At 54.9% G+C, this 115,343-nt stretch carries 100 protein-coding genes, 2 tRNA genes and 1 pseudogene (2 of these 103 running past the window's edge); 35 read left to right on the forward strand and 68 right to left on the reverse strand.

The genetic code is table 11. From position 1 onward, the window contains the following. Both HOV93_RS17675 and HOV93_RS17680 read right to left on the reverse strand, forming a co-directional pair. Positions 1-1,351: the 5' portion of a hypothetical protein gene (locus HOV93_RS17675; RefSeq protein WP_207397858.1), read on the reverse strand. Its footprint begins 311 nt before the window's first position; only the first 1,351 of its 1,662 coding nucleotides appear in the window; its start codon is at positions 1,349-1,351; its stop codon lies beyond the left edge, outside the window. Then, entirely contained in the window at positions 1,348-2,676 is a 1,329-nt protein-coding gene (locus HOV93_RS17680) for a MotA/TolQ/ExbB proton channel family protein (protein ID WP_207397859.1), read from the reverse strand. Before HOV93_RS17680 ends, HOV93_RS17675 begins: the two co-directional genes overlap by 4 nt. Before the next feature lie 641 nt (positions 2,677-3,317). On the opposite strand from HOV93_RS17680, the gene HOV93_RS17685 reads away from it, so the two are divergent. The 4 genes from HOV93_RS17685 (at position 3,318) to HOV93_RS17700 (ending at position 11,781) form a co-directional block, all read left to right on the forward strand. Further along, positions 3,318-3,656: a hypothetical protein gene (locus HOV93_RS17685; protein ID WP_207397860.1), complete on the forward strand. Its 339-nt coding sequence runs from the start codon at positions 3,318-3,320 to the stop codon at positions 3,654-3,656. Positions 3,657-3,711: 55 nt separating this feature from the next. Further along, positions 3,712-5,082, forward strand: a complete 1,371-nt coding sequence (locus HOV93_RS17690; protein ID WP_207397861.1) for a helix-turn-helix domain-containing protein — start codon at positions 3,712-3,714, stop codon at positions 5,080-5,082. A gap of 438 nt (positions 5,083-5,520) precedes the next feature. Further along, positions 5,521-8,643 (forward strand): hypothetical protein, encoded by a 3,123-nt coding sequence (locus tag HOV93_RS17695; RefSeq protein WP_207397862.1) that lies wholly within the window; start codon positions 5,521-5,523, stop codon positions 8,641-8,643. A gap of 18 nt (positions 8,644-8,661) precedes the next feature. After that, the gene (locus HOV93_RS17700; RefSeq protein WP_207397863.1) at positions 8,662-11,781 is read left to right on the forward strand and encodes a cytochrome c biogenesis protein; all 3,120 of its coding nucleotides are present in this window, start codon (positions 8,662-8,664) and stop codon (positions 11,779-11,781) included. Between the two features lie 57 nt (positions 11,782-11,838). On the opposite strand, the gene HOV93_RS17705 is transcribed toward HOV93_RS17700, so the two are convergent. Together HOV93_RS17705 and aroC are read right to left on the reverse strand one after the other, a co-directional pair. Then, a complete protein-coding gene (locus HOV93_RS17705) occupies positions 11,839-13,065 on the reverse strand; it encodes a hypothetical protein (protein ID WP_207397864.1) in 1,227 nt (408 codons plus the stop codon). A 45-nt stretch (positions 13,066-13,110) separates the two neighbouring features. Continuing rightward, positions 13,111-14,256, reverse strand: a complete 1,146-nt coding sequence (aroC, locus tag HOV93_RS17710; protein WP_261358622.1) for a chorismate synthase — start codon at positions 14,254-14,256, stop codon at positions 13,111-13,113. A gap of 210 nt (positions 14,257-14,466) precedes the next feature. On the opposite strand from aroC, the gene HOV93_RS17715 reads away from it, so the two are divergent. Together HOV93_RS17715 and HOV93_RS17720 are read left to right on the forward strand one after the other, a co-directional pair. After that, positions 14,467-15,510, forward strand: a complete 1,044-nt coding sequence (locus HOV93_RS17715) for a bile acid:sodium symporter family protein (RefSeq protein ID WP_207397865.1) — start codon at positions 14,467-14,469, stop codon at positions 15,508-15,510. A gap of 182 nt (positions 15,511-15,692) precedes the next feature. Further along, positions 15,693-15,765 (forward strand) — tRNA-Glu (locus tag HOV93_RS17720). 113 nt (positions 15,766-15,878) lie between these two features. Here HOV93_RS17720 and HOV93_RS17725 read toward each other — a convergent pair. From HOV93_RS17725 to HOV93_RS26630, 3 genes and pseudogenes are all read right to left on the reverse strand, one after another. After that, the gene (locus HOV93_RS17725) at positions 15,879-16,535 is read right to left on the reverse strand and encodes an ATP-binding protein (protein WP_207397866.1); all 657 of its coding nucleotides are present in this window, start codon (positions 16,533-16,535) and stop codon (positions 15,879-15,881) included. A gap of 57 nt (positions 16,536-16,592) precedes the next feature. After that, positions 16,593-17,006: an HDIG domain-containing metalloprotein gene (locus HOV93_RS17730; RefSeq protein ID WP_207397867.1), complete on the reverse strand. Its 414-nt coding sequence runs from the start codon at positions 17,004-17,006 to the stop codon at positions 16,593-16,595. Beyond that, positions 17,003-17,742: pseudogene (locus tag HOV93_RS26630) on the reverse strand (RNA ligase family protein). The gene HOV93_RS17730 and the pseudogene HOV93_RS26630 overlap by 4 nt, the downstream one beginning before the upstream one ends. A gap of 458 nt (positions 17,743-18,200) precedes the next feature. Between HOV93_RS26630 and HOV93_RS17745 the strand changes: the two are divergent. Beyond that, positions 18,201-19,805, forward strand: a complete 1,605-nt coding sequence (locus HOV93_RS17745; RefSeq protein WP_207397870.1) for a mechanosensitive ion channel family protein — start codon at positions 18,201-18,203, stop codon at positions 19,803-19,805. A 124-nt stretch (positions 19,806-19,929) separates the two neighbouring features. On the opposite strand, the gene HOV93_RS17750 is transcribed toward HOV93_RS17745, so the two are convergent. From HOV93_RS17750 to HOV93_RS17760, 3 genes are all read right to left on the reverse strand, one after another. Continuing rightward, positions 19,930-20,208 (reverse strand): hypothetical protein, encoded by a 279-nt coding sequence (locus HOV93_RS17750; RefSeq protein ID WP_207397871.1) that lies wholly within the window; start codon positions 20,206-20,208, stop codon positions 19,930-19,932. A gap of 63 nt (positions 20,209-20,271) precedes the next feature. Next, on the reverse strand, positions 20,272-20,439 hold the full coding sequence (locus HOV93_RS26635; protein ID WP_207397872.1) for an SEC-C metal-binding domain-containing protein: 168 nt from the start codon (positions 20,437-20,439) through the stop codon (positions 20,272-20,274). Between the two features lie 166 nt (positions 20,440-20,605). After that, a complete protein-coding gene (locus HOV93_RS17760) occupies positions 20,606-21,784 on the reverse strand; it encodes a DegT/DnrJ/EryC1/StrS family aminotransferase (protein WP_207397873.1) in 1,179 nt (392 codons plus the stop codon). A 400-nt stretch (positions 21,785-22,184) separates the two neighbouring features. Here HOV93_RS17760 and HOV93_RS17765 point away from each other — a divergent pair, with 400 nt between their 5' ends. Further along, positions 22,185-23,018: a glycerophosphodiester phosphodiesterase gene (locus tag HOV93_RS17765; protein ID WP_235990593.1), complete on the forward strand. Its 834-nt coding sequence runs from the start codon at positions 22,185-22,187 to the stop codon at positions 23,016-23,018. Positions 23,019-23,048: 30 nt separating this feature from the next. Here HOV93_RS17765 and HOV93_RS17770 read toward each other — a convergent pair whose 3' ends face one another. From HOV93_RS17770 to HOV93_RS17855, 18 genes are all read right to left on the reverse strand, one after another. Next, positions 23,049-25,985 (reverse strand): PAS domain S-box protein, encoded by a 2,937-nt coding sequence (locus HOV93_RS17770; RefSeq protein ID WP_207397875.1) that lies wholly within the window; start codon positions 25,983-25,985, stop codon positions 23,049-23,051. A 127-nt stretch (positions 25,986-26,112) separates the two neighbouring features. Continuing rightward, on the reverse strand, positions 26,113-26,943 hold the full coding sequence (locus tag HOV93_RS17775) for a M48 family metalloprotease (RefSeq protein WP_207397876.1): 831 nt from the start codon (positions 26,941-26,943) through the stop codon (positions 26,113-26,115). A 143-nt stretch (positions 26,944-27,086) separates the two neighbouring features. Beyond that, positions 27,087-28,709 (reverse strand): phosphoglycerate dehydrogenase, encoded by a 1,623-nt coding sequence (gene serA / locus HOV93_RS17780; protein ID WP_207397877.1) that lies wholly within the window; start codon positions 28,707-28,709, stop codon positions 27,087-27,089. Positions 28,710-28,763: 54 nt separating this feature from the next. Further along, positions 28,764-29,849, reverse strand: a complete 1,086-nt coding sequence (serC, locus tag HOV93_RS17785) for a 3-phosphoserine/phosphohydroxythreonine transaminase (RefSeq protein ID WP_207397878.1) — start codon at positions 29,847-29,849, stop codon at positions 28,764-28,766. Between the two features lie 289 nt (positions 29,850-30,138). After that, entirely contained in the window at positions 30,139-30,879 is a 741-nt protein-coding gene (locus HOV93_RS17790) for a tetratricopeptide repeat protein (RefSeq protein WP_315853431.1), read from the reverse strand. 169 nt (positions 30,880-31,048) lie between these two features. After that, entirely contained in the window at positions 31,049-31,540 is a 492-nt protein-coding gene (locus HOV93_RS17795) for a hypothetical protein (protein ID WP_390814345.1), read from the reverse strand. Between the two features lie 252 nt (positions 31,541-31,792). Next, the gene (locus HOV93_RS17800) at positions 31,793-32,167 is read right to left on the reverse strand and encodes a hypothetical protein (protein WP_207397879.1); all 375 of its coding nucleotides are present in this window, start codon (positions 32,165-32,167) and stop codon (positions 31,793-31,795) included. A 67-nt stretch (positions 32,168-32,234) separates the two neighbouring features. Next, complete coding sequence (locus tag HOV93_RS17805) at positions 32,235-33,281, reverse strand: DUF1559 domain-containing protein (RefSeq protein WP_207397880.1); 1,047 nt, start codon at positions 33,279-33,281, stop codon at positions 32,235-32,237. A 124-nt stretch (positions 33,282-33,405) separates the two neighbouring features. Next, positions 33,406-34,146: a hypothetical protein gene (locus HOV93_RS17810; protein ID WP_207397881.1), complete on the reverse strand. Its 741-nt coding sequence runs from the start codon at positions 34,144-34,146 to the stop codon at positions 33,406-33,408. Between the two features lie 10 nt (positions 34,147-34,156). Then, positions 34,157-34,729, reverse strand: coding sequence for an RNA polymerase sigma factor (locus HOV93_RS17815; protein ID WP_207397882.1), 573 nt, complete (start codon positions 34,727-34,729; stop codon positions 34,157-34,159). 253 nt (positions 34,730-34,982) lie between these two features. Beyond that, positions 34,983-35,669, reverse strand: coding sequence for an FHA domain-containing protein (locus HOV93_RS17820; RefSeq protein ID WP_207397883.1), 687 nt, complete (start codon positions 35,667-35,669; stop codon positions 34,983-34,985). A gap of 373 nt (positions 35,670-36,042) precedes the next feature. Then, positions 36,043-36,783, reverse strand: coding sequence for a lipoate--protein ligase family protein (locus HOV93_RS17825; protein ID WP_207397884.1), 741 nt, complete (start codon positions 36,781-36,783; stop codon positions 36,043-36,045). Positions 36,784-36,950: 167 nt separating this feature from the next. Beyond that, a complete protein-coding gene (gene gcvPB, locus HOV93_RS17830; RefSeq protein WP_207397885.1) occupies positions 36,951-38,411 on the reverse strand; it encodes an aminomethyl-transferring glycine dehydrogenase subunit GcvPB in 1,461 nt (486 codons plus the stop codon). Beyond that, entirely contained in the window at positions 38,404-39,777 is a 1,374-nt protein-coding gene (gene gcvPA, locus HOV93_RS17835) for an aminomethyl-transferring glycine dehydrogenase subunit GcvPA (protein ID WP_207397886.1), read from the reverse strand. The genes gcvPB and gcvPA overlap by 8 nt, the downstream gene beginning before the upstream one ends. A gap of 116 nt (positions 39,778-39,893) precedes the next feature. Then, complete coding sequence (gene gcvH, locus HOV93_RS17840; RefSeq protein WP_207397887.1) at positions 39,894-40,289, reverse strand: glycine cleavage system protein GcvH; 396 nt, start codon at positions 40,287-40,289, stop codon at positions 39,894-39,896. Positions 40,290-40,360: 71 nt separating this feature from the next. Then, entirely contained in the window at positions 40,361-41,464 is a 1,104-nt protein-coding gene (gene gcvT / locus HOV93_RS17845; RefSeq protein ID WP_207397888.1) for a glycine cleavage system aminomethyltransferase GcvT, read from the reverse strand. 273 nt (positions 41,465-41,737) lie between these two features. Further along, a complete protein-coding gene (locus tag HOV93_RS17850; RefSeq protein WP_207397889.1) occupies positions 41,738-42,244 on the reverse strand; it encodes a DUF1569 domain-containing protein in 507 nt (168 codons plus the stop codon). Positions 42,245-42,274: 30 nt separating this feature from the next. Further along, positions 42,275-42,360: transfer RNA gene (locus tag HOV93_RS17855), tRNA-Leu, on the reverse strand. Positions 42,361-42,674: 314 nt separating this feature from the next. Here HOV93_RS17855 and HOV93_RS17860 point away from each other — a divergent pair. From HOV93_RS17860 to HOV93_RS17870, 3 genes are all read left to right on the forward strand, one after another. Next, complete coding sequence (locus HOV93_RS17860; protein ID WP_207397890.1) at positions 42,675-42,932, forward strand: hypothetical protein; 258 nt, start codon at positions 42,675-42,677, stop codon at positions 42,930-42,932. Between the two features lie 147 nt (positions 42,933-43,079). Then, positions 43,080-43,343: a hypothetical protein gene (locus tag HOV93_RS17865; protein ID WP_207397891.1), complete on the forward strand. Its 264-nt coding sequence runs from the start codon at positions 43,080-43,082 to the stop codon at positions 43,341-43,343. Between the two features lie 155 nt (positions 43,344-43,498). Beyond that, positions 43,499-44,173, forward strand: a complete 675-nt coding sequence (locus tag HOV93_RS17870; RefSeq protein ID WP_207397892.1) for a hypothetical protein — start codon at positions 43,499-43,501, stop codon at positions 44,171-44,173. 7 nt (positions 44,174-44,180) lie between these two features. Here the strand turns inward: HOV93_RS17870 and HOV93_RS17875 are convergent, their stop codons facing one another. Then, positions 44,181-44,507, reverse strand: coding sequence for a gamma-butyrobetaine hydroxylase-like domain-containing protein (locus HOV93_RS17875; protein WP_207397893.1), 327 nt, complete (start codon positions 44,505-44,507; stop codon positions 44,181-44,183). Then, entirely contained in the window at positions 44,504-45,793 is a 1,290-nt protein-coding gene (locus HOV93_RS17880; RefSeq protein ID WP_207397894.1) for a phenylacetate--CoA ligase family protein, read from the reverse strand. The genes HOV93_RS17875 and HOV93_RS17880 overlap by 4 nt, the downstream gene beginning before the upstream one ends. Before the next feature lie 136 nt (positions 45,794-45,929). Between HOV93_RS17880 and HOV93_RS17885 the strand changes: the two genes are divergently transcribed. Continuing rightward, on the forward strand, positions 45,930-47,198 hold the full coding sequence (locus HOV93_RS17885) for an MFS transporter (protein WP_207397895.1): 1,269 nt from the start codon (positions 45,930-45,932) through the stop codon (positions 47,196-47,198). On the opposite strand, the gene ruvX is transcribed toward HOV93_RS17885, so the two are convergent. From ruvX to HOV93_RS17900, 3 genes are read right to left on the reverse strand one after another with little or no spacing between them, the layout of a single operon-like run. After that, a complete protein-coding gene (gene ruvX, locus HOV93_RS17890) occupies positions 47,195-47,674 on the reverse strand; it encodes a Holliday junction resolvase RuvX (RefSeq protein WP_207397896.1) in 480 nt (159 codons plus the stop codon). The two genes, HOV93_RS17885 and ruvX, sit on opposite strands and share 4 nt — an antisense overlap. 12 nt (positions 47,675-47,686) lie before the next feature. After that, entirely contained in the window at positions 47,687-48,763 is a 1,077-nt protein-coding gene (locus HOV93_RS17895) for a mannose-1-phosphate guanylyltransferase (protein WP_207397897.1), read from the reverse strand. A gap of 10 nt (positions 48,764-48,773) precedes the next feature. Next, positions 48,774-50,189, reverse strand: a complete 1,416-nt coding sequence (locus tag HOV93_RS17900) for a UDPGP type 1 family protein (protein WP_315853432.1) — start codon at positions 50,187-50,189, stop codon at positions 48,774-48,776. A gap of 251 nt (positions 50,190-50,440) precedes the next feature. Between HOV93_RS17900 and HOV93_RS17905 the strand changes: the two genes are divergently transcribed. Continuing rightward, the gene (locus HOV93_RS17905; RefSeq protein ID WP_207397898.1) at positions 50,441-50,944 is read left to right on the forward strand and encodes a hypothetical protein; all 504 of its coding nucleotides are present in this window, start codon (positions 50,441-50,443) and stop codon (positions 50,942-50,944) included. Between the two features lie 22 nt (positions 50,945-50,966). Here the strand turns inward: HOV93_RS17905 and HOV93_RS17910 are convergent, their stop codons facing one another. The 4 genes from HOV93_RS17910 to secA form a co-directional block, all read right to left on the reverse strand. Beyond that, entirely contained in the window at positions 50,967-51,833 is an 867-nt protein-coding gene (locus tag HOV93_RS17910; protein WP_207397899.1) for a hypothetical protein, read from the reverse strand. A 128-nt stretch (positions 51,834-51,961) separates the two neighbouring features. Continuing rightward, on the reverse strand, positions 51,962-53,095 hold the full coding sequence (gene metK, locus HOV93_RS17915) for a methionine adenosyltransferase (RefSeq protein ID WP_235990639.1): 1,134 nt from the start codon (positions 53,093-53,095) through the stop codon (positions 51,962-51,964). Between the two features lie 267 nt (positions 53,096-53,362). Continuing rightward, on the reverse strand, positions 53,363-54,676 hold the full coding sequence (locus tag HOV93_RS17920) for a 3-deoxy-D-manno-octulosonic acid transferase (protein WP_207397901.1): 1,314 nt from the start codon (positions 54,674-54,676) through the stop codon (positions 53,363-53,365). Positions 54,677-54,749: 73 nt separating this feature from the next. Continuing rightward, positions 54,750-58,457: a preprotein translocase subunit SecA gene (secA, locus tag HOV93_RS17925; protein ID WP_207397902.1), complete on the reverse strand. Its 3,708-nt coding sequence runs from the start codon at positions 58,455-58,457 to the stop codon at positions 54,750-54,752. A 534-nt stretch (positions 58,458-58,991) separates the two neighbouring features. Between secA and HOV93_RS17930 the strand changes: the two genes are divergently transcribed. After that, on the forward strand, positions 58,992-59,732 hold the full coding sequence (locus HOV93_RS17930; RefSeq protein ID WP_390814346.1) for an MBL fold metallo-hydrolase: 741 nt from the start codon (positions 58,992-58,994) through the stop codon (positions 59,730-59,732). 74 nt (positions 59,733-59,806) lie between these two features. Here the strand turns inward: HOV93_RS17930 and HOV93_RS17935 are convergent, their stop codons facing one another. From HOV93_RS17935 to HOV93_RS17970, 8 genes are all read right to left on the reverse strand, one after another. Next, complete coding sequence (locus tag HOV93_RS17935) at positions 59,807-60,205, reverse strand: GNAT family N-acetyltransferase (protein ID WP_207397904.1); 399 nt, start codon at positions 60,203-60,205, stop codon at positions 59,807-59,809. A 103-nt stretch (positions 60,206-60,308) separates the two neighbouring features. Further along, the gene (locus HOV93_RS17940) at positions 60,309-61,295 is read right to left on the reverse strand and encodes an alpha/beta hydrolase (RefSeq protein ID WP_207397905.1); all 987 of its coding nucleotides are present in this window, start codon (positions 61,293-61,295) and stop codon (positions 60,309-60,311) included. After that, on the reverse strand, positions 61,292-61,948 hold the full coding sequence (locus HOV93_RS17945; protein WP_207397906.1) for a hypothetical protein: 657 nt from the start codon (positions 61,946-61,948) through the stop codon (positions 61,292-61,294). Before HOV93_RS17945 ends, HOV93_RS17940 begins: the two co-directional genes overlap by 4 nt. Positions 61,949-61,983: 35 nt before the next feature. Then, the gene (mscL, locus tag HOV93_RS17950) at positions 61,984-62,490 is read right to left on the reverse strand and encodes a large conductance mechanosensitive channel protein MscL (protein ID WP_235990595.1); all 507 of its coding nucleotides are present in this window, start codon (positions 62,488-62,490) and stop codon (positions 61,984-61,986) included. Positions 62,491-62,702: 212 nt separating this feature from the next. After that, positions 62,703-63,140 carry a hypothetical protein gene (locus HOV93_RS17955; protein ID WP_207397907.1) on the reverse strand — a complete coding sequence of 146 codons (438 nt, stop codon included), beginning with the start codon at positions 63,138-63,140 and terminating at the stop codon, positions 62,703-62,705. Next, entirely contained in the window at positions 63,141-64,079 is a 939-nt protein-coding gene (locus HOV93_RS17960; protein WP_207397908.1) for a glucosamine-6-phosphate isomerase, read from the reverse strand. It lies immediately after the preceding gene. Between the two features lie 48 nt (positions 64,080-64,127). Next, entirely contained in the window at positions 64,128-64,877 is a 750-nt protein-coding gene (locus HOV93_RS17965; protein ID WP_315853433.1) for a PIG-L deacetylase family protein, read from the reverse strand. Between the two features lie 198 nt (positions 64,878-65,075). After that, positions 65,076-67,205: a carboxy terminal-processing peptidase gene (locus tag HOV93_RS17970; protein WP_235990598.1), complete on the reverse strand. Its 2,130-nt coding sequence runs from the start codon at positions 67,203-67,205 to the stop codon at positions 65,076-65,078. Positions 67,206-67,545: 340 nt separating this feature from the next. Between HOV93_RS17970 and HOV93_RS17975 the strand changes: the two genes are divergently transcribed. From HOV93_RS17975 to HOV93_RS17990, 4 genes are all read left to right on the forward strand, one after another. Beyond that, a complete protein-coding gene (locus HOV93_RS17975) occupies positions 67,546-69,384 on the forward strand; it encodes a sigma 54-interacting transcriptional regulator (protein WP_207397909.1) in 1,839 nt (612 codons plus the stop codon). A gap of 121 nt (positions 69,385-69,505) precedes the next feature. Then, a complete protein-coding gene (locus HOV93_RS17980) occupies positions 69,506-70,495 on the forward strand; it encodes a YheT family hydrolase (protein WP_207397910.1) in 990 nt (329 codons plus the stop codon). 216 nt (positions 70,496-70,711) lie between these two features. Further along, complete coding sequence (locus tag HOV93_RS17985; protein ID WP_207397911.1) at positions 70,712-71,965, forward strand: PQQ-binding-like beta-propeller repeat protein; 1,254 nt, start codon at positions 70,712-70,714, stop codon at positions 71,963-71,965. A gap of 71 nt (positions 71,966-72,036) precedes the next feature. Beyond that, complete coding sequence (locus HOV93_RS17990) at positions 72,037-72,834, forward strand: hypothetical protein (RefSeq protein WP_207397912.1); 798 nt, start codon at positions 72,037-72,039, stop codon at positions 72,832-72,834. 182 nt (positions 72,835-73,016) lie between these two features. On the opposite strand, the gene HOV93_RS17995 is transcribed toward HOV93_RS17990, so the two are convergent. The 5 genes from HOV93_RS17995 to HOV93_RS18015 all read right to left on the reverse strand — a co-directional run bounded on the left by HOV93_RS17995 (position 73,017) and on the right by HOV93_RS18015 (position 77,723). Beyond that, positions 73,017-73,940, reverse strand: coding sequence for a DUF1559 domain-containing protein (locus HOV93_RS17995; protein WP_207397913.1), 924 nt, complete (start codon positions 73,938-73,940; stop codon positions 73,017-73,019). A gap of 183 nt (positions 73,941-74,123) precedes the next feature. Continuing rightward, positions 74,124-74,591 carry a carboxypeptidase regulatory-like domain-containing protein gene (locus tag HOV93_RS18000; protein WP_207397914.1) on the reverse strand — a complete coding sequence of 156 codons (468 nt, stop codon included), beginning with the start codon at positions 74,589-74,591 and terminating at the stop codon, positions 74,124-74,126. A 324-nt stretch (positions 74,592-74,915) separates the two neighbouring features. Beyond that, positions 74,916-75,194, reverse strand: coding sequence for a DUF4404 family protein (locus tag HOV93_RS18005; protein WP_207397915.1), 279 nt, complete (start codon positions 75,192-75,194; stop codon positions 74,916-74,918). A 143-nt stretch (positions 75,195-75,337) separates the two neighbouring features. After that, positions 75,338-76,516 carry a trypsin-like peptidase domain-containing protein gene (locus tag HOV93_RS18010; RefSeq protein ID WP_207397916.1) on the reverse strand — a complete coding sequence of 393 codons (1,179 nt, stop codon included), beginning with the start codon at positions 76,514-76,516 and terminating at the stop codon, positions 75,338-75,340. 124 nt (positions 76,517-76,640) lie between these two features. Then, positions 76,641-77,723: a S1C family serine protease gene (locus HOV93_RS18015; protein WP_207397917.1), complete on the reverse strand. Its 1,083-nt coding sequence runs from the start codon at positions 77,721-77,723 to the stop codon at positions 76,641-76,643. A gap of 287 nt (positions 77,724-78,010) precedes the next feature. Between HOV93_RS18015 and HOV93_RS18020 the strand changes: the two genes are divergently transcribed. Next, the gene (locus HOV93_RS18020) at positions 78,011-78,880 is read left to right on the forward strand and encodes an SDR family oxidoreductase (protein ID WP_207397918.1); all 870 of its coding nucleotides are present in this window, start codon (positions 78,011-78,013) and stop codon (positions 78,878-78,880) included. 7 nt (positions 78,881-78,887) lie between these two features. Here HOV93_RS18020 and HOV93_RS18025 read toward each other — a convergent pair whose 3' ends face one another. Continuing rightward, the gene (locus HOV93_RS18025; protein ID WP_207397919.1) at positions 78,888-79,646 is read right to left on the reverse strand and encodes a hypothetical protein; all 759 of its coding nucleotides are present in this window, start codon (positions 79,644-79,646) and stop codon (positions 78,888-78,890) included. Between the two features lie 160 nt (positions 79,647-79,806). On the opposite strand from HOV93_RS18025, the gene HOV93_RS18030 reads away from it, so the two are divergent. Next, positions 79,807-81,234 carry a sulfatase gene (locus HOV93_RS18030; protein ID WP_207397920.1) on the forward strand — a complete coding sequence of 476 codons (1,428 nt, stop codon included), beginning with the start codon at positions 79,807-79,809 and terminating at the stop codon, positions 81,232-81,234. A gap of 104 nt (positions 81,235-81,338) precedes the next feature. Further along, entirely contained in the window at positions 81,339-82,544 is a 1,206-nt protein-coding gene (locus HOV93_RS18035) for a hypothetical protein (protein ID WP_207397921.1), read from the forward strand. Positions 82,545-82,560: 16 nt separating this feature from the next. Here the strand turns inward: HOV93_RS18035 and HOV93_RS18040 are convergent, their stop codons facing one another. After that, on the reverse strand, positions 82,561-83,388 hold the full coding sequence (locus HOV93_RS18040) for a hypothetical protein (protein ID WP_207397922.1): 828 nt from the start codon (positions 83,386-83,388) through the stop codon (positions 82,561-82,563). Between the two features lie 327 nt (positions 83,389-83,715). Between HOV93_RS18040 and HOV93_RS18045 the strand changes: the two genes are divergently transcribed. Beyond that, entirely contained in the window at positions 83,716-84,930 is a 1,215-nt protein-coding gene (locus HOV93_RS18045) for an argininosuccinate synthase (protein ID WP_207397923.1), read from the forward strand. A gap of 124 nt (positions 84,931-85,054) precedes the next feature. Here HOV93_RS18045 and HOV93_RS18050 read toward each other — a convergent pair whose 3' ends face one another. Both HOV93_RS18050 and HOV93_RS18055 read right to left on the reverse strand, forming a co-directional pair. Next, entirely contained in the window at positions 85,055-86,266 is a 1,212-nt protein-coding gene (locus HOV93_RS18050) for a hypothetical protein (RefSeq protein ID WP_207397924.1), read from the reverse strand. A gap of 425 nt (positions 86,267-86,691) precedes the next feature. Next, positions 86,692-87,504: a hypothetical protein gene (locus HOV93_RS18055; RefSeq protein WP_207397925.1), complete on the reverse strand. Its 813-nt coding sequence runs from the start codon at positions 87,502-87,504 to the stop codon at positions 86,692-86,694. 382 nt (positions 87,505-87,886) lie between these two features. Between HOV93_RS18055 and HOV93_RS18060 the strand changes: the two genes are divergently transcribed. The 3 genes from HOV93_RS18060 to HOV93_RS18070 all read left to right on the forward strand — a co-directional run bounded on the left by HOV93_RS18060 (position 87,887) and on the right by HOV93_RS18070 (position 90,217). Continuing rightward, on the forward strand, positions 87,887-88,576 hold the full coding sequence (locus HOV93_RS18060; protein WP_207397926.1) for a hypothetical protein: 690 nt from the start codon (positions 87,887-87,889) through the stop codon (positions 88,574-88,576). 347 nt (positions 88,577-88,923) lie between these two features. Further along, positions 88,924-89,310 (forward strand): YkvA family protein, encoded by a 387-nt coding sequence (locus tag HOV93_RS18065; RefSeq protein ID WP_207397927.1) that lies wholly within the window; start codon positions 88,924-88,926, stop codon positions 89,308-89,310. Positions 89,311-89,395: 85 nt separating this feature from the next. Continuing rightward, positions 89,396-90,217 carry an amidohydrolase family protein gene (locus HOV93_RS18070; RefSeq protein ID WP_207397928.1) on the forward strand — a complete coding sequence of 274 codons (822 nt, stop codon included), beginning with the start codon at positions 89,396-89,398 and terminating at the stop codon, positions 90,215-90,217. Between the two features lie 49 nt (positions 90,218-90,266). On the opposite strand, the gene HOV93_RS18075 is transcribed toward HOV93_RS18070, so the two are convergent. Next, positions 90,267-90,986, reverse strand: coding sequence for a phytanoyl-CoA dioxygenase family protein (locus HOV93_RS18075; protein WP_207397929.1), 720 nt, complete (start codon positions 90,984-90,986; stop codon positions 90,267-90,269). Between the two features lie 134 nt (positions 90,987-91,120). Between HOV93_RS18075 and HOV93_RS18080 the strand changes: the two genes are divergently transcribed. After that, positions 91,121-91,621 (forward strand): RDD family protein, encoded by a 501-nt coding sequence (locus HOV93_RS18080; protein ID WP_207397930.1) that lies wholly within the window; start codon positions 91,121-91,123, stop codon positions 91,619-91,621. Between the two features lie 88 nt (positions 91,622-91,709). Here the strand turns inward: HOV93_RS18080 and HOV93_RS18085 are convergent, their stop codons facing one another. Both HOV93_RS18085 and HOV93_RS18090 read right to left on the reverse strand, forming a co-directional pair. Next, positions 91,710-92,054: a low molecular weight protein tyrosine phosphatase family protein gene (locus HOV93_RS18085; RefSeq protein WP_207397931.1), complete on the reverse strand. Its 345-nt coding sequence runs from the start codon at positions 92,052-92,054 to the stop codon at positions 91,710-91,712. Between the two features lie 26 nt (positions 92,055-92,080). Continuing rightward, positions 92,081-93,064, reverse strand: a complete 984-nt coding sequence (locus HOV93_RS18090; RefSeq protein WP_207397932.1) for a YHYH protein — start codon at positions 93,062-93,064, stop codon at positions 92,081-92,083. A gap of 174 nt (positions 93,065-93,238) precedes the next feature. On the opposite strand from HOV93_RS18090, the gene HOV93_RS18095 reads away from it, so the two are divergent. Beyond that, positions 93,239-94,126 (forward strand): alpha/beta hydrolase, encoded by an 888-nt coding sequence (locus tag HOV93_RS18095; RefSeq protein ID WP_207397933.1) that lies wholly within the window; start codon positions 93,239-93,241, stop codon positions 94,124-94,126. On the opposite strand, the gene HOV93_RS18100 is transcribed toward HOV93_RS18095, so the two are convergent. Together HOV93_RS18100 and ypfJ are read right to left on the reverse strand one after the other, a co-directional pair. Next, the gene (locus HOV93_RS18100; protein WP_207397934.1) at positions 94,123-94,944 is read right to left on the reverse strand and encodes an alpha/beta hydrolase; all 822 of its coding nucleotides are present in this window, start codon (positions 94,942-94,944) and stop codon (positions 94,123-94,125) included. The genes HOV93_RS18095 and HOV93_RS18100 overlap by 4 nt on opposite strands. Before the next feature lie 77 nt (positions 94,945-95,021). Beyond that, positions 95,022-95,885 carry a KPN_02809 family neutral zinc metallopeptidase gene (gene ypfJ, locus HOV93_RS18105; RefSeq protein ID WP_207397935.1) on the reverse strand — a complete coding sequence of 288 codons (864 nt, stop codon included), beginning with the start codon at positions 95,883-95,885 and terminating at the stop codon, positions 95,022-95,024. 401 nt (positions 95,886-96,286) lie between these two features. On the opposite strand from ypfJ, the gene HOV93_RS18110 reads away from it, so the two are divergent. Beyond that, positions 96,287-96,721, forward strand: coding sequence for a hypothetical protein (locus tag HOV93_RS18110; protein ID WP_207397936.1), 435 nt, complete (start codon positions 96,287-96,289; stop codon positions 96,719-96,721). Positions 96,722-96,748: 27 nt separating this feature from the next. On the opposite strand, the gene HOV93_RS18115 is transcribed toward HOV93_RS18110, so the two are convergent. Together HOV93_RS18115 and HOV93_RS18120 are read right to left on the reverse strand one after the other, a co-directional pair. Next, a complete protein-coding gene (locus HOV93_RS18115; protein WP_207397937.1) occupies positions 96,749-97,450 on the reverse strand; it encodes a CHAP domain-containing protein in 702 nt (233 codons plus the stop codon). Between the two features lie 198 nt (positions 97,451-97,648). Continuing rightward, positions 97,649-98,845 (reverse strand): substrate-binding domain-containing protein, encoded by a 1,197-nt coding sequence (locus HOV93_RS18120; protein ID WP_207397938.1) that lies wholly within the window; start codon positions 98,843-98,845, stop codon positions 97,649-97,651. A gap of 507 nt (positions 98,846-99,352) precedes the next feature. On the opposite strand from HOV93_RS18120, the gene HOV93_RS18125 reads away from it, so the two are divergent. The 4 genes from HOV93_RS18125 to HOV93_RS18140 all read left to right on the forward strand — a co-directional run bounded on the left by HOV93_RS18125 (position 99,353) and on the right by HOV93_RS18140 (position 105,558). Further along, positions 99,353-100,858, forward strand: coding sequence for a sulfatase family protein (locus HOV93_RS18125; protein ID WP_207397939.1), 1,506 nt, complete (start codon positions 99,353-99,355; stop codon positions 100,856-100,858). Then, the gene (locus HOV93_RS18130) at positions 100,858-102,336 is read left to right on the forward strand and encodes a sulfatase family protein (protein ID WP_207397940.1); all 1,479 of its coding nucleotides are present in this window, start codon (positions 100,858-100,860) and stop codon (positions 102,334-102,336) included. The genes HOV93_RS18125 and HOV93_RS18130 overlap by 1 nt, the downstream gene beginning before the upstream one ends. 34 nt (positions 102,337-102,370) lie before the next feature. Next, the gene (locus HOV93_RS18135) at positions 102,371-103,876 is read left to right on the forward strand and encodes a sulfatase-like hydrolase/transferase (RefSeq protein WP_207397941.1); all 1,506 of its coding nucleotides are present in this window, start codon (positions 102,371-102,373) and stop codon (positions 103,874-103,876) included. Between the two features lie 545 nt (positions 103,877-104,421). Then, positions 104,422-105,558: a GNAT family N-acetyltransferase gene (locus tag HOV93_RS18140; protein WP_207397942.1), complete on the forward strand. Its 1,137-nt coding sequence runs from the start codon at positions 104,422-104,424 to the stop codon at positions 105,556-105,558. A gap of 37 nt (positions 105,559-105,595) precedes the next feature. Here HOV93_RS18140 and HOV93_RS18145 read toward each other — a convergent pair whose 3' ends face one another. From HOV93_RS18145 to HOV93_RS18170, 6 genes are all read right to left on the reverse strand, one after another. Next, positions 105,596-106,777, reverse strand: a complete 1,182-nt coding sequence (locus tag HOV93_RS18145; protein ID WP_207397943.1) for a Gfo/Idh/MocA family protein — start codon at positions 106,775-106,777, stop codon at positions 105,596-105,598. 201 nt (positions 106,778-106,978) lie between these two features. Continuing rightward, the gene (locus HOV93_RS18150) at positions 106,979-107,398 is read right to left on the reverse strand and encodes a hypothetical protein (protein ID WP_207397944.1); all 420 of its coding nucleotides are present in this window, start codon (positions 107,396-107,398) and stop codon (positions 106,979-106,981) included. Positions 107,399-107,494: 96 nt separating this feature from the next. Continuing rightward, on the reverse strand, positions 107,495-107,686 hold the full coding sequence (locus tag HOV93_RS18155) for a hypothetical protein (protein ID WP_207397945.1): 192 nt from the start codon (positions 107,684-107,686) through the stop codon (positions 107,495-107,497). Positions 107,687-107,809: 123 nt separating this feature from the next. Further along, a complete protein-coding gene (locus HOV93_RS18160; protein WP_207397946.1) occupies positions 107,810-108,259 on the reverse strand; it encodes a carboxypeptidase-like regulatory domain-containing protein in 450 nt (149 codons plus the stop codon). A gap of 2 nt (positions 108,260-108,261) precedes the next feature. Further along, a complete protein-coding gene (locus HOV93_RS18165) occupies positions 108,262-109,266 on the reverse strand; it encodes a DUF1559 family PulG-like putative transporter (RefSeq protein ID WP_207397947.1) in 1,005 nt (334 codons plus the stop codon). 385 nt (positions 109,267-109,651) lie between these two features. Next, a complete protein-coding gene (locus HOV93_RS18170) occupies positions 109,652-110,482 on the reverse strand; it encodes a haloacid dehalogenase type II (RefSeq protein ID WP_207397948.1) in 831 nt (276 codons plus the stop codon). A 219-nt stretch (positions 110,483-110,701) separates the two neighbouring features. Between HOV93_RS18170 and HOV93_RS18175 the strand changes: the two genes are divergently transcribed. Next, positions 110,702-112,393, forward strand: a complete 1,692-nt coding sequence (locus tag HOV93_RS18175; RefSeq protein ID WP_207397949.1) for an ABC transporter permease — start codon at positions 110,702-110,704, stop codon at positions 112,391-112,393. Between the two features lie 68 nt (positions 112,394-112,461). Here the strand turns inward: HOV93_RS18175 and HOV93_RS18180 are convergent, their stop codons facing one another. Beyond that, a complete protein-coding gene (locus tag HOV93_RS18180) occupies positions 112,462-112,956 on the reverse strand; it encodes a hypothetical protein (RefSeq protein ID WP_207397950.1) in 495 nt (164 codons plus the stop codon). 380 nt (positions 112,957-113,336) lie between these two features. On the opposite strand from HOV93_RS18180, the gene HOV93_RS18185 reads away from it, so the two are divergent. Continuing rightward, complete coding sequence (locus HOV93_RS18185) at positions 113,337-114,992, forward strand: efflux transporter outer membrane subunit (RefSeq protein WP_207397951.1); 1,656 nt, start codon at positions 113,337-113,339, stop codon at positions 114,990-114,992. A gap of 159 nt (positions 114,993-115,151) precedes the next feature. Next, positions 115,152-115,343, forward strand: partial view of an aspartate carbamoyltransferase catalytic subunit gene (locus HOV93_RS18190; protein WP_207398026.1) — the start only. 768 nt of this gene lie beyond the right edge of the window; 192 of the gene's 960 nt are visible here — the first part of the coding sequence; it begins with the start codon at positions 115,152-115,154; its stop codon lies beyond the right edge, outside the window.

The raw sequence follows: 115,343 nt of genomic DNA on the forward strand, positions 1-115,343 counted from the left end.
TGGGCAAAGCCCAGTTTCCACCACGAGTTGCCGCCATCGGCTTAGCAGACGAGCGGTCGCCGCCCGATCCGCCGGAAGCGTCCTTTTGGTCGGGACCATCCGCTTGAGAAAACTGCGAGCCATGTTGGCCTTCGCCGGTGCGCTGCTCCTGAGGAGCTTGTTGAGGATAGAAGCCTGGCCCCGTTGGTTGTTCGCTAGGCATCGGTTGGGTGCCTTCGACCGGGGTGGTTGCGCGTCCGGTCCCCATTTGGCCGGAACCGCCGTACGCTTCTGCTGGCATTTCGCTGCTGCCGTTGCCCTGCTGCACGAAGCGATTTTCGAGGAATGTCTCTTCGTCGCCGCCACTGCCGACAGCCTGAAAGCCACCATTGCGTGTGGCGGTTAGATACTGATCTTCTACCCGACCGTATCGCTTAGGAGCGGCCATGATTAACGCGAGCTTACGTCGTCGTGCGAGTTCGACGGTTTCGATCAAACGCTTAGCCAGGAATCGATCGGCCGGTGGATAGGCCAGTTCGGTATCCTCATCGACTAGTTCATAGCCGAATTCGTCGTCCCAACCGTTAAGCGCTTCCCGCGCTGCGGCATACGACTCGGCACCACCAGAGCGAACGATGAGAAGCGGATAGGGATTGCCCTGACCGGGCCCTCCTTGCGATTGACGATATTCGCGAATCGTCCGCAGCGATGCTGCCAGGGGATTGCCGGGGCCGAGCGGTTCCTGGAAATCGGTGCCTGTCAAACCAATCCCTTCTGGCTGAATAATGACACGTTCGGCCGTACATTCAATGTAGATCGGCTGACGGCGAGTTCCGCTCTGACCATCGTAAGGAACCAACGCATAGGTCGGTTTTCGTCCCTTTAGCTCTTCGCGAACCTTTTCCAGTTCTGCTTGAGCTTCGGCAATTTGTTGATTTAAACGCTGCTTCTGCGTGTCAAAGTCATCCGCACTTCCGGTGACGTTTTTCGTCTCCCCTTCCAGCACCGCGATGTCGCCGCGTAGCTTGCGGATCTTATCCGTTAGTCGGTGACTGTGGTCTTCCAAGCCGGAAAGCTGCAGACGCGCATCTTCCAACTGCTTGAGTCGTGCGAGACGCAATTGCTCGAGCTCTTTTAACTGCTCTGTGTAGTCTTCTACCGGCTCAGGCTCTGGCGCAGGGGCCGGAAGCTCTGGCTCGACAGGAGCAGGTACCGAGAGCACCGGTAGATCGACCGCGACCGCTTCCGTGCGTGCCTGGAGGACCATCACCACGAAGAGCACAATTAAGGCTCCCATGGTGCAGATCAACACGGCGAGGAAGGGGAACAGCGAGATCTCGACCGTATGTCGTGCTGAACGACGTCGATTCACGCGGCTTGACCTTTATCCTTGCGATCGAGTTGAACCGACGCATGCCCACTACCGGACATCCGCGAGTTGAGTAAGTGAATGGTCGCTGCCAGGCTTTGGACCGTTTCCTCAAAGTGCTGCTTGCCGGCCAGCGTTTCCAGGTTGCGATTGAGGGATTGTTCCAGGTTGGCGACTTCGCCGGTTGCCTCGACCACTTTCAGCAAAATCGACCCTTGCTCGGTCAGTTGTCCATGCTGGGTTTGGATGGATGAACTGACCTGATACAGCGCATCGACCACTCCATTGAGTTGTTCGGCCGAACGCTGAATCGTTTGCTGCTGGGCCGTGGCGAATGCGTCGGCATGGGTCTTCAGCGATTCGGTCAGAGCATTGTGTAGTGCCGTTTCCATTTGCTCGCTGCTTGTGGAAATGAGACGCTGCCAATGCTGGTGGGCGGAAGATACCGTATCTCGCCATAGTTCGGTCTGACGCACGACAAGATCTTGCGTGGTTTGGATCGTGCGTTCGGCCATCTTTTTGACTGCCAGAACGCTAGGATCGGTCGCACTGCCTTCGGTTTCAAACCGCGCGTTCAGTTCGTCAGCGGCAATGGCATCGACATTATTCAACAGCTCGGACTCGACGCGCCCCAGCAAAAACTGAGCGAACATCAGGCCAATCGAAAGTGTTAATGCGAGCGCGGTCGTATCAAACGCCACGCTAAGCCCTTGTAAAAGGCTTTCCATGGCGACTTTCGGTTCATTCACTAAGGCTTCTGGGGAAAGGTTTCCCAGGGCCAACGTGATACCAATGACGGTACCCAAAAAGCCTAACATGGGTGTGGCCCAGATCACGATGCGAACCATCGAATAGTCGTGTTCGCATTTCTCTTGATCGATATCGGCCAGGTATTTTAATTCGTCTTGCAGGTTCGAGGCCGTCTGGCTGGCATGAACGTGCTGCAAACCTTTGGCGAGCCGCTGGAACAAAAGTGTCGGGTGAAACGACTCCGGCAATTGATGCAGTACATTGAGCAGGATCGGGGCCTGTTCAATCTTGTCGCGACCGTTCTCTTGCGGCGGCAGATCGACATGGCTCAGCGAGCGGAACTCACCGATGAGTTGACCTGCTTTCAATAGCAAGGCCGCGATACCCACCATGAACATACCGACTTCGACATATTCAACCGGATGCGCGGTGACGTAGCGAAGTAGGGAATGATGGGGAATGATGCCGAAATGGATAGCACCATAAAACAATACCGTCAGAGCCGAACCAATAAGGATCGGCCAACCCAGCTTGGCGGCGATAGACTGGGAAATTTTGGGGGCGTCCGTCTGTTGCACAATCGAACTCCTTCTCGATGGCACCGCATTTCCCGGGGTAGGGGAGCGGAACAAAAGGGAAACTCGCGTTAATCGTTAGAATCGACATTTCGACCCCTAACTAATCAGGCAAAATTGGAAGTCGATTTCGAGGCTTGTTAATCTGGGAAGATACGGAGGGTTGCGATAATGCGATAGATTTTTCGACTTTCGCCCCAAAAGAGCTTCAATAGGGATCGCCAGAGTGCCGATAACTTAATCCGTCGAGGCAATCAACGCTTCGATAACTACCGCCCACAAGCGGACTTGCTGAAATGCAACCGCGCATTAGCGCGTTGAATTAAATCCCGGGGGGGAAATGAATGTTCGGCCGACGGACTTGTCCGTCGGCCGATGTTCTTTCTTGACTCATAAAATTTCGGGTAGCCGCCAGCTCCCCCTCTCTCCCGCAAAATCGATGTTTGTTGGTTCCGGTGGCACTGATAAACTGCTTCTTCGTAGGGCGAAATCAGCCGATTTGAGTCACCTTGCCCCCTGAAGTGGCGGTGGTTTCCGTTGAATCTCCCTAACTAACCATCAGATAATTAGTTGCATCTCGGAATTGGGCTTCTAGAATAACTCTTGAAGGAACGATTCCGTAAATCGCGTAACTTAGGTGATTTATGTGGAAGTCGCTTCTTTCGGCGATCGTTGTCATGGTCGCTGTAACGCTGAGCGTTGAACTTTTCCGCAGCACTCCGTCCGCAATGGCCCAGAGACATGGTGGGTTACCGGTCTCGGGTGGCTTGGTCGTTCATGCCGCTAAGACGGATGACGGCGGGCAACTCATGATCATGGTCGATCCGGAAACCCGGGTTATGGCCGTGTATCAAGTGGACGGAAATACGGGGAAAGTTTCGCTGAAGAGCGTTCGCAACTTACAATGGGATTTACTCATCGAAGAATTTAACGGGGGCACGCCGAGCCCTCGTGAGATTCGTACATTGCTCAATCAATCGTAGCGACGAGGCCTGAGGTCAAAGGCTTCCGCTAGGTTTGAACCTTTTGGGAGCCATCATGGCCGACTATCTTCCGCTTTCTGATTTTGCTGCCAAATTAGGCGTACCTGAAGAGACGATCCAAGATCTGCGCGAACGCGGTAAGGTTCGTGCCTTCCGTGATGGATCGAGCTGGAAGTTCAAGGAAGACGAAATCGAAAAGGCCCGTGGCATTATCGCTGAGGAAGGACTCGGCGGCAGTGATAGCGAGAGCCAAGAGTTTGAACTCAGCGGTATCACCGATTCGGACGAAGGTTCGTCCGGTTCGATGGATAGCATTCTCATTTCCGACACCGGCGAAGGTGGGGACAGTGGCTCGTCCCATATCATCGGGCAAGACTCGGACAGTTCGCTAAGCCTGGATAGCGACATCGGCTTAGACGACTCCTCAAGCAGCAGCGTCGACCCAGCTGGCGAATCGAATCTGAGCAGCTTGAGCCTTGGTGAAGGTTCCGATATTCTCGAAGGTTCGTCGATTAACAAACCACGCGACGAGGACAGCTTCAGCCTGAATGATGATGACGAAGAGCTGACGCTCGGTGATGACGGCAGCGACGTCAATATCGATCTGGGCGATGAACCGTCTGATCCAGAGGGAACCGGCAGTGGTTTGAGCTTGGGGCTGGAAGACGAGTCGCTTGATCTTGGTACCAGTGGCATCGGCCTAGACGACAACGATAGTAGCGGTGAATTAACGCTTGACATCGAGGACGACGAAGACAGCAGCATGGATCTGCTGGCCTCGGAAAGTGATCTTGGCATCGCCGACGAACCTTCGGCGAAGGGAGAAAGTGGCGGTAGTGAAATCAGCCTGGTCGACGACGACAGCGGCGTAGGTTTGGCTGCGGAAGCCGACGACGACTTCTCGCTTTCTACCGGCGATAGCGGTCTCGAACTGATCAGCGCCGATGAAGCCGACGAAATGGCCGCCGATAGCAAAGACGATGATCAAATTGGCGAAGCAGCTGCCGGTGGTGCTGCGGAGGATGACTTCCTGCTGACGCCCGTCGAAGGCGATTTGGAAGATGACGATAGCGGCTCGCAGGTGATTGCGTTGGACTCGGATTCGATGTCTTCGGAATCTGGTCTATTCGGTAGCTCGACGCTCGAAGGAGGCGACTTCGGTGGCCTGGGCGAAAGCGACGGTCTGGAAGCAGACGACTCGGTCATGGCCGGTGCCGGCACGATGGCAGCGGCTCCGGTGGCTGCGGCACCTTCCGAGGTTCCTTACTCGTTTATGAATGTCCTCAGCCTGGGGTTCACGGCGTTACTGCTGCTCGTTTGCGGGCTGATGGTGACCGACTTAATGTGGAATATGTGGAGCTTCAGCGAACCTTATTCGCTTACGAGCACGCTGATGGACGGCATTCTGAACTTACTACCTTCGTAGTACGCATAAAATTACTTTGGTAACGAAAGAACCGCGTTTGCTCCTCAGAGAGACGCGGTTCTTTTTTTATCGTGGCTGCACTCGGTGAGAGGCGGTCTTGGGCCAATGCGCCCTAAAATCGATACCAATAATTACAACTTCTGGTTGCGGGTTCCCTAAGACCATGTATCCGTTTGGGGCCTGAGCGCTATAATAGAGATAGCGTTTTTACGGTAAGCGGCGGTGTAGACGTAAGTCGTTGCTGTATTAGACGATTGGGCCAAATTGGCAACAGGAGTTGGGCCCCGCTTTCCAATTCCCGAAATCCGCAAGAACTACGAAGCCGCGATCGTGGTGCCGAGGGCGTGGCTCAGGACCGAACTCCTTCCTATTCGGTTTCTCTTCCATACCACCTTACTCACCAGACAATCCGTGCTTCCTGACTTCATGGAATAACCCGTGGCAAGACCGAGACTTGTCTCCCCTGACCAACCACTACCGGTTCGGATACTGCTGCATATTTACGAAACCGCCGCCTCGCTGAGTCTGGCCGTAGTGCTGATCAGTTCGATGGCCGTTTCGCTGATCTTCGCGACTTTCGTGGAAGCTACTTTCAGCACGGATGTGGTACAGTTTTATGTCTACCGCTCGTGGTGGTTCGGATTGATCTACGGCTTGTTAGCGGTCAACATTTTCTGCGCCGCCGCGATTCGCTATCCCTGGAAACGTCATCAGACCGGGTTCGTTATCACGCATATCGGCCTATTGATGCTCTTGTTAAGCGGAGCCATCAGTCGCTCGAAAGGGATCGATGCCCAGGTTCATGTCTGGGAACACGACTCGTCCGAGCTTGCGTTCGATAATTCGTACTACTTTGATCTTCGCGTCGACAACGACGTCAAGGCGATGCCCATGGCGATCGCCGACGCCGGTGATGTTCAGCGTCACATGATCGACTTCGAGCCAGGCATGTTTAACTGGTCGGCTTATCACGATGGTTTCGCTAATTGGAAAGTGGCTGAACCAGACTTGGCCAGATGGTTCAAGCCAGTGTTTTACCTCTCGATGCGAAATCGAGCAGGCAACGTCATGTACAACCAAGATGGCGTGAAGCTGGAAGTACTCGATTACTATGCCGACTGCAATTGGTGGGAGAATACACCCACGGTGCAGTTGATGATGAGCATGCCCCAAACCACCGAGCGTGCCGCCGATGGCACGATGAAGGCCGTCGGTGAACAGTGGATGCCTATTCGCTTGTCGGTCTTCAAAGCGACGCAACAGCCGAAATACAAGTACGGTATTGGTGATAGCCAGCGAAGTGGTGGTGGTAGCGTCACATTCCACATGGCCGGCAGTCGCGCGGCCACCGAGGCATTCCTCAAGTGTGTGCCCGAAGAGGGGACGATCGGCGAAAACGGTCAGGCCATCTTATGCATCGACGGCAAAACGACCGTCATTGATGTGAAGGACCAGTTGGATAAGGACCCTCAGCCAATTGAAGGCTCAGAGCTTAAGTACCAGGTCAAAGCTTACTATCCCACCGCCCAGCTCGATCAGGTCGACGGTCAAGAGTTCTCTTGGGTCAAGGTCACCGAAGACGAAGGAGCCGAACCACGTAACCCAACCGTGGTGATCGATATCCTGAAGGGAGACAAGAAGGTTGACCAACTCACCCTGCTGGCCAATATGCCGCAGATGAACATGCAGGGCTACACCTCCGGCGTCTATGGTGACTTCTGGTATGACTTTGGCGAGAAGACAACGGCCCAACTGATGCAGGGTGGAGAAGGGGGGTCGCGTATCGATCTCATTCAAGGGGTCGCCGAAGGAGCCGAAGACCAGGCTTCGCCGGAATCGAAGCGTGTTTTCTATCGCTATTGGAATCGCAAAAAGGTTGTTGCCTCTGGCGAACTCAAGGCCGACGCCACAGAAATCGATGCGGTGGAAGCATTCAAGATGCCGATTGCCACCCTGCGCATGTACGTGAAAAGCTTGGTCGCGGCCAACGAGCCTATGGCCCAGCCCATTCCGGTTGCTTTCGGGGTTTCTGGCCCGATGGGCAATACGCCGGCCGTGAAAGTTCGTCTGACCTTAGGCGACCATTCGGAAGAGTTCTGGCTGCGAGCCCATATGAACGAACCCGACGTTGGCCTCGATGACGGCTCGACGCTCCATACACTGAAGGTGGGTGATCGCGAAGTGAAGCTTTCGATGCCGATCAAGTCGTATCCGATTGGCTTCCGCATTCACCTCGATCAATTTGAACGCCGTCTCGACCCTGGCACCTCGCAGCCGTCACATTATTCGAGCGATGTCCAGTACATCGACCGGCAGCACGATCGATACGTTATGGCATCTGCAGCGGGTAGCGAAGAGATCAGCCCATTGGTAATTGACGAAGCACGCAATCCTAGTTCACTGGCTAAAGTGGGATCGATGCTCTATTGGATCGACGACACAGACAGTGGCCAAAAGATCTTGGTAAAGGATCTGAGCAAGCCTGACGAGCCTGCTTCGGAATTGGTTACCCGGGCTGGCAAAAGTCCGCGAAACCTGGTGATCGATACCGCTGGCAACAAACTCTGGTGGCTTGCCAAGCAGTCCAGTCGCCTGGCACGCTCGGATGTCGATGTTCTGATGCAGTCCGATTTGGTCGGTGGAAGTTCCAAGGTGGTCTCCATGTTCGACCGCGCCCCGCGCGGCTTGGCGGTCGATTCGGCAAATGGTTGGGTTTATTTCGGCAACCCGGCAAGCAAGTCGGTCGGTCGCGTGAAGACCGACGGCAGCGAGATGAAAGCCGACTGGCTCACCGGCACCGGACTGGTTACCGACGTGGCCCTCTATCCAGCCAAGCAGAAGCTGTACTTCACCGATGTGTTAAACAACGCGATCGGTCAGTCGTCGCTGGAAGAGCCGCGTGTTTCTTATGTTTATACCTACTCGAAATCTGGTCATCCAAACAGCATTGCGGTGAGCGACAAGGGGCTTTTGGTATGGAGCGATGATACACCTAATGGTGTCGACCCCCATGCCCGCAAGCATCTGAGCGATCCTGCGTTGGACCGTACCAAACCGCAAGAGGTCAACTCCGTTATCCGCGTGATTGATCTGCAAGGGAAGGACAAAGAACCGAAGACGCTTTATACAGAGCTAATGGACAAGCCCGACGGGTTGGCGATCGATCCAGACTCAGGCGACTTGTTCTTTACGCAGACCGCTCTCTTGAAGCGTGACGTCTGGATTACGATGAATGCTCCGGATGATTTCATCGAACCGGCCGGCGGTCGCGACCTGCGTATATTCCAGGAATCATTCGAAGGCCCCTACCTGGCAGGAACGCCCCAGTATCGCGAATTCGTTCCCGAACGCAGCAACGATTCGGAAGTTTATAAATCGGTGTTCTCGGTCAACTACGACCCTGGGACGGCACTACGTTATTGGGGCTGTTTGTTTGTGGTAGGGGGCATCGCTTGCATGTTCTACATGCGAGCCTATTTCTTCAAAACTAAACGATCGTCTGACCCGCAGGCTCGAGCCAAGGCTCATCCGGCGAAGATTCAGACAGAAGTGGTTTCGTGATAAATGACTAGGTGCAATATGAATAGCGGAATTCTTCGCACGACTTGGATCGCAGCACTGGTGATGTGCGGCACGCTCATTGCTTTCAATAGCGGACGCGCGGATGATGCCTTTCCCGACGATATTTGGCGTGAGATCCCCGTCTATCATCACGGCCGTGTCAAGCCGATGGATGGTTATGCTCGGCAGGTCGTGCAGAAGATCACCGAGTTCAACAAGTCGAAGCCCAAGTTCAATCTGACCGACTATTACACCGAAGAGGAACTCCAGAAGCCTGAGCTCAAGGGCGCTCTTGAGGTCTTTCCTGACGGCGAACTGCGTAAATTTACGCCCAGCGAATTGATCTACGAATGGACTGCTCGGCCTGAAAAATGGGAACGCGTTCCGTTTATCTACCTTGGCCGAGAAGACGTGCGTGCAGAGCTGGGTTTTCCGATCAACAGCGACAACAGCATCAAGCTAAACTTTGTCTCACCGCACGACATTGCTACGTCTGAAAAGCTGCGTGAGTACTTGAAAGGGATGGAGAAACGCCGCAAGGAGCAAGCTGCCAGTGGTGAACTGGAAGAAACGGCTATGGACGCGCATATCTGGCGAGAACTACTGTTCCGCTATGCCGTCTTTCGCGAGGTGTCGCTAGACCCGCGCAAGGAGGTTGTCTCGACCAATCCGCTTCCCTCCCCAGGCGAACGTGATCGGTTTATCGGTCAGGTATACGCAGCCGGGAAAATACTTTTTGGTGATCCGAACTCCGGCGAAGAACGCACCCTGAATAGCCAGCTGCAAACGCTTCAGCAGTTCGGTGGCGAGCATCCATTGAGCATCGCATCGAAGCAATTAATCGATTCTTATCGTGACCTGCACGAATTATCTTCGGCGGCCTATATGGATCCGATGTCGGTGCTTAATACGCCCGCCGATGAGCCGATCAAGCCCGAATTTGCTCCGACCACGCAAGAGACCGAGCCGCTGATTCAAGAGTTTCAGGCTGCAGCCCATGCACTGGGAAACATCCTGGAAGAGCAGCGAGACAACGTCAACGACAGCACCACGCTCACCGACGATGAGTACAACAACATCAAACCGATGTTCCAATCGATGCTGGTACGCGTTCGTCAATTAGAGCACAACGCCATGGAAATCCACTTGGCATTGTACGAGAACGCCAACGCAGGTGCGTTAACGGCATCGACGTCGATGGATCGCGGCGGCAATCACCTGCAGATTGTTCCTTCGCTCAATCCGTATGCTTTAAGCAAGTCTCGCGACCCGAGCGACCTTTCTCAGCCGTGGCTGGGAATGACGACGGTCCTGTATGGTTCCGACGCCGTGCTGGCCCAGTACGACATGGGGCTGATCAACGCCGTGCGTGCCAACTGGAGTACTGCCAAAGAAGCCTACGAGAGTGGTGGCGACGTCCGCCCAGCGATGCAAAAACTGGCCGATAGCCTGCAGCGACTGGGAGACCAAGACACCCAACAGCGTGTTGCCGTAATTGAAGAGACCATCGGTAGCACCGAGAAAGATTCCGGCATCCTGGCCTATACCGCTTACCCGGCGGTTAATAGTTACCGGATTGCGACAGAGGTCCGCTACAACACGCTAGACCCGTTCATGTATGCATGGATTTTCACGTTCATTGCGACCATCGGATTCGCGTTGGCCTTTGCTGTGATGCGGAAACCGATGTTCTGGATGGGGGTCGGGTTTTTGGTGTTTGGTTTGATCTGGTCGACCTACGGCTTCTACATGCGTGTTATCGTGACCGGCTGGGCACCGGTGACCAATATGTACGAAACGGTGATCTTCGTTCCGTGGGTCGTTTGTAGCCTGGGGCTGATGTTTCTGCTTCTTCCCTTGGTTGATCGCGGACGTTTGGCTGCATGGCGTGCGACAGCCGCCCCTTTTACTTGGGAACAGTCGCAGTTGGAATCTGGCCAACGAGAAATGTTCTCGACCGGCGTGTGGAGTGTTTTCAACTGGGTTTCGCTCGCGATTCGAGTTCCGCTGATGCTCGGTATGATTCACTTCATGACGATGCGTCCGGTGTACGATGGGAACCGCCCAATCATCAATCTGACCGACTTCGGCGAGCAGATGGCAGCTCACGGTATTATCTATGCGGCAATCTTTTTGCTCGTCAAGTTGTTAGTGCTCGGGCTGAGCGTCTGGTATATCCCCCGGTTATTGCTTGCCGCTATCGGATTGCCCATCTTCTGCGGGTATGACTGGTCGATCGATGGCCAGCTTCAGGATAAGTTCCAGAAGACATACCACCGTAACTACTATGGGCTGGCGGCATCGGCTTGTGGAACGTTTCTGTTGTGCGTGGCTTCGATCGCTCCGATTGTGGATACCGGTTCATCGCGCGTGTTGAATACCGAATTCTCGCCACTGCAGCCGGTATTGCGGTCCAACGTCTGGCTGACCATTCACGTGCTCACGATCGTGGCCAGTTATGGGGCAGGCATCTTGGCGTGGGGACTGGGTTGGCTCGCGCTAGGTTATTACATGTTTGGTCGGTATCGTGCTCCTGTAGTGGCCAGCCCGCTGAACGAAGGGCTCGCTCCGGCTCATGGGCACAGCCCACAAATGAGCTACCGTCCGCCTGAGGAATGCTTCACGCTTGGTCAGCAGTGTTATCGAGCCATCCAAGTCGCTGTGCTTCTGTTGGCAAGTGGAACCATCCTGGGCGGTATCTGGGCAGATGTTTCCTGGGGCCGTTTTTGGGGCTGGGATCCGAAAGAAGTCTGGGCCTTGGTGACGCTCTTGATTTACGTGGCGATCTTGCATGCTCGCTTCGCCGGCTGGTTCAATAATTTTGGCATGGTCGTAGGGACGATCATCGGCTTCTCAGCGATCGTCGGCAGTTGGTACGGTGTGAACTTCCTGCTGCCGCTATTTAAAGGGGGCGATGCGGTCGGCCTGCACTCCTACGGAAGCGGTGGCAAAGGAAGTGAAATCATGGTCATGGGTTTCGTTGCCGCCAACTGGATTGCGCTGGGCTTCGTGGCCCTGAGGTTCCAGATCTCGAAGCTTTCCGTCGTGGACGAAAACGAGGTGGAAGAAGTCGTGATCAAAGATGACCTGCCAGAGGACAGAGACGAATCAGAAGAAGATTTCACGGATACGAAGTAGCACGTTCTCAATGCAAACGAAGGGTGCGAGTAGTAAAAATCGTCGCCCTTTAAAGTGTCAACGCTGCATTGAACCACTCAGCCGTTCCGCGATCATTGGCGCAGTCAACCACCGCGCCCAATCCACCGAAGGCTGCGAGGCCGGCACGGTCGACGAGTTATTGTCGAAGAAGACGCTCACTAGGTTGGTGGCCGGAAGAATGCTTACCGGGCTCTCGTAGACTAAGGGGTGCTCTAGGCCGGCCAGCATCGTTCCACTTGGCATGTTGTCGCACAAACCGGTTAAGGTCATCCGCCCATGATCAAAGCGGAAGCCGATGGCCATCTCATGATAGGCAGTCAAGTCTTGGTTTCGATTCGGGGGAATGACTTGCACGTTCAGATGCTGGGCGGCTCGATCGAGAATATGTCGTGACAGCTGCCCGTTGCGCGAGAAGATGCCACCGAATGCTTCCTGAAAGCTATCGTCGCGGACGACAAGTTGTTTGACATGAAGTTCTGCCTCGCCAGCCCCGTGCTGGTAGTTCGTAGCCAGGGCCGACTGCAAATCGATTTGGCGAAACACGCCAGCCATTTCCAGGTTGGTTGAAGCGTGGTTCAGATCAAAGGTGACCTGCCCCATGAAGGTCGCATCGACGCCCAGCCCAGCCAGTTGCGGTAACGCAGCACGCAAGTTATGCGTGGGAATCGGCTGCTCGGTCGTGGCGAGTTGAACCTGCCAGTGCTGCGGATTCGAGGTGTCGACATTAGTCAGAAGAGGAGGTGGGCTCAGCGAGTCGCCGACCAGCAAAGAACTGGTAAGTGCCGGTTGCAGATCGGGATCATGTTTCACTTCCAGTTTCTGGAGCGAAGGAAGAACCTCGTCACGAAAACGAACGTGAGCCACGTTCAATTGAAGACGCTTGCCATCGGTTCGCTTTAAGAGCACGCCTTCCTGCAAGGTTTCCCACAAGCGATGTCGTGAAGCCCAATCGACCTCTACTTCGTCGGCAGAGAGCTGCCAAGTGCTGTTGACCAGTTCCGCTTTGAGTGCCGGAAAGACCACCGCATCGCTGCCGGCCCGTTCCAGACGCACGTCCTCGAAGACCCACTTGGTCGGCTTGGGGTTATAGTACTTCGAGATATGGCACTTCAGGCCGATCGTTTCTGACAGTTGGTCTTCTACCGCAGCGATTGACCAGGATGACTGCCGGTAAGTAATCCACGAGAAGGTGCAGATCGTCGGTACGACGCATCCCAGCAGGAATGCGACCCGACAAAGCAGGCGTCTCGTAGATTCATGCATGCCGAACATCCTTGCTTGGCGTGCCTGGTAAGGGTTGGCCGCGGACTAACGCTTCCGAGCCATGTCCATGAACAGTTGGTAGCGGGCCTTCATTTCCTCGAGGCTATCGCCACCAAATTTGTCGACTAAGGCTGCGGCGATCTCAAACGCCACAACACTTTCGACAATCACACTCGCCGCCGAAACGGCACAGACATCGCTTCGTTCGTAGGAAGCCGCGTCCGTTTCTTTTGTTTCCAGATTGACCGATTCCAGTGGCTTACGAAGTGTACTAATCGGCTTCTTCGCAGCACGCACAACAATCGTCTGGCCGTTGGTCATCCCAGCTTCCAGCCCACCGGCGTTGTTGGTTGGCCGGGTATAGCCGAGGTTGGTCGATTCCTGTTCCATCGGATCGTAGTGGATTGGGTCGTGAACCTGAGACCCAGGCTTGCGAGCGGCCTCAAAGCCCATGCCGATCTCAACCCCTTTGATCGCTTGCACGGCCATCACGGCTTGGGCCAGCTTGCCGTCGAGTTTGCGGTCCCACTGAGCGTGCGTGCCCAGCCCGAAGGGAGCACCAACGACGCGTACTTCCACAATCCCGCCCAGCGTATCGCCTGATTTGCCGGTCTTGTCGATCAGTTCTTTGAACTGAGGATCTTGTGCTGGGTTAAGCGAGTAGATGATGCTTTCATCTCGCTTGGCGATCATCGTGTCGACATCGTCTACGTTGTCGGGACGATCGATAGCAACGCCCCCGAGTTCGTCAACGAAGCCGTAAACCTGAATCCCGAATTCGGCCAGAAGTTGTTTGGCCAAAGCGCCAGCAGCGACGCGAACGGCAGTCTCCCGAGCGCTGGCTCGTTCAAGGATGGCTCGGATGGGCCCCAGGAACTTGATCGCGCCGGTCAGGTCGCCATGACCAGGCCGGGGCCGTGGAAGATCTTCCAGGCGTTCCAACTTATAGTCGCGATTGATCACTTGCAGCGCGACCGGGCTTCCTAGCGTGAGACCTTTCCAGATGCCGGTCATCACTTCGACCTTATCGGTCTCGATCCGCTGTCGTCCGCCACGGCCATACCCTCCCTGGCGACGAGCAAGCTCGCGATTGATAGGTTCTTCGTCGATTGCCAGTCCGGCCGGGAAGCCGTCGATCATGGCAAGAAGGGTTTTACCGTGGGATTCGCCCGCTGTCCAATAACGCAACATTATGCAAAATAAAGACTTTGGTCCTGAGTCAGTGCCCGGCGGTCGCTTCGATTCGATCGCCGTTGTTCGGGTAAACCTACCCAGGTACCGAGGTTAAGTGTAAACCGATCTTCGATTCTAACCGTAACCCCGATCGGCAGATAGATCGGTTAGGCAAAAGCTCCTAGCCGCTACCTACCCCCCACCTTGGAACCGAAAAGCGAGACGTTCGTGCAATCACTACTAAGGCGACATTGGTTTCTCGCAGGCCTGCTAGCGGTGGTGGCCATTGGATTTGCCTTGTCTGAGCAGCTTCGGCAACTTCCCGATCTGCATGTCCTTCGCAATGGGATCGTGGTGACGGTATTATTCCTGATGGCTTTTCCGCTCGCCTTCGGTGACCTGCAAAGTGCTATCCGTCGTCCTGCCGCTGCCGCTCTGGCAACATTGATAAACACCGGCGTCTTGCCCGTGTTTGCCTGGGCGGCCTCGCTGCTTTCTTCAGGGGACTTTGCCATTGGAATCAATCTGATGGCGGCCATTCCTTGTACCTTGGCCTCGGCTGCCGTATGGACGCGAAGGGCAGGGGGGAGCGACTCGATTGCGTTGATCGTCACGATCGTGACTAATTCGCTTTGCTTTCTCATCACCCCATTCTGGCTGCTCTGGACAACTGGAAGTCAAATTACCATCACTATCTGGGCAAGTCCCGACGGCAAAGGGCTTTCGTTGGCCGATATGATGACGAAACTGTTCGTTCTGATTGTCTTGCCGATGGCACTGGGCCAGCTTGCTCGCTTAATTCCCAACGCAGGCAACTGGGCAACGCGGAACAAGTTTCAATTAGGGATCGTGGCCCAGATGGGTGTCCTGTGTATGGTCCTGCTGGGCTGTATCAGTTGCGGCCTCAAGCTGCGTAGCCTGCCCACCGATCAGATGCCGACGTTATTATCTTTCGCGGTTATGATTGGACTGGTGCTGACCGTTCATATGTCGGCGTTATTGCTGGGAGTTGGTATTTCGAGGCAGCTTCACTTTCCGCGCAGCGAAGAGATCGCGATCGCATTCGCCGGCAGCCAAAAAACTCTGATGATCGGCCTAGCCATCGCCACTGAGTTTTATACCGCGAATCCCTTAGCAATCCTGCCCATGGTCGCCTACCATGTCGGGCAGCTATTCTTAGACACGGCAGTCGCCGACCGATACATGGCCGCCGAATTTAAGAAGGCTCATTCAGAAGAGCCACCGATCGAAGGGGACCAACCGGCTGGTTGAACCTTAATGACAAGCTCGTGTCTAAACCGCAATCGCTTTCCGTTGCCCAAAATTTTGCTGAGCGACAGGGCCTAGACACGAACGAAAAACCGTTATAACTTGATTAAGTCTTCAAAGATCGCCCTTGGCTGATGAGAACTACCATCCAGGGCCGATACTTGACCCAAGACAGTACCCACCACGCCCCCTTCGTCTAGAGGCCCAGGACGTCGGGTTCTCAGCCCGAAAACAGGGGTTCGACTCCCCTAGGGGGTACTTCAAGCCGCACTAGTTGCGGCTTTTTTTATGCGCTGATATTCGTAGCTCTCGGTTCAATCGACAGTTACGTTTTGTTTTGATTCTGTAGCGACGCGTCGTGGGTGGATTGATTAATTGATCTGAATGGGCTCGGCCTCCGAAATTAAGGTGTGGCATTCTGACCAGGTTGGTGGTTCGCAGCGTGAGGCCAGTCTTTGGATGATTGCTTCGGGAACGCTGTGGCTTTGCTTTTTGTTTTGTCGCAGCAGAGCTTTCAGGTTGGGTTCTAGATAGACAATTTCGATTCGTGCGTCGTAGTCCTTGAATAGGCCTAGCCAGCGTAAACGCGTTTGCCGAATCGTGTTGGTAGCATTGAACGCAAAGGAGGTCCCGCTTCGCAGGAATTCTCGGCACCTCTCTTGGGCAAGTTGGGCGACTTGGCCTTGGTTGCCGGTGGGATCGACGTTCAATTCATCGCGTAAATCGTCAAGTGACACGATCGGCAGTTCGCTTCGTTGCCGTGCGAGCCAGGTATCTTTGCCAGCACCAGGGAGGCCACACATCAAGGTAACCTGACATTTGAAATCTTCGTGCGGTAGGTAGTGGAGATTCGGCTGCGATGCATGAAAGAAAGTGAATCGGGCATGGTCCGAGGCAAACACGTAAGGGCGATCAAAGCATTTGGCTTCTTCGGAAGCGACTTTCCAGAAGTGAAGGTTTTCTTCCGGACGCGTCATCGAGTCGGTATCGCGGCCGCGTGTGTCGGCCAGAGCGAAAAGGTATAGCAACCTATTGGAAAGTAGCCACGATTGACGAATGACTTCATGCGAAGGCTCTTGTCGTTCCTAGAGAAAAGCGGGGCGACCGTGGTAACGAACCATCCGGGCGATCTCTTCTCGAGTTGCTAGGTCACAATCCAAGTCGCGGAGAATGTTTCGCGCGAGGTGCTCTCCTTTGACGGCATGCTTAGTAGATGTAACGCGGCCGCTAATCGAATGGATTTCGGTCGTGAGTGGCTTGGCGATGTCGTGAAATAAGGCGGTAAACTTCAGTATGGTCTGCGCATGTGGCGATAAGGTATGCCACTCGTCGAGTGATTTCAGTTCGTTTAGTACCAGTTTAGTGTGTGTCCAAACGTCGCCTTCGTTATGCCACTGCGCATCTTGATCGCAGCCAGCCATTGCCTGGCACCATGGTTGTGGCTGAGCCCAAGCGATGAGCTCTTCAATCGATGCCGTTTTGAGTTGCGTCCAGTTCATGGCCAAATATCTGCGTCGTCGGCTAGTTGATTGGGGACCATCACTTGGTGTTGCCAGTGCGTGCTTTGCTTGATCTTCTCGACGAATTCTGGGCGTACGAACTTGGCTCGGCCTGTGACCTTACCGTCGGCTTCCGTGCGAAGGTAAATGCCCTCCATAAGATTGTCGGCCTGGCCGGAGTGTGGATTGTCGAAATGGCTGTCATACTGCGATGGACCGATCAGCCTGGCAAGTTTCTTTCGCGTCACGGAGCCTTGGTGGATGACAGGTACCGTATGGATACCACTTCCGGCCAAAAGCTTCATGCGTGCGGCCAAGTCAAGAAACACGCCGCTTTGTTTGTCGAAGATATCAAACTCGAAAAAGTAGTGCGGCAATCTCCGGTAGGCGACTGAATGCCGCGCATAGGCCCACTCTCCAAAGAGCAGGTGCCGAGAAGTCAATCGTGTTTCTAGTTCATGCCGTTTAACGGTGTCCATTGCTTGAAAAGGTCGTACTGCGGATGCATCCCTTCCGTGATGAGGTGGCCACGGCACTGCAGAATTAGCTGACCATCGTCGGAAAAATGAATTCCGACGTTGGTTCCGTCGATCTTCTCTTCGACGATCAGCGATTGGTCCTGGATGAACGCCAGGGACTCGGCCTCGCCCATATGCTTGTCGTCGTCGGTGCCCTGGGAACCGAAAAGATGGGGCGTACGCGGGTACTTGGTGAAATTTTCGTGGGAGCTGCCCATGGATCTGGTTTTCTTGAATTGGGTCAGGCGATCTTTGACTCGGGAGATAAGTTAAGCAACAACGAATCGGCAATGCTTTCGAACCAATTCTCGGAACGATTGGGACACACGTAAGCGTGAAGTGGTTCAGGCAAATTGTCCTATGCCCCACGGTGTTGGGTGAAGAAAGGCCAAGGGGCTACGCTTCTCAAAAGAGACGTGACCAATTCGATCAAAGCTTTCTCGATTAGTTCGGCACAATGGTTGCAGCGTTGAGTGTTTCGAGGTGTCGCGAATTCGCTAGTTATTCAACGAAAAGGGAAGAAATGTATTTGACGATCCGGGCTATCGTCTTTGGGATATTGCTATCTTTCACATGGGCTGTGGTTGCCACTGCACAAAATGGCGGTGATAGCAAGAAAAACAACCAATCGAACACAACCGACCAAAAATCACAGCCGTCTACAGATGCTTATTATTTGGTCGATTCCCTTAACGACGGCATACCTACGTCGGACAGTTCGCCCGATCTTAGTACGCCGCTGGCAACGGTAGAGAACTTTATCTTTGCCTGTCGCGAGAAAGATTTTGCGCGTGCTGCACAGTCTCTTAATTTTAAGTTGATCCCCCAGGATCAGCGAGATCAAGCGGCCTATCTAGCCGAGAACTTCTACTACGTACTTAACCAACGATTGTGGGTTGATATCGAAGATCTGCCCGATCGTGCTGACGGGCAAGTGATCAATCGTATAGGCAAACAGGATCCGATGGCCGGGAAACCGCGGAAAAGTATTCGTCTGGGGGTGATCAACATCGACGATTGGAAGGAAGTTCGTGTGCGGTTACAACGCGTGAAGGTTGGTGATGGGGTGCCGATATGGTTGTTTTCCGCTCAGACGGTTGAAAAGATTCCGGCCCTTTACCAGGAGTACGGCCCAAGCTGGGTGGAAGAAGCGATGCCTGCTTGGGCGAAGACGCGTTTGGCCGGTAAGGTTCCGATCTGGGAATGGTTTGCGCTGTTTGTATTCGTAGCGGCAGGTGTTTGTGTGGGCTACGTAACCCAAGGAGTCGCTGGCTATGCGATTTTGCATCGGCAACGGAAAGAACGCTTGTGGATTGAACGGCTCATTGATGACCTTCGCGTGCCGGTCGCTGTGGCTAGTGCCGCGCTGACAACCTACTTGCTTAAGCAGGCTTTTCTGTCGTTGACCGGGCCGGTAAATACTGTGGTAGATCCGGTGATGTTGTTGGTCGTGGTGGGAGCGATCGCATGGGCGGTTCTCCGGGGGCTCGACGTGGCGACCTCCTTTACGATGGATCGCTATGTCAACACACTTAAAGACGATATCGAAGGTGCTGAGCAAGGACTGCTTACCAAGATTAGTATCGCCAGGCGGCTTGTTGCCTTGGTGGCGGTTTTTGTCGTCGTGGGCGTTGTACTCATTCAACTGAACATCTTCGATGCGGTGGGGTATGGACTACTTGCTTCGGCAGGCGTCACGACGGTTATTTTGGGGATAGCCGCACAACCGATTCTTGGTAACCTGCTTGCCGGTCTACAAATCGCCATTACACAGCCGGTGCGGATTGGGGATAGCGTGTTGTTCGAAGGCCACTGGGGGCATGTCGAAGGCATCAAGTTCACGTACCTCACGATTCGTACCTGGGACAAACGGCGGTTGATCGTACCGCTGCAATACCTGATCTCGAAGCCAGTCGAAAACTGGACGAAAGTTAATGAGGATCTAACTCGACCGATCAAGGTATACGTCGACTACACAACCGACGTGCAGATTATTCGCGAGAAGTTCCAAGAGATGGCGACCCAGCACGAGTTGTGGGATCAAGATAGCGAGCCGATCGTGCAGGTAACGGATTGTTCTGATGAGTCGATGGAGGTGCGTGCGCTATGTCACGCCAAGAGCCCGGCCGATGCTTGGAATTTACACTGTGAAATGCGAGAAAAGTTAATCGCATTTGTTCAGGATCTTGAGAGTGGAAAGTACCTTCCGCGTGAACGTATCCGCATGTTAAGCGAAACAGCCCAGGGCAATGGGAAGCAAGCAAGTCATAGTGATCGATAGTTGAAATCACATAACTTCTTGCAGTGAACTCAACCGGCTGACGTTGTCAGGGACGAGCGGATCCGCCATCAGTTGAGGTGGGCATGAGCGAATTCGCCAAGCAGGATCGACTTGCAATTATGCCTCAGATAATCGAGGGTCGTGTCTGATTGAAACCATCGTAAGCCCTCTGCATGAGTGGCCCCAGATGTATTCCAAAATGGGTTGGTGAGCTTTCCATACTCCAGGTCGACATCGCCTTACTTGAATAAGGCTCAAGGTCGCCAATGGTCAAATCACGTAGCGACGCCTCAGCTAGAAACACAGATGCTTCGGCGTGAAAACAATCGTTACAGCCAACGAAATCTTCGCTTAGCTTGTACTTAGCAAATGTTGTATAGAGGTTCTCGATGACTTCGATCATGATCGATCCCTGCCGGTAGAGAGGTGAGCTACTCCCTAAAAGTAGTCGTCGCGATTGGTACCGTCAAAAACGTCCTTTTTTCAGGCAACATTTTTTGAAGAGTTTCATCGAACCACAAGGGCAGAGATCGTTCCGGCCGAGCTTTTCTTCCAAGTATTTATCGCCGTGAACAATCTGGATCCCGCGTTTAACATTTGTTTCGGAAGGATAGCCGTGGCGGCGTTTGCTCATCGGCTCGAAAGGATGGTTGTTCGTCGAATTCGTTTTGATTGTCAGGACTCATGAGTCACCTTGCCATTTCTTGCCACGGGGTTGTTAAGGGAGTTAAGCACGTTTCAGTGCTATGACATCCCCCCGCCAGGAATGGTTCGCAGGACTCCCCAATTGTTTTCAAGAGTCAACTCCGCGACTTTCCCAGAGCTACCTTCACCGCTTGGCCTAGCCGCCGCACTTCGGCTTCGGATAATTCAGGGTAGATCGGAAGGAAGACGCAATTTTGCAACAGCCATTGCATCTCTCCAGGTGGGATGGATGGCGTCTTCAAAACGCAGAGGTTATGGCAACTCGTCGCATCGAAACCAGATTGACGCAGGGAACGTACGACTGCGATAGGATCTTTGGCGGCGATTGCAAAGACCCACCAAGTAGATTCGACGGCAGAAATGCCTGCGACCTCTGTGTCGTTTCCGATCTCGCTGGCCAGCAATCGACCTAATTCAGTTCTGCGCTCAATTCGCTGATCGCGATAACCGCTCCAACGCCGCGCGATCATTGCTACCAGCGGTTGCGATGGAAGCTTTCGGATTTTACCAAGCAGATCGTGTCCTTGGAAGTTTCGGGTAAGGGGCTTAACGGCTTGATCGGCGTCAAGCCCCATCAAACGATTAAGTCTGATGAAAAGATCGAACAAGTGTCGCTGAGTTAGAATCTTCATAGCGCCGTACTTCAATATTCGCAGTGCGTAAGCACGTCGAGGTTGGAGAGAGTACTGGTTCTGTGCCCGAATCATCCTCTTAAGTAGCTGTGCGTCACGAACGCGAATCAAACCTCCTCCTAGGGCGGTTGCTGTCTTGATCGGTCCAAAGCTGAGGAGGTTCACATCGGCCAGGTCGCTGCCTAGATATCCGGGGCGTGAGAATGCCTGAGCGCAATCTTCGACCAGAAGCAACTGGTGTCGCCGAGCGATTTCATCGAGTGGACGCAAATCGATCTGAGTGCCAAACAAGGGAGCGGCCAGAATCATCCGCGTACGGGGAGTGATGCAAGACTCGAGTTGTTCGAGGCGCGGTTGCAGAGTCGCAAGATCCAAATCGATGCCGATCGGAACGAGTTTGTGCTGAGCGGCGATTTGCTGCATATCGGGAATCGAAACGGCGGTGGTTGCGATTTCACTTCCCTCAGGCAGATTCAGTGCCTGTAAAAGCAAATCAAAACCACTTCGAACGGAAAGACATGGAAGCGTGTTTTGCTCCTCCCACTGGGCGTAGACCGCACGGTCACCGCGAGGCCAAAGACACAAAGTCAAGCCGAAAGCCAAATCGTACCAGTCAATGTCAAACAACTTGCGGGGACGCACGTCTCATTGCCCCCTTTCGTCCGCTGTGGTTTTTGAATGCTCTCAATCCGTACGCTGTAACTTGGTATCTGCAATGCATCCGAGAATGGTGTTAACTTACCGGTGCTATTTTTGCGGAGCAAGTTTTTGAGAAGGTTTGTCTCAATTTTTGGGGCGTTGCTTGACAGGTGGCGATTAAAACGTGCGTCGAAGAGGAAGTCGTTGAGGGTTGGACACAAGTGCAATTTGTCACCGATAAAATCGAAATTCTTCTGATATTTCGACGCGTTAAGTTATGTGTAACGTCAGTCTTAAATCTGACTCACATCCAACTTGGGGGCATGAATGGAGGGCTTTTTGTGGACTATAATTTAGTGAGAAACGTTAGCGACGGCTCCTATTGATGGCCAAGGGAACTTTGATGATGCGAACATTTGCTTATGGTTTGTTGGTAGCGGCATGTTGGACAGGTGTCGTGGGAATAGGGGAGGCGCAGATGATCGTGGCGCACCGTGGGGCTTCGTTTGACGCACCAGAGAACACGCTGGCCGCATTTCAGGAAGCCTGGAAACAGAAGGCCGATGCGATCGAAGGTGACTTCTACCTGACCAAGGATGGCCATATCGTTTGCTTGCACGACAAGACCACCGAGCGAACCACTGCCGGAACCGCCAAGCTCAATCCAGCAGAATCGACCCTCGACCAACTGCGAGATCTGGATGTGGGATCGTGGAAACATGAGAAGTACGCTGGCGAACGCATTCCGTTGTTAGATGAAGTGCTTGCGACGGTTCCGCAATCGGGAAAGATTTTGGTTGAAATTAAGTGTGGTCCTGAAATTATTGAGCCACTGAGAGTCGTGTTGGAAAAGTCAAGCTTACGGCCGGAACAAATTGTGATCATTTGTTTCAACGAGGAGGTCGTGAAACAGGCTCGTGAAAAAATGCCGCAGTTCAAAGCGAATTGGCTAACAAGCTATAAGCAGGATAAAGACACCAAGATGTGGTCGCCTAATCTTGACACTGTGTTAGAGACGCTTGGTAAGACCGGAGCGACAGGCTGGGGAACGCAAGGGCGAGATGAAGTCGTGACCGCTGAATTTGTTCGCGAGATTCGCAAGGCGGGTATCGAGTGTCATGTGTGGACGGTTGATGAACCTGCTCAGGCAAAACGCTATGCCACACTGGGATTCGATTCGATCACCACCAACAAACCGGCTGAAATTCGCAAGGCTGTCCTCGGTGGCACGCCGTAAGTGAGAAACATCTAAAACAGCGTCGGATCTCTATGATTGGGTAAATCGAGCGTCGCCCCCCTGGTCTGGCATGCTGGCGGGTAGGCGTAAGCGGAAAGTGCATCCTTTTCCGTCTGAATGAAGCTCGATCGTACCGCCGTGGAAATCGACGATTCTTTTAACAATGGCCAGTCCGATTCCGGTTCCTTCTGAATCGGGATCAAGCTTGTCAAATAGCTGAAAGATACGCTCCTGGTATTCAATCGCGACGCCAGGACCATTGTCGGTGATTTCAATCATTACGAATTCATCTTCCTGGCGCGCCTTGATGATGACTTCTGGGTTGGGGCCGCGATTGTGCTTGATTCCATTTTCAATCAGGTTCTGCATCAATTGCCGGATTTGAACGGAATCGCCATAAACGTGCAGGTTTTCAATGTCGCAATAGACTTCCGCGTTCCGGCTTTCGATCTGACCGGCCAGCAAAGTGATCGCTTCCGAGGTCACTTCGTCCAGCAAAATCATCGTACGCGTTTTTATATTGCGGCCGATACGCGACAATTCCAATAGATCGTCTAGCAGTTGCTTCATGCCATCGGCCGCCGATCCGATGATGGAAAGGTCTTCTTCAATGGCGGACTTGTCCTGGTTTTCGATATCTTCGGCAAGTATTCCGAGGAAGCCTTTGATGGTTATCAAGGGTGACTTGAGATCGTGCGATACCGTGTAAGTGAATTGCTTTAACTCGGTGTTCGTTTCTTCGAGATTACGGATGAGTGATTCACGAACGGTTTCAGATTCGATGCGCTCGGTAATATCTGCCAGCGCGAAGACGGCTCCGGCAAATTCACCTGTTTCGTCGAAGAGAGGTGCGCCATTGGTTGAGGCTATGATGTAGGAGTCTGGGCCAAACTGAATTCGATATCGCACATCGTTGATCGGCTTGAGGGTGCTTTTAACCCGCGCAAAAGGACGATTTTCGACGTCGAGTGGCTTGCCTTCCATGTCGTAGATTTTCCAGGAAAAGGTGTGAATGTTCTTCCCCTGAACAAGTTCACGACCGACACGCAATGTCTTTTCTAAAGCAGGGTTAAGAAATTTTATGTTGCCTTGGGCATCGACAACCATGACGGACGCAACACTGGTTTCCATAACTTGGTCGAGCAGCGCCTTTTCCCAAACGAGCTGCTGTTGTGCGAGGATTCGATCGGTCGTATTGGTGGCAACTCCCAAGATTTGGGTAGGGTTTCCGTTGGGGTCTTTTTGGAAGATGACCCAATGAAACTCGAACCATGTCCATTGACCATCCGAATGCCGTAGGCGAAACGTATCGCGACGGACTTCAGGCTCGCCTGTTTCATGCCACTGGGTCGATGAGAGCCGTGCACGGGAAATGTCATCAGGGTGGATGATTTCGGTAAAGAACCGAGGTCCCAGCTCTTCGAGGTATCTCTTGGTAAAGCCCAGTTCCTTCTCAATGTTTTGATTAACGAAGTCGACCGATTGGGTTGCCAAGTCGAAGATATAAATGACACCGGGAGACGCGTTGATTACTTTTTCGGCAAAGTCCTTGGCCTGCTTCGTCTGCTTCTCGGCCGCTTTTCGCAAGGTTGCATCGCGTGCGGCGGACATGACCATGGTCTCGCCTTCACGTTCGATCAGCGTCAAGCGGATCTCCACCGGAAATGTACTACCGTCTTTACGTCGATGCATGCGTTCAACCAGAGGATGATACCGACCACCTTCACGGGCCAGTTGATTCCACAAACGATGAGCGTCTTCTATTTTCCAGTCGGTATCGATTCGAGAAACAGATATTCCCAGAAGTTCTTCGCGTTGGTAGCCGAGGCTGCGGCATGCTTCCTGGTTTGCATCGATGATGATGCCATTCAAATCACGCAAGAAGATCGCATCAGCGGCACCATCGAATAGACGCCGGAATCGATCTTCGCTAGATTCGATTCGGCGAACGTGTTTCTCTTGCTGAATGCGTGCTGCATCTAGCTCATCTGCCATGTGATTAAACGACTCGGCCAGAATGGCATATTCGCCGCGCGACTTCGAGGAAAATCTCGCTGATTGATCGCCTTTGGCGTATTGGCGAAACGTTTTAATGATTTGTTGCAGAGGCCGAAGCGTTCGTTCGCTAAAGAAAAGTGCCAAGATGACGGCGGCCGTAATTCCACATGCCACCGCAGTGACTTTCGACCACGCCATCCTGTTGTAAACCCCTTGGACTTCAATTTCGGGAATCGCAACGATCAGGTCCCAAGAGGTATCTGGTACCCGCGTAACGGAAACGAGGTAGCGCGTGCCGTTTTCGTCGGTCAGCGTTGGTTGGCCGTCCAGTACAATTTGCTTGCGAACAAATTCAGCCTTGTTGGATGCCGCGATCATGCGACCCGAGTCATCTACAAGCGCAAGAAAGCCACCACGGCTGACTTCCATGCTGCGCACAAATTCGATCAATTGACTATCAAGGATCGTCAGCCCTAAAGCACCCTTCAGTGTTCCGTCGTCGGTATGAACCGGAGCGATCAGTAAGAGAATGTCTTGCCCAGATCCGCGGCTTTGTAAGATTCGCGTAGTAACCTTGTTGCCTTTGATGACCTCGCGAAAGTAATCTCGGTCAAAGACATTGAATGTAGTGTTATTCGTATCGTGAACTGTTCCATCCAACTCATCGAAGAAAAGTCCTTTGATTCTTTGACGCGCGGACAATTCTTGGATTCTCAAAAAATCCAGGATCTCCGGAATGGTTCCATCTTTCACCAACGGAGTGGCTGCCAAAGTCTCTAAAAGCGAAAAGTGCTTGTCCAGAAAGAAACGAACTTCCCTTCGCTTGGCGTCGAGCTTGGCTTCCAGGGTTTGATCAATCTGCTCGCGAAGCAAGCGTTGGGTGATCTGATAGTCGAGGATGGTTGAAAGTCCCACCGCGATCAGCGCCGGGATCGCGCCGAGCAGGAAGTATTTACGAAGTAGATTCACGGTGGCTAGGCTTCAGTTCCGAGATAGCAATCGAAAATTCGAGGCGCCCTCGATTATCGAAAAACCAAGGCGAAGCGTCAAAACCGAAACTGGAATCCGACCGCGAAAATATCGAACCGAAGACTGCTTAACCGACAAGCAGGAGCAGGCAGCAGATAATTAGAGCAATCTGGCTAAGAAATACGGCAGCAAGAAACCGCTGCAGGCACAATTGAAGGCGACTCGAGGACGTCAGGCTGAGAATCACGCGGCGTCTTTGCTCGAAACTCGGGTACAGCCAAGTTCGCTGGCTGGGCTCGATCCCTGATAGAAGGGTGAGCTGCGATAAGGCTCGGATCAGCATCCGAGCACTGCGTCGTCGACTGTGATTATGGTTGCTGAGTAAGTCGACCGCGAAAGCGTCCGCCTGAAACTCCAAGAGGGGGGCGACGAAATGCAGCATCAGAGTCATGTACGCAATGGTTCCCACGATCACTGCGCTTTGCGTCAGCATCTGCCAGTCGCTTTGCTGTTCTCCCAGGTGTACCAGGGTCATGCCGAGTATGCCGCCGGCGAACACCACACTCAGTCGAATGGGGACATGCCAGAGGCGAAGATGGCCGATCTCGTGTGCAACGATTGCCGCGGCATACCGTGACGATAAGCGGCTGAGTAACGCATCGCTTACCAGTACGAACGAGAAGCCGGGAACACACCCTAAGACGGCCGCATTGCAAACGCGATCGCCTGTTTCCCAAACGCGAAGTTTATCGGCGAACTGATCGTCGACATAAGGTAGTGCACGCTGAAGCTTTCGTTTTTGAAGCCGTGAAAGCTTGTTAAGCGGAAATAGCTTTTTGATTAACCAGGGATACGCAACGACCGTCACGATTGGGATTAGCAGCAAGAACCACAGTAGCGATTCCCAGTCCCACGGGGTGTTTGCAATCAGGAGGTTGGAAATTAAATCAGCGATCAATTCGGTTCTTCACATAAGTGAGAGGTACTACAAGGTCTTAAAGTAATTCGCTCAGACGCGGATACAATTCCCCTCGGCGCAAAGAAAAACCGGCCTGCGGATACGCTATGCCGGTTTTTCTGAATGTTCCGTTTGTCGCGATTCTATCGCATCCAAGTTGGCATCTCGCCGGCGGCGGGAAGTTCGATCACTTTGCTGGAAGTGATGTGATCGCTGGACATGACTTCCTTGACGGCTGCTTCGCTTGGGAGACCGTCCAGGTTCAGAACACCAACCGCACTACCTGGCATGGTGCTTGATCGACCGACCGCCATTTGGGCGATATTGATCTTGTGGTTACCAAAGATCGTTCCCACCTTGCCGATGATGCCCGGCACATCGTTGTGAGCAAAGACGAACAGCGTGCCATCAAGATAGGCTTCCAGACGTTGGCCGTCCAGCAAGATTAAACGAGGCATGTTGCTACCAAACAGCGTGCCGCCAACCTGATGCGACTTGCCCCCTTCTTCAATCGCAGCGGTAATGCTGCTCGAGAAACTGCCCATGTCGGTGCTTGTTTCGGTCGAGAGGTCTACGCCTCGGTCGAGAAGCAGCATTTCCGAATTGATAATATTCGGCTCGTCTTCCAATGCCTTGGCCAGGAAGCCGGCACAAAATGCCGAGGTCAACAGCTTCGTGTTCTTGCCGCTGACTTCGCCACGGTAGGTCAGCTTGACCGATTTCACGCCACCGGAATGAACTTGTGCCGCAACCAACCCCAGTCGATAAGCCACGTCTAGGTAGCCACGAACGCTTTCCAGAGTTTTGGGATCCAGCGGAGCCACATTGACCGCATGGCGAATCTCGCCGGTCGTCAGGTAATTGACGACCAATTGAACGGCTTCGACTGCGACCTGTGTTTGGGCTTCTTCGGTGCTCGCACCCAGGTGAGGCGTGCAGACAACGTTTTCCATGCCAAACAGTGGGCTGTCGGTGCATGGCTCTTCGGCGTAAACGTCCAAAGCAACACCGCCGAGGTGGCCTGACTTGAGGCCTTCGACTAGTGCTTCTTCGTTGTAGATACCGCCGCGAGCACAGTTGATCAGGCGAGCACCCGGCTTCAAGGTCTTGATCGACTCGGCGTTGATCATATCCTTGGTTTCCGGTGTCAGTGGGGTGTGCACCGTCAGGTAATCAATGTGTGGAAGCATTTCCGGAACCGTGTCGGAAAGCTCAATGCCAAGTTCGGCTGCACGTTCTGGGCTGACGAATGGATCGTAGGCGATCACACGCATCTCGAAAGCCAAAGCACGCTTGGCGACTTCCATCCCGATGCGGCCGAGACCAACCACACCTAGGGTCTTGTCGGCCAACTGCGCGCCCATGTACTTCTTGCGATCCCAGCGTCCCTCTACCAAACTTTGGCTTGCCGCTGGCACGTTTCGCGAAAGAGCCATCATTAAGCAAAATGCATGTTCGGCGGTGCTGATGGTGTTGCCCGTGGGGGTATTCATCACCACGATGCCATGTCGAGCCGCTGATTTGGAGTCGATGTTATCGGTACCCACACCCGCTCTGGCAATCACCTTCAAGTTGGCGTTGCCTTCAAGAGACTCGGCGGTAATTTTCACACCGCTGCGGCAGATAGCCCCATCAAACTCGTTGAGGGCACTTCGTAGTTCTTCACCTTTAAGACCGGTGCGAACTTCGTATTCAATCCCAGGCGACTGATCCAATAGGTCCAGGCCTTCCTGAGCGAGCGTATCCAAAACAATGACTTTAGGCATGATGCGTTTCTTTGGCTGAGGGTTTGCCAGCGAAGTTAGGGTGGTGATTGATATTTACTTCTTGAAATCAAGCATGAAGTCGCGAAGCTTTTCGACGCCTTCGACAGGCATCGCGTTGTAGATTGAAGCACGGACGCCGCCAACACTGCGGTGACCACCCAATTGGGTCAGACCAAGTTCGTTGGCAGCGGCCAGGAACTTCTTGTCTGAGTCGTCATCGCCTAGTTTGAAGGTGACATTCATCTTCGAGCGAACTTCCGGCACGGCGTGCCCGAGGTAGAAGCCGCCGGACTGGTCGATTGCGTCGTACAGTAGTTGGGCCTTGGCTTGGTTATGGGCCTGAAGCTTTTCTAGGCTGCCGAATTCTTCCTGCAGCCACTTGCAGACCAAGCCCAGCAGGTAGATGCCGAACGTGGGCGGCGTGTTCCACATCGAATCGTTCTCGGCATGATTGCGATAGACCATGTAACCCGGCAAGTCGCCGCTGGCGTGCTCCATCAGGTCTTTGCGAATGATCACGACGGTCACGCCAGCCGGGCCGGCGTTTTTCTGAGCACAGGCATAGATGATACCGTACTTCGAGACATCGACCGGGCGGCTCAGGAAGTCGGACGAAAGGTCGGCGACTAGCGGAACGTTACCCACTTCCGGAATACTTTGAAACTGTACACCTTGAATGGTTTCGTTCGAGGTGATGTGCACGTAAGCGGCGTCCGAAGTCAGTTTCAGATCGCTTTGGCTGGGCAGGTTGTTGAAGTTAATCGACTTGCCGTCCCAAGCGACGTTGGTCTTGCCTTCTTTGACGGCTTCTTCCAGGGCCTTCTTGCCCCAACTTCCGGTTAGGACATAGTCGGCCGTCTTGTCTGTGCCTTTGAGGAGGTTCAACGGAATCATTGAAAACTGCAGCCGCGATCCGCCTTGCAGCAGTAGGACTTCATGCGTGTCGGGAATGTTTAGCAGCGAAACGAGCCGAGCCTTCGCATCCGCGTGGATATCCATATAGGTCTTACCACGGTGGCTCAGTTCCATGACGGAACTACCAACGCCTGGCAAAGCGACCAGGTCGCGCTGGGCTTCTTCAAGCACAGGAAGGGGCATTACGGCAGGACCGGCAGAGAAATTGAATACGCGTTCTGGCATGACAGTCGGCTCAAAGGGAGATGGTCAACCGATTGGGGCCGCCTGTGTCTTTCGCAAGACATCCCAGACGGAACCGGCAGGGAGCAAGTAAACCCAGATTTTACGAGGAATTCCCCTTCGATAGAAGCGGCCCCCGCGACACAAGGAAAGAATTGAATCTGCTGGGCGCAAATCGGCTTATAACAGAAGGATACAGATGCCCTAAAAGGGTTCAGATTCAACGAAACGCAGGGTGAAGAATGGATCGAAAATGCTCAATCCAGGGGGATTCACTGCGTTTAATCACACATTAGTAGCGTTTGCGGCTGTTGGGTTGGTTGGCCAATTGCGTGCCGGAGGTCGGTGCCATGGGGACTTCACTTTGAATTCCCTGACGTTGCAAGGCAGCAATTCGAGAGCCGACGCCGGAGTCGAGGTTGTTCAACTGGTACGATCGCTGGTAGTTGGCCAGGGCCTGACCGAGTTCCCCATTCTGTTCTCGCAGGCTGCCGATTGCGGCCCAAGCACGTGAATTACTGGCATCGACAGCCAAGGCCTGGTTCAGCTGGTTCATGGCATTTTCTTTATCGCCAAATTCCTGATACAGCCGAGCCAGCTCGATTTTCGGATCGGCCGATTGCGGTGAACGTTGTTCCCAGCGTTCCATCAGGGTGAAAGCCTTGTCGCTACGCTTCGTATCGACCAGCAGGACGGCCAAACCACGGTGGCATTCCGTGTGGTTGGGATTCAGGTCCAGGCATTGGTTATAAAGCGCTTCGGCCTGATGCATTGTGTTTGAGTCGCCAGACTGCTTGCCCATCTGATGATAGGTAGCCGCCAGGTTGTAATAGGCATCGGGATTGGTCGGATCGTGTCCCAAAGCTTTCTGAAACTGATTCACCGCAACTTGCGGCTGACCTTCTTCCACCGCGCGTACGCCGGCCACGTTGTAACCCGAGGCGGCCATCTGGCAACCGCCACTTGCGCTGGCAAGTGATACAACGAGTGCGAAGAGAATCAGTTGTCGGCGAAGAGTCGTTTGTCGATGCACGTCATCAACCCCATTATCCTGTTGTCAGGCGACTTACTATCATGCGTCGGGGGAGAATAGTGGCGAATTCTTCCTTAATCAAGATGAATTCGCTCAAGAAAAGCTCTCGGGAGGCCGAAAAGCCTCCCGAGGTCGCTAGCAACGTTGGTTTGTTTCAGAAAACGGTTCGCTAGTCTTCAATTGCCGGTACTTCATCCGAGAAGGCTGGCATGGGTTCTTCGACTAGGGGTTCTTCTATCGATTCAACGATCTCGCTGCCACCACGGCTATAACCCAGGTCGCGAATCACTTCCAAGATTTCGCTACAAGTTGGAAACATGCGGCCACTGGAACGCTTGTAGGCGTCCAAAGCTTGCATGAACTCGATTTCGTCGTTGGTATAGTCTCGTTCGCAGGTCGTCGGGTCGATCTGACGACGACGGTTAACTTTCTCACGACGCTCCATCTTTGGCTCGCCTTCTTCAGGCCCCTTGGCCTCTGCGACGGGAGCTTCAGGCTTCTTTGTCTTTTCAGCAGCGGCCTTGCTGCGGCGATCGGTTCGGCGACGATCCATCACGACTTCCTGTTCTACGGTCGTGTCATTGGTCGCCTTAGTGGACTTGCCTTTGGTCGAGGTCTTAGAGGCAGTCGTCTTGCTGGTCGTCGTTTTTGCTTTGGCCACGATGGTAAGCTCCGTTGACTTGGATGGTTGGGGGAGATGCGTTGGTAATACTCAACTCATCGGAGTCCTATGTGGTAACTTTGCAACATTCCATAAAGCTTGCAGCTTGTGCAGGTTATTTCGTTTAGCATGACCTATGCGACTGCGCAAAGAATGCATTCACCCCTGGGCCAAGGGGTTGGATCAACAAAAAAAGCCATGCGAATGACATCGCATGGCTTTGCTGGATCGAATTGGAACGCAATTTTTGCCTTATTCTGCAGCGGGGGCGGGTTCCGGTTCTGGCTTGGCCGGCATCTCTTTCAGCGTATCCTTGGCGATCCGGGCCCGGTTTCCTGGGTTCTCGCGGATCTTTTGGAACGCTTCGGCCAAAATGTCAGCGACTTTCGGGTTTTCCTTGCGAACGCCAGCGACGACCGTGTCGAACGAGTCTGCTTCGCTCGTAACCGGTGCACCTTTGGCATAGTTTTCCAAGATGGAACGGGCGTTGTTTAATGAAGCTGAGGCCTTTAACGGAATAATCCGTTGCTTCTGGCTCGACTGAGAGCAGCCGACAAGCGGAAGCGTGAGTAGGGAGGCAGCGACAACAATTCGCAGACAAAGCGATTCAGCAGAGAGGGTGCGCATATCTAGTTTCCAACAGCGTGAACGTTCTTTAGGGCAACAGTAATTGAGTCGAAGGCCGTGTGAAGACCTACGGCAGAGTCACGACCTCTCCGTCGCGTGCGTTCCCCATTCGCTGCCACGTAAGCAGGTCGACCGTCTCTGCAACAAAGCGAACTGAACCGTCACCCATAGCGGCATTCACGCCGCCGGGATGCATACTGCGGGCACCGATGAACCCCACTCCCCAGTCGTGAGCTCCACCAGGGCAGCAGCTTCCGCCAGACGATGGATAACGCCAGTTTGGAGGGGTCGCCGTATTCAGGATCGACTGGCCATGTGAATACCACGCCCATAGAGTGCCATTGTTACTACGTTCGCCCGAGGCACCACTTTCGACTTGCAAGCCAATTGCGTCAATTTCGGCCTGGGTTGGGAAGTTCTTATTGGCGATGTTGTCGTACGGAGCGTTGTCTCCCGTATAGAGAATGTCAAACGGGTAGCGAGGTGTCCCATCGTTTCCGTCGCCAGAGAGAAATTCCGAAATGAAAACGGTGTTAGACAAACCGTCGGTCGTATCCGACATCCTGGTTTCGTCCTTGGTTGTAATCATGCCGTTGCAATTGCTCTTAGTGCACGCGTGGGCGGTGTGCGGCGAACTGCCTGAGCTCCAACCGTAATTAGAACCAGGGCCGCCCCAACTGATTGCTTCTGCGTCGGGAGCTGGCGGTGAAGAAGGGCATATGAATGCTGCCAACGAGACGTTCATGGGGTTATCGCGGTTATATTCCCAAGTATTATCCAAGTCGAACTGGTCGTAGAGATTATCTTGTTCGATGAATGGCAACAGTTTGTAGTTGGCACTAAAAAGATGCCAGCCTTCCCAGGTATTGGGGTTCCCGGCGTTTTTGCCGTAGATGTTTTTGGGGAACGCGTTATTGGTGTCGTGAAAATTATGCATCGCCAGGGCGAGTTGCTTAAGGTGGTTCAAGCATTGGCCTCGACGAGCTGCTTCGCGTGCTTGCTGGACCGCCGGCAGCAGTAGAGCAATCAGAACACCAATAATGGCGATTACTACTAAGAGTTCAACAAGAGTGAAAGCAGAGTGGGTTCGGGGGCGCACGTTGTAAGGATGCATGGGGATCTCTTTCGGCAGAATTATGCCAATAAGCCAAGAATGAGAACAGGGCAGGGGATAATTCAATAATAATTCATAAATCGAGCTAGAGGTACCCCTTGTTAAAGGGATTCCGCCGTTATGTTTAGCTAACGACGGGATTTTGCTCAGAGTTGGGCTTGAGAGGGCTCGACTCTTGATCTGGAGTCGAGGAAGCCGGTTGGACGGCTGATTCCTGCAGGACGGAGAAAGCACTCCCGAGCGATCGCGTTCCGGGGAGGAAGCCACGCGTGAGTGTGTCAATCAGAGGAGCCGCGTCTTGGTAGGCGGCGAACTGGTCATCAATAGGGTTCAGATCGGTGGCAACCTGATTGATCGACTTGAGGGCCGAGTCGGTACGGCTGACCATGCTTCGGGCTAGGGGTTCGATCGACGCGGCAGCAAATCGTGTGAAGCCTGGCTCTCGCGAAGCAATTCGAGTCGCTGGAGAAAGCTGGGGTAGGGGACTTGGCTGAACTTCGGCCGACTGCACAACGGTTACCTGCGACGACGTGGAGGGGGAGGTAGCCGATTCGGTTTGAGAAAACATGCCTGGTGCCGTGGCAATCACCGTCAGGCACAAGGCCAAGCCCATCGCGAGCGCCGGTAAAGAAACCTCTTTCCACATGCTGCCGTTTGCCTTAGCGGCGGGTGATACCATGGTGGACGATGCGTCCCCAGGTAAAGCACATTGAAGCCCAGCGAAAAGTGCCTGGTAAGTGAACAAGAGTTCTTCACACTCAGCTCGGTCGGCTTCGCACACAAGCGGAATCAACGTTTCCACCTCGTCGAGGCGACCTTCGTCGAGCCATTCTTGCAGCGTGTTTTCAAACTCTTCAAACTTCACGAATCGGTTCCTACTCGGTTGCTCTGGCGAGTTGGCTCGCACGGTATTCCTGGGTCACACCACGACTTGCAAGTCGTTGGACCAATTCTCGTCGGGCCCGATGGACCCACGTCTTCACGGTCCCTAACGGGCAATCCATCTGCTGGGCGATCTCACTATAGGTCAGTTGATGATCGTGAAACAAAAGAAACGCCCTGCGGTATTCTTCTCGAACATGAGATAGGGCTAATTTAACTTCTTCGGCTAATAGTTCGCCCCGGTGGTCGGTTGCTCGGTGGTCTTCTACGTGATCCTGCGTTTCACAGGCGATCGGCCGACGGCTTCTTTGCGCCAAATGGGTCCGGCAGCGGTTGCCGGCGATGGTCATAATCCAAGGTTCAATCGGACGATCTCGGTCCCATCGGTGGAGATTACGGAACACGCGCAGGAAGGTCTCCTGGGCCATGTCCTCGGCCTCATGGTGCTCCCCCACCATGCGATAGCACAATAGGTATACCTGATTTCGAAATCGACGTACGAACTCAGAGACGGCGCTCTGGTCCCCATCCATGCATTGGTCGACTAGCAGGCTGAAATTTGTCAAATGACCGCTCCTGGACTGATCACATCCACTCTGCATGTTTATACCCACGACTGGAATAGACGGTTTCGCGGAATTAGAGAAAGTGAGCGAAATTGATCAGTTATTCCTAGGTTAGCGAGTATTCTTGGAGTCTGCGAGCGAGAAATAGCCGTTTTGCCGGTCCAGCGGGGAGGATCCATAAAAAAAAGCCACTCATTACTGAGTGGCTTAAGTGGTTTGAAACGAAGCGTTTATGTTGCGACAAACCGAGGCCTTAGCGGCGGTTGTCCATCAGTTTACGAATAGCATCATTGGCCGCGGCCTGACTATCCTTTGAGTTGGCATTTTCGACATGGGGCAATTTGCCGTAGGCCTTTTTCTTAGACCCGAACATGCCCAGAAGACCTGACTTGGTCTTGTCATCCTTTGCGTCACCGGCAGCTGCTTCTTCCTCTTCCAACTCACGGAGCTCGTCGAGGGAAACCGTACGCGTTTCGTCCACACGGAATTGACGCGTTTCCGGATTCTCCATCCGCATCTGACGTTCTTCTTCGTCCGCTTCTTCGAGCCAACTTGCGACATCGTTGCCGAGGCCGCTCGCTTCTGCCACGCGACTGGCAGCTTCTTTCACACTGCTAACCTTCGAGCGTTTGGCCGCACCCAGGGTGTGGTCAATCAGAATCAGGAAATCGAGCGGGCCTACGCGTAGCTCGTCTCCCATTTTCAGCTCGATGGTACCCTCGACGCGTTCGCCATTAACGAGCGTTCCATTTTTGCTTCCGAAGTCTTCCAGAAACAGCTTGGAATCACGTACTGCGAGTGCGCAGTGCTTGCGACTAACCATGTCGCTTTTGGGCTTAAGGTGACATCCATCACCTCGACCGATGACGAAGTTATCGACGGGGAGTTTGAACTCCTTGCCGGCACTTGGTCCTCGGATTACTTGTAGCATGACTTGCATATTTAAATCCTTCCTGTGCAACGGCTAATCCCACCTTTGAGAAACTCAAAATAATGGCGGTTTAAAGGATTGATCTGGGATCCACCGAAGTCGACCGAAGGGCCTGTCTGTTCCGATGCAATCAGCGCGCCGAGAGTGAAGATAAACGGGAATAAATCGGCATGCTGACCATTACAGAAAAGTCCCATTAAAATAACGGTTTCAAACGCATTTGCAAATGGTTTCTTTGGGGGTGCGGTAACCCACGCGAGGCGTCCTTTTGGGCGTCTGGCGAGCGTTAACCCTAAAACTTATATCGGCAATCTAGCCTTCTTCCTTAACTAAGCATATGCCGCCGCTAAACCCAGGTCAATGGAATTGATATTGTTATTGGCTACCGTTTATGGGTCCAGTCGGGATGTGCAAATTTGGCCGATTCAATCAGTTGAGCGGATTCTATCTCTTTATCGGTCAGCGGTAATTGAGTGTAACTTCTTTGGAACGTGGACTTTAAGCATGCCTGCCACTGGTCGGATAGCATTTCGACAGATATTTTCTGTCCGGTAATTTCTTCAAGACCCAGCAATTCAGGCGCACAGGGTGATTGTTGCACGATCACACTCCCGTGTTGCAGAACGGCAACCTGATGGCGTCGTTGAGCACTGCCACAAATCTTGTTGTCGTCAACAATTACATCAACTTCATGGCGTCGCTGGAAACAAAGAAATGGTTCGACCGTCGTTTTGGCCTGCGGCTTACCGCTTAGGTGGGCGTTAATCCCCCACTTTGCTAGCACGTCGATCAACGTCTCATGGAATAGATCGAACCAGCGCGTTGTCTCTTCGGAGCGTGAATCGCGTACCGGGGCAACAAAGCTGTAAGTCAATTCGCGATCATGCATGATGGCCCCCCCGCCAGAGGCCCGGCGGACGCAGACGCAATCTAAACTAGCCTTGTGTCGCTGGCGATCACCAACCTTTTGGAAGTAGCCAAGCGAGAGGGTTGGTTCGCTCCAACTGTAAAAACGCAGGGTCGGCATCCCCAGATCGACCGCGCCGCGCAAGATGGCTTCATCGACCGCCATATTCCAAGTACCGCGCGCTGGTGGGTCGACGATTAAACGCATCTCGTTCATGGAAACTCGCTCAGGTCTCCGCTTCACCCTCGGCAGAGATGATTCGGTTGAAGTGACAAGCGATGGGGAAGTCTTTCCATTCCATAGAGAGAAATCCCTCATCCAAACCCTCTCCCAGCAAAGGGAGAGGGGGCAAGAGAGTAATTACTGACCCTAAAGTCGGGTAACTAGCTGCCACAGAAGTCGGCCCGCAGGCAAGGGCTTCTTGCTGCCTGGACCTCGTTCGGACGACTAATGGGGGTCGTATGCGGAGCTTCGTGTAGCAATTCGGCGTCTTCTTCGGTGATCTTGAAGAGCGTTTGGACGAACGCGTCGAGGGTTTCCTTACTCTCGGTTTCCGTTGGCTCGACCATAATGGCTTCGGGAATCGTCAACGGAAAGTAAACCGTCGGAGCGTGGAAGCCATAGTCGAGCAGGCGTTTGCCGATGTCCATTGCGGTGATGCCCCGTTCCTTTTTCAGGTCGGCGGCAGAAGCCACAAATTCGTGCATGCAGCGCTCGCCTCGTGGAACTGGGAGAAAGTGCTTTACCTTGCTCAGCAGGTAGTTCGCATTGAGCACGGCATTTTCGGAAATTTCTCGCAGTCCTTGAGGCCCATGCGAAAGGATGTAGCAGTAGGCACGCACGAGGACGCCTGTGTTGCCAAAGAAGCTTCGCACACGGCCAATCGATTCAGGGCGATTGAAGTCGAGCGTGTAACGATCGCCCTCTTTTTCGACGATAGGCGAAGGGAGGAACGGCTTTAGCTTCTCGGTCACGCAAATCGGACCGGCACCAGGACCACCGCCGCCATGGGGGCCACTGAAGGTCTTGTGTGGGTTGTAGTGCATCATGTCGGCGCCGAAGTCGCCAGGGCGTGCGATGCCGAGAATAGCATTCATATTGGCACCATCCAGATAGACGAGGCCTCCCTTTTCATGCACCGCATCAGCGATCTCACGCATGTTCTTCTCGAACAGGCCCAAGGTGCTCGGGTTGGTGATCATCAGCACGGCGATATCATCGGTCAACTTCTTGCGGAAGTCGTCCATATCGACGCCACCGTTGGGATCGCTCTTGATGCTGATGGCCTTGAAGCCGGCCATTTGAGCACTGGCCGGGTTGGTCCCATGCGAACTGTCAGGAGCCAACACCACTTTGCGTTCTTCGCCGATGCTTTTGAAGTACTTGGCAGCGGCCATCAAAGCCGTCAGTTCGCCGTGAGCCCCAGCGGCTGGTTGCAGCGAGCACGCTGGCAGGCCCGAGATCTCTGAGAAGATACCCTGCAATTCGTAAAGCAATTGCAGCATTCCCTGAATGGTCGATTCGTCCTGGTAAGGATGCAGGTCGACGATACCTGGCAGCGAAGCAAGACGCTCGTTCCGCTTCGGGTTGTACTTCATGGTGCACGAACCGAGCGGATAGTAGTGCGTGTCGACCGACATGTTTTTGGTCGACAGGTTCGTGTAGTGACGAACGACTTCCCCTTCGGTTAGTTCCGGCAGCCGGGGCGTTTCGTCCGCGAGGAAGTTTGCAGGCAGGAGGTCCTCGAGCGGTTGCTCAGGCACATCGCACGCCGGCCAATGCATGGCCACTCGGCCTGGATGGGAAAGCTCTGACAGAAGTTGGGTAGCTTGTTGGTTACGCATGGATCGTGGAACCCCCGGTGTGGCAGAGGGAGAAAGTTCGGGTCAAGGCATCGATTTCGGTCTTGGTGCGTTTCTCGGTCACGCAAACCAGGAAGCAGTCTTCCATCTCGGGGAAGAATTGACCCAGCGGCACACCGCCCAGGAAGCCGGCTTCACGTGCTTCGGCCAGAAGACCATCGACATTTCCTTGCGTATCGCGAAGGACGAATTCTTTAAAGAACGGGCTGCCGCCAAACACCGTCTCCAACCGGTCGACTTCGGTGAGCTTCTGCTGAGCGTAGTGAGCCTTTTGGGTGCACAGCGTCGCGGCTTGCTTCAGGCCACCGGGACCCAGCAGCGACAGATAGATCGAAGCACGCAGGGCAAACAAACCTTGGTTCGTGCAGATATTGCTGGTCGCTTTCTCGCGACGAATGTGTTGTTCCCGCGTTTGCAGCGTCAGCACCCAGCAGCGTTTGCCGCGGCGGTCTTCGGTTTGGCCGACGATTCGGCCCGGCAGACGACGAACAAACTGATCGTTGCAGGCCATGATGCCCAGGTAGGGGCCGCCGTATTGCATCGGCGAGCCGAGCGAATGTCCTTCGGCCACGGCGATATCGGCACCCAAGTCGCCAGGACGCTTGAGCAAGCCCAGGCTGATCGGATCGAAACTTTGGATGACGACGGCATCACTCTTGTGGGCGATCTCCGCAATCGCAGCGACATCTTCAACACCGCCGAAGAAATTCGGCGACTGAACGACCACACAGTTTGTGCTGGCGTCGATCGAGGCTTCGACCTGGGCCAGATCGGCGATGCCATCGGGGCAGGCGACTTCAATGATTTCGATGCCCAGATCGATAAAATAAGTTTGCAAAATCTGGCGGTATTCCGGATGAACCGAACCGAGGACCACCACCTTTTCGCCCCGTTTGCCGGTGTTGAGCGCCATGATGACCGCTTCGGCCAACGCGCTGCCGCCGTCGTATAGACTGGCGTTAGAAAGGTCCATGCCGGTTAGGTCGCAGATCAATGTTTGATATTCAAACATGGCCTGCAGGTTACCTTGCGAGACTTCCGGCTGATAAGGAGTATAGGAAGTGTAGAACTCGCCGCGGGATGCCAACGCGTCGACAGCCGCCGGCACAAAGTGATCGTAACTTCCACCACCCAGGAAGCAGGCATGGGTCGCTGGAGAAGCGTTCTTTGCGGCCAAGGCCGAAAGGTGCTGCGTTAGCTCTAGTTCGCCCATCTGCGGCGGAAGGTTCAAGTCACGTTTGAGTCGCAAGTCTTCCGGAATGGTACCAAACAACTCTTCAATCGAATCGACTCCGATCGACGTCAGCATGGCTGCCTGATCGTCCGGAGTGTTGTAGAGATAGCTCATCCAGTCTGTTCCAAAAATTTAGTGTTCAGTTTTCAGTGTTCGGTTTTCAGCGGGGGAGAGGGAGAAGCATTCTTGACTGAACACTTCCCACTGAAAACTTCAAGCTAAGAAGGGGCCTAGCCCTCTTCCTCACACATTTTGTCGTAGGCGGCTTTATCCATCAGATCGGAAAGGGCCGAGTCGTCACTGATTTTGATCTTGGCGATCCAGCCGTTGTCGTACGCGTCTTCGTGCAGCGAATCGAGGTTGTCTGGCAGAGCCGTGTTGGCTTCGAGTACTTCGCCGGTTACCGGTGCGTAGATATCACTAACCGCTTTGACCGACTCGATTTCACCGAACGATTCGCCAGCGGTGACTTCCTTGCCCACTTCGGGCAGTTCCAAGTAAACCAGGTCGTTCAGGGCTTCGATCGCGTGGGAACTGATGCCGACCGTGGCAATCTTTGCGCCGTCCGACTCTTCCACTTTGACCCATTCGTGCGTTTTGGCGAAAAGCAAATTGTCCGTGGACATGATCGGGGAACTCCTAACTTACCTGCGTTGAAATTGCGTTGAATTGAGTAATGGGGAGAGGGCCGTTTTGTCTATTTCCGCTTATAAAATGGTAGCGGAACGACCTTCGCGGCATGGCGTTTACCCCGAACGTCGACATCGATCATCGTCCCCTCAGCTGCATATTGCCGAGAAACGTAACCTATCGCAATGGGCGCTGCCAGGGTGGGCGATTGAGAACCACTAGTCACTTCGCCGATTTGTTCGTCACCCGAGTAAAGCGGGTAATGCTCGCGCGGAACACGCCGATCTTGCATCGCCAGCCCGACACGCACCGGAAGTGAATCCTTGTCGATCGCTTCCAGAGCTGCCTTGCCGATGAACTCGTGGTCCCACGACATCGCGAAACCTAGGCCGGCTTGCAGCGGTGTAATTTCTTCGGAAAGCTCGTGCCCATACAGCGGCATGGCTGCTTCCAGACGTAAGGTATCGCGGGCACCCAGTCCGACAGCATGGCCACCCACTTCGGCAGCCGCCACATGCAAGGCTTCCCAAACGGCAATCGCGTTTTCCGCTGGAACGGTTAGTTCGACACCATCTTCGCCGGTGTAGCCAGTCCGGCTTACGAGCCCTGGGTGGCTGAGAATGGTCGCTTCACGACCTTGATAATATTTCAGCTCTGCGATGTCCCCTTCGACCAGGTTTTGGGAGATGGCCATCGCCCGAGGACCCTGCACGGCGATCATGGCCGTTTGTTCGGTACAGTCGGTGAACTTCACGTCGTCTGGCAGGCGAGCGTTGATCCACGCGGCGATCTTCTCGCGGTTGCCAGCGTTAACGACCATCCATGTGTAAGACTTACCGTCGCCGTCTTGCAGATGATAGGTGAGGATGTCGTCGAGAATGCCGCCGTCTTCTTTACAGACCAGCCCATAGCGAATGCGGCCTGGCTTTAAATCAGCCACCTTGCGGGTGACCAATCCATCGATGAACTCGAGAGCATTGGCCCCATCGAAGCGAAAGCGGGCCATATGCGAAACGTCGAACAAACCGACGGCGTTTCGAGTGGCGTTGTGCTCGTCAATGATCGACGTGTACTGAACCGGCATCGACCAGCCGGTAAAGTCGACCATTCGTCCCCCGTTCGCGGCGTGCCAGTTGTAGAGTGGTGTTTTTTTCAGTGTTTCGGTTGTCATCCGTCGAACGTTTCGTTTTCTCGTCCAGGCCAGTCACCGCGCAAGTAGAGTGCTCTGGTCGATTTCCCTTTCGAGAAAAAGCCAGTGACGGTGACCGCGTCGCCGCTAAAAGTGCGGGGCTCAGTCGAGCTAAGATGCCAATAAGCAAGGAACAAAGTGATAGCTTGCGATTGTATACGATCAGGCGCGAGTGAACAGGGGCAAGCTCTGGGAGAAAGTGGAGGTAACAGTTGCGATTGTCACCATGTACTAATCAACATGGACTCTGATTGACTATCGGACCGAATCGTCGCTTGGTACTTGCAGAAAACGAAGGTGATGCGCCGCATGTGCGGCATGCACACGATGCAGCATTTCCCGATCTAAGCTGCCGAAGCCAGGGTGTGGATAAAAAGAGCCCTGGTGTTGAAGGAATCGCTCGACGCTACTCTCCAACGCGGCAACTTCCTCGTCATCCCTTAACTCGTTAGCAGGTACGAACATTGGGGCAGTGGGAACTCCACGAGGAGAATCACCACTTAGCACCTTGGGCAGTAACGTCCGACGCACGATCGGGCGAAGAAAAGCGAACATGCCGAAGTACCAGGGATAGCCATCAATACTACGGTCTTGGACAGTGCGTATATGCCAGCAAATCTGACCGAGGTCCCAGTTTCCATTACGAATATAGCCGGTGTCTAACAGTCGCCTCGCATCGACCACTGCTTCGTCGAGCGTGCTGAACGTCAGTTCCCGTAGAGGGGAGGTAGCGTTGGTGCTACCAGAGGATTGGAGTGCCATTGAGCGACTCCCGTGTTTATAAGGACAAAGTGGCCGAGGCGGGGATCGAACCCGCACGATGGTTACCCATCGCAGGATTTTAAGTCCTGTGCGTCTGCCAATTCCGCCACTCGGCCTAATGAAAGAATAACCGCCGTCAGGTTTGGTTTTTGGTAAAAAGTGAGTATTTTTTGCTCACCTCGCAACCCAAACCGGTGGTGCGGTGTTATATTGCTGGGCGTCGGCAACGAGTCGCATTGTGACAGCCTCGGCGAGGAATCACAAGTGGAGCGTTGCCAAACAGTTGGGCAGCACGTACTTATCGACGCTCTGCGTCCGAGGGCCCAAATGTGTGGATTGATTTTTTGTCCAAGATCGAAACGATTATCGCGAAGTAGCATCAGAACTTCACGTATCGCTGATTAGGGATTCAAGAAAGAAGTCTAGAACCATGAACTACCGACAGCCTAGCGTCGTAGAGACCTTGATTTGGCTTGTTGCTGCCGCTATTGCCGCCTTTGTGGCGATTGGCGCGACCTTACTGGTTGCAGCGGTAACCATGGTGATGCTACTAGCCAGGATGGCAGGTGAGGCGGCTCGCTCGTTCTTCCAACGCATTTTTGGCAGATCGACGATTCACAAACAACATTCCAGGGAACAAGGAGTTCGTCCGACAGTCATCGAAGGGCAGGTCCTCAGTCGAAATTAACTCATTTTGGCACACAAAATGCACTACGGCTGAATCTCGAAGTTAAGGGGTAGCTATTCCGGCCAAAGCCGGGGTGAACTTCTTAGGCAAACTTCGGGTCCTACAAATATTGGCAACTTGACCCTTGGGGATTGGCGAACGAGAAAGATGATCGCACCTCGACATTTTCATTTGGCGGGCACATCGTCGTCGGAACGACTCGATGTGGTGTTATCGCCGACGGGCAAAACGTTCGTCGACGGCAAGATGATTCCATTGACCGATCTACTGGCAAGCCTATGTGGCGATGATCGCTGCGTGAACACTCACGTGCGTATTTTTGCAGCAGCTGCTTGCCGTTTCGATCACCTGGCCGATGTCTTTCGGCTGTGCAAAATGCATGGCATCGCGAACGTCGAACTGGTGGCTTAGGGGTTTTGCTCATACGAGAGGCATGATTTCGGCGGCTATCTACCCATTGCCATAGCCGCCGAGCGTGCGTCGTTCTGAGGCGGTCGATTGACCGCAGCGTTCGCCCCCACCTAAAATGATTCCCGAACGTAAGTAACTCTTTCGGGAATCGAATAATGACCGGCGATTTGACGGGCGACCCTGTACGATTGGCAATTGCCATCTGTCCGCTGGCGGCCTATCTCGCGTTGATTGGCTTTATCAATTTGCGACGTGGTCCTTTTATTACCTCCGGCGGTCGCGATGCGCTAGCACTATCGATTGGGCTTTGTGGTCTCGCGATGATCGGTCCGCTGGCTCTGATGATGCCAAGTTGGTCAATTAGCGCCTACGGTTCGTATGCCTGGCTGATGATGCTGACGCTTTATTTTCTGATGGTGGCCTTCTTTATTTTGACGCGGCGACCACGAATCGTGGCATACAACACGACGATCAAGCATCTGCGCCCCTTATTGCGAGAAGTGGCCGATGCCCTCGATCCAAGTGCCCGATGGGCGGGTGAATCACTGTTTTTACCTTCGCTGCAGTTGCACCTGATCATGGAAGAGGACTACGGCACGCGTAACGTCCTGATCAAATCGGTCGGGCCGCGGCAGGACTTCACCGCCTGGCGACAGCTGGAATTGGCCCTAGCTCAAATTGTTCGCCAGCACGAAAAGCTCTCGATCAATCCTTACGGTATCTTTCTAGTCGTCGTAGGGATTTTCATGCTGGTGGCCGTCTGTATTCAGGTTTACCTGCACGGAGACTTTGTGAGCTTGTTTCTGCACGAGTTCTACTTGGATGTGTAATTAGCCGCTAAACTCTGTGCGGTTCGCCAAGTTCGTACAGATACTCGTACCGGTATATGCCAGAGTCGTGCCCGTCACTGAAGACGATTTGGTACGCATAGTGTCCGACCGGGTTCATGCCCTTTATCGTGATCGGAGCCATCTCGGCGGGGCTCAGAATAGTCAGTTCGCTCGCCGGTTTCTCGGTTTGATGCGAATTCTTTTCACGTGTTAGGGCATCTGGGCTCGCCTCTCGCAAATCGCGAGGTTTGTACACGCGGACGGTGTCGTCACTCCAATCGATCCGCAGGCGACCGTCTGGAAGAAGAGCCAGGGCAGTGGGCTGTGTCGTCATTGGGTTACCTCTTTGCGTGAGTCGATGAAGCGGCGGCCTTTGCCTTCAAAGCGGGGCAACGTGCCTGCTTCGACCAGTTGAACTTCGACCTTCAGTCCCAATCGTAATTGAAGTTCCTGGGCAATCCGTTCCGGCTCTAGTTTACGGTCTTCGACTTCCACGGAAATCGCGTCCATCTCGCCCCGTTTGACTGCCGTCAGGCGGTACTCGATCACTTCGGGAAAGCCTCGCAGGATCTGCTCGATCGAGGTGGGGAAGACATTCACCCCGCGGATGATCATCATGTCGTCGGTACGCCCGAGCACGCCTCCTTCCAGCAGCACAAAATTGCATTGGCCTGCCGTGTTCCAGCATGGCTTCACCAGATCGCCGGTTCGATAGCGGATCACGGGGGAACCGTTTCGGCCTAGCGTGGTAATAATAAGCTCTGAAAGTTCCCCTTCGGCGGCAGCTGTACCGGTATCGACCGAGATAAACTCAGGCAGGAAGTAGGCTTCATTAACATAGACTCCCGTTTGGTTGGTGTCGGAAAAACCCCACGGCCCAACTTCGGTGGCACCGCTATGATCAATCACCTTGGCGTTCCAGGCAGACTGAATGCGATCGCGAATCGCGGGGATCGACCCGCCTGGCTCGCCGGCGAGAATTAGGCATCGCACGCCGAGTTCGTCCAGGTGAATATGGTTTTGCTGGGCAACTTCCGCCATGTGCAGAGCATACGTCGGCGTGCAGAAGACAACGGTGGCGCGGCTATGTTGAATCAGTTCCAGTCGGCTGGTCGTGCTTAAGCCGCCGCTGGGAATGGCCAGGCAGCCTCGGTGGGTCGCCGCATCGAAAGCGCTCCAGAAGCCGACGAAGGGGCCAAAACTGAACGCGAAGAAGCAGCGATCACCGCTATCGACTTCGGCCACATCCAGTACATGCTGCCAGGCCTCGATCCACCACTGCCAGTCGGCTTCGGTATCGAGCACCACCATCGGACGTCCACGTGTCCCGCTGGTGCGATGAAAGCGAACGTACTGGTCTAATTCGTGGGTGCGGTTATTGGCCAGGTCACCGCTTTCGTGGCCGCCGATCAGTTCTTCCTTGAACGTAAAAGGAAGCTTGCTCAGCTCTTCCAGCGATGTTAGTGGCAGCGTTACGTCCGCGAATTTCTCGGCGTAAAACTTATTTTGCGGAAGAATCTCAGCCAGCATCGCGTTCAGTTTCGATAACTGGTACTCGGCCAGATTCTCAGGACTGTTACAACGATACGTTTCGCGCTGTTGGGGGGTAGTAGGTTCCATGATTGAATCATAAAACGTCTGACTTGCCGGGACCAGTCGGGCAAGGATTGCTCGCAGCCCCACCTAACGCGGTGAGGGGTGTTCCTATTAAGATGGATGGTTTGGCCCGCCGACGAAAACCCAGCCGGAGAAGTACATGACAGATGCCCACGTCACCACAGAAGGTCCGCAGAGTAATCGAGCGGCCCGGGGCATTGTGTTCCTGACGGTCTTTATCGACCTGTTAGGCTTCGGCATGGTACTGCCCCTTTTGCCGATCTATGCCGATCAGTTCGTCGTAGATGAAGCTGGCTGGCTCATTGGACTGCTGATGGCCAGTTTCTCGGCGATGCAATTTATCTTCGCCCCGTTGTGGGGACGGCTTTCCGACCGGATTGGACGTCGACCCGTGTTGATGATTGGTCTGTTGGGGAGCGTGATTTTCTATACGCTATTCGGCGTGGCCACGATCGCACAATCGCTGACACTGTTGTTTATTTCTCGCATCGGAGCAGGAATCGCCGGAGCAACCATCTCGACGGCTCAGGCTTATATCGCCGACACAACGACCCTGGCGGAACGCCCCAAGGGGATGGCACTGATCGGTATGGCATTCGGGCTTGGGTTTACCTTTGGCCCACTGTTCGGTTACTTGGCCGTGCCCAGTGGTACCGGAGACCCTGGTCCGGCCCCTGGTTTTGCTGCGGCAGGGCTGTCCTTGGTGGCGTTGCTTCTGGCCTACTTTAAGTTGCCGGAAAGTCGTTCGGGCGATAGTCCTTCTGCCGCCAAGCAAAACCTTTCGGTGTCTGGCCTGCGCGATTCCCTTTCGATTCCGTCGATTGCGTTGCTTTTGACGACACTGTTTGTGGTCGTATTCTCGTTTGCTAATTTCGAGACAACGCTTTCGATGCTGCTCAAGGGACGCGAAGGGCAAGAGCAGCCGTTCTCCTTCACCTTCGGCCAGGTCTGCTTGACCTACGCCTACATTGGGTTCACGCTGGCGTTGGTCCAAGGGGGTATCGTGCGGCGCATTGCGGGGAAGGTCAGCGAAGGAATCCTGGCATCGGTTGGTTGCATTTTGATGGCCGTTGGAATGGTGCTGATTTTGAAAGCTACCCAAGATCAATCGGTAGGCCTGTTGTTGGGATCGCTGGCGATTGTGGTTTCGGGCTTTGGTTTCATGATGCCGTCGCTCAACTCGTTTATCTCACGCCGTAGCGACCCAGATAAACAGGGCGGTATCTTGGGCATCGGCCAGAGCGTGAACTCTCTGGCCCGCATTATCGGCTCGGGCTTGGGGATTCCACTGTTGAAGCTGAACATCGTCGCCCCGTTTGCCATCTCGGCAGTCATCATGGGTGTAGGGCTGCTGCTGGTGATCGTGGCTTCGCGAAGCGGGAAAGACTTTACCGCCAACGAGTCTTAGCGATCATCAAGTCCCGAGATGCTTCCCAATGCCCGATTGGGGTTTTCTAAGAAAGCGGTCAGCAAGATCTGCGCCGACAGCATGTCCAGCCGGGCTTTGCGGCGTTTCTTGGTTAGTCCGGCATCTTGCAGCATGTCTTTTGCCATGCTGGTGGTGAAGCGTTCGTCGTAGAAAGTCACCGGCACGTTGGTCGTCTCGAAGAGCCACTTGCCGAACTGGCGCGCTTCGTACGACTTCTGGCTTTCGTCGCCGCTTAAATGAACCGGAAGTCCAACAACAAACAGAACGATTCGTTCAAGCTCGGCCAGTTCCTTGAAGTATTGGGCATCCTTCGAGGGGCTACGGCGATTGTAGTTTTCCAGCGGACTGCACAGCACTCGGTCAGGGTCGGTAATGGCAACGCCGATGCGCACCGTCCCGTAGTCGACCGCCGCGATGCGTCCCGTTTCAGGTATCTCAGGGATTGGGGTGCTCATGATCGCGGGCCATTATAGAAGGTGCCGCAGTCCCCCTTCTTCGAGCTTCTTGACCACCTTGCGGATGTCTTCTTCCCGCGCTTTATCGGCAACCAGCGTCGCGTCTGGTGTGTGCACGATGATTAATTCTTGGGTGCCCAAGGTGACGATCAGATGGCCGTTCTCGCCACGCACGATACAGCCGTTGGAGTCAATCGCCAGGACATCTCCCAGGTGGGTGTTGCCGCAGTCGTCCTGCCCATGCAGACGCGACATACTTTGCCAGTTGCCGACATCGTCCCAGTTGAACGGAGCTTCAACAACAACAATCTCTTCATGATGTTCCATCACGGCGTAGTCAATTGACTTGCCCTGGATGGCACCGAATTCTTGATCGAAAATCTCGTCTTGCTGGTCGGTTCCCCAGCTATCGGCGATCGCTTCCAGATGAGCGAACATCTCAGGCTCGTTCTTCTTTAATGCGTCGAGAACGGTCTTGGCCTTCCAGATGAAGATGCCTGCGTTCCAGTAGAAATTGCCGGAATCGAAGTACTCTTGAGCAACTTTCCCTTTAGGCTTTTCGCGAAAACGAACCACGTCGTAGGCCTTGATCGACGTGGAATCGAGTGGAGTGCCGCGTTCGATGTAGCCAAACGTTTCGGCCGCGTAAGTTGGCGGGATGCCGAACGTGACGAGTCGCTCTGGCTTCGCATCGACCAGTGCCACGGCGGCTTCAATCGATTCGCGAAAGACGGACTCTGGCGAAATGACATGATCGGACGGCATGACCACCATCGTGCCATCAGGGTCGCTCTTCTGGACCAGCAACGCCGCCAAGCCAATGCAAGGCGCCGTATCTCGTTTGTGGGGTTCGCCCACGATCGAGTTCTTCGGCACCTTGGGAAGCTGCTCGCTGATAGGCTGGACAAGATGCTTCGCAGTGAAGATGTAAAGCTGCTCGCTCGGCACCAAGTCACCCAGGCGATGGCAGGTCGCCTGGATCATGGAAGTTTCGCCTGTCATCTGTAGTAATTGCTTGGGCTGCTGGTTTCGACTCGCAGGCCAGAAACGCGTACCGGATCCTCCGGCCATGATTATCGCGTGCAACATGGTGCTTTCCTTAGTCGTTGATGTAGTCGGCTTGGGCCAGTTCCGGCTGGGCGTCCAGCTTTTCCTTGAGTTGATCGGCGTCGACGGCAGTCAGGGGGCTGATTTCTATCATACGGTCATCAGCACACTCGACGCCACATTGTTTAAGCCACGAACGGTGAACCGCACACAACGCTTCTTTGGCGGCCTGGGGTGTGTCGGATGGGGCTCCGTCGGCATTCTTCACTGGTGCGAATCGCAGTGCCGGATCGACTTCCACCACCATCGGGTTTTGTGCCTGGGGCAGAAGATCGAAGATGAACCGCTCGAACTTAATGGCGTTGGGCGCTTCCGGTGAAATGGTATCGCCGGCCGGGCTGACGTAAGGGACCTTCTTGATCGCTTTGTGCCACGGCAAGCTGCCGGCCTGAGTCGACATCCGCTGCAGGAAGGAAGTCTTCACGCCGTGCACAGCGATGTTGCCGGCCCAGTGCTTCAAGGTACCGTCTTCGATCTTTTCGGCTGCCTGGGTGGCGGGAAGCTCGCTGTACTCGACCAATTGCAGCTGACCGTTCAACTCGGCCAAGATGCCGAGCTTCTCTTCCGGCAGCTTTTTGGAGACGACCTGCGTCGACATCTCGCTTTCGGCTTGATGGTGCAATCCGAGGAACTCTGGCTCGCAGACATCGGCTAGCGGATTATCAACCTGGAAGTAATAGATCTGCTCGATGCCGCGCTGGTTCATGTCTTTCAGGCAGCCACTTTTGACCATGGCACCCAGCATCCCACCGTGACCATCAGGGCTTAAAGCCAATTGATCGGGTTCAGCAAGGAGAAGTTGGTTCGTTTCCTTATCAATCGCCGGCATGGTGCCTTGGCAGAAGATGTGCAGGTCTTCTTTCGCCATGCCAAAGCGGTCGTGCTTGTCCAGGAACGCGATCGTTTCGTCATGCGTGGCCGGGCTGGTCATTAAATACAGCGGGATCGCTTTTCCGTAGCGGCGGCTACGAGCCACGATCTTTTCCAGGTGAATCTGAAAGAGTGTATTGCCAGAGACCGGACCGACGGGGAACATACCTTTAGGGTGATCGAATCCCAAGCGAGACCCCTGGCCACCGGCAACCAACAGGGCAGCGACCTTGCCTTCTCGCAAAAGCTGCTCGCCAACTTCGCGGGCCGTAGCAACTTTGCTGGTGTCGGCTTGGTCTTTCAAACGGACGGCTTTGGGAGGCTTCAGCTTGGTGTAGTCTCGTGGGCTTTGCTCAGAAGTTTGTTCGCCAGCCAGGTCGGTCAGCTCTTGCAGGTCGATTTGCTCGAGCTGAGCGGCCAGTTTCTGGGCGATACTTTCTTCGGAAACGGCCAGGTATTGGGCCATTTCTGTTTGGCCAGCGTCGTTGAGTTGTTTGATAAGTTCCTGCTGCGACGACATCGTACTCTCCGATTTCACGTTAGTTCTCTAGCGTGGTTGTAATGGCTGCACGTCATTATTGAAAACGTACAAAGACTTACAAGCCAAGCAGGGCATTCACCGCGCCGAAACCGCCGAGGGATCGCCTCTTCGGCGAAAACTTCTTAAAAAATTCCCCCTTTGCTTCCGCCGGCAAGGAAATATGGCCCCTCAGCGAACGAAGTGATAGAATCCCTGCCAACGTTGATGCTTTGCTTGGGTGCCTAGCGTACATTTCGAAGGACGCATTTGTGTCACATTTTGAAGACGATCCATTTCGCTCGCCGACATCTCCACCTTCGGCGGCCTATCCTTCGCCATCGGCCGAGCCGAACACAGGCCTCATCGTCGCGGTGGCGATCGTCAACTATGTGTTTGGTGGACTGCAGGTCGCCTGTGGTGGTTGCTTGGCTATCTTCGGGGCAACATTCACGCAAATGATAGGCGGCATCATGGAGCAGGACCGGCAGATGACGCCGCAAGACCAAGCCGCACTCGGCATCATGACAGCTGTGTTTATCGGAATTGGGGTCGTCTTTGCTTTGACTGGTCTACCCACTGTTCTCGCCGGTTACGGGGTGCAGTGCCAGAAAGAATGGGGGCGAATTCTGACAATCGTCCTAGCAGGCATCTCGGCGCTGATGGGAATTCTATTGCTACTTGGGCTGAACCCACTGGGGCTGTTGTTCGCCGGATATTCGATCTTCACGCTGGTGGTGCTGTTGAATTCAAGCAATGCCAAAGCGTTTAAATAGTTCGACCGACGTTCAACGCTATCTAGCAGGCTTCCCGTAGATCTTCGCTTTCCGAAGCGGGGCAACTCGCCATGAATTCAAACACCGGCAAGGCATCGACCGTTGGCGCCTCGCGTAGCTTCAAGTCAAAGCGAACGCCACTGGTCAGGACCTGGCCTGGTTTGATTTGAACGTCGGGGCCTTCCAACTGGTGAAGCTCCACATGCGGCACACTGGGTAGGGGAGGGCAGAAGCCGACATGCAGATAGACGTGTCGCTGCCCGCTGACGAACTTCGCACGGACCAAGCCATGAATTTGTTCCTGGCCGGCCTCGATAGCCCGGGTGAGTTGCTGCGTTACCCCGGGCGGTAAATCGAAGGACTCCTCTTCGAGAGGCTCTTCGGCCAGCGTTGGACTTTCAGTAGCTTCAATCTTGAAGGACGGCGCGAGGGCTTCTGGTGCAGACTCAGGTTCAAAGCGATTCAGTACTTCGCCAAGGCGATCGCCAAAGAGTGTCGTTACAAAAAGAGAAAGGGTGAGCCCTTCCTGCGTCAAAATAGCAAACCAAAGCAGGAACGTGGTGAATTCGGTCAGCGGGGCGAAGGTCACGGACCTCGCAATTAGTATCGCCGAAACAAAGGGAACGATGGCAATTGCAGCGTGTAAGCCTTGGCTTAGCTCTTTCGGCGAAGCTGCCAACCAGGCGGCTCGAATCGAAGCACACCAAGTAGCCGCAAGCAAGGTGATCGCGAGCGATGGGCCAGCCGAGAGGGTATCGAATTCGCTAGCCGAGAGCCGCACGCCGCAGGCAATCACGGCTGCGGTCGCTAGCAGGCCGGTTCCTCCGGCTGCCAGTGCAAGACAAATTCCACGGAGTTCCGACGAAACGGAGGGGTTCGGGCGATCCATGCCGACACATCCTGCAAGCGGGGCGCAAACAAAAGGGTTCCTGCCGCGAAGTGTGACAGGAACCCTAAATTCTCGCAATGCGGAAATGGTCTCAGCATCGCCGGGCGTTGCTTACCCGACGGTGGATACTACGCCGAAACGGTCACGCCAGCCAGCTTGGCCAGTTCTTCCGCTTTATCGGTAGCTTCCCATGGGAATTCGTCGCGACCAAAGTGACCGCCTGCCGCAGTGGCGCGGAAGATCGGACGACGCAGGTCGAGGTAATCGATGATGCCGCCAGGGCTCAGTGGGAAGACGTCTCGAACGATCTCAGAGATCTTTTCGTCGTCGACCTTGCCGGTGCCGAACGTGTCGATGTGAACCGAAACAGGATCGGTCACACCGATGGCATAAGCGAGCTGAACTTCGCAGCGATCGGCCAGGCCGGCAGCGACAATGTTCTTGGCGACGTAACGGCCCATGTACGCGGCACTGCGGTCGACCTTGGTCGAGTCCTTGCCGCTGAATGCACCACCACCGTGACGGCCCCAGCCGCCGTAGGTGTCGACGATGATCTTACGACCGGTCAGGCCGCAGTCACCCATCGGACCACCGACAACAAACTTGCCGGTCGGGTTGATGTGGAAGATGATGTCGTCGTCGACGAATTCTTCCGGCAAGATCGGTTTAATGACCTTGTCGATGACGAAATTGCGGATCGTTTCATTGTCGACGCCATCGGCGTGCTGGGTCGAAACGACCACTGTGTGAATTCCGACAGGGCGATCGCCATCGAATTCGACGGTAACCTGGCTCTTACTGTCGGGACGCAGCCAATCGACTTCGCCGTTCTGGCGAGCTTCGGTCAATCGGTTGAGGATGCGGTGCGAAAGAGCGACCGGCAGCGGCATCAGTTCCGGAGTGTGGTTACATGCGTAGCCAAACATTAGGCCCTGGTCGCCGGCGCCAATTTCTTTGCCTTTATCGGAGTCGTCGTTGACGCCTTGAGCGATGTCGGGGCTTTGACGGTCCAAGGTCACCATGACGGCACATGTATCGGCATTGAAGCCCATGTCGTCGCTGGTGTAACCGATGTCGCGAATCACCTGGCGAATGACATCTTGGTAGTCAATTTGAGCCTTGGTGGTGATCTCACCAGCGACGATGGCAACGCCGGTGGTAACCATCGTTTCGCAGGCAACGCGGCTGTGTGGGTCTTGAGCAAGTAGTGCGTCCAAGATACCGTCCGAGATTTGGTCGGCCATCTTGTCCGGGTGACCCATGCTGACCGATTCGCTAGTGAACAAATACTTTCCAGAAGCCACCGATAGATTCTCCTGAGATACAAGCTGCGACCATGCGCAGGGGAGGAATGGGGATGCCAACTCAAGACCCTAGTCTGATGGCGAATAGGGCATTATAGAGACAAGAGAAGAAGGCGAACAACCGGGTAAATAAGACGAAAAGGACTTTACACGGCTGATTTCTGCCGATGCGGGGTCAGATTGGCGTGGCGCGAAGGGTTACAGTGCATCTCGGTAAGGGTAACGTTAAGCAGCCGTGCGGAATTTAACGATTTGGGGCGGATCTAGAAGAGGCTTCAGACCTTGGATGGTGCGCGCCGTAGCCCCTTGTTGGGCCAGAACGACTTCTTGGGCTTGCTCTCCTTGATGAAGCCGCCAAGTGGAGTCGAGAGAAGCCTTTACGACGAACTCTGCCAAGCTTTCGGCGTCGCGAACAACGGTCAATGCATCGGCCGCCCGAAGCCGCTCGACCACATCTTTGAAGTTCCACGTATTGGGGCCCACGGCGACCGCAGCACCATAGGCGGCCGGCTCGATCATGTTTTGTCCGCCACGATTACCAAGACTTCCCCCCACAAACGCGATGTCTGCGGTTCCCCACCAGGCGGAAAGCTCGCCGACACTGTCGATCAGCAATATGCTTACGTCACCACAGCTTTCTGCGGTGAGCTGGCTACGGCGTTGAAAGGCAAAGCTTCTCGATTGAAGGTCAGCCGCGACTTCATCGAATCGATGCGGATGTCGCGGCACGAGCAGCAGTTTCAGGCCAGGGACCTGCTGCTGGGCTGTTTGGAACGCTTCCAGAATGAGCGGTTCTTCGCCGCTTTGGGTGCTGCCGGCCAGCCAGACAATGTCGTCGTGGCTGAGGCCAGCGAGTTCGCGGAGTGCCTGGGTTTGGGGGTTATGGCGATCGGGTGTAATGCCGTCAAACTTGATCGACCCGGTCACTTGGATTTTGTCCGGGTCTGCTCCCAAGTCGTTGAACCTTGCGGCATACGTTTCGTCCTGGGCACCGATCCAGTCCAGCATCTTCAGGAGGGGGCGAACAAGAAAACCGATGCGTGAGTAACCACGATGGCTCTTCTCGCTCAAGCGACCATTCACGACGGCGATCTTGGCATCGTAATGATTGGCGAAACGAATTAGGTTCGGCCACAACTCCAGTTCCGCAAGCAGCACCGCATCGGGCTGGATGTTCTGGTAGGCGCGTTGGACGGCCCACGAGAAATCGAGCGGAGCGTAACTGACGGTGTGTTCGGCGTACTTGGTCTTCGCCAAGTCGTGGCCGGCCTTGGTGGTGGTGGTGATATGAAAGGTGACGTCGGGATAGGTCTGCTGTAGCTCTCTTATGAGGGGGGCAAGCAGGTTGACTTCCCCCACGCTAACCGCGTGCAGCCAAAGATGCTGAGATGCTCCCTCTGGCCGGCGAGGAACGCGTCCGAGGAACTTTTCGGCGAAGCCTTCGCGGTATTTTCCCTTGGTCGCCGCGGCCCACAATAGGTAGGGAGAAAGGGCCGTGATCAGCGCTAAGTAGACGAAATTGAGTAGCCAAGTGAACATGGGATCCGTCCCGGAGTTACTATGAGCGGCCAGCTTCCTCGCGCCGCGTAGGACGCGAGAAAAGCTTGTGGGTCTAGTTCGCTTGTTCCTGCTTCATGCAGCAGGACTTGTACTTCTTGCCACTGCCGCAAGGGCACGGATCGTTACGGCGGATCTTTTCGCCGACGTTACGAATTGGTGCGGTGACCTCGGTGTCTCCCTGCGAGTTGTTAATGGCTTCTTCCTGCTGGCGAGCCATTTCGGTCATGCTGGAAGCAGAGTCGTGGCGAGCTTCCGATTCCTTCCAGGTCGAGCTGACGAACTCTTCGTTCAGGTTCTCGATCTTGTAAACCAAGTCGGTCACGCGTTCGCCAACGCTGCGCCACATTTGCTCGAAGAGACGCATCCCTTCGCGTTTGAATTCGACTTTGGAGTCAACCTGAGCGTAGCCGACAAAGCTGACCGCGCTGCGGAGGTGGTCCATCGCCAGGAGGTGGTCTTTCCAGGCATTATCGATCAGTTCCAGCAAGACGCTGCGTTCCATGCGGGTCATTTCCGGGCGATAACGCTCGTAGACTTCACGGATCAGTCGAGATTCCAGTTGGGCTTTGTCGAACTGCTCTAACTCCGCCTCGGGAATTTCAGTTTCGATGTTCTGCTGGATCCAGGCATTGAGCGATCCCATCTGGCCGTTGCCGCCGCTGATAACCGAGAGGGTTTGGCTATCGGAGTTGTCCGCGTAAAGCTGTTCGACCTTTTCGTGGACGACTTTCATCTTTTCGAGGGCAATCTTCTTGTGCTTTTCGCTCAGCGGGACCAGCATTCGCTGGATATCTTCTCGCTGCTTGCTCTTAAATTCCTCTGTGTTCAGTGGTGTTTCAAAGCGGTTGGCGGCCCATTCCAAGAGGCCATCGCGGTTCAAGCGAGCGTGGCCACCGCTCTTGTCACTGAAGCGATACAGACCGGTAAGGACCGGGTACTCGGCTTCCTTCTGGTCGTAGACTTTGATCGCATTTTCATGGACCAGGTCGATCACCGTCTTCGCTGGTTTTTCTTGCAGCTTCTCGACATCGACATTGAAGCCGAACTTGTATTTGCACCAATGGTTCAGCGTGTTGAGGCCAAACTCTTTGTCGAGGAACTTTTCACCTTCGCTGAGGTCGACCTTCTCAATCGATTCGCGGGCCTTGGTGATCAGGAATTCGTCGACCTGATCGCGGCCGACTTTTCGCAGATCACGATCATTCAGATTCAACTTCCACATGCCGTTGGCGAAGCGGGCCATCGCGCCCCAGTTCCATTCGCTTTCGTCTTCGCTATCGGGCAGATTTTCGTCGATCGAAGCCATAATGTTCGATGCGGCGGCTCTCTCGGCCATGTCTTTGGCATACATTTCTGCCGAGGGGAAATCCAGACCGCGGAGATCGCGCGTGTTCAATTCGCACGATAGTTCGCTGCCGGCCCATTTGGCAAACGTTTCGATGCCAAAGTCTTTTTCCAGGAACATCCGCACGTGGTAGTCGATCTGCTCACTGACCATGTCCATGATCAGATCGCGGCTGTCGCCACCTTCTAGAATTTGCTGGCGGAAGCCGTAAACTCGTTTTCGCTGCTCGTCCATGACTTCGTCGTATTCGAGCAGATTCTTACGGGCCTCGAAGTTTTGTTCTTCTCGTTTCTTTTGGGCACCTTCGATGCGACGCATGATCATCTTGCTTTCGATCGCGTCGCCTGGCTGGGGCCTCATGGCCGCTGGCATCCGTTGGATGAAGTTACGAGCCCAGTCTCCGAAGTAGATTCGCATCAGGTCGTCTTCGAGCGATAGAAAGAATCGCGAGCTACCTGGGTCACCTTGTCGACCACAGCGACCACGCAGCTGAAGGTCGATACGGCGGGACTCGTGCCGCTCGGTACCGATCACGTGCAGGCCGCCCAGTTCCTTAACCTTCTTGCCCATCACCTTCATTTGCTCACGCTGCTGGATCTCTTCAACCAACTGCTCCCACTCTTCCTGTGGGACATCCAGCCGCGTTTGGTACTTGTGTTGAAGCTGAGCCCAGGCCATCGTCTCGGGGTTGCCCCCCATGATAATGTCGGTACCGCGACCGGCCATGTTGGTAGCGATGGTGACCGCACCGATGCGGCCTGCCTGGGCGACAATATCGGCTTCGCGCTTGTGCTGCTTGGCGTTCAATAGATCGTGCTTGATACCGCGTTTGTCGAGCAATCGCGATAGGCGTTCGCTCTTTTCGATGCTGACGGTACCAACCAGGACGGGGCGGCCTTTGTACTGTATGGCTTTGATCTTGGCGCGTTCGATCTTGGTGGGCTGTTTTTGCCCCTTGGGGTGGATTTCAATCGAATCCTCATGTTCTTTGAGGATTTCACCCCATAGTTCGTCCCCGTTCTTAAAGGTGACGACGTCCCACTTGATGGTCCGTTCGATCTCGTCGGCGACCGCTTCGTACTTCTCGTTTTCGGTCATGAAGATCACGTCGGTGTACATGATTCGCTGCATGGCCCGGTTGGTGGGAATGGCGATCACATCCAGCTCGTAGATCTTCCACAATTCGCCTGCCTCGGTCATGGCCGTACCGGTCATCCCAGACAGCTTGTCGAATAGCTTGAAGAAGTTTTGCAGCGTGACTGTCGCCAAGGTCTGGGTCTCTTCCTTGATCTTGACCCCTTCCTTCGCTTCGACAGCCTGGTGCATGCCGTCGCTCCACTGACGGCCTTCCATTTTACGGCCGGTGTGAACATCGATGATCACGATCTTGCCGTCTTCCACCACATAGTCGACGTCTAACTGGTACAGGTAATGGGCACGCAGAGAGTTGTCGATCAAGTGCGGCCATTCCATGTTGCCGGAAGTGTAGAAACTTTCGACACCGGCCAAGCGTTCCGCTTCCCGCACACCATCTTCAGTCAGGTTGGTCGTGCGGTCTTTTTCGTTGACGACGAAGTGCTGTTCTTTCTTCAGCGTTCGGGCGATTCGGTCCGCGTCGCCGTACTTGTCTTTACTTACATTGGCAGGGCCACTGATGATCAGCGGAGTCCGGGCTTCGTCGATCAGAATATTGTCGACTTCGTCAATGATCGCGTAGTTGAGACGGCCTTGCGACTGTTGATAATCCTTCGGGAAACGCTCGTCTCCGCGTGCGGCAGGGCGCATGTTGTCGCGAAGGTAATCAAAGCCAAATTCGTTGTTGGTTCCGTAGGTGATGTCGCAGCTATAGGCCTGTTGGCGTTCGCGGACAGACATGTCGTTTTGAATCGCATTGACGGTCAGGCCGAGTCCTCGATAGAGCGGAGCCATCCATTCCATGTCACGACGGGCGAGGTAATCGTTCACCGTAATGACGTAGACCCCTTTGCCTTCGATAGCATTCAGGTAAGCGGGCAGCGTAGCTACGAGGGTTTTACCTTCACCGGTGACCATTTCCGCGACGTTCCCGCGGTGCAAGACAATACCCCCGATCAGCTGGACGTCGTAATGCCGCATGCCGAGAAAGCGTTTGCCGGCTTCACGACCCACAGCAAACGCCTCGACTAAGATGTCGTCCAGCGTTTCGCCAGAGGCCAGTCGTTGCTTAAAGAGACGGGTTTGGTCGCGAAGTTCGTCGTCGGTGATCGCTTCGTACTTCGGTTCCAGCTCGTTGATTGCGTCAACGAGGCCCTGCATCTTTTTGATATAGCGGGCGTTAGACGAACCGAACATCGACGTGATCAGTCGTTCAAAGCCGCTTAAAAGACCGCCACAAAAGAGGCTGATCTTTTCCCAAATCTGTTCCAGTTTCTCCATCGCTGAATATCACCTGGGGTAGGGGCGTATCAAAAGCACTAGTTGCGGCGAAACAATACCTTATTTGTAGACACCGCCACAACTTAAGCGTGCGCGCAAACCCTTCCCATCTCGTAGATTATAGGGATTACTCAAGGGGGTCAACCGCGCTTGAGCATGCACCGATCGCCAGTTTTGCTATCAAGGTATTCGATATTAAGACCGTTTCCCTTGCCCAGCTAGCGTAGATTCTGTGAAGATTCTCACGATGTCGTCGCTAGTCGGCTGGCAAGTTAGGTCGGAGTGGGCCCTAAGTCAGCGCCCTTGCCACGCTTCAGCCTGTTAGAAGCATTTTCCTACTAAGAGGTTACGAGCGAATTGCTGGTGATCGGCTGAAGGGGTTGCATCGGCTGCCGCCATTTGCGATTCTCAGGCCAGGAACAGATACCCGAAAGAGCAAGAATGAGCCAGTCCCCCCCGTCTAAGCCAGTCAAGAAGAATATCGTCACGCGAGACATTCGCGGACGACTTCTCTTTCTGGGAACAGGTACCTCGATGGGGGTGCCGGTGGTGGGCTGCGGCTGCGATGTCTGCCAAAGCACCAATCCTAAGAATAAGCGAACGCGGTGCAGCGTTATCTTCGGCTTGCCGGAGGGAAATCTGCTGATCGACACGCCACCAGACTTACGGACACAGCTATTGGCCAACGGAATCGGCATCGTCCATGCCGTCGCGTTTACGCACAGTCATGCCGATCACTTGTTCGGGCTCGACGACGTTCGGCTGTTTCAATTCTATCTCGGCCAAGCGGTGCCCATCTACTGCGAGCCCAACGTCGACGCCAAGATCCGCAGGGTGTACGACTACGCTTTCAGTACCGAGGCTCAAACCCACATCGGTTCGCGGCCAGCTCTCGACATGCAAGAGATTGGGTTAGATCCGTTCGAGGTGCTTGGGGCGAAGGTCACTCCAATCCGCTTGCAGCACGGGCCCCGCTTTGAAGTCTTGGGCTTTCGCGTTGGCAACGTCGCTTACTGTACCGACGTGAATCACATTCCCGACGAAAGCTGGGCGAAGCTCCAGGGGTTGGACGTGCTGATCCTGGACGCGTTGCGACCGGAACCTCACCCGACGCACTTTTCTATTGAAGAAGCGGTCGAGGTGGCCCAGAAGGTTGGCGCAAAACAGACATATTTCACACACATTGCTTGTCGACTAGAGCACGAGCGAACCAACGCCTGGCTGCCTGAGGGGATGGAACTGGCCTACGACGGGCTAGAGTTGCCTCTGACGTAAGTTGCCGTTGGAATGGCATTGGTAAATAGCTTGTGGCATCAATCTTTCGCGCCACCTATGTGCTGCCAGCAAATCTACTCCCGTGGAATAATCCAGCAAGAGTCATGCTTCTGCATGCCCACGTGCGGGTAATAGCTGGCCGCATTGGGTGCCGCCAATAGTAGCAGGATGGTGTGTTTGCCGGCTGCCTGGTGCGTTCGGGCGATCAGCTCGCGGCCGATGCCTTGCTTCTGAAAGGCCTGATCCACTGCCAGGTCGGCCAGGTAAGTCGCGTGGGCGAAGTCACTCATGCTGCGGGCAATGCCCACCAATCGACCTTCGCTGCGAGCAGTAAAAAGAATGTCGGCGTTGCGAACCATCTTGGTCAACTTCTCGCGATCGTCGACCGGACGGCGCTTGGCCAACTGCGAGCGGTTTAACACGTCCAGGTAGTCATCGACTGAAAGATTCGGTTCGACTTGGTATTCGATCATTCGCGTTATCAGCAGGGTGTGCTTAAAAAGAAAAACCGCTGGCAAAGACACATTTGCCTGGCAACGGTTCATCATAATCGGTCAGGGATAGGCTTGCTGGCCACTAGGATGAAGAGGGCGATCGATTGCCAGCGGCTTCTGCTGGATAGTCGGTCGCTTGCGAGTTCAAGGCTTCAGACCGCTTCGATTGGGACGTATCTGAAAAGACATCTTGCCAGAAGTCCAGTGCTCGTTGCTCGTATTCTTCCGGCATCACATGCCAACAGTTGGCATGGGCGGCCCCGTGGACCTTCCAGAATCGCTTAGGCTGCTCGGCCGCATCGTATACCGTCTGAGCGGTATCTACAGGAAAGAGTTGATCTTCCTCGGCATCAATAATGTAGATCGGTCGAGGCGAGATGTTCTTAACGGCGGTATGGGGTTCGACCAGACGCAGCTTCGTCTTAAGGGACCAGTCGAGAAAGATCTCGATTAGGCGACCGATAAGGAACTTCGGCAGTCGCGTCATCTTGTTGGCCACATGGGTCAACATGATTGGCATCGAAACGAAAGGGCTTTCGGCCAACACTCCACGGACGTGGTGGTCTTCAGCGGCTGCCATGATCACGCAGGCAGCGCCCAACGAAAGTCCGTGCAGGCCAATCATGTCGGCGGCAATGCCTGGCTGACCCTTGACCCACTCGACAGCGCAAAGGACATCTCGCCATTCGAGATACCCTAGCGTCGAGAAACCACCATCACTTTCGCCCCGTCCTCGGTTGTCATACACCAAAACGCTATATCCGGCCCGGTAAAGATACGACACATGGGGCAGCATTTCGATCGACGGGCCATCAATGCCATGCACGACAACAACGGCCTTGTCGCTCTTTCCTTTCCAGAATCTGCCGCGCAGGATGGTTTGTTTTTCCCCTTCGAACTCGACTTCAACCGGATCGGGGATCGAGAAATTCTTGGGGCGATACGGATCGATGACCTCGCCGGCTTTATAGGTTCCGCTGAGCAGTTTACGAACGAGAACTCGCAGTCCAAAAACAAAACCGACCAGCGCAATCAAAATCAGTGGTAGCGTGTACCAAATTCCGTTCATGATCCTTCGCTAACGTTTTTAACCGGCGCTTGGGTGCCATCGGTTCGCTGCACCGGTTCAAAGATCTCGTCCGACTCGAAAAGTTCCTGAGGGGTCAGCATGCCTGGCTGTTTATCGAGGATGCCGATGCCGTCGAACTCGGCTTGTGATTTCAAGCAATAGGCGCCTAGGGCGCTGCATAGCCAACGGCTATCGTCTTCTACCCAGGAATCGGCGGCACGGTTCGCTTCGTCGGAGGTCATCCAGTTGACGATCCAGCCGAGGAAGTTTTTCTGCAGCGCTAAATTGGCCGTCGTGTGATAATCGAACTCGGTCCCCATTTGGGCCTCGGCAGCTTCGGCGATGCGATCGGCCAGCTCTGGCGTCAAACCTTTGGGCTTTCGGAAGATGACGTACCGGTCGTCTTTGGGCCAATATTCTTCGCTCAGCTTCGAGCGAACGACGCCCTTGGGATAGGCAGCTTCCACGCACTCGTCCTCGCCGGTCACAACAAATACGTGAGAGACCGTCACGTCCGAGACTTGGTTCCACTGCTGCACCTGGGCGATGCCTTTGGAAAACCAGCTATCCGCGTGGTTGAAGCCGATCCAGCCACGCTCGTAGTCTTCGCCATACGTTGCCGGGGTGGTATTGAATATTTTAATGTGAGACATGGTCCTGTTTGGAAATAAAAATGGGTGAATGGAAGTTAACTGACTGAATTCGGTTGCGTCTCGGCAGAGGGTAGCTCCGCCGTACAGCTCGCACATCGTGTCGCGCGATAGGGAATCGTCGACAGGCAGTAAGGGCATTTCTTGTTTTCAGGATCGCCTGGCTGTGGCTTGTCTCCGCCGAAGGTATCCTCGAGTCGCTTATCCAATTGGTTGATCATACGGATGATCAAAAACATTGCAAAAGCAACCAATAGGAACGAAATGATATTGTTGATGAAGAGCCCGTAGTTGATTGTCGTGAGGCCTGCTTCCTGGGCTTGGGCGACCGTCTTGTAGGTTGCCTCGGGATTGGCCGGGTTAAGCACGATGAACAAATCAGAGAAGTCGCTCTTGCCTAAGAGAAAGCCCAGCGGCGGCATGATGATATCGCTCACCAACGACTTGGCTACCGACGTGAACGCGGCACCCACCGTGAATCCGACGGCCATATCAATAAGATTGCCGCGAAGTGCAAACTTTTTAAAGTCACCGATGATTCCCATGGTGCGCATTCCTGTCTCAGCGTGTGGTTGTTGTGAGTCGCTTAGGTGCAACTCTTATGCCATTATGCGGCTAGAGGTTGTTGTCTAGCAACAAGTTGGGGGATATGTCCCCTCGCTGAGATTGTAGGCTGATGGCCAACCAGCGACGGATGGTGATTTAGAGAAGTGAATTCACCGTGATTTGCCGAAGAACATGCTGCGAAGCGGGCGAATCAAGCGGCGTCGAATAGCCGCTTAACACTTGGTCGCACAAGCACCACAATGGTAAATACCCCTAGCGCGGTTCCCAGGGGAAACGAAATGCAAATAATGCCGGACATCACCAGGCAAAACGTATAGTTATTATGGGCTTTTAAGTAGCTGCCGCTCAAGTAGAGACAGAACGCGATCACCCAAAAGGTGACGATGATCAGCGTGCCAATCACAATAAAGAGCACGCCCACCAGCGCACCAATCCCGCGAGCTTCCGGTTCGTTTGTTTCGCCAAAGAGGCTGACCCCAATGGCCACCAATCCAAAGATAACGTGCAGCACCGGAAAGAGCCCTGCCATGGCGGCAAGGCCCGCGAGTACCCAATGAAACGTGCCCAGCAGGTCGAGATGCTGCTCGTCTTCACTGCTGGGCGGGGTGATTTCTGCCTCGGTGGACATTTAATGCATTTCCGTTTCCACGGTCCCAATACCACCACGATAGTAGCTGAAGGTGACGTTGGGGTGATCGGCCAGGAGCGACATCGGAAGGCTTGTGTCAGCAATACCTTTGCTGATCATCAAAGCCGACAGCCGCATGCCGAAAGGGTTGTCGTGATGGCCTGGGTGCCAGATCGAAACACGCTCGGCTTTCCAGGTTTCCTTAGGCCCCACAGTGCAAGCTCGGGTAGGGACCATCGGCACGTAGCCACCGCCACTGGTGCGTGCATTCTGGATGACCGTCATTGGGTGCAGGTCGGTCACGCGAGTGCCCAGTTCCCGGTAAACCTCCGGCGGTGGTGGAGCGTCGACGTAGTCGCCTTCGCGCTTCGGTGGATCGTTGAACGCCCAATGCTTGACTTCGCCTTGGCCGCCTTGCATGACCAAACAACGGACGTCGTCGTATGACTTCGAGTACGCTTCCAGGTCGCCGGTAGGGAAGTGCAGATTAGCGGTTGGCATCGAGTACTTCGGGTCGATCCGGTTGAAGCAGAGGTCCTTGTCGGCCTTGGCGAACGAAAGCGGGAACTCGACGGGAACCGGAATGTCGTTTTCGTCGACCCATTCGTCCATGCCCCAGAAATGGGCGTCCCGTTTCTTCAGGTCGATGCCCAACGCGTTGACCATCCTGGCCACCAGGGGGAGCTGTTCGGTTGGTCCGACCGGGCCGCAGATGCCGCACGGATTGTCTGGCGTGCTTTGCTGCCAGGCTTCGATGTATTCCAACGCTTCGGCACAGAAAAGCTCTTCCAGCGTGTCGAAGATCCGGACTTCAAACCCAGGGCGAGAAAGCTGAAGCAAGTCGTCAGGAGTCAGCTTGGCAGCATCGGCCAAGAGCTCTTCGTCGAGGGTTGTGTAGTCCCACCACTGCGGTGCCACTTTACTAATCGGTCGGGCCATTCTGAGTTGTCCTTGCGTCTTGGAGGGAGATTCGTGGTTGCTACGCAATCAGGGGAGGAGTTGAGCGAGTAAATCGTTTTGGGGAAACGCATGACCTAAGTGCTGGCGAAAGGATTCGGCATAATCGGTTCCGATCAGCGAACCTCGCTCGGCACTGTGCCGCTTCATCGCTTCCAGGTATTCGTCCATGCCGTGATGTGCCCGTAGCCACTCGCGCTGCGAAGCATGGCAGGCCAGCATCTCGGCCTTACGGTCAATGAAGCGGCTCACGTCAATGGTAACCGTTGGTGTGACCGGCTCGCCAGTATACGGATTTCGGCCTTCAATCGGGTCGGCGTAATACAAATGAGGAATGTGAGTGCCGGGCAACAGAGGTATGCTCGAAGCATTCGGAATAGGGAAACTGAACGCCGCACTGCGGGCCAAAAGGTGGGTTTGCTCGTGATCGAGCATGTAGTCTTCACGAGGGTGCGTGATGACCAGCGTCGGGCATAGCTGCCGAAACAGATCGATCGCCTTACGGTTGGTCGACTTATCAAATATTACATTCACGTCGGGCTCGGCCAGCGTGTGATACGTACCGCCGATCAACTGCGCAGCGGCAGTCCCTTCATTCTTACGAATCGCGGCGATCTCGGGGCCTGGGAGTTTCTCGGAACCGCAGTCTCCAGCGGCCACTGTGGCGATATGCACGTCCCAGCCAAGCTCGCCCAGGCGAATGAGTACGCCACCACACAAAATTTCCGCGTCATCTGGATGGGCCATGAAACACAGAACAACGTTCTTCGCGTCGCTCAAGGATCGCTCCCGATTTAAGAGGATGAAAGGTGGTTAGGTAGGTGGGGCAGGGGAGGGTGCGTCGAAAGTTTACCAGATGAGTGGACGATTGCCGAAGGGGGTTTTTCGTATAACCGTGTTTTATAACGCGCAACAAAGAAAAGGGCCTGCCGAAGCAGACCCTTTTCTTTCGTTTTCATTCCGATCATCCAGCGAACGTTAGTTGTTCGCGGCGACCTTTTGTTGTTCCAGCAGGCGAACGTAGTCTTCGGTGATGTTGATCACTTCGTCGAAGTAGTAATCGCGATCGACGATTTCGTTCGGATCTTCATCCGTTTCGCCAACCAGGCTTTCGATCTCCTTTTCGCGTTCGCTCAAAGCTTCGTATTCGGCCATGAACTTCTGCTTGTTGAGGTCGACCTGCTTCTTGTCTTTCTGCTGCAGATAGGTCTCGATCATCTTGTTCATCTTCGAGAAACCTTCGGACGATTGAACCCGCTGGCCGGACAGACGATTGAGTTCCGCAACCAGCGGTGCCGCGTTGGCATTGCTGACCGGGTAACGGGTCGTCTGCACGGTGTCGAAAGGAACCGGGTAATCGAGGTCCCCTTCGGCGATGTCCATGTTGGCGGTCAGGGCCGGCAGCGAAACATCGGCTTCGACGCCTTTGAGCTGCGTGCTCTTGCCGCTAGGGCGATAGAACTTCTGCAGCGTGATCTTCAAAGCACCCAGCGACGGAGGATTGACCGGGTTGGCACCCATCAATTCTTCGCGGCCCAGGTCCAATAGCGTCTGCACGGTTCCTTTGCCGTGGGTTTGCACGTCACCGACGACAATCCCGCGACCGTAGTCCTGGATCGCACCGGCGAGAATTTCACTGGCACTGGCGCTCATCTTGCTGGTGAGCACGACCAGTGGACCGTCCCACAGCATGCCGCGGTTCATGTCCTCGTAAGGATGGACGTTGTTTTCGGCGTCTTTAACCTGAACAACAGGACCTTGGTCGATAAACAACCCGGTCAGGTCGATCGCTTCAGTCAAGCTACCACCACCGTTACGACGCAGGTCAAGCACGACGGCTTCGACGCCCTTCTGGCGGAAATCAGCCAGCAAGCGAGCGACGTCGATTGTGCTTCGCTTGACGTTCGGGTTGCCTGAGCGAGCGGCTTCCATATCGAGATAGAACGACGGCAGGTCGATCCAACCGATCTTCATTTTGCGTCCATCGGGCGTTTGTTGCTCGATGATTTCGCCACGGGCTTCGCTGTCTTTCAGTTCGACCTTGGCACGGGTAATGTCGTAGATCTTGGTCTCGCCTTTACCCTTCTTTTTCACGCCCAGACGAACGATCGTGTTGGCTTTACCGCGGATCATGTCGACGACATCGTTCAGCTTCATGTCGATCACATCGACCATTTCGCTGTCGGTGCCTTGGCCGACACTGACAATGAAGTCGCCCGGTTCCAGCTTTTCATCGGCGTTCTTCTTGCCGTGCTTGTCGGCTGCTCCGCCAGGAATCACTTTAGAAACCTTGCAGTAGCCATCTTCCGACATCAGAGCTGCCCCGATCCCTTCCAGGTTAAGCCGCATTTGAATATTGAAATTCTCGAGCGTGCCAGGGGACATGTAGGTGGTGTGTGGGTCGTAAGCCGAAGTTACCGAGGTCAAAAAGACTTCCAGTAGTTCGTCTTCGCTCGTTTGACCGATACGGCGGGCATAGCTGTGATAACGCTTGCCGATGCGTTCTTTGGCTTCTTCCAGCGTCTTGTCGTCGGCCAACTGGGTCAGCAGATCGTACTTTAAACGCTTACGCCAACGGTCGGTCGCTTCCGCTGCATTGGCTGGATAGTTGACCTTGTCGCCGTCGGTGACAAAGACTTCGTCATCCTCGAAATTGAATTCGTGATTGGCGAGCAGATCGTCGACCGTTTGTACGCGTTCCAGCGTTCGCTGAATGAAGCGTTCAAAAACCTTATGGGCGAACTCGGTGTTGCCGCTGCGGATCTGATCGTCCAATAAATTGCGATTGGCCGCGAATTCGGCGACATCGGCCTCGGTGAAGTACAGTTTGAGCGGATCCCAAAATTTCAGGAATTTGTCGAACGCCCGCTGCGACATCTTATCGTCCAGTGGGGCACTCGAAAGGTGGTCGCGAAGTAGTAGTCGAGAAACCATTCGCGAGATGTGTCGCTCGGGAAGATGACGATCTTGCCCAGCAAGAGGGGCCTGGGCTGGTGCATCCTTGGGCATCAACGAGGCAACCACAAGCGTGGCGAAGGTAGCAACTACGGTAAATAGGAAGAACACGGGATGGCGCAGGTTAGTCCAATTCCCTCGAACGTTTGCCATAATGAATCCTTATCGCAAGATGTGTGCGTGAATATGTAGCGAATAGCAGATTTGGGGGTATGCAGGAAGGGCACGTGTAATCCTATCGGGGTCCGCATCTCGACTCAAGGTGAATGCTTGCAACCCCGTCAGATCGGTGAGCCTCTATCTGATACGTGGGTAAACCGACGAAAGTTGGTTCGTTACCAAAGCAATTCCAGCTTTTCCTCAACGATTTTCGTGACCCGACTGGCAGGTCGAACCGTAAATTCCGTAAGATAAGGTAAGTGCTGAATTTAATGAGGACCACCCATGATGCTTGCCACCAAGAGGGAACCCAGGGGGAACTGCGGCCGAACTAATGGCAATTTACAGCTACCTTAAAACGATCTCAGGCAATGGTCCGGGGAAGAACTTTCCCTTAGATGACTCGCGCGACAACCTCATCGGTCGTGGTCTCGAGTGCGATGTAACCTTGATCGACCCCCTCTGTTCGCGGGTGCATGCGGCCATTTTTCTGCGCAACGGCAAATGGTTTGTGAAAGACCGTGAAAGCCGTAACGGCAGTTATTTGGACGATCAGCCGATTGACGAAGCGGTATTAAAAGACGGATGTCGACTCAAGATTGGCGACACGGAATTTAGTTTTAATAACAGTGCTCAGCCCCCCACTTCGCACGACGAGCTTCCGCCGAGCATCACGCAGACGATCGTCCGCAATATGCCGGTCAATCCGCAAGATACCAACCTGATAGCACTTAAAGAGCTTAAGGACTATCAGCAAGCCGAGCGGCTGCTGCTTTTGCACCAGTTTGCGATCCGGCTATTGGGCGAAGAAGACCCCAGCACCATCATTCAAGTCACTTTAGAGATGGTGAAGGAGCAAACTAAAGCGGTTGTTGTCGGATTTTTATGGCTCAGCGACGATGGACAGTTAAGAGCCAAGCGAGTTTATCCTGAAGACACCGAAGGCCCGGCTCCTTTAAGCGAAGCCCTGACCGAGATAGTCACCCAAAAAGGGAATGCGGTTTGGATCGCCAACGAGGCCCACGGCGACACCAGCAAAAAGCTGACTCACTTTGCCGATGCGATCTGTGTCCCACTCATTCATAAGAAGAAGGCCTTCGGGGCGCTACATCTGTACCGTAAGCAGGAACGTTTCTGGCATAACGAACTCGATTTCGCGATATCGGTCGGAAATATCCTGACGATTGCCTTGCTGCGTGCCTGGAAAGCGACCCAGTTGCAAGCCAGTTATCAGCAGTTGGTCGACAAGTCGGCAGCGTTCGACGAGTTGATCGGCGAGAGCCCTGCGATGGGTGAGTTAAAGCAAAAAATCTCGCGAATCTCGAAAGCTGGCGGCTGTGTTTTAGTGCGGGGTGAAAGTGGCAGCGGCAAAGAGCTGGTCGCCAGGGCCCTACACAAGGCTTCGAATCGAGCCGATCGTCCGATGCTCAGCGTCAATTGTGCGGCACTGCCCGAGAATCTGATCGAGAGCCAACTGTTCGGCCATCGAAAGGGTGCGTTCACCGGGGCCGATTCCGATCATATTGGCTTTTTTCAGCAAGCCGACACGGGAACTTTGTTTTTAGACGAGGTCGGCGAGCTGACGCTCGATGGTCAGGCAAAGCTGCTCAGAATCTTGGAAGGTCATCCGTTTCTTCCCTTAGGAGCCACTAAGGAAGTCAGCGTCGACGTTCGTGTGATCGCCGCGACTAACCGAGATTTGGCCGAATTCGTTCGTGAGAAACGATTTCGGGAAGATCTCTATTACCGTTTGAGTGTTTTTGAGTTATACATTCCTCCGCTTCGAGATCGCGGAGACGACGTTCTCCAGCTGGCGGATCATTTTCTAGAGCACTTCCGAAAGACGCATGGGCGACCTTTGCTAACCCTGTCGGACAGTGCCAAGCAGAAACTTGCTGATTATGGCTGGCCTGGCAATGTGCGTCAGCTTCGAAATGTGATCGATAGTAGCGTCGTTTTGGCGGATGGCGAGTCGATTCAACCGCATGATTTAGGCTTACGCGACGCAGGCCTGAACGAACCAGAGTCGTTAAGGTTTGACTTTTGGGAAAAGAAATTGATCGAAGAAGCCCTCTCCCGAACTGGAGGGAGCATCCCAGAAGCCGTAAAATTACTCGGTACAAGCCGCGCAACCCTGTATCGCAAGATCGAAGAATACCAAATTCAGCGATAGTACGACTAACTGCATGGATTGCAGGGTGACCCCCTGTAGCTGAACGATGCTGGCCCGATCTCCTTATATTCTGACCTCGGTAAGGCCCTTTAAGCCTCATCCGTTACTGCGCAATTCCCATGTGCAGACCGTTCTTGGTGCCTATTGGTATGGGCACAACATTCCCTACAACGCCCGGCAGCACCTGGTTCTTTTTGACGACGGTGACCAAATTGTCCTGCATGACGACCGCCCCAAAGGATGGAAACCGGGCGATCGCACGGTTCTGTTGATTCACGGCCTCGGCGGTTCTCACAGTAGCGGGTATATCGTCCGAATCGCGCACACGCTCAATTCGCTCGGCATCCGAACGTTCCGGGTAGACCTACGAGGTTGCGGGGCCGGGCACAACTTGGCCAAACGTCCCTTCCATGCCGGTTGCAGCGACGACATCGCGCATTGCGTGGAAGCGATCAGCGCTTTGTGCATGGGGTCGCCGCTAACCTTGTGTGGCTTCAGCATGGGGGCCAATATCGCCCTGAAACTGGCCGGCGAAATGGGCAACGGACGCATCGGGGGGATCGATAGCGTGATGGCCGTCGCACCGCCGATCGACTTGGCCCACTGCTGCACGAACATGAACCGTGGCTTCAATCGCTTATACGACTGGGACTTCTCCCGGCGACTGGTAAGCCTGGTCGAAGGACGCCTGGCCCAGGACGAAAATTTTTACGATGGCTTCCGCTTCACCGAGAAGCCTGCTCGTCTGATTGAGTTTGATTCGGTTTTCACCGCACCGCAGTGCGGCTTTGACTCGGCCGAAGACTACTACGCCAAGGCAAGTGCGGCATTCGTACTACCGGACGTCAAAGTCCCTGGCCTCATTCTTACCGCCGATGACGACAGCGTTGTCCCGGTCCAGATCTTCGACAAGCACCCCCGTTCGGGAAGTGTCGAGCTGGAAATTACCCGCGGTGGTGGGCATCTTGGTTTCATCACCTCGAAAAGCATTGTGCCCGATCGCCGCTGGATGGATCACCGCGTGGTGCAGTGGATCGCCAGTCTCGATTCGCGTAAGACGATATCTCGTAAAGAATTGTCTTCCGCAGACACTTGTTCTTCCCCCGTCTAAAGCATCGGCTCGCAAAGCCTATGCCAGCGCAGAGAATGATGCCGCCGAGCGGGAAGTGCACTCGGTAACGCACGCAGCCCTGGCCGATCCGGCTCTTTCGGTTGTTTTAATCGTCAAACCTCGCTTCCTGCGTGGAAAGTGACCGAAAAACCGATTACCATCGAAGGCGAATGCTCCTTCCTGAGATCCTGCCTTTTTCTATTCGGTAGATAACCCATGTCGACAAGCCGCCTAATGCTCGCCGTTGTCTTGACGAGTGTCGTTGCTTCTTCCGTGGTCGCCCAAGAGTGGACCCGTTTTCGCGGACCCAACGGAGCCGGCATTGCGGCGGATGCGAACATCCCTTCTGCGCCAACTGCAGACGACTTCAACTGGAAAGTGAAACTGCCCGGCATTGGGCACTCGTCCCCAACGATCTGGGGCAATCGTGTCTTTTTAATGAGCGCCGACCCGGACACCGGGCTGCGGTACGTGCAGTGTCTCGACGCGCAGACAGGCGAGACCGTTTGGCAAAAAGAGTTCGCAGCCGCGCCCAGCCATGTGCATAATAAGTCGAGCTATGCATCGTGTAGCCCAGCCATAGACGACGTGCACGTCTATGTCGCTTGGGCCGACGACCAGCACACCGAGTTGGTCGCGCTGAACCACGACGGCGAACCTTCCTGGCGAGTCGACCTGGGGCCCTGGGTCAGCCAACACGGCTTCGGCACGTCCCCCATGATCTATGAGGACAAGGTCATCATCTCGTTGATGCAACTGGGAGACGAACGCAAGCTTCGCGATCGTCCGATCGGCAACAGCCGCCTGATTGCGTTCGATCGGAAGACGGGCGAGAGGCTGTGGGAAACTAAACGCGACAGCGACGTCGCGGCCTATTCGGTTCCTTGTGTCTATCAAATGAAAGATGGCAAGAACGTTTTAATCGCCAACAGCAGTGCCCATGGCATTGCCGCGCACGATCCGGCGACCGGCGAGCAACTATGGGCCGAAAAGGTCTTCAACATGCGAAGTGTTTCGTCACCGGTGGTCGCCGGCGAACTGATTCTCGGCTCCAGCGGTTCCGGCGGCGGAGGCAACACGGTCAGTGCCGTCGATCCCAACGGCGGCCAACCTAAACTAGCCTGGCGTCTTTCTCGTCAGGCCAGCTACGTCCCGACGCCGGTTACCTTTGGCGATCAAGTCTTTGTCTGGTACGACAAAGGCATCGTCAGTTGTCTGGATGCGAAGACCGGCAAAGTGCTCGGCCAGAAACGCATTGGCGGTAACTATTACGGCTCGCCAATTCGGATAGGCAATCGCTTGTTCTGCATTTCGGAAGAAGGGGTTCTGATGGTTGTCTCAGCCGATACCAGTCTAGAGGTTCTCGGCGAAACGAATCTCGGCGAAGGCAGTGAGTCGACTCCTTCAGTCTCCGATGGCGTAATGTATCTGCGGACCTATTCGCATTTGTTGTCGTTGGGCGGCAAGTAATCAGAGAAAGCGGAATGCCTGTTCGTTGCTAGGTACCCGTGGATTAAGGGTTTGCGTGTAAGGAAACCACTTTGACTAGCGATTTCTCCAGCGATCCCCAGCCTGAGAACCCTTTCGCGTCGCCTCAGTCGGAAATTACCAGTGCTCCGGTGATGCCGACCAGTCGCACCGGGAAGGTTTGCGATGGGACGTGCATGGATTCGTTGAAGATGGGGTGGGAGTTGATGACCCACTTTTTCTGGCCATTTCTAGGGTATTCGCTGGTTTGCGGGTTCATTCGTATTCCGGCCGATAACCTGGACAACATCGCCTCGATGTTCGGGGAAGAGATTACCGACGGCATGTGGATTTTCTCGAATGGCTACGACATCTTCGTCGCTGCGCCACTGTCGATGGGGCTTACGTGGGTCTTCTTGAAGGCTGCCCGGTACGAGCATTTCACCTTGAGCGATATCTTTGCGGCGTTCTCAAGAAATTATCTGCACGCGGTCGGGGCAGGCCTGGTGAAGGCCCTCCTCATATTGGCTGGACTGATACTCTTGGTCGTGCCGGGGCTGTATTTATTGGTCAAGCTTGCGTTTGTCGAGTACCTGATCGTCGATCGCAAGATGGGGATGATCGAAGCGATGAAGGAAAGCTGGCGAATCACCGACGGCCGCGAAGGGACACTGTTCGCGTTGTTGGCAATGTCCGTTCTGATTTTTCTTGGCGGCATGTTGCTATGCCTTGTCGGTGCCATCCCGGCGCTCATCTGGATTAGCGCCGCCTACGCGGTGCTTTACCATACCTACTGCCTGGTCGATCGACCTACCCACGAACGAGAGCCGCCTGAGCGTCTGTCCGACTCCGACAATCCTTACGCCATGTAAGATGGGCGAAGTCCCCTCGCGTTCCGTCACGGTTTCAGCCCGGTAGCCAGAGGCGCATCAATGGGCATCTTCAACTGTGCCAATAAGGTGCACTCTTGCACGAGAAGATCACTACAAAAAAAAGAGCCACCTGCGTTCGTGACAGGTGGCCCTGGTGTTCGAGCGATGGGATTGGGTAGGTGTTATGGCAGGGAAATCACTTCGCCTTGGTTCATCGTTCCCAGACCTCGCCAGGTGGCGATGTCAACGGTTTCGGCAATGAAACGAGTCGAGCCATCGCCCAGCGAGACCTGCACACCGCCGGGGTGTTGGCTGCGCGAGGAAAAGATCAGAGGATTCGTAGAATCAGCAATTGCCGTATAGCCTTGGCAAGGCATACCGCGCTGGGGGTTATTCTTGCAGAAGCCACCATTGAGTGCATCAGGCGAAGTCGTGTTCGGACCATAGTGAGCTGTGGCGCCGGAGCCAGGGCCCCACCAAGTGAGTCCGCGTAGGTCGGTGTTTTCCAGCCCTTGGCGAACTTCCATGACCATCAGCGTGTTGCTTGTTCCGTCTACAATGTCTCGCAGGCCATAGGTTTTACAGGTACCACTGGCGCTGTTTTCATTGTGAAAAGGCCCAGCCGCAAAGGTCACACCGTTAAGAGGCGAAACCCGCATCGAAGATGTGTTGCCCAAGTTGACCGCGTAATTGTATTGCGGAATGTCATGGTACCATTGTGCTTCGGTGTCGCTCGGGCAACTCATGACGTCGATACGTGTCTGACAAATGGTCGACTCATTCGTGCCGGTGTTGTAGTTCTGACTTTCATTCCACAAATCGTACATGGCGTTCTGTTCGATATACGGCAGAATTCCTTTCACCCAGCCGTCGCCGGTGGTGTCGCCGATATAGCCGATGGGAAGCGAGTTGTTCACATCGTGATAGTTGTGCATGGCCAAACCCAACTGTTTGAGGTTGGCGCTGCATTCGATGCGGCGAGCGGCTTCCCGGGCTTGTTGGACAGCCGGTAAGAGTAAGGCAATCAGTACGCCGATAATGGCGATCACCACTAACAGCTCGACCAAGGTAAAACCTCGGCGCGAGATCCAAGATTGAGTACGCATGGAAACGTTCCTTCCGAGAAGAGGTTAAGATAATAAGGTATTGATAGCGTGTAACATTGTTGGCCAACGGCGAATCAGATGAACGTGTTGCGGCTCAAAGCCGATTCGCATAAACGCTGAAGACCGGTTCAGCTGCCGCTTGGTCGTGACAGATGCAATTGCTTTTAGAGCCGATCCGGGCAACTACTTACTATCAATGGGAAAGTCGAATTCGTTCGGGCCTGCTTCGGTGATTTCCACCGTCACATCGCTTTTTGTGTTGTACTTTGCCGGAATCAATTCTTTCCGAGCAGGACCTGGGTTGTTCATCAGGTCATCTACCGAACGTTCTTCGGTTTCTGGTTCGACGGCATTGATAAAGACGCGGTACTTACCCGGCTTCAAGCCTTTAGCGGCGGGGATTGTATATTGGCCGTCGGTAATCGTAGAGCCACTGGCCGTTTTGCCTGCGACGGGCTCGAATCTAATGGAACCGTCTTGGATCGGGGCACCATTCAAAGAAACGTTGCCTGAGAGTGCCTGGCGTCCGTCGGTATCCACCGCAGACTCGCAGCCAAGAAGGGTAATGAAAGCGAAAAGGGAAAGAGCAATCGATAGCATTCGGCAGGCGCGCACGCGGCTACCCAAAGTGAGAAAAAATTGTTGGGGCATGAATCGTCCAAAGCATGAAGAGGGAGTTGAGAAGGCTGTCCGTTAGAGGTCGCAATGGGGTTGCGACTCTAAGTCTAATTCAGCATTCGCTTTGGCGGTACAGCAATATTTCTCAGAAAAATAAAAATAAATGCCATGTTTGGGGGGAGGGCGATTCATGTGATCGTCCGAGGCTGCTGAAAATCTACGCTTGGTATCAGCCTGGCCCTGCTATCAGTTAGAAAGAGTGTCAGGGATCCAGGATCGTAAGCCTGCTCTCAGAGGGGACCTGAAGAGCAGGCAGCACTTAGAACATCACGCAGTCACGATCCGCCAGAGAGACGCTTACAGCCCGCTGTTGCCGAGGATGTCGGCCAGATTGTTTAGAATGCGGGTGAGCGACGGGTAGCTGCTGTCTTCCAGCTGCGAGTTCCGTTCGTGGATCGTTTCTCGCAGCGACGGATGCGACAACGCGTCGGTGTCTTCGCGATGCAGCGCGTCATTGATCGATTCCATGACCCCTTCCAGACGCGACTTGGTATCGGCGTCTAGTTGGTCCACTTCGCGTAGTTCGCGCTGCAGTTCGACAAGGGTCTCTCGTAGCTCGGTCAGTTTGTCTTGCATGATGGCCTTGGATATTCGTGCTAAGCTTTCAGGTCTTCCGCAAGAGGCAATCTTAAGAGATCTTTCTCTTGCTGAAAACTGAACACTTCCAGCGGATAACTTCGATAGTATTTCGAGTGAAGCGTCTTGCGACACTCTCTATTCTACTTCGACGTCTCGCGAGGAATCCAGCGGGTCTCGCCAGGGGCCAAGGCAGAATCGTCATTTTCGGAAATCACCGGCTTGGCGCTCAGGCGAGACTGCACAATTCCCTGATTCTTAGTCGCACCGGCCGCTGACAGCATCTTGGCGATCGACTGAGACAGTTCGGTCCCTGGGATGGCGTAGGTGGCCACGCGGCCTGCTCGAGCGATGTTCAAACCAACTACCTGACCATCCAGGTTCACGATCGGTCCGCCGCACTGCTCTGGCTGAAGATAGCTATCGTGCTGGAAGACGGAAGGGAAGCCGCTGCGACGCGTGCTAAGTTCGCCGCCAAGGTGATTCTGGAACTCGTGTCGAGCCTGGTTCGGACCAGCGACCCATTCTCCAAGCACAAGGCTGAGTTGAACTTCCTCGTCGGCACGCATCAACTTCACGCGAAGCGAATCGCCTGGCTCAAAACTGCGGACCGTTTCGATCAAGTGGGTGCCAGAGTCGATCGCCAGGTCATTGAGCGAAACAATGACGTCCTGGGCTAATATGCCAGCTGTTGCGGCGGCACTCTTTTCGACAACCACATCGACGATGGCCGGGCCAGGTTCACGCGAAAGCATCACGCCGAGCATGGCATTCTTCATTTCGACCTTATGCGGATCGAGACCGTACACGCCAATCGCGACGGGTTCTTCGTTCAGGCCGGCGGTCGCCAGAAAACTGCCCAGCGACAAGTTGTTCGTCGTGGCGATCTCCATTACCGGAAGGTTATGTCCGTCGATACGAACCAGTGCCAGGTCGTTGGCTTTGTCGATCGCGGCGACCTCGCTGGTCAGGTATTGATCGCCGTTGGCCAGTTCAGCCACTAGCGGCATATCGTCGTTGTAGGTGTTCACCAGGCTGGCCTTGGTGACAATCAAGCCGCTTGAGTCGACGATCCCACCCATGGCAACCCGTTCGCCGCCACGCTTGAGTTCGACCGTTGCACGACGTGTATTGCGCACCACCGAATTGAAAGCCCCAAGGACTTCGCTACTACTACGCTGATGGACGCGTTTCATGAAACGCATCGCGATGCCGTCGCTTTCAAAGACCTGGCCAATGACCGGTGTCGGGGCAAGCATCGCCAACGACATCGGGGCCACGACCAATAGAGACAGCAATGAATTCAAACGAAACCGGGGCATGTGGTCACTCCGTTGTTTCGTCGAAAGTTGGTACGGATTACAAGCGAACACACAAGGTGTGCCTGCGCTAGGGATACTCTAGGCAAGTAAAGTGGCAGTGAGCCGGTCTCTTCCCAGGGTTACTCTAGTTCCGCTCCAACTTGCGACGATCTGCAAGTTCAACTTCAAGAGTAATTACGCTGCCCGAGCTGCGCCGTATCCGTACCTTAATGCGATCGCCCGGAGAGTACTGATTTACCATCAGTTTCAAGTCATCGAAGGATCCGATATTGCGCTCGTTGAGTCGCAAGATTTCGTCTCCTTCTTCGATTCCCGCAGTTGCTGCCGGGGAACCAGGGGTGACGCGTGTGACAACGACATCCTGTCGGTCAGATTCACAACGTACACCTAAATATGGTTGCGTTCCACCAAGTCGCCCCCAGACTTCCGACTTCTTCAGTCGGTCGACATCTTCGAGGTAGCGTGTGGAAGGAACGTGTAAGTTGGCCGTAATGCGGTTGCCGATGCGGCTGTTGATTCCGATCACGTTGCCTTGAATATCAAGCAGGGGGCCGCCACTGTCGCCGCCCACCAAGGTGGCGTCCGTAGCAATCACGTCGCGGCTGGAAGCCAATACGCGGCCCAGTCTTAGCGCCGGTAGACGATCTTTCACGATCCCGCCGGCATGCCCCATTACCAACACCCATTCCCCTTCGCGTAGTCCGCTCGACTTGCGAATGGGTAAGTAGTCGTATTTGCCAGGCGTGGTAATTTGGATGGCGCCCGAGTCGATGCTGCGGTCCATACCCAACGTCACACCCTTCACGCGGCGGCCGTTATTCAAAATGATGGTGACTTCACGGTTCGGAGCACCAATCACATGGCCCGCCGTCAGAATGAGTCCGTCTTCGCTGACAACCACCCCAGAGCCCTGGGCCGGGCCGACAATCACACCCACCGTCGCGGCCAATGCTTTTTTGCTGACCCCTTGAATCTGCTGTTCCATCGAACGCAGATCAGCTACATCGTCCGGAGCGTCCCCTGTCAGGATCTCGGCAAAGTGGGCCGTCCGCTGAATCTGAGGATTAGCAGTCTGGGGATTGGCCTTATCTTGGGCGTTGGCCAATAACGGCAAACACAAGATCAAACCACAAACGATCAGGAATTTTCGGAAGGATGCTGCCACGCTACCGGAAAGATTAGAGGAGGGGAGGATCCGTTGTATCATGATGTGCCCTTTAGAATTTCAACTAACAACCTCGAATACGTAGGGGTCGCAACGAGGTTCGGTTTTATTCTAGGAATACGATCAAGAGTTTGTCACGTTCTTGGTCACCAACGCCGCAGGTGGGGCCAGCCTTAGCGGGCGTTGCTATCAACGCACTTCACCCTTTATGTTAGTCAACCCCGCAGCACTTTGGTAGTGTCGCATGGGAATTGTTAGAATTGTCAGAAGCGCCAAGCACGTCAGAGTTTAGCGTTTGTTTCGACTGCCCAGTTTAGGAAGGAAAACCGATGCAATCGTGCTCGCGAATGATCCTCGGATGTGGCTATGTAGGCATGCCGTTGGCTCGCGCTTTTCGCGCCGCAGGCGATGTGGTTTTCCCCACAACAAGGTCCCAGGAACGAGCCCGACAGTTTGAAGAGCAGGGCTGGCACGCGAAAATCGCCGATGTCACTCAACCCGATACTTTACGCAAGTTACCAGAAGCAGACACCGTCGTCTTCGCGGTCGGCTACGACGCTGGCAGCGGCGCATCACGCGAAGATGTCTACGCTGAAGGTTTGAAAAACGTCCTCGAGTTCCTGCCTGAGTCGACTAGGCGGCTGATCTTCGTTAGCACGACGGGTGTTTACGGAGACGCCGAAGGTCAGACCGTCGACGAAGAGACTCCCTGCGATCCGGCTCGCCCCGGCGGGAAAGCGTTTCTGATTGCCGAACAATATTTGCGCAACCACCCGTTGTGGTCCACGCGAAGTGTCATTCTACGGATGGCCGGCATCTATGGTCCCGGCCGCATCCCGCGTTCGGCCGATATCGAAGCTGGCAAACCGATACCTGCCCCCGGCGGTGGCGCGCTCAACTTGATTCACGTCGACGACGCCGTCCAGGCCGTTCGCTTGGCAGCCGATGCCGAGAAGTTTTCTCCTCTATATATCGTCAGCGATGGCAGCCCGGTCGACCGCCGCGACTACTACCGCGAAGTGGCCCGGCTGTTGGGTGCCCCCAGTCCAACCTTCGAAGAGCCAGCCCCTGATTCCCCTGCCGCCCAGCGGGCAAGCTCCGACCGCAAGATGAGCAACCGCCGCCTGGTCACCGAGTTGGGCTTTCAACCGAAGCATCCGAGTTACCGCGAAGGACTGGCGGCGATTTTGAATGGTTGATGGGTGATTAGAACTGAAAGAGCTCTGTTTCAGAAAACCACACCAAAGCAAAACCAAGGACAAGTCCTAGATAGTGGTACATATCCCTGGGAGTTCTCCTTCGATAGTCGTTAACAATCCCCGTAAGACAAGCACAAAGCAGGGCAAGCGTCAGTAAGCGTTGGATGACGAGCAGTGGGATAAACAGATGTCCCATGAGATCGCCAATAAGCATAGGGTAGAGAAACGCCATCAAAAAATAGTAAATCATTGCCAGCCAAGCATACGTTCTCCAGATGCCTCGTTCTTGGTTGTAATTGATGACCAGCAGGTAAAAGATCGCAGCCAATAGATGGCCCAAGCCCGAGAAAAAAAGGTCGACATAAAAGAAGTCTGTCTCCCCAGTCGCCAAATCTTGCACATGAAAGAGAGCCATCGTAAAGACTTCTGTTATCAGTGCCGTCGATGCCGCGATAAGCCGCCAATGTCCTGGCATCATAAGGGCGAATTGCCGCGTGCGGACGACGTGTATTAGCCACGCGACACCAATCCCATAGACCCCGCCAGTAAATATTAGGATGCCGTACGCGAAGAAGTTTTCTGTCGAAAACCCTAGGAACGAGATATACAGAACGAGTTTAATTGTCGCGCAAAATACGGCGCAGATAAGCACAAGAGCCCCGGATGGAGCAGCTACTTTAATGTCAACGGCGTCGGCATTCGTGACAACGCTCGGAGATTGAAATGGATTGTCTGCTTCCGGCCTGCGGGGATCTTCAGATGCCAATTCTTTTTTCCTTTTTGCACTTGCTGAGTGCTGGAATATATCAGGAAAAAGTCGTCCAGCGAATCAACAAGGCGAAAGGTCGTGCAAATTCGCGCACAGTAGCTAGAATGAAGCTGCCCACCCCAGACGTTTAACCTCCCTGCCAAGGAACGCCTGCCCGATGATTCGTACGACTTCGCTGCTGCTGTGTCTTCTCCTGATCTCTTTCACTCAAGCCGCTGACAAGCCGCCCAACGTCTTGTTCATCATCTCGGACGACCTCACGCCGACGGCCCTTTCGTGCTACGGCAACGAAGTCAGTAAGACGCCGAACATCGATCGTCTGGCCGCCCAGGGAACACGGTTCTCGCATGCTTATTGCAATGCGACTTATTGCGGGCCAAGCAGGGCCTCGTTTCTCTCTGGCTATTACCCGCATGCAACCGGCGTGTTTCGTTACGTGAGTCCTCGCCCGCAGATCGGCGACCGGGCCATGTGGCCGCAGCATTTCAAAAACAACGGTTACCATACGGCCCGGGTAAGCAAGATCTTTCACATGAGTGTGCCTGGGGGAATTGAACGAGGGGAGAGCGGCCCCGACGATCCGGCTTGTTGGCACGAACGCTACAACAGCCCCGGCCCTGAATGGAAAGCCCCCGGCGACGGCGAAACGCTCGAGAACAACCCCGACGGTAAGAAGCCAGCGGTCGGTGGCAACACGTTTGTCGTGGTCGAAGCGGACGGTGACGACGAGGTGCATAGCGACGGCAAGACAGCTGCCAAAGCCGTCCAGCTGATCCAACAACACGCGAAAGCCGATAAGCCGTTCTTTCTGGCCGTAGGTTTCGTTCGCCCGCACGTTCCTTTCGTTGCTCCGGCCAAGTACATGGAGCCTTACAAGCCGTATGCCGATCGGCAACTGCCGGAGAAAGTCGCTGGCGATTGGGACGACATTCCTAAGCTGGGTATCAACTACCGCACGAGCAAAGGAATGCAGATGGACATCCGCCGCCAGAAGAAAGCCGTCGGCGGGTACTATGGCGCGGTCGCGTTTCTCGACGCCCAGGTTGGCAAGGTGCTCGATGCACTCGAAGCCAGCGGCGAGGCGGACAACACGATCGTCATCTTCACCAGCGATCACGGCTATCACTTGGGCCAGCACGACTTCTGGGCGAAGGTCAGCCTGCACGAAGAGTCGGCCAGCGTCCCGCTGATCATCAAAGTGCCCGGGCAAAAGCCAGCGGTGTGCGACTCGCTCACGCAGCTATTGGACCTCTACCCAACCACGGCTGCGCTATGCGGGCTGGAAGTCCCCGCCCGGCTGCAAGGCAAAGACATCACCCCGCTGCTGAAAGACCCACAGGCCAAAGTGCACGACGAAGTCTTAAACGTCTCGCCGATGCAGAAAGGCTTCCTGCTGCGAAGCGATCGCTGGGCGTTTATTCAATATAAGGAAGACGGCACCGGTGGGATCGAACTGTTTGATATGGAAAACGATCCGCAGCAGTACAAGAATCTTGCCGACGATCCGAAGTACCTGGAAGTGGTGAAGGAGTTTCAGCAGAAGCTGGCCGCGAAGCTGGCGGATCTGCGGGAGAATGATTTGTAGGGCCGTAGGGAAGTGCCAGAAAACGAGATCAATTTCTTCGACGCAGCTCCCACCATTTGGTAGGTTGAAAGCATCCAATCTCTTCAGAAACCAGGAGGTGCGTTATGCGTTCTCGTTGGACTTGGTTCGTCGCTCTGGCGTTGGCTTTTCCGTGTGCTTGTTTCGCGTGCTTGTGGGATGAAGACACGCTCGAGATGGAGCGGCAACAGTACCCCGAAGTGCACGAACTGATCGCGGGGCATTTTGTGCGGCATAGCGATGCCTACTATCAGTGGCGCATCGGTGACCGGACCACCAAGTCGGTCGATCAACGCACGCCTGACGACTACAACGACATCGCCGTCGCCTACGATAAACTGGGCCAGCACGACAAAGCGATTGAAACGATTCGCGAGAAGATGGACCGTTGGCCTGACGAAAACCTCTACGAGTCGCAGGCCAATCTGGGCACGTTCCTCATTCACTCGGGCAAGTTCGACGACGGTCTGGTCCACATTCAACGGGCGATCGAAATCAACCCCGACGCCCACTTCGGCCGCGAGATCTACCAGCAGTTGTTGGTTCAGTATGTCATCGAGCGACGTGCCGCCGGGGCCCAGCTTCCCCTTAACCCTGACCAAGAGAAAGCCGGAACCGGCGAGTACAAGCCGCGTGTCGCAGGTTTCGCAGCCTATGTGAAGCAGCACCGTGGCGACGACGCGATGGATGGTGTCGAGGCCGAGTACGCCAGGGCACTTAAAGGGACGCTCGGCATGGTACGCTTCGGCAACCACGACTCGCCCATCTTGATGGAAGCCGTCGGCGATCTGCTCTCGGCCACGCAGCCGGCCAACTTGCTTGCCGCTCGGGCCTACCTACGGGCAGCGCAGGAAAGCGAAGATGCCGAGGCCCGCTCGAACTATCGCTTGAAGGCCGCCAACGCCGTTGCCAGTCAGAAGCATCCCCTCCACGGCAAAAAGATCGCCTCCGTCGAAGCGGCCTTGAACGATGAACTCGCCCAGGCCGACATCCTGGCGACCCAGATCGCTGCCGACGAAGCCACTTGGATCGCCAACGGTGACCGGGTCGACGAGAAGTTCAGCGAGAAGTACTACGGCAGTCCGAAGCTCGACATCGACCAGTCGCAAGACAAAGCAGGGGCTTTGGCCAGCTCGCCATCTTATGAGACCTTCGAAACGAGCGACTACGATTCGGAAACGATCGCGCCACCTGGTGCAGGGTCCGTTGACTTAGCCATGCTCGTAATCGTGGGCATGGTCATCCTGGGCGGAGTCTTCGCTTTCGTGACCCTCAGCCGAAGTCGTGGCTAGGGACGCCGTGAAAAAACTACATCCAGTCGGTACCGAATGATTGCGAGTAGGTAATCGCCATACTGATTACAATGGCCAGAATGGTGAGAACCGCCGGGCTAAAGACTCCCAGCCAATGATATAGGTCGCGGCTACTCGCTCGCGGTCGATCGACGACAAATTCGACAATCACGAGCGCGAATAAAGCGACTGCTAACACCATCGCCCCCAGCGACGCGGTCACCGTAAAGAATGTCGCGGTCGTACCCAACACCATGGTCTCGTTGTAACTCGCCATCGGAAACTGCAGGATTGCCACGAGACTAAAGAACAACATTGCCCAGGCATAGGCTTTCCAACGCAGCGGCTCGGTGGTCGTCAGGACGATGGGTAACAGCATGACGATCGCCAGTCCGTTGTAGATCAACGTTTCGGCGTAATACCACGCGCTAAACGATCCTGTTCCGATCTGAAAGTCTTCGCTGTTGTTCCATATCTCGGCCCCGAACTGGCCAGCCAGTCGAGCGACAATCAGCAGCAAAAACCAATGCCCCGGTGCCAGCCTCGAAAATTTTCGCTGTAGAAGAGAGTCAACGAAAATACCAACTCCCATGCCGGCCAAAACGCCTTGGCAAACTTCTAGCATTGCAATTAGGGCGGTCATCGGCGCAAGGGAAGGGACCGACCGAGTCGCGAACAAGTGCACGCCGGTAATCAATAACCCTAGAAACCCGCCGCAGAGAACCAGCACCGTGTGCACACGAAATGGTTGATCCACGACCGGTACCGCCGCAGCTTCCGCACGGGGAGCGGCATATGGGTTGAACGGGGATTGCGGCAATTGGCCGGTGGGTTCTTTGATCATCAGAGACTTCGGCAGGCGCTTATCGGGGGGCAATGACCACTCTAACACAATCATTTCCGCAAATCGAAGGTCTTTTGCTCGATGTTTCTCGGCACCAGGGGGGCTGCCTGGTCTGTCGCAGAAATCCCTGGCAAACAGCCCCTTGCCACCGCGGACCCCCTAGCCGAAAATGAACCTCTTGTGCTGGGGCTTTCTCTACGAAAGTAGGGTTTGCGTGTGCCTAGTTCGGCCCCTCACCCTAACCCTCTCTCCTTCAGGGGCGAGGTGACCAGATTTGGGGCGGTTGTCTTTCCTGTTTGTTTGTCCATTCGCTTGCGAGCATCAAAAATGCCTAGCTGTGTTCTTGCTTATTCTGGGGGTCTCGATACTTCGGTCATTTTGGGGTGGCTGCAAGACGAAGGGTACGATGTGCACGCGGTGTACGTCGATTTGGGGCAACCCTGCGAGGACCGCGAGGCTATCCTGCAGAAGGCCAAGGACGGCGGGGCCGTCTCTTCCCGCATTGTCGACGGCCGCGAAGAGATGTGCCGCGACTTTGCTTTCCCCGTCCTGCAGTGGCAAGCCAAGTACGAATCGATCTACCTGCTGGGCACCTCGATCGCTCGCCCGCTGATCTCGAAGCTGTGTCTGCAGGTCGCCAAAGAAGTTGGGGCCGACGCCTACGCGCACGGGGCCACCGGTAAAGGCAACGACCAGTGCCGCTTCCAGTTGGCCGCCGAAGCGCTCGACCCAACCGTTCAGGTGATCGCTCCGTGGCGGATCGAAAAGTTCCGTAAGGCCTTCCCAGGTCGAACCGAGCTGATCGCTTACTGCAACGAAAAGAACATCCCCGTCAAAGCCTCGACCGCCAAGCCATACAGCAGCGACGAGAACTGCCTGCACATCAGCTACGAAGCCGGCGAGCTGGAAGACCTGACCGTCAACGGCGTCGAGCTGGTCGACTTCGGCATGACCGTCAGCCCGCAAGAGGCCCCCGACAAGCCCGAGAGCGTGACCATCAAGGTCGAAAAGGGCGTGCCTACCCACGTCAACGGGAAGAAGTGCACGGCCCTGGAAGTGGTGACCGAGCTGAACGAAATCGGCGGTCGTAACGGCATTGGCCGCATCGACATGGTCGAAAACCGCTTCGTCGGCATGAAGAGCCGCGGCGTGTACGAAGCCCCCGGCATGACCATCCTGTACGATGCCCTGCTGAACGTCGAACAGCTGACCTTGGACCGTGACCTGATTCACCTACGCGACCAGCTGAAGCCTATCGTGGCCGAAGACGTTTACAACGGCTTCTGGTACAACGCCAAGCTCGATGCCTTGCTGGCCTTCAACGAGAACGCCATGCAGAAGTGCACCGGCGAAGTCACGCTGCAGCTCTACAAAGGCAACATCATCGTCACCAGCCGCAGCAGCGAGTTCAGCCTCTACGACGAAGGCATCGCCACCATGGAAGGCGGCGGCAGCTACAACCAAGACGACGCCGAAGGCTTCCTACGAATCCAAGGCCTACCGAGCCGCGTGCAAGGAAGAGTCACGCCACGGGCGTACTAATCGCCTGGCGATTTTCAAAGATGAAATTCTAATTGGAAGGTTACCGCCTCTAAGTCGGTAACCTTTTTTTGCTTTGGTGGTGGATGTGAATACTCTGTTACTGTTCCACACTGAAAAGCTCCTCTTATCGCAAAAACCGATTTTTTGGCTGATCGGCGTTTTCAAATTCAATTCTTAATTTTACTCTCAATCCATTTGCGTCACTAAGACGGAGGGGCGTTTCAAAGTCTCGATTAAATAGAAGTTGTTCATGACGAACAAAATACATTGAACAAATCTCTTTCAAGTATCCCAGCTGTTTGGCGCAGATCAGCCCCATCAAAATCGGTTTTGTATTCGTTCCCGATATTTCAGTGGATTTTAGTGAGGAAATGATATTCGATGAACGCTTTAGGGAATCGAGGGCGTCGTTACAGCCTGTTGTCATATTGTCGCTAACAGCAACCGTCGTACTTTTAAATACCTTTTCACATATTTCTTTTCCGAGCTCTAAATTAAACGATGATGATGGCCGTGAAATGGCATGCCATGATCTGCTCATTTGTACAACGAGTGCTGACAGGACTCGTAATGCATCAGCGGTAGAAATGCGATCTTCGGGTCGATTTAGAGGTAAGTAGGTTGGTTGCCCATTCTTGGCATGGAATAGAGAGCACCGAGTTTTTTTATAAATGATCTCAATGATTTCACCGACGGGGTCCGCGCAGTTTCTCGGTGTAAGGTTAACGAGGTTAAGTATGGTGGACTCATTTTCAAGTGCTCGTCTCAACCAACTTGCTTCACTTTCCCCAGAGCATTTAGGGGATTTAGTCGACAACAAGCTTTCCAGGGCGAGAAACATATTTCGGTATGCGTCAAACAGGTCGTCGGAAATTTGTGATTGCCTGAAATACCGAAATCCGACGTGATATTTTGGTAAGGGCTTTTCTGGTATTTCGATCTCACGACATTGCGAATTTGGTACTAGATCGCCATGGGCTCGGCCTCGCATTGGGAATACGAGGCTGTCGTTGTATTCAACCTCAAGTGGATTATCGGGGTAGCCCCAAGCAAAGTACTCTTCGTCCGTTCCCATGGTTCCAAAGCTCCCCTTTCCGAGAATGCAAAGCATGTCGAAAGCTTCCTCCAAGTGCGTCCGAATGTAATGAATCGAGTCAGCATTCGACAATAATCCTGGAGATTGAATCACCGCAAAGGGAGTGCTTGGTGCGAGCAAGATTCGATGGTCTGAATAGGAAAAATCGATTGATTCTTTTGAAGGTCTTATTAAGCGAAAAGCGGCACCACCTTTGAAACGCCCGTTAAGTGAAAAGTCAATTGAACCAATCGAGGTCATCACAATTCTCTTGCGAATTAAGGTTTCAGCCAGTCTCAACTGAAGCGTTTTAAGCAATTTGAGAGCTCGACACTACGAATTTCCAAGAGGTTCATACGGAAAATTCTAATTCTTTTCTGTCAGTTGAACGGTAACGCCGCTTTGCCACGGCTGCCCTCAGTAGTGCGAATGTCTAACACGCTCACATCCATTTACCACCCACTCTCGACTGGACGGTCTGTTTTGAAATTGTCAGCAGCCGTTCTTCGTAGGACATCGCGCGTGCCGCGGGTCGTGAAGCGGGTACCAGACGTCTGACCCGCGGCACGCGGGCCCTACAATTGCTGTCTGCAATAAAAAAGGCTACCAAGCAGTGAAGCTTGGTAGCCTTGGGTTGATTTCAGCGTTCTCAGCCGAGGTCTGGGACGCTCGGTGAATTTGCTTTCTTAGAAGGGCGCGGGCACGCCGATTAGTTCTCCCATCGGGCTCAGGTCCTTGCGGCGGAAGCCTCGGTAGTTTGGCGAGTACCGTTTGGCGCGGAAGACCATGTTGGCGCCAGCTCCACCGAAACCGGCTGGTGGAATCGGTTCGTCGAATGCCAGGACGATATCGTCGTTGGCTTTGGTGCCTGGGTCGGTCGGGCTTGTGTTGGCAACGGGGCAAACGTACTTCCATACGACCGTTCCCTCCATGGTGACTTCCAACATCGTACCGGTCGTTCCGGCGGTGATCAGCGTATTGCCGGTCGGTAGTCGCTGGGCCGAGCTTAAGAAAGGTGAAACCGAATCCGAAGAACCATGCTCCCAAACGGCATCGCCTGGTTCAAAAGGCTGACCGTACGCTGGTTGAACGTACGAACCGTTGCGTCGAATCGGAGGCGCGATTTCCTGCACGAGCGATCCGCCAGGGAAGCCGTTGTTGAAGAAGAGAATATTCCCAACGCCGACGTTCCGAGGTAGTCGATAACCATAAAGATCATTTCGCTTGATCCAGTTCACGCCATGCTGACCAAAACTGGTTCGCAGGTCACTCGCATCGGGACCAAGGTAGGTTGCCGGATCGCCCCATCGATAAAGCAAGTCGCCGGGGCGTCCGTAAAACTGGTCGACGAACTGTTCGGCATAATCCCCGAGTTGCCAGGCAAAAAGTCGCTTGAGCCACTCGTAAATGAATAGCTGCTGGTAGCCATACTTTTCGATAATCCAAATTTCGCTGTCGGCACTTAAGAGCAACTGATTGAGCTGGTAGTCGTAGTCCACCGCATTAATTCGCGGTGCTCCGATCTGCCGGCAACTAACGCGCTTTTCTTATCGGAAACAACAGGCTGTTGAAGATACTAGGGTTGCAACGCAATACGGCGTGGTCTCACAAAAATTTCTAAGTGACTCATTCTGCCCATAATTTCCAGGAATGCGAGGTTTTCGGGGCTAAACGCTGCGTTCGCGGTTGGGTATTTCGCCCTGTTTCGCTCCACACAAAAAAAATTTTCCGCGAGCACTATACATAGTACACAGCAGGCTGATATACCTAGGGTTCGCCTGGGGACTCTTCCCCAATCCAGTTACCAAAGTCTTGTAACTGAGAGCCATGCCCACACTGATGTGAGCAGCACACCCTCGATCTAACCCAACTAGGATTACTATGTCATTAGCCAACGCACACACCGATTCCCAAGGCCAGCTCTCGCGAGCCGGTACGCCGGGGATCCGTGTGCGCGCTGACAAAAACTTCCTATGCACGGCTTGCGGCGAAACGGTAGAGATACCGGCCGAGGTCGTGGGGAAGATGGTTGTCGTGCCGGAACCGGTCGAGCAGATCTTGGCCGAAGATCCTTCGCCTGCGGCTACGCCTGTCCTGACAGGCCCGCCGCGCCCCCAACGCCTAAAGCAACCCAAACAGGACCGACCCGCCGAAAGAAGAATCGACGGGCTCAAGGTCCCTGCTGCCGCTGAAATGGAACGCGCCTTGGCGTGGGTCTCGTTTCACCTCAAGCTACTCGGCTTGCAAGGCACCGAAGTGAATCGGCTGAAGAAGCGGTTCAAAAAACGCCGGCTGCAACAGCCGCAAGCTCACCGGGGCGCCCATTGGAGCGAAGGTCATCCCGGCAGCAAGAAGCGCCAATCCGTTCCGCCGGTACCGCGTCCGGGTCGACATGCGAAGAAGGCACCTGTGCGAAAACGGAATGCTCTTCCGATTCGCGCCCTCGCCGGCCAGCGCATGACACCCACCGTGAAGCCGGTTCGCTCGAAGGTGCCAGGTGCTGCGCCCACGATTCGCAATCGCTATCGACGGCGTCGTGGGAAAAGCAGCAAGGGGCGCGGGCCTCCTTGAGCTGTCCCCTCTCCCTTGAAGGGAGAGGGATTGCTGAGTAAGTGTCGATTAACAATTAAAGAAGTATTTGATTGGGGCACCCCTGCGCGTTGTCGAGCCAAGGTGCCACCGTCATCGTGCACGCATGCGCATTACTTTCTGCGGATCGCTCTGATAGGTTCGAATCCTTTTCAATTACCCAAAGCGTCCTTTCACGAAGCGAAATTGGGCGATTTCAGTCCAAGATTCGGTAGTTTGCGACGAATTACTTACTAAGGGACCCGTATGCGCGGAGCGTTTCCAGGGGGAAATCTCTGGACATTCGCACTGCGCCGTCTACGATTCCAAGAACATGGAGAATCTTGAATATGAGTACTGAAGCCTACCAACGGCTGCATGAATATGCCCAAAAGGCGTCGCCGGAAGACGTTCAAAAGATTCGCGAGAAGCTCGGCAGCATGAATCGCGGGCCCATCAAAAAGATCTGGGACGACGTGAAGTCCCTGTGGCAGATGGTTACCGACCCCAGCGCCAGTTGGACGTCGAAAGCGATCGCGATCGGGGCCGTGCTGTACTTGGTCTCGCCGCTCGACGGCATACCGGACTTGCTTCCGCTGGTCGGTCTGACCGACGATGCGGCAGTGATTATGGCGGCCGTCGCCACGCTCGCTTTTGAACTCAAGAAGTACCGCGACACCAAACAGTCCAAGACAGTCGACGGGAAAAAGAGTCGCGCCGGGGCGGCTGCTTCATAATCTGTGGCTTGGCAGCCGGAATAAAATTTGCTCTTCTGGGCGGGTAGCTTGACGCGATACGAACCACCGCCAAGGAGAAACAGCGATGATCATCGATTGCCATACGCATCTGAATAACTATCACGAGGATCGCGTTCGCTCGATCACCGATTGCCTGGACAATCTTCAGGAAGAGATGTCGGCCAATAGTGTCGACTACGCGTTGGTTCTCAGTTCTTACAAAATCACGCCCCATCGGCCGGCCACCAAGGATGTCGTTGAAGCGACTCGCGACCTGGACAACGTGGCCGTCGTCGCCGGTATCAGCTATCTGCATTACAAGGAACGCGATCTTCGCGAGATCGCCGATTTCCTTGCCAACGGCCTGGTGAAAGGGCTGAAGCTCTATCCCGGGTACGAGCCCTTTTATCCGCACGATCGCCGTCTGCAGGTCATCTACGATCTGGCGATTGAGTTCGACGTGCCGGTGATGATCCATAGCGGCGACACGTACAGCCCGACCGGCCGCGTGCGTTATTCGCACCCGCTGCATATCGACGACGTGGCGGTCGATTTTCCCGACTTGAAGTTAGTGATCTGTCACGTAGGCAATCCGTGGATTCGCGATTGCATGGAAGTCGTTTACAAAAACGAAAACGCCCACGCCGACATCAGCGGGCTAGTGCTGGGCGACTTCGAGGACCGCTTCGAACAGTTCATGCTGCAAGAGATCCGTGAAATGATCCTCTACGCAGGCGAACCGAAGTACCTGCTTTATGGCACCGACTGGCCCATCTGCGGCATGAAGAGCTACCTGAAATTCATCCGCGGACTGGGGCTACCCGAAAAGAGCTTAGAGTTAATCCTCTGGCAAAACGCAGCCCGACTCTTCAAGCTGCAGGTGCAGGACGGTAAGGTCGTAAACTGACCGACGGCTTTCGTCGTTCGCCCTCCTAATCCCTCTTCCGGCTATGGTCCTAGCGATCTACCAGCGAAAGATAATCGTGCCACTGCACGCCATCGGGCAGGGATCGCGCTGCGGCGAATTCTAAATGCACGATTCGGCGATGCGCTGTGGTTCCTTCTTTCGACATACTGCTGGCATGGGAAAGCAGCGGCCGCATGGCCAGCACATCGCCGGGTTGGGCGCTGAGGACGACGGCCGGATGTTCCTTCGCGACATCCAAAAGGTGCGAGCCTGGGATGACCGACAACGGGCCGTTTTCAAAGGTCATTGCGTCGAGATGAATGCGCAGCGTGAGCATGCTGGCCAGCAGCGTTTCCGAGGCCTCGAGATGGGCGATGCCTGCTTTCCGCGTGGGGTTATCGAAGTGGCGGCTGGGGATTGTGTTGTCTTGCACCGCAATCGTACGGTCGCGATGCCAGGGCAGCGACCAAGTGCGATCCGGCGGCTTGTCGAAGAACAGCCCCCGCACCAGACCGACCTCGTCGCCTAGCACGCTCTGCAAATTTTCCAAAAGCAGTGGCGTACGGGCCACGTCGACCAGCCAAGGGGCTGCCGCCAGCAGATTGCGAGAACCATAGACACGCCCGCGGCTCTTAAGCACCGTCGGGCCGGGGTGGGCTTCGAGTTCAGCGATCAGTCGCGTGCCGAGCGTCTGCATTTGTCCCGGGGAGAAAACGCCCGGCAGCATCGCGTAGCCAGCTTCCTCAAGAGATTTGTTAAGGCCTGACATGACGCGCCGCGAAGTTGGGGTGATCGATGGAGCGTTCTATTGTAAATAATTGACACCTTTGAATCGATCCGATATTTTTTGAGCACTTCGCACTTAAGCGTGCCTGTGGTCTAACCCAAACGTGAGACGTTGAAATGAGTCAACTGCAAGAGAATCCGTTTTCGTCGCCGACCTTCGATGCTCAGGCTATGCCCGAGGTAAAGCCAGGAACGCCGACCCCAGCTCGCAAAATGCTGCGATTTGCTAATTTCTTTATCGACAGCATCATCCTGAATATTATGACCTTCGGGGTAGGGATCGTGATTGGTGTCATGCTGGTTTCGTCCGGCCACGAAATCGACGCCCAGGGAAATTTTGTGGACCTTCCCCTCTGGGTCAATCTCGCGATCAACTTCGTGCATATTCCGATCACGCTCGTTTATTACATTATGCTTGAGGCCACCCTGGGCCGGACGTTGGGTAAGCTGATTACCGGTACACGAGTGGTCAACGCCGAAGGTGGTGAAGCGACGATGGGTCAGGTCGTGGGCCGATCGTTTGCCCGGTTTATTCCATTCGAGGTCTTCTCGTTCCTCGGTCAAACGGGGCGAGGCTGGCACGATTCGCTCAGCAAAACCTACGTGGTGAAGACCTAGGATTCGCTTGTGTCCTATGGTCCTATGGCCACCGCCACCTGGGGAAATGATTTTCTGAGCCAAAATGAGCGTGCCTGCCAGATAGAATTTACTCCACCGAGCACTCGCTCAGGAAGGATTCGACGCGCTCGTGAATCAGTTCGATTAGTTTGGGGTCCATGAATTGATACTTGTCAGGTATTTCCAAAACATGCACCGGTCGCTGGTTTAAGTCGCTGCGGTAGAGAGAACGCAGCTTGTCCAGGTGTTCGTATTCCATGACGAAGATCATGTCGGCCCAGTGTAGATCGCTCGGCGAGATCCGTCGCGCGGCCTTGGGGCTAAGGCCGCGCGAGCGAACCGCGAGTCGCGGATCGTTGCAATAGACCCGCTCTGCCGTTGGGCTTCGCCAAAGGTTCTTCGAGCAAATAAACAAGACATTCGTCGGGGGCATCGTGCTCAGTTCCTAGTGCGGTTTTTCTATCGCCGGGGTGGAGGGCCGAAGCCGGGTCGACCAGGGCCGCCGGGTGGTCGGCCGCCAGGAGGCCGGTTCCGTGGGCCGCGACGGAAGTCTTCCGAAGGGGTGCCGCGGAAGTTACGCGGAATCACCGGCCAATGGTTGGTCAGGTAATAGGCATACGTCCCATCTGGATAGTCCGGCGTGACGGCAAAGCGGCCGTTGCATTCGTCCAGATCACCCAGGCCTTCGACGAATTCGTAGTCCTGAATGAAGGTGCCGTCGTATTTACCGCCTGGCTGGTTGTCGGCGCTGGGGCGTTTTCCTTCCTTCAAGCGGTAGGACGTTTCCAGTTCGACAATTTCACTTTCCGGATTGTTCGCATCCTGAAAGCCATACAACGCATAAATCGGGAAACCATCGGCTGCCCAGCCAATAATCGGCGAGTGCTTGCCGCGCTGCACGTTCAAGCTTTTCAGCAAATCGCTGGGTAGGCCGTGGTAGTGATAAGCACCGGTCGGCTGCACATGGGCATGGTTGGCATCCATTCCCAGCGGAACAGCTCCTGAAAGGGCTTCGTATTGCCAGCCACCACGTGGGTTGCCCTGGTACCATTCGGCTGCACCCGGATCGAAAGGAACTCCGTTGACCCCGATACCAAAGTCTTGCATCGGCAGTGGTGTGATGCGGTCGGCAGGCTTCGGGTTGGCCGGCAATTTAAAAACGTATTGTTGCTGCGTGATTCCGTTGGGATTGCCCCGATTCGGAAACGAACCGGTCTGGTGGTCCGGGATGCCATTGGCCCGAATGATACGTTGATCGCCGACCACTTCGATCGAAACTTGATTGTCACCCGGGGGCTGACTGTTGGCTGGAATCAGCCGTAATGCTCTCGCTTGATTCACCAGGTGCTGACGCATGCGAGGCGCCAGTTGCGCGAGCATGGGCCCGGCCCCGAGGATGGTTGCCAGGAGCATGATGATGACCAGGTGATATTTGCGCGTCATGAGAAAGTTTCCGTAGATCTAGCACTACTGGTTTGACAGTATATCGGTTGTTAAACCGCACAGCGAGAGAATTGTTCCGCTCAATTGGGTAGAAAATCTTAGAAAGTCATTCTAAGATCGGCGTCAGCCTTTTCGATTGCATCTTCGTTTTACCTGCCCATTCAGGAACCTGCCATGCTGTCTTCCCGCTGCGAGTTGGCGACTTTGGTTGCCGTTGCGATGTTACTAACCACTTCCATGCTACATGCTGAAGATGGCCAGAAGGTCATCAAGGATATTGAGTTCGCCCAAGTCGATGGTCATAGCTTGAAGCTTGATCTTTATTTGCCGCAAGAAAAAAACGCCCCCATGGTGGTGTGGATTCATGGTGGCGGTTGGCATGCCGGTAGTAAAGATGGTTGCCGAGTTGAGTGGCTTACCAAGCATGGCATCGCGGTGGCGAGCATCTCGTATCGCTTGACCGACAAGGCCACGTTTCCGGCTCAGATTCACGACTGCAAAGGGGCTATCCGCTGGCTTCGAGCCAACGCCGATAAGTATGGCTACTCGGCTGACAAGTTCGGCGTTGCTGGCTCGAGCGCCGGTGGTCACTTGGCCGCGCTCGTGGGAACCTCTGGCGATGTGAAGGCGCTTGAGGGTGACGTGGGCGGCAACCTCGATCAGTCCTCACGCGTTAGCGCCGTGGTCGATTACTATGGGGCGACCGACTTTATCCTTCGCTCGAAAACGCAGCCGCATCGCGCGAACAAGAAGGGCTCGGTCGTCTATAAACTGCTCGGAGGCGGGGCCGATCAAAAGGTCGACCTGGCCCGGCAAGCATCGGCCGCGTTTCACGTGACCGAAGACGACCCGCCGTTTTTGGTCATTCACGGCGACAAAGATAATACGGTTCTGCTCGATCAATCCGAGCGAATTCAAAAGGTTTACGGCGAGGCCGGCTTACCTCTAGAGTTGATCGTGATCGAAGGAGGCAAGCACGGCGGTTCCGAGTTTTACAAGGGCCCGCGTCGCAAACGCGTCATCGAGTTCTTGACGCAGCACCTGCAAGACTCGGACGGTTAGTCGTCCTTCGCGTGTTTATTGATAAACTTCGTCATCAACAACACCCCAGGCACAACCATGTTGCCGTGGGTGAAGCCTTGCAGTTCATACAGTTCGACATTGGGGTGCTTGGCCGACTTGAGCATTTTGAAGAGCAGGGCGTTTTCTTCGTAGCGAAAAGGAAACTCCAGGTCGCGGTCGCCGGTGGTGAGCAATAGCGGCGGGGTGTCGTTGTGAACGTGGTACAGCGGGGCCAGATCGTCGGAGACGCCCGTCTCGCGGCCGATGCCTCGCTCTTTGCGGATGGTGAAGTGAGTCAGCGTTTGTCCGCTGTGGGGGATGGCTCCGGCCAGATCATTCGGGGCGAGCCCATGCGGCTTGAGCCAACGGTCGTCAAGCACAAGCATGCTGGTCAGGTAGCCACCGGCCGAGTGACCACTGATAAAGATTTTGTTCGGATCGCCGCCGTACTTTTGGATGTTTGCAAAAGTCCACGCGACGGCAGCGGCTGCATCTTCCAGATAGACCGGTGCACTGACGTGGGGGCTATGGCGATAGTTGGCCGAGACCACCGCATAGCCGTTATCGAGAAGATATTCTGGGATCTTCTTGTCGCCGTTTTCTAGTCCGCCACCATGAAACCAAACGACGGTGGCAAAGCCTTTTTCCTCAGGCGTGTGAACATCGAGACGGCACTGCTTTTTCGCGTAGTCGTCGAGGTCGGCTCCCTGAAGATAGAGGATGTCGGTTTCCAGATTCGAGGGTGCCGAGTCTTCGCCATGCAGCAGCGTCGGGATGGCCAGAAACAAGAGAGCGAGAAGCAGGGGTGGGCGAATCATGGTGATGTCATTCAACAAAGGAAGGAGGCCGTAGAAATGGGGAGTGAGTTTATCGTAGCACAAGCCGGTCGAGGGTGCTAAAGCTGGCTGTAGGGAATGCTGTAGGTGTCTCCCTGATCCATGTCGCCCGTTTTCAGGCCTTTGTAAAACCACTTGGCCCGCTGCTTGGAACTGCCATGGGTGAAGGACTCGGGCACGACGTACCCGCGTGATTGCATTTGCAGGCGGTCGTCGCCAATGGCGGTCGCCGCGTTCATGGCTTCTTCGATATCCCCTTCTTCAAGGATGTTCCAGTTTTGCTGAGCATGATGGGCCCAGACACCGGCGTAAAAGTCGGCTTGAAGTTCTTGCCGGACGGAAAGCTCGTTGGCTTCCTCTTTGCCAACCTGGGTGCGTTTGCGATGGATTTCTTCGCTCACGCCTAACAGGTTTTGCACGTGATGTCCGACTTCGTGAGCGATCACATAGGCCTGGGCGAAGTCCCCTTCGGCGCCCAGGTTGTTGTCCATCTCGTCGAAGAAGCTGAGGTCGATGTACACCTTCTGGTCTAAGGGGCAATAGAAGGGCCCAGTCGCCGCTTGTTGAAACCCGCACGCCGACTGGACGGTCTCGCGGAACAGGACAAGCTTGGGGTCGCGGTATTGTTTGCCGATTTGTTGAAACTGCTGGCCCCACACGTCTTCGGTATCGGCCAGCACGACAGAAACGAACTGGGCTCGCTGATCGTCGGCCGGATTGACCTGTGCCGGAGCACCTCCTCCGCCGCCCGGCTGCTGAACGGCCAGCCCGCGAAGAATGGCCATCGGGTCGCCACCCAACAGCCACACCAGCAGCATGATAAACAAGATACCCACAATGCTTCCGCCGCCGGCCATCGCGGGACCTTTCGAGGACCGTCGATCCTCAACATTGTCGCTGCCGCGCCGTCCTCGCCATCGCATACTCGATTCTCCTCAGTAATTTCACTTCAAGATGTTTCCGGTTGGCAATCCATGACTGTGCATCTGATTGTCCCTTAGCCGAGTAGCAAATGGCACACCAAAATAGAGAAAATCAGAAAGGTTCGGCGAAACGAAAACTGGTTGCCCTCCGTTTGTTAAGATGACTATTGTGGCGAAAGTGAACCGCATTCGGTACGGTGGAAACGAACAACAAGCTTGAACGGAAAGCCGCAGATCGAATTATTGCTTGGTAAGCGGTTTAACCCTTTTCCAACTACTGCGTCGCTTGTTATAAACCTATTCTCGCGGAGGTTTTCACCGCCGATGAGAAACCTGCTTTTCGACGGATATCCATTGCGATCGGACAGTCGCGGTACGCGTTTGTCCTGGGGAAGTACGCTATGAATTTATGCAAAATGATATGCGGCGAGGCGTCTGGTACCCGCTTGTGGATGCTCGCGGTTGTGTGCGGGGTCGTTTCGTTTTCTGGCTGTATGAACGACGATGACGCGCCGCGGTATCAAGTATCGGGAATGGTAACCTACGCCGGCGTGCCTGTTCCATCGGGGCTTGTGAAGTTTGAGCCGGATGTCGAAAACGGCGGCAAAGGCCCCGGTAGCTATGCACCGATCAAAGATGGAACATTCCGAACGGCCGACCGATTATGTGCCGGACCGATGAAGGTGACCATCTGCGGCTTCGATGGCATTCCTCAAGAGGTCGTCCAAGATGGCCAGGCGAAGATGAAGGAAACTCGAATCTTCGACGAGTTTCCCACGCAGATCCAAATCAAGCACGAGGACACGATCGTTGATTTCGATGTGCCTCAGCTTTAATCGATACGGGGCGTGCCAGCGTGACGCTTACGGTGCGGTGGCCTTCGCAGGGTTGAAGTTGGGTACAAAGTTGTTCCAGTTATTGAAGTCCCACAGGCACAGACGTCCTTGTTCTTTAGCGAATATGTCGCTACCCCCTGCGTAGATCCACTTGATAGGGGTGCCTGATCGGACGTATGACTTTTTTGCGACGATCTCGCCGATATAGCATCGCGATGCCGGATCGTTTTGGTTTTCGCCATACCAGATACGTTCTACGGTGCCGCACTGCTGCTTGGGTGGACGAAAATTACCCTGCACCACATCCACGACGCCGGGGCTAACAGAGGTCACAACCTGGACGTGTCCTCCCCCTGGGTACAGGATGATCAGGTCGCCTGGCTTGGCCAATCTTAAACTGGCGACGGAGTTTCCCTTTTGGGCTCCTTTTACCATCGCAACCGTATTGTAGGTCAGCAGGTCGCTCGCCCCGGTCGAAGGAAGCACCGCATCCAGGTATGCGGATTTGGAACTGTACTTCGCAGGATCAAGTCCCTGCGAGTTGGCATTGTTTCCGAAGAACACCGGCAGCCCGTTTTGCTCGGCGAAGTCGACCACCATACGGATCGAAAGGTCCTCGCAGGTCGAACGCAATTTGCCTGCCCGCTTGGGGCCGTTGGTTTTGGCGTAGTTTCGGTAGGACTGAATCGCGGTTGCAGTCCACGCGTTATTGACTGTCCAGGCCGGCATGTCGGGTTCCTCTCCGATAAGATGGGCACGATTAGAAAAGTGAAGAGTGCCGAGCGTAGCTTGGCGTCTTCCTGATTAACGGCCCATCCCAGAGATGGTTGCCACCCTTTTTAGAAATTGCCCGTTTAAGGCCGATCGCCAGACTTTCAAACGATGGCTCGGAGGTTCTTCTCCCACGTGGCCCAAGGCGCGAACGGGTTATTCCAATTCAGATTTCGCGCGGCGCTGCTGCTTACGGTATTGGCTTGGCGTCACATTCAGTTCGTCACGTAGCAGCTTATTCAGATAGGAATAATGGCTGTAGCCGACCATCGCCGCGATTCGCTGCGTGGAAAGGTTCGTCGACTCGAGCAATTGCTTTACCCGCTCCAGGCGGACCTCGCGGATGACCTCTCCCATCGAGCGGCCGATCTGCTTTTTGAATTCGATTTCCAGCGTACGGATCGGGATGCGTACGGCGCTTGAAACGTCCTTCAGGCGAATGCCGTCGCAGGCATGCTCGCGAATGTAGTTCACTGCCCGATCGATATCGGTCACCGCAGCACGCTTCCAGCCGGTGGTCGAACGTCTGGCCGAGACCTGCTCGGCCGGAATCTCGAAGACCGTTTCCTTGGGCGTGTTGCCTAAAATCATCGAGTGCAGCAGAGACGCACAGCGGTAACCAATTTCGACACCCGGCGTGTGCACGCTGGAAAGAGGCGGATCGGCCATGCGGGCCCGTTCCGAGTCGCCCACACCCAGCACGCCAATTTCATCCGGAATCGAGAGTCCCATCTCGGTCGCAACCTTGGCGACAAACTCGGCCAAGACATCATTCAAAGTAACCACGGCCAGCGGTCTAGGAGACTTCTCGAGCAGTTGCTGAATCTTCTCGACGGTCGACTCCGAAATATCGCTTTCTTCCTCGACCGAATCGACCGGGATTTCCTTAAGGGCCAGGGACTTCAGCTTGATGCCACGCTTGGTGAGTTCGTCCGACAATCCGTCACGACGCCGCTTCGATCCGTCCGACTTTTGGTACCCAATGAATGCGATATGCTCGAAGCCTGCTTCGGTGAGATGGGCAGCGGCAAGACGGCCGACCGAATGAACATCGGTGTAGACAGAAACGAAGCCAGAATCAATCAGGTCGCCACTGGCCATAACGACCGGTACTTTTCCTCGCTTGAGCCAGGTGGTGATGCCTGGGTTTCTGCCAGCGGAAACGATTGCTCCGTCCACCTTGCCGGCCCACGGAGGGTTGCCAACCAGGTTGGGGTCGTTGCTCGAGAAACGGAAGTCGCGAACTTGGATGTTCGGAAACTCTTCGATGTAGTTCAGCAGGCCTTGCAGCACGCGACGGGAATGCTCGGTCCAAGAGGCGGAATGGATCCCGATCGTTATTTTTTCACTCATATGCATCTATGCGTCCAAAATGTCAGGTTGAGCCGTCAATCGGGAGAGGACGTCGGCGTGCGCGATCTTGTATGGATTATTGCGCAAAATGTTACGTTCAAATGACCCGTCTTGCAAGCCATGAACTTACGACAATCAGGGGGATTGAAGGAAATTTTGAGAAAGAAAAGGCTCTCTTGTAGTCGCAATTAACCCATTTTGCGTCATGGTTTTAATACAGGTATTACTGGGTACTTGACCCCATGTGTCCCATTGTGCGAATTCTGGTATGGGGCCAGTGAAAGAATTCCTTATCCGGTTGAAAGTTTTTTTCGATCGTCGATTTGCAGCGAGAGTTTTCGCGCAAGAGAATGGGTGGGCTGCGAGAAAATTGGAAATGTCCCGCGATTTCGAGACATGTTTCGCACGGATCGGCTGTTTATTAGTGAGCCGGATCCTCCCTCTTTTCCGCTCACTGCCCGGCCTATCCCGAGTCCCTCCTGCAACTGCTTTTCGAGTACCGAGCTTATGATGCGATCGACCCTGCTTGCTGCGCTGCTGCTGTGTGTAGTTCAAATGACTGGCCTTCCTCTGCATGCCCAAGAGAAGAGCCCGCCGAACATTTTGATTCTGTATGCCGACGACCTCGGCTACGGCGATCTCTCGTGCTACAACCCACAAGGAAAGATCCCCACGCCCAATCTCGACAAATTGGCTGCCTCGGGCACACGATTCACCGACGGGCATTCGTCTTCCGGTATTTGTACGCCCAGCCGATACGCACTGCTTACCGGGCGGCATCATTGGCGTGACTTTCATGGGATCGTCAACGCGTTTGGCAAGTCGGTCTTTAAGCCAGAGCGATTGACGATGCCGGAAATGCTCAAAGATCAAGGCTACGCGACGGCTTGCATCGGCAAGTGGCATTTGGGTTGGGACTGGGACGCTATTCGCCAAAGCAAAGGGATTCAGCCAGATAGTTTCGACTGGTCGAAGGCCATTCCAGACGGGCCACTTGCCCACGGTTTCGATCATTACTTCGGCGATACGGTCATTAACTTTCCTCCGTATGCCTGGATCGAAGACGACAAGCTGGCCCAGATCCCCGACACGATGAAAGACGAGGCGAAGTGGAAGAAGATCAAGGAAGGCAACTGGGAGTGTCGACCCGGTCCAATGGTTACCGGATGGAATCCATACGACGTGCTGCCAACCCTAACCGACCAAGGCGTCGCGTATCTTAAGTCGCGAAAGGACGAGACCGAGCCGTTCTTTTTGTACTTCGCGTTCCCTTGCCCGCATGCTCCAATCATCCCCAACGATGCCTACGACGGAAAGAGCGATGCCGGGCCATTCGGTGACTTCGTCGTCGAAACCGACGCGATGGTAGGCCGGCTGCTCGCCGCGCTCGAAGCATCGGGCCAGGCCGATAACACGATCGTCGTCTTCACCGCCGACAACGGGCCAGAGCACTACGCCTATGCTCGCGATGCGAAGTACGGTCACTGGTCGTCCGAGCCCTTCCGCGGTTTGAAGCGAGACATCTACGAAGGAGGGCATCATGTGCCGTTCATCGTGCGTTGGCCGGGGGTGACCACACCTGGAAGCGAGAGCTACGCGTTGGTTTCGCAGATCGACCTGATGGCGACGTTTGCTTCCGCGATCGGCTACAAACTGCCTGACGATGCGGCCGAAGACTCGCACGACATGCTGCCGCACCTCAAGGGAGAAGCCGCGGCCATTCGTGCGTCGCACATTCATAACACGTTCGCCAATCAATATGCGATCCGCGACGGCGATTGGCTGTTGGTCGATCACAAAACCGGCTACCGATCGAAAGGGTGGCAGGCATGGGAGCCGCGGCACAACTATCCGGGCGACGACAAACAGCCGGTCGAACTGTACGACCTGGCAAGCGACCCCGGCCAGCGAAACAATCTCGCCGCCGACCAGCCCGAGAAGGTCGAGCAGATGCAGAAGCTGTTGACCAAGATTCAAAAGCAAGGGCACTCGGCACCCCGCTTGGAGAAGTAATGCTCAGGAGTACGAACAAGACTTATCGAGTGACATGGTTCTGGCTGGCCTTCGCGCTGCTTTTGCCGCAGGGACTGTGGGCTGGAGAAAAGCCGAACATTGTGTTCATTCTGTGCGACGACCTCGGCTACGGGGACGTCCAGTGCTTGAATCCGCAGCACGGCAAGATTCCCACGCCTGGGGCCGATCAATTGGCAAAGCAAGGGATGACCTTCACCGACGCGCATAGCGGTTCGTCGGTTTGCACGCCCACCCGCTACGGTCTGCTAACGGGCCGCTACAGTTGGCGAACCAAACTACAGAAGGGGGTGGTGACCGGCTTCGCCCCTTGCTTGATCGACGAGGATCGTCCGACGGTGGCCAACTTTTTGAAAGACCACGGCTACCAAACGGCGATCATTGGCAAGTGGCATTTGAACTTTCAATATTGCGATCCTCAAACTGGCCAGCCGTACCTAGCCAAACAGTTCAAATCGCCGCCGGTGGGGACCAAAATTCCCGACGGTCCGCAGGCACGCGGGTTCGATTATTTCCATGGCTTTCACCATGCCCGCGACATGCAGACAGTTATCGAAAACGACACCGTCATCGCCCACGATCCACCGATCAACATGCTACCGCGATTGACGCGTAAGAGCGTCGAGTACATCGACCAGCATGCCAACGACGAAAAACCGTTCTTTCTGTACATCCCCCTCGGCTCGCCCCACACGCCGATCCTGCCCACTAAAGCCTGGCAGGGAAGAAGCGGCCTGGGAGATTACGGCGACTTCGTGATGGAAACCGACAACGCTGTCGTGCAGGTCACCCAAGCTCTTGATCGGAACGGCTTGACCGACAATACCCTGGTCGTCTTTACCAGCGATAACGGCTGCAGCAAAGCGGCAGGCATCCCGCAACTGGCCAAGCAGGGGCACATCGTCAGTGCCCACCTGCGTGGCTCGAAGGCCGACATCTGGGACGGCGGGCATCGTGTGCCGTTTATGGTGCGTTGGCCTGGCAAAGTGGAAGCAGGCTCGTCGAGCGATCAGTTGATTTGCTTGACCGATTGGTTCGCAACGGTGGCCGATATGATGGACGCCAAGGTTCCGCCTGGCACGTGCGAAGACAGCGTCAGCTTCTTGCCGGCGATCGCTGGCAAGCCGATCACTTCAACTCGGGCTGGCGTGGTGCATCACTCGGTCAGTGGGCACTTCGCCTATCGGCAAGGTCCCTGGAAGTTGGCCCTGGCCCGCGGTTCTGGCGGGTGGAGTTCCCCCAATGAAAAACAGGCCGGTAAAGACGCCCCCAAAGCACAGCTATACCACATGGTTGAAGACATCGGCGAGCAGCAGAACCGTTACCTGATCGAGGCGTCGGTTGCCGAGCGACTTCTACAACAGCTTCAAGCCGACATCGACCGCGGCCGCAGTACCGACGGACCGAAATCGCAAAACGACGTATCGAATATCGACCTTTGGAAGAGCGAAAAGAACTAACGTAACCTTGTCCTATTATCCCCCCGGGCTATCCATGACGCACACTTACCGAATTCTTTTGACATGTCTGCTCGCGACGCTGGGCATGACATCCTTGGCGACGGCTGCCGATCGGCCGAATGTTCTGTTCATTCTGACCGACGATCAGTCGCCGTTTGATTTCAAGTTTTACAACCAAGACTCGAAGCTCGATACGCCGGTGATCGATCAACTTGCGGCCGACGGCATGGTCTTCGACGGGGCGTATCACATGGGGGCGTGGTCGGGTGCCGTGTGCACGCCGTCGCGACACATGATTATGAGCGGCCGGACTGTCTGGCATATTCCCAGTCGTTTGAATCGCAATCGAAACCCAAACGAAGGAGACACGGCACTCGTTCCCCAGAACCTGCCTGACTTCACGATGGGGGCCGTGTTTAACCGTGCCGGGTACGACACCATGCGAACCTGCAAGAAGGGAAACAGCTACGCCGCGGCCAACAAGCAGTTCACCGTCGTGAAAGATGCTTCCAAGCGTGGCGGGACGGATGAGTCTGGAAGTGCCTGGCACGGAAAGCAGGTGCTCGATTACTTGAACGAGCGCGAGAAGACCAAGGACGAAGATCCGTTTTTGATTTACTTCGGTTTCTCGCACCCACACGATACGCGTGACGGCACACCAGAGCTTTTAGAGAAGTACGGTTCGATCAATCACACAAAGGAAACGAAGCTGCCTGAGCCCAACGACAAGCAGCCGCAAATGCCGCCGAATTGGCTGCCCAAGCATCCCTTTCAGAACAGCCACTCGAATGTCCGCGACGAAGTAGCCGTGAGCGGCGTCTGGACCAACCGCGACGAGGCGACCATTCGCAACGAACTAGGACGCGAGTTCGCGTGTAGCGAAAACATCGATATTCAGATCGGCAAGGTGCTCGACAAGTTGGAAGCGATGGGCGAACTCGAGAATACCTATATCATCTACACCGCTGACCACGGCATGGCGATCGGGCGGCATGGCTTGCAAGGGAAGCAGAACCTGTACGAGCACACCTGGCGGGTTCCGCTGGTCGTCAAAGGCCCCGGCATCGAGCCTGGAACGCGGGCCCAAGGGAACATCTACCTGTTAGACGTGCTGGCGACCATCTGCGATTTGACCGGGGTGCAGCCGCCTGAAACGAACGAAGGAACCAGCTTCAAGCCTGTGCTGACCGGCAAGAAAGATACCGTTCGTGATGTGCTGTACGGTGTGTATTGTGGTGGCGAGAAGCCCGGCATGCGGTGCGTGAAGAAAGGGGACTGGAAGCTGCTGAAGTACGACGTACCTAGCGCCGACGTGCAAGAGACGCAGCTGTTCAACCTGGCCGAGAACCCGCACGAGTTCCTGCCGCAGCACCACAATAAGAATGTGATCGCTATGACTGGGGTCACGCCTGAAAAGCATCAAACGAACCTCGCCAACGATCCGAACTTCGCTGCCCAGCGGCAGGAGATGGAGACGCTGCTGCAGGAAGAGATGAAACGCCTGGACGACCCGTTTGTGCTGTGGGATCAAGCCAAGTAGTTTTGCTGCGGATCCCCAATCTTGAAGTCGAGGCGCCTTCTTGAGCGCCTCGACGTTGCTTGCTTGGCCGTCGCTACTTAAGCGTCGGTTTCTCTTCAAGAGCGACGAAGTCTATGCCATCGCTCGGTTCGCAATCGCTGGTGAACTCTTTCGGGACGAGGCCTCTTGGCAAGCACGTTTCCAAAACACAACGACGTTGGAGCCATGCTGCGCGAAATGCGCATTAATTCGCACGAATCGAGCGATGGGCTTGGCCGACAAGCAAGTGGCCATTTTCGTGTGCGCGTTATGCGCAGAAATTGGTTCTAATTGTCGCGGTTATGGCAATTGTACTTCCCCTCTGTTGGGCTCAGATGATGCCTGGAATCAACCGTGTTGCCGGAATGCCTCATCTTAAGAACTTGGTGCAGGCAACCGGCATCGACCGTAAGTCCCATACTGATGGGGTTTTGCGAACAGTTGCTGGGGTTGTGTGTGGGCTTTGGCATACCTCGTGCAAACTCTTCTGACATTGGATCACGAGATTCTTTTCACGGGGCAAAACAATGAAGCGAACGATTCGAGAGATTAACGATCCCACTCTGTTGAGCGAACTTGCACTAGCGTGGGAACGTCTGCACCGTCGGACTCCGGGGGCGACTTTCTTTCAGACGCTCGAATGGCTGACCATCACGCTGCGATACTTTAAGCGTGAACAGAAGCTGCGGTTGTTGGTGATCAGCGAGGGGGACGAGCCGGTTGGTATTGTCCCCTTTACGGTTCGAATGGAAAAGTTTCGCTTTGGTCATCTACGCGTGTTGTCGTTTCCGCTAGATGACTGGGGCACGTTTTATGGGCCGATTGGCAAAGACCCGGTCGCCCTGATGCGGGACGCGTTAGAGTACATCCGCACTCAGCCGCGCGACTGGGATGTGATCGACTTCCGTTACCTCAGCGAACAGGCCGATCATTTTCCGGAGCTGGCGAAGGTTATCAACGACCAGCCACTGCAGTTTTTCGAGCGACCAAGAATGGAAGCTCCGATTGTGGAACTGGCCGATTCGTGGGAAGAGTTTACCAAGTCGAAGTCGAAGAACTGGCGACGCGGTATGAAGCGAGAACAAGAGCGAGCCCGACAGCACGGCAAGCTGCGATACGTTCGCTACCGCAGCGATATCGAGACCGGCAAGATCGATCCGCGGTGGGATCTGTTCGAGCAGTCGCGAGCGGTCGCTCAGCGAAGCTGGCAGTCGCAATCGCCGATCGAGGCCGCCTTTTGTAGCTCGCGGGTTCTGCCGCTGCTTCGCGACCTGCACGTCGAAGCTGCACTGAACGGGATGCTCGACATGAATCTGTTGTACTTGGACGAACGTCCGGTCGCGTTTCTTTACAACTACGTTTGCCGCGGGAACGTCTACTGCTTGCGAAGCGGCTACGATGCCAAGTGCGAAGCGAAGAGCTTGGGCACGATTCTGCTGGCCGAGTTCGTCGAAGACAGCCACAACCGAGGTGACCTGCAAATCAACTTCGGACCTGGCACGCAGGACTACAAAATGCGATTTGCGACCGAGGTGCAGCGGGCCGTGACCTTCACGCACTACAACCCCTGGGGAATGCACACACAAGTGCTCGCGACCCGAGCACTGATCGATCCAAGTCTTCCTGGCTTCGACGAACGCTGCCAAAAACGGCTGGTGACTTAGTCACGCAATTGTCTCGCTTGATTGGCTCGACAGACTTTTAGAGCTTGGCCAACGGATGCTCTCGTTCCTGAAGGGGGAACTCGATGATTTGTCCCTCTTGGCGGTGCGACTGGAAGACGCCGCAGATCATTTCCACGGTCCAGGTCGCATCGTGAATATCGCACTTCGGAGCATGGTCGTTGGCGACGGCGGAAAGAAGATCTACGCCAGCGGCAACGTGGTTATGCACGGCTTGAATCGCCTGGGGGTTGGTTTCTTTCTGGCCGACTCCTTGCGAGGTGATGGAGATCCACTCGCGGGGCGTGTTGGCCGGATCGTACGGATTGCCTGGCGTGAAATGGGCGACCGGGTCGCGGTCGATATGCCAGGTGACGGTTCCCTTACTGCCGATGATTTGAAAGCAGTAGCCGTCGGGGCTGGTGCCGTCGTTGGCGACCGACTGGTAGTAAGCGACCAGGCCGTTATCCATCACGTAGCGGGCATGGATTTCGTTTCCGGCCAAGGGGCCCAGACCCTCGGCCCCCGGCAGCACGTCCTTGGCGGTGACCAACTGGCCATCTTGTAGTAGCATACCAGAGCAATGCTTCGGCTTGCCGTTGCCGAAGTAGCAGAACAAATTCAAGATGTGCGAACCCAGCACCCACAGGTCTTCGCCACCGCCGCGATGGTCTCCTTTGCCTTTGCCCCGCAGTTCGAGGACTTTGCCAAGCTTGCCTGATTCGATGAGTTGGTCGATGTGCTTGAGTGCCGGGTGATAGCGATTGCGATGCGCGACGGCGACCTTCGTGCCATGTTGCTTAGCCGCAGCAATCAGGGCGTCGGCTTCCCCTGGCGTGCGAACGAAGGGCTTCTCGCAGTAGATACCTTTCGCACCAGATTGGATGGCGGCCAGTATCATGTCGTAGTGCTGATCGGGGTGTCGGGGGCACACCGAAACGATCTCCGGCTGCACCTGCTTCAGCATTGCCTGGTAGTCCGCAAACCCTTTTGCCCCTTCCAGCCGCTTGGTGGCCAGCGACAGGCCGCGTTTGTCGGCATCGGCCACGGCGACGATTTTGGCTTCGTTGATCTTGAGCCACATCGTATCGAGCCCGTGCCCATAGTTGCCGCGGCCGGTATGACCAATGACGGCAACCGGCGTCGCAGGAGCAATCGCGTGGGCCACCGCCGGCGTAAGCAGGGCAGCGGACGAAGCAGCAAGGAAGGTTCGGCGTTTCATGGTGTTACGTTGGGTGAGATGAGTTGAGGAGGGGCTTATTGCGATCCCTTAAAAAGGCAACCACATCGAAAACGATACCAGCAGGGCCGTTATTATGAAATATCAAGGCCGGGAAGAGAGCCGACGGAAACCGATTGAAATCGCTTGGAAGGAGGGCTTCAGTCTAGCATGCCACCTCGTGACTGGCCATGAAGCAGGCGGTTAGTCCATGTTGTCTAACTCGGCCAACCGCTGGCGGAGCCGGGCCTTTTCCTCGTCGATTGTTTCTTGCTTGTCTGGCAGATCGAGATGCTTCGGCCGAGGGGGCGCTGCTTGGGGTTCGGGGCAGCGGATGATCTCGTCGTTGGTCAGATAAACGCCGCTCATTAGCGACGTCTTCACATGGGCCCTGTGGATGCAGCCCTCGCGGTCTCGATAGCGAATCTGATAGATACGGGCATTCTTCTCGCCAAACCAGCCAGGGCCGAAGGGGTCCCAGTGCGATTCAAGAAGTTCCCCGCCAATACCAGTGATGTATTGGCGGACGCGACCTCCATCCATCGAGCCGGCGGCCAGGCGGATCACGATGCTCGCTGCGATCCCGAAAACGATCAGAAAGAAAAAGCCTTCACCACCATTCATCGCCGGGACCTATCTCGATTTAGAAACAATGCAAAACAATTTCGTCCTGTTCTTCGTGGTCGAACTTCGATTATTGCGGCAAATCGGGGGGGCTCGCTACATCAGGTCGCCTTTGTTGCGGCCTTGGTCGTCGTAGCGCATGAAGCTGAAGTAGACGAAAACGATCGCAAAGATCGGAATCAGGATGACAAAGAAGGGGGTGACGGCGTAGGAAACGGCCAGCACGAGTGCCGTAAAGACACACCATAGCCACCAGGTATCTCGCCATAGACCTCGGATAGGGCCCATTGAATTCTCTCCGCCGCTGCATGGATGTTGGGGGTCGACAGAGAGAGATTTTACGCAAGACAGGCTGGCGACGCACGCGGAAATCGTCGCACCCGGTCGAGGGGGGCGTGAGCCCTTTGGGCTCTAAGGAGTGAGATTGAACTGAAAAGCGTTCATCCCATCTTCCGCTACCACGGCTTGCAACTGAGACGAACCGAAGTCGGAATACTGCGACGGCAGCAGCTGCGACGTTTGCGCCTTCGGCGGAAGGGTAGGGTGGTTGCTGGGTTCAACGATCTTTTGTTCGCTTTTCTTCACCGAAACCTGGTAGCGGCCCGCCGGGGCACCGTCGCCGGGTTCGTAGGTAGTGAGCGCGTATTCGCCGGTCGCGTTGGTTTTGCCATACGAGGTGATCATCAGCTTTTCGCTAAAGAACATCACGGTGGCGCCCTCGATGGGAGTTCCGTCGAGGGTGATTTTTCCCTGGACGGGGATCGTTCGGGAACGTCCGGGAACCAAAGTCGGCTCGCCGGAGTTACAGCCCAACGATGCGGCTGCCAGGATCAACAGGCTGATGGATAAGATACGCATCATGATCACTCGCTGCCTGGGGTGTATTCCCCGCCACTTTTGCTGCCCATTGCTCCCCACACGCCGTAAGGGCTCGGGCCGCTGGCGACCGACGTAGCTCCTTGGTTTCCGGCGTCGATCGTTTCGGAAATGAACCGTACCGAACCATCGGCAAACGTGGCCATCACCCCACCGGGATGATAGCTGGATGCCGTGTAGAAACCATCTTGAGCGTCGTGATTGGAATAGGCACATTGCGCACTGTTGGGTGCCAGGCAGGTATTCATCGCAGAGAAGGCCGAACCTCCATCGGTCCAGCGGCTGCCGGGAGCGTGAATTGGGTTGCTATAGCCGTTGACCGGATCAAACGTCAAAGCACACTCGGCCGGGGTCGCCGGATCGCTGCCGTAGTTCACGTTAAACCGATCTCGCGGGCTGGTCGGGAAACCATGTTCGGAAAGTGCAATCGTGTTGCTGGTACCGTCGGTGATATCGGCCATGGTCGAATGTTTTACCAAGCCGAAGATACCCCGCGGATCGAGCGATTCGGTATCGAACGAGTCGCCGGCACAGAAGGTGTAGTTCGCGTCGGCGATGAGGTCGTTAGAGACATGTCGCGGACTCGAAGGGCAGAGCAGCGCGTTAAAGGAAATCGTCCATGGCTGGAAGTCGTCCCAGGGGGTCTTCGTGTTGCCAAACATGCGGACTTCATTCGCGGCGGCCGATTGGTCAATGTAAGGAAGCAGCCCGACAAATCCGCTTTGACGCTGATAAGGAGCAAGCGTTCCACCATTGTGCTGGTGCTGACCGCTGCCTCCTTCCCGATAGGGAAACACGTTAAACGTATCGTGATAGACGTGCATCGCCAGGCTTAATTGCTTCATGTTATTGGTGCAGGCCACGCGGCGCGATGTCTCGCGGGCTTGTTGGACTGCAGGCAAGAGCAACGCCACCAACACGCCAATCACCGCCAAGACGACCATCAGCTCGACCAGGGAGAAACCACCTCGTGTGGAATATTTCGTGGTCACTATTACGACTCCAGGAGGGTTTGTTCAGGCAGGAACATTTCTCAATAAACTTCCTGAGTCCCTACTTAAACAAACGGCGTTCCAAATCATCGATCAGTGGACATGAACGCTCGATGAGGAGAGGTTATTCTCTGCGCACAATCACATAATTGGAAATATGTCACCGTAAGCTGCCGTTCAAGGACAAATGGCCAACCTACGCAGAGATCGCGTGCCAATGCCGAGATAAAACGTTTCTTTCTCGCAATTTCGTGTCACATGCACGAGGTATAAGGGCTGCTAGATCCTTAGGCGGTCGAAACGTTTTGTGCCTAATCGATGTGCGAAAGCACTAAGAACGCAGTGCTACGGGTCACCGCAGCACTGCGTAGGTTTGGCGCGAGCGTTAAGAATTCATCGCGATGAGTTGCTTAGAAATCTGAATCAGATCAGGTTCGATGATTTCGGGAACTTGAGAGGGTGGGTAGAGTTGGGCGCCTGGTCGATCAATGAAGGCCCCACGCATGCCGGCATTCAACGCACCGGCGATATCCCATCCGTGAGCGGCGACGAGCATGCTTTCCTCTGGCGCCACGTTCATCTTATTGGTGGCCCATTTATAGGTATGGGGGTGAGGTTTAAACATCTGGACGTCTTCGACGCTGAGTCGTTCTTCGAAGAAGTCCGTGAGCCCGGCATTTTTCATTTGATCGGCAACTGCGGAATTCGACGAATTGGTCAGCGTTGCCAGACGAAAGCCCGCTTCCTTGAGCGCTTGCAGTGCCGGTGCTACATCGGGATGCGGCGGCAGAGAACGAATCGGAGCGATGGCTGCCCTGGACTCGGATTCGGAAAGCTCGATCCCTTCGTTGCGTGCTACGGTCTGAAGCGCTGCGGCCCCTAGAATTCCGAAGTCGTGGTACTGATCGGTGACGGTCGACACCAACGAGTAATGCAGCATCGTCTTGAACCAAAGGGGCAACAGATCGTCTCGGCCGCCCAGCGCGCCACCCACCGATTTCTTCAATCCGGCCAAGTCGAGCAGCGATTCGTTCACGTCAAAAAATAGCAATTTAGGACGTTTCATGGTTTCACCTTCGGATGGCCCTGCAGCCATCGCGGTCGAAGCTCCGGTAAAGACGTTCGCGGCAACCCCAGCGGCGGCCAGACCAAGGAATTGACGTCGCCCCGTGGACGACGAGGTCGGAGACGTGGTTTTCGGTTGGGAATCAGACATGGTTGTTTTTCATTGGAGAAACGTATTGTGCACCGTGCGCTGCTTTGGATGCTTCAAGCTTAGATCGGTTTCAAACAACTGGGGATTTCGACGCCATCGCAATTGAAATGGGTGAAATAGACATAAGGGTGGCGTGGGCTTCTGCGGAAGGTTTAGAATAGGCAGGCCTCGTGGGACAACGAGGTGCTCATCATCTAGCCCGGTAAGGATTTGCCGCGAATGTATCTGCTTGAGAATCCAGTTTTACAGCGAGAACTTTTAGTCAACTTGCGCACCGCAAGGGCCTTTCTACTGCTGTTGGCTTACCAGATGCTTTTGGCAGCAATCGTTTATTTTGCCTGGCCCCAAGTCGAGCGGCTCGATCTTTCGGCCGATCAGGAAGCGGCCCGTCGACTGTTTGATTTGTTTTTTCTTGGACAATTTGTGCTTGCCTCGTTGATGGCTCCCAGCTTTGCCTCTGGCACGCTGACCGGCGAGAAAGAACGCAAGACCTACGAGATGCTGCTGGCCAGCCCGCTCAAACCGGGGGCGATTGTGCTGGGCAAACTACTGGCATCTTTAGCACACTTGGCTCTGTTGATCTTCACGTCGTTGCCGATCGTGATGCTGTGTTTGCCGTTGGGTGGCGTGTCGTTGTATGAACTTCTCGCGGCCTATGCGATTTTGATGGTTGCGGTGGCCACGTTCGGGATGATCAGCGTCGCGTGCAGTAGCTTCTTTGCCCGGACGGCTTCGTCTTTGGTGGTTTCGTACTTATTGATTTTGCCGATCGCGTTGGCCGGTGCGTTCGTCTGGCAAATGCTGGGTCAGAATGGTGGCCTGCGTCTGATCGTGTTGTTGATAACGGTGCCTGCGGCTGCGGCGGCGACGATACTTCTGCTTGCGTTGTACACGGCTCGCACGCTTCTTTATCCGCACGATGTGGGGAGCGAGGGAAAGGATGTGGTCGACTTAGAGAAAGAGGCCCGCGAGGCGGTCGGGCTGGTGATTCAGCGCGATCAATTCCCGGACCGCTTGTTTGCGCCCCCCAAACGGACGCAACTTCTGGACGACCATCAGAACCCGGTATACGACAAAGAGATCCACAGCGAGATCTTCGCCCAGGGGACGTTGATGCTGCGTCTGGTGATTCAGATCAGCATGTTTCTGGCGATCCCCTTGATGGCGGTGTGCCTATACTTCAAGCCACAGTACGCCCCGATTTATATGGCGTATGTGATTCTGTTCAATATATTAGTGGGGCCAGTGTTCTCGGCCGGAAGTATCACGTCCGAGCGCGAACGCGAAACGCTCGACCTGCTGCTGACCACCGAGATCTCGCCGTGGATGATTCTTTCCGGCAAGTTGGTCGCTGGCTTTCGTGTTTCCAGTGTGCTGACTGGCTTCCTGCTTTGGCCGCTGCTCTTGGCATGCTTGATGGTGCCGTACTATTGGACGAATTGGACGTCGGTGCTGGCGTATCTGTCGGTGATCTTGATTACCTGCGTCACGACATCGATGCTGGCCTTATTTTGCTCGGTGCTATTTCGCAAGACATCGCACAGTTTGATGTCGACTTACTTGGTGATTATCGCTCTGTTTTGCGGGACGCTGGCCTTCGATTACTTCGCCCAGTTGGCCTTTACGCCGGTTGCTGAGGTTGCCGTGGTCGATTACACGTCGGCTTCCAATACCGAGCCAGAGCCGCCGCCGGTCACTGTGGTGGCCGAGGTTTCGCGGCAGTTGACGCTCATTAGTCCCTTCTCCGCTTTGTACGATGTCCCTCTGCGGGTCGATCTGGACGGAGCAACCGACAACCCCGGCGACTGGTATCGCTTCTCTCTCTTCATGGGCCTGACGGTCGGCATGAACGCGGTCATGTTCGGCGTGATGGTCTGGCTCTTCCGCACGCGTTGGCGGGTTTCTTACTAAACGAAAAAAGCGTGCCGGCGATGATCTCGCGGCACGCTCTTGGAATTCGTTGGGGGGCGGTCGTCGATTTAGAATGGCGACCGGTTGATCGGCTCGCGACCGGCGGCCATTCGCATGGGGCCGACAATGGTACCCAGCAGGTCGTCCATTGTGTCGCTCGGATCTTTGACGATCACAATACGATCGCCCGCATTGAGTTGATAGTCGTATTCAAAAGGAATCTGTTTGTTGCGGTGGTCGTATTTCGAGACCAACTTCTGCGGTGGCAAACCAGGATGTTGCGGCAGACGCGATACGGCGATGTGGAAGCGATCAAATCTCTCGTTGGCCTTGGACCGTTCGACGGCAGCTTGCAAGGTTGGGGCAGCCGCGAGAGGAATCTTCTGCGTGTGCGATGCTTCGCCAGACTCTTGCATTTCCACCATGATCATGGGTTGATTCGGAGGAATCATCGCCTGATCTTGGGTGCTCACGGACTCGGATTGAGGGACGGTGCTGCAGCCGCTGCCCAGCAAAATGATGGCCAGCACTGGTAGTGTGAATAGAGGAAGTTGTTGGTTCATCCTCAACAGTCCCTTGCGAAGTGAGTTCAGGGGGAAGTGGTCTCGGCACATCCTTGCGCACAGACTCGCTTTTGGTATCGGCCGAAGAGCGAGTTCCGGTTGAATCGAATCCGCAAAAAGTTCGGATTAGTTAATCTGCGTAACGCATTGGTCGCTAGCAATCTCTACCGCTGGGTATCAGGCCATCTCCAAAGGTGGTGAAAACAGGGATAACCGCGCCAAAAGATGCTGTCGTTACTATCGCTAAGATTAACGATTGTACGACTGGTACGACCGTTACAGTTCCGGTGAATCTTGGTGCGATTATTCCACCGATAACGTTTCTGGCGGATATCTCTTTGAGAGATAGACTATCTCGAAACGAAAAGGTTAGCTTGCGAATGGTTATACGAAAATCAAAATCGACGAGCAAAACGGCGGTTGTCATTGGCAAGCTAGTCATTAGCGCCGTAGCGACGGTGGCCATCGGGCTTAGTGGATGCCTGGTCGGGCCAGACCATATCGATCCGGGAGCGCCGTTCCAATGCGAATGGATTCCGCCGCTTCCCCCAGGGGTAAGCCAGTCGGCCAACGACTCGGTTTCCTGGTGGACAAAGTTCAACGACCCCGTGCTGTCCAGTTTGGTGGTGCGTACGGCCGAGCAAAACTTGACCTTGGGTCAGGCCGCCGAACGCATTGCAGAAGCCCGGGCCACACGCGGCATCGTTCGTGGCGGGCTCTTCCCCGACATCGACGGTATTGGTAGCTACACGCGTCGTAAGACATCCGGCAGCGGTAATAGCTTCGGTCTCGACAACTTCAATCCACCGCCTTTTAACTTCTGGTCGGCTGGTTTTGATGCGACGTGGGAAATCGACGTCTTTGGCGGCGTGCGTCGTCGTCTTCAAGCGGCCGATGCGGATGTCGACGTGGCGATCGAAGATCACAACGATTTGCTGGTCACCCTGCAAGGCGAAGTCGGTGGTAACTACATTCAGGTTCGGACCTTGCAGCGTCGGATTGAGTTCGTCGAACGCAATATCGAACTGCAGGCTCAGTCGCTGAAAATTACCGAAGACCGATTCGCCGCCGGTACAGTGAGTCAGCTCGACGTCGAACAGGCCAAGTCCAACCTGTACAGCACCGAAGCTGCCCTTCCGCTGCTGCGTCAGGAATTGGAACTGGCCTACCATCGACTTTCGGTGCTGATGGGAGAACCGCCATCCGACCTGTCGAAGGAAATCACGCCGCAGCAGCGATTCCCCATGTTGCCTAGCGACATCGACGTCGGGCTGCCGATCGAATTGATTCGTCAACGTCCTGATATCCGTTCGGCCGAACGTCAGTTGGCAGCTCAAGCGGCTCGTATTGGTGTGGCCGTCTCGGAACTGTATCCGCGATTCACGATCACCGGAACGTTCACGGTGGACTCAACCCGGTTCAGCCAGTGGTTTACCAACGAGAGTATCGCCTATGCGGCTGGCCCGGCGGCTCGATGGCGGCTGTTAGACTTCGGTCGTGTGCGAAGCGATATCGAAGTGCAACGAGCTCGCTGGAGAGGTCTGGTCTTCAACTACCAGAACGAAGTGATCACGGCTGCTCAGGAAGTGGAAGACGCCTTGTCGCAGTACCGCTACAGCATCCAGCGAGCGAAAAGCCTGCGTGAAGCGGCTCTGGCAGCTCGTGCGGCATCGGAGATTTCCGAAGAGCAATACAAGGGCGGGATCATCCCGTTCCAAACGTTGCTCGACGCTCAGCGTTTCCAGGCCGACTTGGACGACCAGGCAACCGCTGCGGAAGGGGATATCTACCTGGCCGTGGTCTCGCTGTACAAGGCCTTGGGTGGTGGTTGGATCGATCCGTTCGCCGTCGCACCTGATCCGACGGCTGTACCAGCCGGAGAGATTATCGCGCCAGGTTCGGTGGACGCCAATGCCGATGGCGAGAATGTCGAGGACATCCCGCTAGACGATAATCTGATCCCCAACATTCCCGAGCCGATGGATGGTTTGCTGCCGGCCGACGCGTTGCCACCTCCGGCGGCTGGGGCCAACTAAGTCGAACGACTTCGTGAGAAGGTTAATTCAAGGACGGCTGTCGCGATTTTCGCCTCAGCCGTCCTTTTTCGCGCGCCCCAGGTTGTGGGTGTGCTTAGGAATCCGTAGAATTTGGCCGAACGCAAACCGGCCCCTTTCGCTTACATATTCTGGGATTTCATGGAGACGCCTGGTTTTCTCGAGCCCTTCGTAGGCCGCTGGACAAAGCGGCATCTGCTCGATTTGGAAAGTTTAACGTCAGACGAAATCACACTTCTTCTCGACGTTGCTCAAGCGTTCAAAGAATCTACCCAAGATTGCCGCCACAAGTTGCCGCTGCTTACCGGCCACACGAGCGTCAATCTATTCTTT

It is taken from the genome of Bremerella alba, from assembly GCF_013618625.1.
GTDB classification, from domain to species: domain Bacteria; phylum Planctomycetota; class Planctomycetia; order Pirellulales; family Pirellulaceae; genus Bremerella; species Bremerella alba.

Excerpts from the sequence above, each read along its gene's own strand:
- HOV93_RS17685 (WP_207397860.1), top strand. The coding sequence starts at position 3,318 with ATGTGGAAGTCGCTTCTTTCGGCGATCGTTGTCATGGTCGCTGTAACG.
- HOV93_RS17690 (WP_207397861.1), top strand. The coding sequence starts at position 3,712 with ATGGCCGACTATCTTCCGCTTTCTGATTTTGCTGCCAAATTAGGCGTA.
- HOV93_RS17700 (WP_207397863.1), top strand. The coding sequence starts at position 8,662 with ATGAATAGCGGAATTCTTCGCACGACTTGGATCGCAGCACTGGTGATG.
- HOV93_RS17705 (WP_207397864.1), bottom strand. The coding sequence starts at position 13,065 with ATGCATGAATCTACGAGACGCCTGCTTTGTCGGGTCGCATTCCTGCTG.
- aroC (WP_261358622.1), bottom strand. The coding sequence starts at position 14,256 with ATGTTGCGTTATTGGACAGCGGGCGAATCCCACGGTAAAACCCTTCTT.
- HOV93_RS17730 (WP_207397867.1), bottom strand. The coding sequence starts at position 17,006 with ATGAACTGGACGCAACTCAAAACGGCATCGATTGAAGAGCTCATCGCT.
- HOV93_RS17750 (WP_207397871.1), bottom strand. The coding sequence starts at position 20,208 with ATGATCGAAGTCATCGAGAACCTCTATACAACATTTGCTAAGTACAAG.
- HOV93_RS26635 (WP_207397872.1), bottom strand. The coding sequence starts at position 20,439 with ATGAGCAAACGCCGCCACGGCTATCCTTCCGAAACAAATGTTAAACGC.
- HOV93_RS17765 (WP_235990593.1), top strand. The coding sequence starts at position 22,185 with ATGATGCGAACATTTGCTTATGGTTTGTTGGTAGCGGCATGTTGGACA.
- serA (WP_207397877.1), bottom strand. The coding sequence starts at position 28,709 with ATGCCTAAAGTCATTGTTTTGGATACGCTCGCTCAGGAAGGCCTGGAC.
- serC (WP_207397878.1), bottom strand. The coding sequence starts at position 29,849 with ATGCCAGAACGCGTATTCAATTTCTCTGCCGGTCCTGCCGTAATGCCC.
- HOV93_RS17800 (WP_207397879.1), bottom strand. The coding sequence starts at position 32,167 with ATGCGCACCCTCTCTGCTGAATCGCTTTGTCTGCGAATTGTTGTCGCT.
- HOV93_RS17805 (WP_207397880.1), bottom strand. The coding sequence starts at position 33,281 with ATGCATCCTTACAACGTGCGCCCCCGAACCCACTCTGCTTTCACTCTT.
- HOV93_RS17820 (WP_207397883.1), bottom strand. The coding sequence starts at position 35,669 with ATGCAAGTCATGCTACAAGTAATCCGAGGACCAAGTGCCGGCAAGGAG.
- HOV93_RS17825 (WP_207397884.1), bottom strand. The coding sequence starts at position 36,783 with ATGAACGAGATGCGTTTAATCGTCGACCCACCAGCGCGCGGTACTTGG.
- gcvPB (WP_207397885.1), bottom strand. The coding sequence starts at position 38,411 with ATGCGTAACCAACAAGCTACCCAACTTCTGTCAGAGCTTTCCCATCCA.
- gcvPA (WP_207397886.1), bottom strand. The coding sequence starts at position 39,777 with ATGAGCTATCTCTACAACACTCCGGACGATCAGGCAGCCATGCTGACG.
- gcvH (WP_207397887.1), bottom strand. The coding sequence starts at position 40,289 with ATGTCCACGGACAATTTGCTTTTCGCCAAAACGCACGAATGGGTCAAA.
- gcvT (WP_207397888.1), bottom strand. The coding sequence starts at position 41,464 with ATGACAACCGAAACACTGAAAAAAACACCACTCTACAACTGGCACGCC.
- HOV93_RS17850 (WP_207397889.1), bottom strand. The coding sequence starts at position 42,244 with ATGGCACTCCAATCCTCTGGTAGCACCAACGCTACCTCCCCTCTACGG.
- HOV93_RS17860 (WP_207397890.1), top strand. The coding sequence starts at position 42,675 with ATGAACTACCGACAGCCTAGCGTCGTAGAGACCTTGATTTGGCTTGTT.
- HOV93_RS17865 (WP_207397891.1), top strand. The coding sequence starts at position 43,080 with ATGATCGCACCTCGACATTTTCATTTGGCGGGCACATCGTCGTCGGAA.
- HOV93_RS17870 (WP_207397892.1), top strand. The coding sequence starts at position 43,499 with ATGACCGGCGATTTGACGGGCGACCCTGTACGATTGGCAATTGCCATC.
- HOV93_RS17875 (WP_207397893.1), bottom strand. The coding sequence starts at position 44,507 with ATGACGACACAGCCCACTGCCCTGGCTCTTCTTCCAGACGGTCGCCTG.
- HOV93_RS17880 (WP_207397894.1), bottom strand. The coding sequence starts at position 45,793 with ATGGAACCTACTACCCCCCAACAGCGCGAAACGTATCGTTGTAACAGT.
- HOV93_RS17885 (WP_207397895.1), top strand. The coding sequence starts at position 45,930 with ATGACAGATGCCCACGTCACCACAGAAGGTCCGCAGAGTAATCGAGCG.
- ruvX (WP_207397896.1), bottom strand. The coding sequence starts at position 47,674 with ATGAGCACCCCAATCCCTGAGATACCTGAAACGGGACGCATCGCGGCG.
- HOV93_RS17895 (WP_207397897.1), bottom strand. The coding sequence starts at position 48,763 with ATGTTGCACGCGATAATCATGGCCGGAGGATCCGGTACGCGTTTCTGG.
- HOV93_RS17910 (WP_207397899.1), bottom strand. The coding sequence starts at position 51,833 with ATGGATCGCCCGAACCCCTCCGTTTCGTCGGAACTCCGTGGAATTTGT.
- metK (WP_235990639.1), bottom strand. The coding sequence starts at position 53,095 with ATGGGTCACCCGGACAAGATGGCCGACCAAATCTCGGACGGTATCTTG.
- HOV93_RS17920 (WP_207397901.1), bottom strand. The coding sequence starts at position 54,676 with ATGTTCACTTGGCTACTCAATTTCGTCTACTTAGCGCTGATCACGGCC.
- secA (WP_207397902.1), bottom strand. The coding sequence starts at position 58,457 with ATGGAGAAACTGGAACAGATTTGGGAAAAGATCAGCCTCTTTTGTGGC.
- HOV93_RS17930 (WP_390814346.1), top strand. The coding sequence starts at position 58,992 with ATGGGGGTGCCGGTGGTGGGCTGCGGCTGCGATGTCTGCCAAAGCACC.
- HOV93_RS17935 (WP_207397904.1), bottom strand. The coding sequence starts at position 60,205 with ATGATCGAATACCAAGTCGAACCGAATCTTTCAGTCGATGACTACCTG.
- HOV93_RS17940 (WP_207397905.1), bottom strand. The coding sequence starts at position 61,295 with ATGAACGGAATTTGGTACACGCTACCACTGATTTTGATTGCGCTGGTC.
- HOV93_RS17945 (WP_207397906.1), bottom strand. The coding sequence starts at position 61,948 with ATGTCTCACATTAAAATATTCAATACCACCCCGGCAACGTATGGCGAA.
- mscL (WP_235990595.1), bottom strand. The coding sequence starts at position 62,490 with ATGGGAATCATCGGTGACTTTAAAAAGTTTGCACTTCGCGGCAATCTT.
- HOV93_RS17955 (WP_207397907.1), bottom strand. The coding sequence starts at position 63,140 with ATGTCCACCGAGGCAGAAATCACCCCGCCCAGCAGTGAAGACGAGCAG.
- HOV93_RS17960 (WP_207397908.1), bottom strand. The coding sequence starts at position 64,079 with ATGGCCCGACCGATTAGTAAAGTGGCACCGCAGTGGTGGGACTACACA.
- HOV93_RS17970 (WP_235990598.1), bottom strand. The coding sequence starts at position 67,205 with ATGGCAAACGTTCGAGGGAATTGGACTAACCTGCGCCATCCCGTGTTC.
- HOV93_RS17975 (WP_207397909.1), top strand. The coding sequence starts at position 67,546 with ATGGCAATTTACAGCTACCTTAAAACGATCTCAGGCAATGGTCCGGGG.
- HOV93_RS17985 (WP_207397911.1), top strand. The coding sequence starts at position 70,712 with ATGTCGACAAGCCGCCTAATGCTCGCCGTTGTCTTGACGAGTGTCGTT.
- HOV93_RS17995 (WP_207397913.1), bottom strand. The coding sequence starts at position 73,940 with ATGCGTACTCAATCTTGGATCTCGCGCCGAGGTTTTACCTTGGTCGAG.
- HOV93_RS18000 (WP_207397914.1), bottom strand. The coding sequence starts at position 74,591 with ATGCCCCAACAATTTTTTCTCACTTTGGGTAGCCGCGTGCGCGCCTGC.
- HOV93_RS18005 (WP_207397915.1), bottom strand. The coding sequence starts at position 75,194 with ATGCAAGACAAACTGACCGAGCTACGAGAGACCCTTGTCGAACTGCAG.
- HOV93_RS18010 (WP_207397916.1), bottom strand. The coding sequence starts at position 76,516 with ATGCCCCGGTTTCGTTTGAATTCATTGCTGTCTCTATTGGTCGTGGCC.
- HOV93_RS18015 (WP_207397917.1), bottom strand. The coding sequence starts at position 77,723 with ATGATACAACGGATCCTCCCCTCCTCTAATCTTTCCGGTAGCGTGGCA.
- HOV93_RS18020 (WP_207397918.1), top strand. The coding sequence starts at position 78,011 with ATGCAATCGTGCTCGCGAATGATCCTCGGATGTGGCTATGTAGGCATG.
- HOV93_RS18030 (WP_207397920.1), top strand. The coding sequence starts at position 79,807 with ATGATTCGTACGACTTCGCTGCTGCTGTGTCTTCTCCTGATCTCTTTC.
- HOV93_RS18035 (WP_207397921.1), top strand. The coding sequence starts at position 81,339 with ATGCGTTCTCGTTGGACTTGGTTCGTCGCTCTGGCGTTGGCTTTTCCG.
- HOV93_RS18040 (WP_207397922.1), bottom strand. The coding sequence starts at position 83,388 with ATGATCAAAGAACCCACCGGCCAATTGCCGCAATCCCCGTTCAACCCA.
- HOV93_RS18045 (WP_207397923.1), top strand. The coding sequence starts at position 83,716 with ATGCCTAGCTGTGTTCTTGCTTATTCTGGGGGTCTCGATACTTCGGTC.
- HOV93_RS18050 (WP_207397924.1), bottom strand. The coding sequence starts at position 86,266 with ATGACCTCGATTGGTTCAATTGACTTTTCACTTAACGGGCGTTTCAAA.
- HOV93_RS18060 (WP_207397926.1), top strand. The coding sequence starts at position 87,887 with ATGTCATTAGCCAACGCACACACCGATTCCCAAGGCCAGCTCTCGCGA.
- HOV93_RS18065 (WP_207397927.1), top strand. The coding sequence starts at position 88,924 with ATGAGTACTGAAGCCTACCAACGGCTGCATGAATATGCCCAAAAGGCG.
- HOV93_RS18070 (WP_207397928.1), top strand. The coding sequence starts at position 89,396 with ATGATCATCGATTGCCATACGCATCTGAATAACTATCACGAGGATCGC.
- HOV93_RS18075 (WP_207397929.1), bottom strand. The coding sequence starts at position 90,986 with ATGTCAGGCCTTAACAAATCTCTTGAGGAAGCTGGCTACGCGATGCTG.
- HOV93_RS18080 (WP_207397930.1), top strand. The coding sequence starts at position 91,121 with ATGAGTCAACTGCAAGAGAATCCGTTTTCGTCGCCGACCTTCGATGCT.
- HOV93_RS18085 (WP_207397931.1), bottom strand. The coding sequence starts at position 92,054 with ATGCCCCCGACGAATGTCTTGTTTATTTGCTCGAAGAACCTTTGGCGA.
- HOV93_RS18090 (WP_207397932.1), bottom strand. The coding sequence starts at position 93,064 with ATGACGCGCAAATATCACCTGGTCATCATCATGCTCCTGGCAACCATC.
- HOV93_RS18095 (WP_207397933.1), top strand. The coding sequence starts at position 93,239 with ATGCTGTCTTCCCGCTGCGAGTTGGCGACTTTGGTTGCCGTTGCGATG.
- HOV93_RS18100 (WP_207397934.1), bottom strand. The coding sequence starts at position 94,944 with ATGATTCGCCCACCCCTGCTTCTCGCTCTCTTGTTTCTGGCCATCCCG.
- ypfJ (WP_207397935.1), bottom strand. The coding sequence starts at position 95,885 with ATGCGATGGCGAGGACGGCGCGGCAGCGACAATGTTGAGGATCGACGG.
- HOV93_RS18110 (WP_207397936.1), top strand. The coding sequence starts at position 96,287 with ATGAATTTATGCAAAATGATATGCGGCGAGGCGTCTGGTACCCGCTTG.
- HOV93_RS18115 (WP_207397937.1), bottom strand. The coding sequence starts at position 97,450 with ATGCCGGCCTGGACAGTCAATAACGCGTGGACTGCAACCGCGATTCAG.
- HOV93_RS18120 (WP_207397938.1), bottom strand. The coding sequence starts at position 98,845 with ATGAGTGAAAAAATAACGATCGGGATCCATTCCGCCTCTTGGACCGAG.
- HOV93_RS18125 (WP_207397939.1), top strand. The coding sequence starts at position 99,353 with ATGATGCGATCGACCCTGCTTGCTGCGCTGCTGCTGTGTGTAGTTCAA.
- HOV93_RS18130 (WP_207397940.1), top strand. The coding sequence starts at position 100,858 with ATGCTCAGGAGTACGAACAAGACTTATCGAGTGACATGGTTCTGGCTG.
- HOV93_RS18135 (WP_207397941.1), top strand. The coding sequence starts at position 102,371 with ATGACGCACACTTACCGAATTCTTTTGACATGTCTGCTCGCGACGCTG.
- HOV93_RS18140 (WP_207397942.1), top strand. The coding sequence starts at position 104,422 with ATGAAGCGAACGATTCGAGAGATTAACGATCCCACTCTGTTGAGCGAA.
- HOV93_RS18145 (WP_207397943.1), bottom strand. The coding sequence starts at position 106,777 with ATGAAACGCCGAACCTTCCTTGCTGCTTCGTCCGCTGCCCTGCTTACG.
- HOV93_RS18150 (WP_207397944.1), bottom strand. The coding sequence starts at position 107,398 with ATGAATGGTGGTGAAGGCTTTTTCTTTCTGATCGTTTTCGGGATCGCA.
- HOV93_RS18155 (WP_207397945.1), bottom strand. The coding sequence starts at position 107,686 with ATGGGCCCTATCCGAGGTCTATGGCGAGATACCTGGTGGCTATGGTGT.
- HOV93_RS18160 (WP_207397946.1), bottom strand. The coding sequence starts at position 108,259 with ATGATGCGTATCTTATCCATCAGCCTGTTGATCCTGGCAGCCGCATCG.
- HOV93_RS18170 (WP_207397948.1), bottom strand. The coding sequence starts at position 110,482 with ATGTCTGATTCCCAACCGAAAACCACGTCTCCGACCTCGTCGTCCACG.
- HOV93_RS18175 (WP_207397949.1), top strand. The coding sequence starts at position 110,702 with ATGTATCTGCTTGAGAATCCAGTTTTACAGCGAGAACTTTTAGTCAAC.
- HOV93_RS18180 (WP_207397950.1), bottom strand. The coding sequence starts at position 112,956 with ATGAACCAACAACTTCCTCTATTCACACTACCAGTGCTGGCCATCATT.
- HOV93_RS18185 (WP_207397951.1), top strand. The coding sequence starts at position 113,337 with ATGGTTATACGAAAATCAAAATCGACGAGCAAAACGGCGGTTGTCATT.